Raw genomic sequence first — 112,870 nt, 5'->3', positions numbered from 1 at the left:
TTCGGTCGAGTAGATCGATCGACGGGGCCCTTCGCTCGGTTCGGGGCCGTGCATGATCGCGACGCCTGAGGCGGACCGTTCGGTCCACAGGGGCTTTTCTCACACGCTTCACGATCTTGGTCCGCGGGCACCGGAGCTTCGGTCACAACCCGGGACGAACCGGGCTCAACCGGGCCGTCCGGAGTCGGCGGGAAGACCCACACGGCGGGGGGCTTCACGGTCACGCCGCAGGTCACGTGGACGATGAGCTGTCATGGCCCCTCATCCATCGTCCGGCCTGGCGGCCCCGGACACCGGACCGACCGAGCGGGTCGACGTCTCCCACGACGACCGCCCGGCCGCGGACGAGGACGCCCTCGACGTGCCGACGGTGGCCACCGCGGCGGTCCGGGACCCCGAGGACGAGGCGCCGGAGGACCAGGCCGACCCCACGGACGCCGGCCGCCCCGAGCCGGAGACCACCGCGCTCCCCGTGGACGACGGGACCGGCGAGACGGAGCCCGCGGACGACGAGCACGACGACGGGTCGGCGCACTCAGCCACCGAGACCGACTCCGCCACCGAGTCCGACGACGACGAGGAGCCCGACGACGGGTCGGCGGACACCGGCACCGTCCCCGTCGCGCCCACGGAGGCGCTCCCCGCACCCGAGCAGGCCGAGCCGACCACGGCACTCCCCACGCCGGACGAGCCCCAGCCGACCGAGGGACTCCCCGCGCCGGGCGAGACCGGGGCGGGCGCCGGCCCGGAGGCCGAGCCGGGCACCGCCGCCGAGACCGGCGACGAATCGATGGACGCGGGCACGGTCCCCGTCGCCGCCGTCGCTGCGCCCGTCGGCGCGACCACCGCCCCGACGGGCACCGTCGAGACCGACCCGACCGGGACCGACGACGGAGCCGACCCCGGCGACGGCACCTCCGAGACCGACGCCGCCGACGACGACACGACGGCGATCCCGGTCCCGGAGAAGCCCCGCCGCCGGTCCCACCTCATCCCGCACACCCGGTGGCTGCGGCGCAGCCTGGCCGCACTCGCCGTCGTCGTCGTGCTCCTCGCCGCGATCTCCGCCCCGTCGCTGATCCACGCACTCACCCGGCCCGGATCGGACACCGTGGCGGCCCGGCTCGCCGAGTGGGGTCGCGACCACGGCTTCGGTCCGATGGTGACGTGGCTCGAGGCGCGGCAGTACGACCTCGACCAGCCCGCGACCGGCGGCACCCCGGCCGGCGGCATCCCGCACGCGAACGGGGCGGTCGCCGATCACCCCGGAGGCAGTCCCGCACCGCCGCCGCTCTCCCCGCCGGCCGGCCTGGCGCCGCTGCCGGGCGAGGGCCAGTGGCAGCCGGTGGTCTCCACCCCGCACGGCGACGCGGTGCGCCTGACGACGGTGCGCCCGGACGCGGCCCACACGTCGTTCCTCGTCGGCGTGCTGTGGATGGACCCGACGCTCGTGCGCGGCGTGCTGCACCCCGGCACCGAGGACCCGGGCGGCACCTGGCCGGTGCCCACCTCGGTCGACTCGAACGAGCAGCGCACGGTCGTCGACGCCTTCTCGGCGGGCTTCCGGTTGCAGGGCGACAGCCACGGGGGCTGGTACCTCGACGGCAAGGAGGCCCGACCGTTGGTGCCCGGCGCCGCGAGCCTGGTGATCAACAAGAACGGGACGACGGACGTCGGCGCGTGGGGCACCGAGGTGAAGATGTCCTCGAACGTCGCCGCGGTGCGGCAGAACCTGATCCCGCTGGTCGACCACGGCACGGTGAACCCGACCTGCGCGACCGGCGGCACCGCCGAGTGGGGCTCGACCGTCGGGCAGGCGGCCTACATCAACCGGTCCGCGTTCGGCGTCACCGCGACGGGGGCGGAGATCTACGTGGGCGGTCCGGCGCTGTCGGTCTGCACCCTCGGCGACATCCTCCGCTCGGCGGGCGCGGTGCGCGGGATGGAGCTCGACATCAACCCGGCGTGGGTGTCCGGCGCCTACTTCCACCCGACCGGCCAGCCGCGGCCCGACGCGTTCCAGCTCTTCCCGGGCGAGCAGGTCGGGGCGCAGCACTACCTGCAGACCTCGAGCCGGGACTTCGTCTCGTTCGACCTGCGCTCGCTCGCCGACGCCGTCGGCACCGGCAACACCCCGGCGACCTCGCAGCAGCACAAGGGCGGCAAGCGCTCGTCGGGGTCGAAGCAGCACCCCTGAGACCCGCAGCACCGCGTCGCGGTCTTCTCGCCGTCAGACATGGGATGTCAGGATGTCTGGGTGCCCCTGGAGACCCCTCGGCGCGCGAGCGTCATCGGCGACGTGATCACCCAGATGGAGACGATGGTCGTCTCCGGGGAGTGGCCGGTGGGCACGCGGATCCCGCCGGAACCGGAACTGGTCGTCGCGCTCGGCGTCGGGCGGAACTCGGTGCGCGAGGCGGTCCGCGCGCTCGCGCACTCCGGGATGCTCGAGGTCCGCCAGGGCGACGGGACCTGGGTGCGGGCGGCCAGCGGGCTCGGCGCCGCCCTCGACCGCTACGTCCGCCGCGCCGACGCCCGCCACGTCCTCGAGGTGCGACGGGGTCTCGAGCGGGAGGCCGCGCGCCTCGCCGCCCGCAACCGCACCGACGACGACCTCGCCGGGCTCACCGAGGCCCTCGCCCGCCAGCACGAGCTGGCCGCCGCCGACGACCGCGACGGCTTCGTGCGCGGCGACCTCGAGTTCCATCGCCGGGTCGCCGCGGCCGCCCACAACCCCGTGCTCTCGGACCTGCTCGACCACCTCGGCGACGCGCTCGTCGCGACGATCCGGATCACCGTCGACGAGCAGCACGCAGTGGGGACGCCCGCGTTCCACGTCCACACCGACCTCGTCGACGCGATCCGCAACGGGGACCCGGACGCCGCCGGCCGGGCCTCCGACGCCCTGCTCGACGAGCTCCTCGCCCTGCTCGGCGGGCAGTCGTGAGCCGGGCCCGGACCGTGGCGCTCGTCGTCGCCGTCCTGCTGATCGCTCTCAACCTGCGCCCGGCCGTCGTCGCGGTGTCGCCGTTGCTCTCGCAGATCCGCGACGACCTCGGGATCGGCGGCGCGGTCGGCGGGCTGCTCACGACGCTGCCGGTGCTCTGCTTCGGGCTGCTCGCGCCGTTCGCGGGCCGGCTGGCGCGCCGGATCGGGCTCGAGACCGCGCTGCTGGCGGCACTGCTCGTCCTGACCGCGGGCATCCTCGTGCGGCTGGTTCCCACGCTGGGGGCCCTGCTCGCGGGGAGCGTGCTGGCCGGGATCGCGATCGCGATCGGCAACACACTCATGCCCGTCGTCGTTAAGCGCGACTTCCGGCACCGCACCGGCGTGATGACCGGCGCCTACTCGACGATGATCTCCGGCGGCGGTGCCCTGGCCGCCGCGGTGATGGTGCCGGTCGAGCACGCGACGGGACTGGGCTGGCGGCCGTCGTTGGCGCTGTGGGCGGTGCTCGTGGCGCTCGGGGTAGTGCTCTGGCTCCCCTGGGTGGTGCGCGCGCGGCGCCATGCCGCGGCCGAGCCGCCGGCCGCGCCCGCCGCTCCGGTACGGGGACTGTGGAACAGCCCGCTGGCGTGGCAGGTCACGCTGGTCATGGGCCTGCAGTCGCTGCAGTTCTACGCGCTCACGGCGTGGGCTCCGACGATCTTCGTCGACGAGGGCCGGACGCCGACCGCCGCCGGGCTGCTGCTCTCGGTCGCCGGGCTGTCCTCGCTGGTGACCTCGGCGGTCACCCCGGTACTCGCGGCGCGCAGCCGCACCCAGCACCACCTGGTCGCGCTGTTGATCACGCTCTGGGTGGTCGGCTACCTCGGGCTTCTGTTGGCGCCCGGGGCCCTGGCGCCGCTGTGGATGGTGCTGATCGGGCTGGGTCAGGGGGTCGGGATCAGCCTCGGCCTGACGCTGATCACGCTGCGCTCCCCCGACGCCGCACACACGTCCGAGCTCTCGGGGATGGCGCAGGGCGTGGGCTACGTGCTCGCCGCGGCCGGCCCCCTCGCGCTCGGGGCGATCCACGACGCGACCGGGAGCTGGACGGCGCCGATCATCACGCTGATGGTGCTGCTGGTGCCGCTCGCGCTCGCGGGGATCGGGGCGGCGCGGAACCGGCACGTGGGGTCGGCGTCGGGGTCGGCCGACCCACCCGCCGCCGTCGTCAGCAGTGACGCATCGCTGTCATCTGACGAGCGAACGGCGCCACTCACGCATCAGTCCGAAGGCCGACCGGCCGGCGTCCGCCCGACCCTGCGCGGCGTCGTGCGCACCGGCGGCGGGACCCCGCTCACCGGCGCCACCATCACCCTGGTCGGCGACGACGGCCGCCAGCTCGGCGCGACACGCACCGACGAGGCGGGGGGCTACGAGCTGGACGTGCCACCGATCCCCTGCCTGCTGGTGTGCGCCGCGCCGGACCACGCCCCGCTCGCGCAGCGGGCCGCGCCCGGTCGGGTGGACGTCGAGCTCGGGCCCGGTGCGCTCCGCGCTCGTGAGCAGTAATTGACGCCAGAGCAGCAATTACTGCTCACGAGCCGCAGGCACCTAGGGCGTGACCAGCATCTTCCCGGTGTTCTCCCCGCGCAGGAGCCCCTGGAAGGCCTCGACCGCGTGGTCCACGCCCGACACGACCGTCTCCGAGAACCGCACCCGACCCTGGGCCACCCACGGCGTGACCTCCTCCAGGAACGGCGGGAACCGGTCCAGCGAGTCGGTGACGATGAAGCCCTGGATCGACAGCCGCTTCTTGACGATCTTGAACAGGTTCCGCGGGCCGGGCGTGAGGTCCTCCGCGGTGTCGTTGTAGTGCGCGATCGCCCCGCAGGCGGCCACCCGCGCGTGATCGTTCGCGACGTCGATCGCGGCCTCGAGGTGGTCCGCGCCGACGTTGTCGAAGTACACGTCCAGGCCGGAGGGCATCGCCTTCTCCAGCTGGTCGAGCACGGGGGCATCGCGATAGTTGAACGCGGCGTCGAAGCCGAGCTCGTCGGTCAGCCACCTGACCTTCTCGGCGCTGCCCGCGCTGCCCACCACGCGTGACGCGCCCTTGGCCTTCGCGATCTGCCCGACGAGGCTGCCCACCGCCCCGGCCGCGCCGGAGACGAAGACCGCGTCCCCGGGCTGGAACGACGCCTTGTCCAGCAGCCCGACCCAGGCGGTGAGCCCCGGCGCGCCGAGCACGCCGAGGTAGGCCTTCGGGTCGACACCCTCGACGTCCGGGACCTTCTGCAGGTGCTTGGCCTTCGCGATCCCGCGGTCGCGCCACGCGAGGTTGCCCAGCACCAGGTCCCCGGCGGCGAGGTCGGTGACCCCGTCGCCGACGGCCGAGACCTCGCCGACCGAGCGGCCGTCCATCGCCTCGTCCAGCCCGAACGGCGCGACGTAGGACGGCACGTCGTTCATCCGGCCACGCATGTACGGGTCGACGGAGAACGCGCGGTTGACGACGGCGGCCTCGCCCGGCCCGGGCTCTCCGAGCTCGCGTTCGACGAGGCGGAAGTCGTCGGCGTCGGGGAAGCCGTGGGGGCGGCGGACCAGGTGGACCTCGTGGGCAGTGCTCATGGCCCCCGGTTACCCACGACGCCGGGGGTGTGTCCCGCGACGGCGACGGGGAACACGTGAGCCGGGTCGGCGCACCCTGCTCGGACCAGACATGAGTCACACCGACTCAGGAATGAATCGGGATCACCGATTGCTGATCCTCCTGACAGCCGCCGCAGGCACCAGGCCGCAGGCGGTAGGACCCCCACAGAGAGGTACGCATGACCAGCGCATTCGGTCCCGGCGGCCCCGGGTCCGGCCAATTCGACGACTTCCTGGCCCGCTTCCTCGGTGGAGCGTCGCCCAGGGGTGCCCAGCGCATCGACATCACCGCGCTCATGACCGAGCAGGCCCGTGGCCTGGTCGGTGCCGCGGCCCAGCAGGCCGCCGAGCGCGGGAACAACGACCTCGACGCGTGGCACCTGCTCCTGGCCGGCCTCGCCGTCCCGCCGCTGCGCGCCCTCATCGCGGGCACGGGCGCGGACGTCGACGAGCTCGCCCGCCACGCCGACGCGCAACTGCCGCGGGGCGAGGCGACGGAGGAGGCGCCGACGCTGACCCCGACCGCGAAGCGCGCACTGCTCGACGCCCACCAGGTGTCGCGCGCCCTCGGGGCGAGCTACATCGGGCCGGAGCACATCGTGCTGGCGCTCGCCGCCAACCCGGACTCCCCGACCGGCAAGGCCCTGCAGTCCCGCGGGGTCGACCCGCAGTCGCTGCAGCGCTCCGCCGCCAGTGGCGGTCGTCCGGGGGCCTCCGGGCAGAGCCCGCAGCAGGGCGACTCCGACACCCCGACCGTCGACCAGTTCGGCGTCGACCTGACCGCGAAGGCGCGCTCGGGCGAGCTGGACCCGGTCATCGGCCGCGAGGACGAGGTCGACCAGACCCTCGAGGTCCTCTCCCGGCGCACCAAGAACAACCCGGTGCTGATCGGTGAGGCCGGCGTCGGCAAGACCGCCGTCGTCGAGGGCATCGCCCAGCGCATCGTGTCCGGCGACGTCCCCGAGCAGCTGACCGGCAAGCGGATCGTCCAGCTCGACCTCACCGGGATGGTGGCGGGCACCCGCTACCGCGGTGACTTCGAGGAGCGCATGACGAAGCTCGTGGACGAGATCCGGCAGCACTCCGACGAGCTCATCGTCTTCATCGACGAGCTGCACACCATGGTCGGTGCCGGTGGCAACGGCGAGGGTGGCGGCATGGACGCCGGCAACATCCTCAAGCCGGCCCTGGCCCGCGGCGAGCTGCACATCGTGGGCGCGACGACGCTCGACGAGTACCGGACGTCCATCGAGAAGGACGCCGCGCTGGAGCGCCGCTTCCAGCCGGTGATGGTCCCCGAGCCGAGCGTCGCCGACACGATCGCGATCCTGCACGGGCTGCGGGACCGCTACGAGGCGCACCACCAGGTGCGGTTCACCGACGAGGCCCTGACGGCCGCCGCGGAGCTCTCCGAGCGGTACGTCACCGACCGGTTCCTGCCGGACAAGGCCATCGACCTCGTCGACCAGGCGGGGGCGCGCAAGCGCCTCGGCTCGCGGGCGCCGCACACCGACTCCCGGGAGCTCGAGCGGAAGGTCGAGTCGCTGCAGCGCGACAAGGACCAGGCCGTCGCCGACGAGGACTACGAGCGGGCCGGTGCCCTGCGCGACGAGGTCGCCGAGGCTCAGCGGGCGCTCGAGGAGGCCCGGCACGAGCGGACCTCCGGTCAGGGTGGCGTGCTCGAGGTGTCCGTCGAGGACATCGCCGAGGTCGTCTCCCGCTCGACGGGTATCCCGGTCGCGCAGCTGACCGAGACCGAGCGCTCCAAGCTGCTCGGCCTGGAGGCCCAGCTCCACGAGCGGGTCGTCGGCCAGGAGGACGCGGTGAGCGCGGTCGCCGAGGCGGTCCGTCGCTCGCGGGCCGGACTGGGCGACCCGGACCGGCCGATCGGCAGCTTCCTGTTCCTCGGCCCGACCGGTGTCGGCAAGACCGAGCTGGCCAAGGCCCTGGCCGCGACGATGTTCGGCGACGAGGACCGCATGGTCCGCGTCGACATGAGCGAGTTCTCCGAGCGGCACACCGTGTCGCGGCTGGTGGGCTCGCCTCCCGGGTACGTCGGCTACGGCGAGGCCGGGCAGCTCACCGAGGAGATCCGGCGCCGTCCGTACTCCGTCGTGCTGCTCGACGAGATGGAGAAGGCCCACCCGGACGTCTTCAACACGCTCCTGCAGGTGCTCGACGACGGCCGGCTGACCGACTCCCAGGGTCGGACGGTCGACTTCCGGAACACGGTGCTGATCATGACCAGCAACGTGGGCTCGGAGCTGATCACGACGAACACCCAGGCGCTCGGGTTCGCCGGTGCCACCAGCGACCCCGACCGGTCGCTGCAGGAGCGGCTCCTGCCGAAGCTGCGCGAGTCGTTCCGGCCGGAGTTCCTCAACCGGATCGACGAGGTGATCGTCTTCAAGCGGCTCGACTCCACGCAGCTGCGCACCATCACCGACCTGCTGCTCACCGAGACGCGGGACCGGCTGGCGTCGCTGGAGATCGGGATCGAGTTCACCGAGCCCGCCGTCGACTGGCTCTCCGAGCACGGCTACCAGCCCGAGTTCGGGGCGCGGCCGCTGCGCCGGACGATCCAGCGCGAGGTCGGCAACAAGCTGTCCTCGATGTTGCTCGGCGACGAGCTCACCGCGGGCCGGTCGGTCCGGGTGGACGTCGCACCCGGCGGCGAGGAGCTGACGTTCTCCGTGGGTGAGCCCGCTCTGGCGAGCTGACCCGCACTCCGGCGAAGGGCCCCTCCGGTCGATCCACTCGACCGGAGGGGCCCTTCGCTCGTTCCGGGGTGGGACGGACCTGTCTGGGGTGATCATCGCGTGGGTATCCGTCCGCGCGACACCCGCCGGGAGGAGAGCCATCGTGAGTGCTGACGTCGGTGACCGCATCACCCTGCACGCCAACACCGTCGACGCCCCGGACCGGACGGGCACCATCGTCGCCGTCCTCGGGACGGACGGGCCGCCCTACCGGGTGCGCTTCGACTCCGGCGACGAGTCGATCCTGACACCGGGCCCGGACGCGACCATCGAGGCGCCGACCGTGGGGGAACGTCTCGGCCAGGTGGCCGACCGCGCGAGCGAGTCCGCCGAGCGGGCCCGGGACGCCGCCCAGGACGCGACGGGCCGCGCCGCCCGCGCGGTGGCCGACGCCGCGGCCACCGTCGCGGATCGCCTCCAGCGCTGAGGATCAGCCCCGTCGCACCGACACCGGGGCGGTGACCGGGGGCAGCGAGGGACCGCCCCGGTCCGCGGCCGGCAGCGCGACGGCGAAGCGGGTGTCCCCGGGCACGCTGGTGACGCCGAGCGTCCCGCCGTGCTCGGTGACGACGGCCGACACGATCGACAGCCCGAGCCCGGTGCTGCCGGTGGTCCGGGCGCGCCCGGTGTCGCCGCGGGCGAACCGCTCGAAGACATGGCCGAGCAGGTCCGGGGCGATACCGGGGCCGTCGTCGGACACCTCGAGACGCACCGTGTCACCGCGGCGACTCAGGCCGGCGACGACGTGGGTGCCCGACGGGGTGTGGGTGCGGGCGTTGGCCAGCAGGTTCGCCACGACCTGGTGCAGGCGCTCCGGGTCCCCGACGACGTCGAACCCGATCGCCTCCGGGTCCTCGGGCAGCTGCAGCGACCAGTGGTGGTCGGAGGCCACGGCGTGCGCGTCGGCGACCACGTCGGCGACGATCCGCGCGAGGTCGACCCGCTCGCGGGCCAGCGGGCGGCCGGCGTCGAGACGGGCCAGGAGCAGCAGGTCCTCGACGAGCAGCGTCATGCGCTCGGTCTGCGAGCCGACGCGCTCGAGCATCGCGGCGACCTCGGGCGGCAGCTCGTCGGAGCGGCGCCGGGCCAGCTCGGAGTACCCGCGGATGGCGGCGAGCGGGGTGCGCAGCTCGTGCGAGGCGTCCGCGACGAACCGGCGCACCCGGGTCTCGCTCTCCTGACGGACCTCGAGGGCACCCGCGACGTGACCGAGCATGCGGTTGAGGGCGACGCCCACCTGCCCGACCTCGGTGCGGGGATCGGCGTCGGCCTCGGGCACGCGGTCGTCGAGCTCCACCTCGCCGCGCTCGAGCGGCAGTTCGGACACGCGGCGGGCGGTGGCCGAGACGCGGTGCAGCGGGCGCAGCGTGGCCCCGGTCGCGAACGCCGCGATCACCCCGGCGACCGCCACCCCGATCGCGAAGATGACGATCTCGATGACCGCGAGCCGGCCGACGGTCGCGTCCATGCGCGCCGTCGAGATGCCGACGGCGACCACCGAACCGTCGGACACGGTCCGGGCCTCCATGAAGTAGGTGCCGAGCCCGGGCAGCGTGACCGCCTCCGCGCCGGGGTCGCCGGGACTGCCCTGGTCCGGGGTGACCGCCAGGACCGGCGCCACCTGGACGGCGGAGAGCGGCTGGTCGGCGGAGCGGAAGTTCCCGAGCGCCGCGGCCGAGACGACCTGGCCGTCGATGCTGCGCACCTCGATGCGGCTGGTGCCGTCGCCGCCGCCGATGCCGCTGCCCGCGTCGGGGGGCGGCGGGCGGTGGTCGGAGTCGTCGTTCGGCGGGTTCGCCGTGAACCCGACGGTGCGCGAGACCTCCTGGGCGAGCTGCTCACCCAGGTAGTGGCGCAGCGAGAGGGCGGCACCGATCCCGACGACCGCGCACACCACGGCCATCAGGACCACCGTCGTGAGGACGATGCGGGCCTGGAGCGAGCGCATCCACGTCATGCGATGTCCTCCCGGTCAGCCTGCGGGCTTGAGGACGTACCCGGCGCCGCGCACGGTGTGGATCATCGGGGCGCGGCCGGCGTCGATCTTCTTGCGCAGGTAGGAGATGTAGAGCTCGACGATGTTCGACTGGCCGCCGAAATCGTAGTTCCACACCCGGTCGAGGATCTGGGCCTTGGAGAGCACGCGGCGGGGGTTGCGCATGAGGAAGCGCAGCAGCTCGAACTCGGTGGCGGTGAGGTCGACCTGCGCGCCGCCGCGGAAGACCTCGTGCGAGTCCTCGTCGAGGGTCAGGTCCCCGACGACGAGGCCCGCGTCGCCGCGGACGGCGGTCGCGACGGCGGCGCGGCGCAGCAGGCCCCGCAGGCGCGCGACGACCTCCTCGAGGCTGAACGGCTTGGTGACGTAGTCGTCGCCGCCCGCGGTGATGCCCGCGACCCGGTCCTCCACGGCGTCCCGCGCGGTCAGGAACAGCACCGGGACCTCGGGGATGTCGGCCCGCAGCCGGCGCAGGACCTCGAAGCCGTCGATGTCGGGGAGCATCACGTCGAGCACGACGACGTCCGGGCGGAACTCCCGGCCCTGCGTCACGGCGCCGAGGCCGTCGCCCGCGCTGCGCACGTCCCAGCCCTCGTAGCGCAGGGCCATGGAGAGGAGGTCGGCCAGCGTCGGCTCGTCGTCGACGACGAGGGCGCGGACCGGACTGCCGTCGGGCCGCCGCAGCTCGGCACGGGTCGCGTTCATGGGCACCAGCCTGGCACTGCCCGGTTCGCCCGTGCTGGGCAGTCGCTGTGTGTGCCCTGTGCGGGTCAGGCCCGGACAGGGAGCGTCTCCCACCCCCGCAGGATGATCGTCGGGCGCCGGACCCCGGTGCCGGCCGGTGCCAGGTCGGGGAACCGCGTGAAGAGCTCCCGCAGCGCCACCTCACCCTCCATGCGCGCCAGCGCCGCCCCCAGGCAGTAGTGGATGCCGCTGGAGAACGCGACGTGCTCCTTGGCGTTGGCCCGGGTGACGTCGAAGCGGTCGGGGTCGGCGAACTTCGCGGGGTCGCGGTTGGCCGCGCCGAGCACCGTCACGACGATCTCGCCCTGCGCGACCGGCACGCCCTCGACCTCGGTGTCGCGGCGCGCCATCCGCGCGGTGCGCTGCACCGGGGAATCGAAGCGCAGCACCTCGTCGACGGCGTTCGGCCACCGCGACGGGTCCTCGGCCAGCACGGCCCGCTGATCGGGGTGCGCGAAGAGCTGCGTGACGCCGTTGGAGATCAGGTTGACCGTCGTCTCGAAGCCGGCCGCCAGGATGAGCATCGAGGTGGCGACCAGCTCCTGCTCGGAGAGGCCGGTGCCGTCGTCGTCGGCGACCTGCACCAGCTTCGAGAGCAGGTCCTCGCCGGGAGCGGCCCGGAGCGTGCGCAGGTGGCCCCGCAACCAGCCGTCGAACGCCGCCAGCGAGCGCTCCGCGCGGGCGTAGCGCTGCCACGGCAGCCCCATGTCGAGGCTCGCCGCCGCGCCGTCGCCCCAGGTCAGCAGGGTATCGCGCATGTCCTGGGGCACACCGAGCATCTCGGCGATGACGGTCACCGGCACCAGCGCCGCGTAGTGGCGCACCAGGTCCGCGGAACCCTCGCGCTCGAGCGTGGCGGCGAGCTCGTCGAGCAGCTCGGCCGTGATCTCCTCGGTACGGGTCCGCAGCGCCGCGACCGCCTTGGCGGTGAACGCCCGCGAGACGAGCCGGCGGTAGCGGGCGTGGTCGGGCGGGTCGACGACGAGCATGGACGGCGGGGTGTCGACGCCGGCGTAGCGGCGCGGCCCGACCAGCCGCATCCCGGCGCGCACCGGCGCGGGGAGCACCTGGTCGCGGTCGGCCGCGCCGAAGTCGTCGCTGCGCAGCACGGCCGTCGCGACCTCGTGGTGTGCAGTGGCCCTGCCCAGCGGCGCCTGCGCGAACGGGCGCTGCGCGCGCAGGTCCCGGTAGTGCGCCCAGGGCTCGGCCTGCAGCGCCGGGTCGCGCAGCAGTCGCGCGTCGGCGCTCCCTCCGCGGGCGCGCTGGGCCAGCACCGTGCGCAGCAGTCCGTGGGAGAACCCCCAGCGGGCGGCGAGGGCGGCCGTCGACGGGCCCCGGCCGGACCCGGGCACGGGCTTGTCGGTCGCCGCGCGCGGCGGGGTGGACACGGGAGCCGACGACATGGGGACCACCTCTCACGAACCATCCGTCAGAGACATACTCGGAGTATGTGACTGACCGGGACTATGCTCCGGTGTCGTGCCGGAGGTCAAGAGTCGTCGTGGGGAGTACACCGAGGCGACGCGGCGCGCCCTGCTGGACGCGGCGGCGGACCTGTTCACCGAGCGCGGCTTCGCGCGGACCTCGCTCGACGACGTCGCGGCGGTCGCCCGGGTGACCAAGGGCGCGATCTACCACCACTTCTCGAGCAAGCCGGGCCTGTTCGAGGCGCTCTTCGAGGAGCTCGAGCGCACCGAGAACGGCGCGGCCCGGGCGGCGTTCGAGGCCGAGGAGGACCCGACGGTCGGCGCCCTCGCGGCGCTCGACCAGTTCCTGCTCGCCTGCTCCGAGCCGGTCTACGGCGCACTGGTCTTCCGGGAGGCACCCCTCGCGCTCGGCTGGGACGCGTGGCGGCTGTGCGAGGAGAAGTACTCGTACGCGCTGCTCTCCGACATGCTCGACGCGATGACCGCCGCCGGGCGCATCCCGGCCCACCGCGGTGAGGCGCTCACGAGCATCGCGTTCGGGATGCTCGGCGCGGCCGGTCAGCTGCTCGCGCGCACGCGGGCCGAGGACCGGGAGCGGGTGCGGGGCGAGTGCCGGGCGCCGTTCGTGGCGCTGCTCGCCGGTCTCGCCATCACCGAGTAGGTGCCCTGCGGGCTCGTGAGCAGTAAGTGAGGCTCTGGCGTCACTTACTGCTCACGAGCGCGGAGCGCACCTACCGGCGCGGACGCGGCAGCGGACGACCGGCCGCGCGCCGGCACCAGCCGCCGCGCGTGGTCGACATCCGACGCCGCGTCGAGGGCATCAGGTCGCCGTGCAGGACGTACTCGCCGCCCTCGAACGCCCAGTGGAGGTAGCGCTCCTCCCACGGGCGGTCGACGAGGCTCAGCCGTTCCGAGATCTCCTTCTGCTCCGCCCACACCCGGGCCAGAGCGCTCCATGCCGTCTTCACGGTGTCCATGCTCCGGCGGTTCCGGCCTCACGACCAGCGAATATCCACGCATACGGCGTTAAGCTGGGCTTCATGCTCGATCCGCGACGCCTGCTCGTGCTGCGTGCCGTGATCCGGGCCGGCTCGATGAGCGCCGCCGCCACGGAGCTCGGCTACACCCCGTCCGCGGTCTCGCAGCAGGTCGCGACGCTGGAACGGGAGGTCAGGACGCCGCTGCTGGTCCGCCACTCCCGCGGGGTGGTCCCGACGGAGGCCGGGTCGCTGCTCGTCGAGCACGCGGACGTCGTGGCCGGGCGGCTCACGCGGGCCGCCGACGAGGTGGCCGACCTCACCGCGCTGCGGGCGGGCCGGCTGCGCCTCGCGGCCTTCGCGAGCGCCGGCGCCCGACTGCTGCCGGGAGCGATCGGGGTGTTCCGCCGGCGCCATCCCGGCGTCCGGCTCTCCCTCGAGCTGCGGGAGCCCGAGGACGTCCCGGACCTGGTGCGCGAGGGCGAGCTCGACCTCGCGATCACGTTCGACTACCTGACCGGTCCTGGCGACGGTTCGGCGGTCGCCTCCGGCCCGTCCGTCGACACCGAGGGCCTCACGACGACGTGGCTGCTCGACGACGTCGTCAACGTCGCCCTCCCGCCCCACCACCCGGCCCTCGAGGACGCCGGGGTCTCGCCGACCGACGAGATCGACGTGTCCACGCTGCGCGACGCGGCGTGGATCCGGGACTCGGGTCAGGTCTGCCGCGAACAGCTCGTCGAGATGTGCGCCGCGGCCGGGTTCACCCCACACGTCGCGTTCGACTCCGACGACTTCCCGATGGTCAGCGGGCTGATCGAGTCCGGGGTCGGGGTGGCGCTCGTGCCGGACCTCGCCGTGCACCAGATGGGGCGCCGCGTGGTGCTGCGGCGGCTGCGACCGCGGCTCGTCCGGCGCATCCGGGCGCTGTCGCCGCCGCAGCCCTCGCCCGCGACGGCGGCGATGCTCGAGGTCCTCACGTCGCGTCGGCCCGCCTGAGTCCGTGACGCCCCGTAAGCGGGAACGTCGAATTGTCGGATCTCCCTCGCGCACTGGTTCCCCATCGGGTATCAAGAACGCGGGGGAAAATCGCGATCGGCGATTCAGCCCATGATTCTGGGGGGGATCATGGAGAGGTTCCTGGTCATCGTCGGCCTAGTCCTGGTCGGCCTCTACGTATTGTCGCTGCTGCTGCACCCGTACACGGCGTGCGAGGCGTGCCATCGGCGCGGCGCTCAGCGTGAGAACGGCATGTTCTTCACGTACGCCTACCGGCCCTGCTGGCGATGCCGTGGCCGGGGAAGCAAGCAACGGTTCGGCGCGGCGCTCCTGGGAATCGGGGAGCCACGTTATCCGCGCATCAACGGAAAATTCGCGCCGGGCACCAAGAATTTTCCGAAGCCGACGCGGAGTCGATTCCTCGGCATCTTCTGAACGGGATCGCCGACCGTTCACGAGCCGAATGCGTCCAGGATGCGGTCGGCCGCGAGGGCGGGGGTGAGCTCGCCGTCGAGGACCTCGCGCTCGGTCTCGGCGCGGATGTCCTTCACCTTCGGGTGGTCGCGCAGCCGACCCAGCAGCCGCTCGCGGACCATCTGCCAGGTCCAGTCGACCTGCTGACGGGCGCGCTTGGCGGCGAACTCGTCGCGCTCGGCGAGGAAGTCCTGGTGGCGGACCAGACCCGACCAGACGTCGTCGAGACCCGTCCGCTCCTGCGCGCTGCACGTCAGCACCGGGACCTGCCAGGGGTCGCGCTCACCGCGGAGCATCTTCAGCGCCGACTCCAGCTCCCGGGCGGCGCGCTTGGCGTCGCGCGCGTGCGGACCGTCGGACTTGTTCACCGCGATGACGTCGGCGATCTCGAGGATGCCGCGCTTGATGCCCTGCAGCGAGTCGCCGGTGCGGGCGAGGGTGAGGAACAGGAACGAGTCGACCATCTCCGCGACCGCGGTCTCCGACTGCCCGACGCCGACGGTCTCGACGATGACGACGTCGTAGCCCGCCGCCTCCATCACCACCATCGTCTCCCGGGTGGCCTTCGCGACCCCGCCGAGCGTGCCCGCCGTCGGGCTCGGCCGGATGAAGGCGTCGTCGTCGGTGGCCAGCGCGTCCATGCGGGTCTTGTCGCCGAGGATCGAGCCGCCGGAGCGCGTCGAGCTCGGGTCGACGGCGAGGACCGCGACCTTGCTGCCGCTCGCGGTCAGCTGGGAGCCGAGCGCGCCGATGAAGGTCGACTTCCCGACGCCGGGCACGCCCGAGATCCCGATCCGTCTCGCGCCTCCGGCATGTGGCAGGAGCTCGACGAGCAACTCCTGGGCGGCGTCGCGGTGGTCGGCGCGGGTGGACTCGACGAGCGTGATCGCCCGTCCGATCCAGAGCCGCGAGCCCGAACGGACGCCGTCGACGTAGGGCTGCAGGTCGATGTCGGTCACGTCGGTCTCCTCAGACCTTCACGACGACGAGCCCGCGCACGCCGTCGAGAGGGTCGAAATCGTCGTCCTGGGTCACGATCGGCAGCCGGTGCGCCACGGCGCTCGCCGCGATCCAGAGATCGTTCACGTTCACCCGTCGTCGGTGTTCGGCGAGGTGCACCCGCAATCGGGCCCACTCCGTCGCCACGTCCTCGGTCACGTCGAGGACCTCGATGTGCGAGTACCGGTCCAGTGTCACGAGGCGCCGTGCCCTCGCCTCGGAGTCCGGAGCCGCGAGAACGCCCGCGTGCAGCTCCGCGAGGGTCACCACCGACAACACCGGATCCCCGGGCAGCCCCGACTCGTCGACCGCGCGCCCACTCTCCGAGGCGATCAGCACGCTGGTGTCGACGACGGCCCGACCGGGAGACACCGAGCGGAGCGGAGTCCGACCGGTCGATGAGGTCACCGGATGGGACCGAGATCGTCGGTCGTCTCTCCGGCGAGCTCCCGCAGATCGTCCCGGAGCCCCGGATCGGCCTGCGCGTGGCGGACGGCGTCGATGAGTTCGGCGCGTGACATGCCCGAGCGACGGCTCCTCGGCACGGGCACGAGCTGCGCCACCGGCCGCCCGTTCGACGTCACCGTCAACGACTCGCCGGCCTCGACGCGGCGGAGCACTCCCGCCGTGTCGTTCCGGAGCTCTCTCGAGGCGATCTCGGGCATGACTCCTCCGTGGCTGTAGCACGTTGTAGCGAAGTGTAGGTCATGGCGTCCGGGCCCGGTCGTCCTGTCGGGATCGTCCTCGGCGACCGAGAGTGTCGGACCCCCTCGCTACCTTCCGCCCATCGCAGGATGAGCAGGGAGTTCGACGTGGCGGTGAACGAGACGGTCGAGGGCATCAGGGCCGACGACGTGGCGCGGGCGGTCGGCGCCGTGAACGCCGCCACGGGAGCGCGGCACGCGGCGGCCGGGTCCGTCCTGTACTCGGAGTGGCACGCCGCCGCGCTCCAGCTCCGAGCGGTCGTCCGCGGCGTCGGGAGCCAGGTGTTCTCGGCGATCCTGTCGTTCGACTCCGACGATCACGGCGGCCTCACCCTGGTCCACGGCGAGTGCTCCTGCCGGACGGGGTCGATGTGCGCGCACGTCGCGACGGCCGCGCTCGCCGCCTGTCCGGCGGACGCACCGGCCCCGGCGACGCCCGCCTGGGAGAGCGCGCTCGACGCGCTGGTCTCCGGGACGGAGACCGCGCCGCCGGCCGGTGGTCCGCTCGCGGTCGAGGTGGTGCCCGCCGGTGGCCGGCTCGAGGCCCGCCTGCTGCGGCCCGGCTCGAGCGGGTGGGTCAACGGCGGCCTCACCTGGAACCGGATGCTGCTGCCCGCGGCGGCGCAGGAGCACCGGCCGGACCATCTGGCCGTCGTCCGGGAGCTCTACCTGCTGCACCACGCGGCGCGGGGCGAGGGCGGGCACTCGCCGTACCGCTACTACGGCTACGGATCCGACGAGCGGCGGATCGATCTCGCGGCCCTCACCAGCAGGCGGTTCTGGGCGCTGCTCGACGAGGCCACCGAGGTCGGGCTGGCGTTCCTGCCCTCCCGGCACCGGCTGGGCCCCGTCGAGCCCTACCGGACGGCGCAGCTCTCGCTCGACGTCACCGCGGGCCCCCGCGCCGCGCTGATCCTGAGCCCCACGCTGCGGTTCGAGGACGGGGAACCCGACCTCGACGCCGGGCCGATCGCCTTCCTCGGCGGCGACACCGCCCACGGCGTCGCGTACATCTCGGCCGCGGAGCGCCTGGCCGCGCCCTCGGCCCGGCTGCGGTGGGCGCGGCTCGATCCGCCGGTCCCCCGGGCGATCTGGCAGGCGGCGCTCGACGAGGACGCCGCGATCACCGTGCCCGCGGACCAGGTCGACCGGTTCCGCGAGCGGTTCGGCGGCCGTCTGGCCGAGCTGCGGTCGGTGACCTCGTCGGACGGCTCCTTCGCCCCGCCCGAGGTCGGCTCGCCGGTCCTGGTGCTGAGGGCCGACTTCACCGGCGAGCACGCGCTCTCGCTGTCCTGGGAGTGGTCCTACGACATCGACGGCGTCGACACCCGGGTCGAGCTCGCTCGGCGAAGGCACACCGAGCAGTTCCGCGACGGCCTGGCCGAGCAGGAGGCGCTCGACGCCGTGGACGCCCTCCCCGTCGACTGGGAGCAGTTCCGCGTCCACCCGGCGCGCGACCGCGGGACGCAGCGGTTCATCGGGCTGCACACGGCCGCGTTCGCCACCGAGGCGCTCCCGGTGCTCGAGGACGCTGACGGGATCCGGGTCGAGCGGTCCGGCACGGTGGCCGACTACCGCGAGGTCGGCGACGAGGTCGCGATCGAGATCTCCACCACCGAGTCCGACGCCGGGAACGACTGGTTCGATCTCGGCATCACCGTCGCGGCCGAGGGCCGCCAGATCCCCTTCGTCGAGGTGTTCAAGGCCCTCGCCCGCGGCGAGACGCATCTCCTGCTCCCCGACGGGGCGTTCTTCTCGCTCGAGAAGCCGGAGTTCGCCGCCCTCCGCACCCTCATCGACGAGTCACGCGCGATGCTGGAGCGCCCCGCGGACGGTCAGCTCCGCATCAGCCCCTACCAGGCGGGCTGGTGGGAGGAGCTGGCCGCGCTCGGGGTCGTCACCCACCAGGCCGAGGCCTGGCGCGAGCGGGTCGGCGGGCTCCTCGATCCCGGGGCGCTCGATCCCGCCGCGGTCCCGGCCTCGGTGGACGCCGAGCTGCGCCCCTACCAGCAGGCCGGCTTCGAATGGCTCGCGTTCCTCTGGCGCCACCGGCTCGGCGGCGTGCTCGCGGACGACATGGGGCTCGGCAAGACCCTGCAGGCGCTCGCCCTGATCGCGCACGCCCGGGAGACCGCCCCCGATGCCGGCCCGGTCCTGATCGTCGCGCCCACGAGCGTGGTGGCGAACTGGACGTCCGAGGCCGCGCGGTTCGCTCCGGACCTCCGCGTGGTCGCGCTGACCGACACCCTCAAGCGGCGCGGGCAGGACCTGGAGTCCGTGGTCGCGGGCGCCGACGTCGTCGTCACCTCGTACACGCTGTTCCGGCTCGACGCCGAGGCGCACGAGCGGATCGGCTGGTCGGCGGCGCTGTTCGACGAGGCGCAGTTCCTGAAGAACCGCCGGTCGAAGGCGTACGCGTGCGCCCGCCGGGTGCCGGCGGCGTTCAAGCTCGCGATCACCGGCACGCCGATGGAGAACGACCTGATGGAGCTGTGGTCGCTGCTCTCGATCACGGCCCCCGGTCTGTTCCCGAACCCGGAGAGCTTCCGGGAGACCTACGCGAAGCCGATCGAGAAGGGGGACGCCGACCTCCTGGCCCGCCTGCGTCGGCGGATCCGCCCGCTGGTGCTACGGCGCACGAAGGAGCAGGTCGCCCCCGACCTGCCGGCGAAGCAGGAGCAGGTGCTCCCCGTCGAGCTGGCGCCCGCCCACCACCGGCTCTACCAGCGGGTGCTGCAGCGCGAACGGCAGAAGATCCTGCAGCTGCTCGGCGACGTCGACGCCAACCGGATCTCGATCCTCGCCTCGATCACGAAGCTGCGCCGGCTCGCCCTGCACCCGGCGCTGGTCGAGGAGGACTCGGCCGGCGGCTCGGCGAAGATCGACCTGCTCGTCGACCAGATTCGCGACGTCGCCGGGGCGGGGCACCGGGCGCTGGTGTTCAGCCAGTTCACGGGGTTCCTGGCCCATGTGCGCGACGCCCTCGACGCCGCCGGGATCGCCTACGCCTACCTCGACGGCTCGACGCGCGACCGCGCGGCGGCGATCGAGGGCTTCAAGGACGGCGACGCACCGGTGTTCCTGATCAGCCTCAAGGCCGGTGGGTTCGGGCTCAACCTCACCGAGGCCGACTACTGCTTCCTGCTCGACCCCTGGTGGAACCCGGCCACCGAGGCCCAGGCGATCGACCGGACCCACCGCATCGGCCAGGACCGCACCGTCATGGTCTACCGGCTGATCAGCCAGGACACCATCGAGGAGAAGGTCCGCGCCCTGGCCCAGCGCAAGGCCGCCCTCACCACCGGGGTGATGGACGACGAGGCCGCCTTCGCCGGGTCCCTGGACGCCGACGACATCCGCGCCCTGGTCTCGTGAGGAGCTCAGGAGCCCCCGTGCCCCAGCTTCTCCGAGAGCTGACCGAGCAGCTGGGTCGCCGCGTCGGCGATCACCGTGCCCGGCCCGAAGATCGCCGCCGCGCCCTTCTCGAGCAGCTCCTCGTGATCGCCGGGCGGGATCACGCCGCCGGCCACGATGAGGATCTCCTCGGCGCCCAGTTCGGCCAGCGCGTCGCGCAGCGCCGGCACCAGGGTCAGGTGACCCGCCGCGAGCGAGGACACCCCGACGACGTGCACGTCGGCCTCGACGGCCTGCCGCGCGACCTCCTCGGGGGTCTGGAACAGCGGGCCCACGTCGACGTCGAAGCCGAGGTCGGCGAACGCGGTCGCGATGACCTTCTGGCCGCGGTCGTGACCGTCCTGGCCCATCTTCGCGACGAGGATGCGGGGCCGGCGGCCCTCGGACTCCTCGAAGGCGGCCGCGGCGGCCCGGGCCTTCTCGACCGCGGAGTTCTCGCCCACCTCGTCACGGTAGACCCCGGAGATCGTCCGGACGTCCGAGCGGTGCCGGCCGTAGACCTTCTCGAGGGCGTCGCTGATCTCGCCGACCGAGGCGTGCGCGCGGGCGGCGTCGATGGCGAGCTTGAGCAGGTTGCCCTCGAGGTCGGCCCCACGGGAGCCGTCCTGCGCGGCCTGCGCGGCGTTCGTGAGCGCGTTCAGCGCGGCCTCCGCCGCGGCGCCGTCGCGGTCGTCGCGAAGCTCCTTGAGCCGCGAGACCTGCTGGCGCAGCACGTCGGCGTTGTCGACCTTGAGCACCTCGACGTCCTCGCCGCCGAGCAGCGGATACCTGTTCACGCCGACGAGGGCCTGGCGTCCGGAGTCGATGCGCGCCTGGGTACGGGCGGCCGCCTCCTCGATGCGCATCTTGGGCAGGCCCTCGTCGATGGCCTTGGCCATGCCGCCGGTGCCCTCGACCTCCTCGATGTGGGCCCACGCCCGGCCCGCGAGCTCCCGGGTCAGCCGCTCGACGTAGGCCGAGCCGCCCCACGGGTCGACGGTCCGCGTCGTGCCCGACTCCTGCTGGAGCAGCAGCTGCGTGTTCCGGGCGATCCGCGCCGAGAAGTCGGTCGGCAGCGCGAGTGCCTCATCGAGGGCGTTGGTGTGCAGCGACTGCGTGTGGCCCTGGGTCGCGGCCATCGCCTCGACGCAGGTCCGGACGACGTTGTTGTAGACGTCCTGCGCGGTGAGCGACCAGCCCGAGGTCTGCGAGTGGGTCCGCAGCGAGAGCGACTTGGCGCTCTTCGCGCCGAACCCCTTGACCAGCTTCGCCCAGAGCAGGCGGGCGGCCCGCAGCTTGGCGATCTCCATGAAGTAGTTCATGCCGATGCCCCAGAAGAAGCTCAGGCGCGGCGCGAACTTGTCGATGTCGAGACCGGCGTCCCGGCCCGCCCGCAGGTACTCCACGCCGTCGGCGAGGGTGTACGCGAGCTCCAGGTCGGCCGAGGCCCCGGCCTCCTGGATGTGATAGCCCGAGATGGAGATCGAGTTGAACTTCGGCATCTTCTCCGAGGTGTAGCTGAAGATGTCGGAGATGATCTGCATCGAGGGTTGGGGCGGGTAGATATAGGTGTTGCGGACCATGAACTCCTTGAGGATGTCGTTCTGGATGGTCCCGGCGAGCTTCTCGGGCTCGACGCCCTGCTCCCCCGCCGCGGCCACGTAGAGCGCCATCACGGGGAGCACGGCCCCGTTCATGGTCATGGACACCGACATCCGGTCCAGCGGGATGCCGTCGAAGAGCTGCCGCATGTCGAGGATCGAGTCGATCGACACGCCCGCCATGCCGACGTCACCGGCGACGCGCGGGTTGTCGGAGTCGTACCCGCGGTGGGTCGGCAGGTCGAAGGCGACCGAGAGGCCCTTCTGGCCGGCGGCGAGGTTGCGCCGGTAGAAGGCGTTCGACTCCTTCGCCGTCGAGAACCCGGCGTACTGGCGCACCGTCCAGGGCTGGGTGCGGTACATCGTCGGGTACGGCCCACGCAGGAACGGCGGCAGGCCCGGGAGGGTCTCCAGGAAGTCCAGGCCCTCGGTGTCGGCCGCGGTGTAGAGCGGCTTGACGCCGATCCCCTCGGGCGTCTCCCAGAGCAGGTCCTCGGGCCCCTTGCCGGTGGCGGCCTCGAGGGCCTCGCCCCAGTCGCCCTCGGAGGTCGGGGTGCCGAGCTCGACGTCGGCGAACGATCCGATGCCCATCAGGAGGCCTCCCCGGTCAGCACGTCCAGCAGGTCGGTGAGCAGTGCGGCGGCGTCGCACCCGGTGTACAGGTACCCGGTCAGCGCGGTTCCGTCGTCGGGGCCGAGCCCCTCGGTCTTCGGCGACCCGGCGAGCAGCACCCGCGTGGCGCCGGCCTCGGCGAGCGCCGTCGCCAGGGGTGCGGCGTGCTCGGCGTAGACCTTGTCGCTCGAGGCGACCACGGCCACCGTCGTCCCGGACTCCCGGAACGCCGCCACGATCTCGTCGATCCCGGTCCCGCCCGGGCCGTCGACGACGTCGATGCCGCCCGCGTGCAGCAGGTTCGTGGCGAACGAGGCCCGCGCGGTGTACTGCGCGAGCGCGCCGACCGTGGCGAGGAACGCCTGCGGGCGCTCCTGCTGGGCGTCCGCGCGGTCGCGCAGGACCTCGAAGACCTGCGCGTAGCGACGGCGCGGCAGGCCGCCGGCCTCCTCGCCCGGACCGCCCGACGGTGTCCGGCTCGGCAGGCTCTCGTGCAGGTTCGGGAACTCGCTGACCCCGGTGATGGGATCCTTGCGGTGCCCGATCCGGTCGGCACGGGCCGTCCAGGTCTCCTCGAGCGCCACGGCCAGCGACCCGTCATCGAGCGCGGCCTCGATCCCGCCGGCGCCCTCGACCGTCGTGAACACCTCCCACGCGGCGTGGGCGAGCGCGTCGGTGAGCGACTCGACGCACCAGGAGCCGCCCGCCGGGTCGATCACGTGCGCGAGGTGGGACTCCTCGAGCAGCAGCGCCTGGGTGTTGCGGGCGATGCGGAGGGCGAAGTCGTCGGGCAGGCCGAGCGCGGTGTCGAAGGGCAGCACCGTGACGGCGTCGGCCCCGCCGAGCCCGGCCCCGACCGCGGCGATCGTGGTGCGCAGGATGTTCACCCAGGGATCGCGCGCGGTCATCATCGCCGGCGAGGTCACGGCGTGCTGGCGCATCGCGCGCGCCTCGGCGGAGGCCCCGGCGACCGACCCGATCCGCTCCCAGCAGCGGCGCGCAGCGCGGAGCTTGGCGAGCGTGGAGAACTGGTCGGCGGTCGCGGCGAGGCGGAACTCGACCCGCGCGAAGGCGTCGTCGACGGAGAGCCCGGCGTCGTTCAGCACCCGGACCGCGTGCAGGCCGGCGGCGAGCGCCGCGCCGAGCTCCTGGCCGTCGGACCCGCCCGCCTCGTGGTACGGGAGGCCGTCGGCCACCAGGGTCGCGAGGCTCGGGTGCTGGGCGGCCGCGGTGCGCGAGTGCTCAACCATCGACTCGGTGAACGCGTCGGTCAGCGCCGCGCCGCCGTGGGTGCGCGCCAGCAGCGGGTCGTAGCCGAGCGATCCGCCGAGCGAGGTCGTCACGCCGTGCTCGGAGGCCAGCCGCAGCAGCGTCGCGGCCGCGTCGGGGGTGTCCCGCCCGGCCTCGAGCCCGACCGGGGCGAGGTCGAGGAAGACACCCTCGAGCAGCGCCGGCAGGGCGTCGACCGGAGGGCCCCCCGCGTCGCCGAGGACCAGCCAGAGCGACGAGACGCCGTTCTCGAGGTCCGCCATGAGGGTCTCGTGGGCGTCCTTCGGGGCGATGTCGGCACCGAAGGCGTGCCGCTGGCGGCGGTACCAGCCCTCCGCGACGTGTCCCTCCGGCCGCGACGCGCGCGTGAACGGCGGCAGCCCGGGAGCGCCGGTGGGGACGTCGGGGGCGTCCTCGGCGGTGTAGAGCGCCGCGATGTCGAAGCCGTCGTCGGTGGCGGTGGCGATCGCGGCCTCGGCGTCCTCGGCCTGGACCTCGCGGCCCGACTTCGAGAGTGCCTCGGCGACCAGCTCGCGCCACCGCGCTCGTGCGGGGGTGTCGAACTCGGCGGCGAGGGTGAGCTCCTCCGGTGCCGCCGGCGTCCCGGAGGGGCCGCCCCCGCTCTGCTCCGTGTCCGGGCCTGCAGTCATGGGCGGGATCGTAGAACGGTCACGCCGGACCGGTTCCGGGTGATGGCTCACGCCACCGGGCCCGGCGATGCCGGATCGGTTCAGTCGACGTGCCTTCGCTCCACGTCCGGGCGGCTCCCGCGATGATCAGGAGCACCACGCACCTCGCCGGCCCCGCCCGCCTGCGCCATGTGCCTCAGTGCCAGGTTGGTCTGGCCGCCCGCCGGCGGAGCGCACCGACACCGCTGCTCACCGACGCCGACGCTCACCGACGTCGACGCGACCGGACCGCTCCTGCCAGCTCCTCGAGCAGGCCCACCGTGGTGTCCCAGCCGACGCACGCGTCGGTGACGCTGCACCCGCGCTCCATCTCGGGCCCGATCTCCTGGCGACCCTCGACCAGGAAGCTCTCGATCATCACGCCCGCCACCGGCCCGCCCGCGGCGACCTGGCCGGCGAGGTCGGCGACGACGGCCGGCTGGCGGCGGTGGTCCTTGCCGGAGTTGCCGTGGCTCGCGTCCACCACCACCCGGCCCGCGCGCCCCGCCGCGTCGAGCCGCCCGACCGCGTCCGCCACCGAGGACGCGTCGAAGTTCGGCCCGGACGAGCCGCCCCGCAGGATGAGGTGGGCGTCCTCGTTGCCGGTGGTCGTGATCAGACCGGCGAGCCCCTCCGTCGTCACGCCCATGAAGGCGTGCGGAGCGGCGGCGGCGCCGATCGCGTCGATGGCGACCCCGACGTCGCCGTCGGTGCCGTTCTTCACGCCCACCGGCATCGACAGGCCGCTCGCGAGCTGGCGGTGGACCTGACTGGCCGCCGTCCGCGCGCCGATCGAGCCCCACGCGACCAGGTCCGCGAGGTACTGCGGCGTGATCGGGTCGAGGAACTCGCAGCCCAGGGGCAGGCCCAGCCCGGCGAGATCGAGCATCAGCGCCCGGGCGGTCCGCAGGCCGCGGGCCACGTCGAAGCTCCCGTCGAGGCCCGGGTCGTTGATCAGGCCCTTCCAGCCCACCGTGGAGCGCGGCTTCTCGAAGTAGGTGCGCATCACGACGTGCAGGTCGTCGGCGTGCGCGGCGGCCTGCTCGGCGAGACGGGCGCCGTACTCGCGCGCGGCGTCGTCGTCGTGGATCGAGCAGGGCCCGACGACGACGAGCAGGCGGTCGTCGCGGCCCTGCAGCACGTCGACGGCGGCGGCGCGGCCGCGGCGCACGGCGGCGGCCGGCTCCGGGCGGACGGGCAGCTCGTGACGCAGCAGCGCGGGTGAGGGCAGCGGGGTGACGACGGCGGTGCGCGCGCCGTCGAGCGGGTCGTCGCCAACGGAGTCGGGACTGCCGTCGTCGACGGATCGATGGAGGGTCGGGGCGGTCATGAGGGTGGTCCTCCGGGGTCTGGGCCGGATCGGCCTGAGGACCCGGGACCTGCCCGCCGCGTTCCCGCCGAGCCGGTTCCGGGTCCGGCTCGCGGGATGGATGTCAGCGCAGCGGTCTACCCGCCGACCCCTCCCGGGCCGGGCACGTAAACCGGTACCAGCGCTGCACGACGATCACGGTACACCGCGGATCGGGGTCCCCGGGTGCTCACGTACCCGTGGTGCGCCGGATGGCCGCGCGAGGTCCGCCGGACACCGACGTCACGGATCGTCGGGGCACGGCAGACTCAACGTGACGTTCCGAACGCCCGTCGTACGCGGCACCGACCTCCGGAGAGACTCCCCATCGTGACCCGTGCCGACACGCACCCCCGCCCCCTGGCTCCGCACGTCATGACCTACCTGGCCGTGCTCGTGCCCTTCGCGGCCCTGATCGCCGCCATACCGCTGGCCTGGGGGTGGGGCCTGTCCTGGCTCGACGCCGGCCTGGCGGTCGGCTTCTACGTGGTCTCGATGCTCGGGATCACCGTCGGGTTCCACCGCTACTTCACCCACGGCGCGTTCCGGTCCGGGCGGGCGCTGCGGATCTCGCTCGCGGTGGCGGGGAGTCTCGCCGTCCAGGGGCCGGTCACGCACTGGGTGGCCGACCACCGGCGCCACCACGCCTTCGCCGACAAGGACGGGGACCCGCACTCGCCGTGGCGCTACGGCACCTCCCCCGCGGCCCTGGTGCGCGGCTTCTGGCACGCCCACCTCGGCTGGATTCTCGAGCGCACCCTCTCCGACCAGCAGCGCTACTGCCCGGACCTGCTCGCCGACCCGGACGTGATGCGGGTCAGCCGCTGGTTCGGGTGGATCACCTTCGCGTCGTTCGTGCTGCCCGCGATCATCGGCGGCGCCGTGACGGGCACGTTCTGGGGCGCCGTCACCGCCTTCTTCTGGGCCGGCCTCGTCCGGATCGCGCTCTCGCACCACGTGGCGTGGTCGACCAACTCGATCTGCCACATGGTCGGCGAGCGGCCCTGGCGCGTGCGCGACCGCTCGACCAACGTCTGGCCGCTCGCGATCCTCTCGATGGGCGAGTCGTGGCACAACCTGCACCACGCCGACCCGACGAGCGCCCGCCACGGGGTGGGCCGCTTCGAGATCGACCTCTCGGCGGAGACGATCGCGCTGTTCGAGAAGCTCGGCTGGGCCTGGAAGGTGCGCTGGCCGCGCCCCGAGCGCCTCGAGAACCTCCGCGCCACGAAGTCAGCCGCGTCGTAGCCGCGCCTTCTGGACCTTGCCCATCGCGTTGCGGGGCAGTTCGTCGACCACGACGACCTCCCGCGGCCGCTTGTGCTTCGAGAGCCGCTCCCCGACGAAGTCCATGACGTCCTGGGCGTCCACCGAGGCGCCGGAGCAGACGACGTGGGCGACGATCCGCTGCCCGAGGTCGTCGTCGGGCTCCCCGACCACCGCGGCCTCGGAGATGCCCTCGTACGCCAGGAGCGCGGTCTCGACCTCGCCGGCGCCGATGCGGTAGCCGCCGGACTTGATGAGGTCGACCGAGCGGCGCCCGACGATGCGGTGGTAGCCGTCGGCGTCGACGACGGCCGCGTCGCCGGTGCGGAACCAGCCGTCCGCGGTCTGGGTCTCGGCGGTCGCCTCGGGCCGGTTGAGGTAGCCGTCGAACAGCGACGGGCCGCGGACCTGCAGCTCGCCGATCGACTCCCCGTCGGTGGGGACCTCCTCGTCGGTGGTGACCGACTCGCCGTCGGGACCGTCGGTGACGGCCCGCAGCCGGCACTCGACGCCGGCCACCGGCACCCCGACCCAGCCCGGCCGCCGCTCGCCGTCGGCGCGCACGGCCAGCGTGATCATGGTTTCGCTCATCCCGTAGCGCTCCACGGGCGCCTGCCCGGTGAGCTCGCGGACCCGCTCGAACACCGGCACCGGGAGCGGGGCCGACCCGCTGACCAGCAGCCGGGCGTCGGTCAGCGCGGCCGCCGAGGCCGGGTCGTCGCCGATGCGCGACCACACCGTGGGCACCCCGAACAGCAGCGAGCCGCCGTGCTCGCGCACGGCCCGGGCGTAGTTCTCCGGGGTCGGCTTCACGGTGTGCACCAGCCGGGAGCCGGTGCGCAGCGCGCCGAAGACCCCGAGCACCAGACCGTGGACGTGGAACAGCGGCAGGCCGTGGACGAGGGTGTCGGCGGCGGTCCACCCCCACGCGTCGGCGAGCCCGTCGAGGCCCGCGGCCATCGCGTCGGCGGAGAGCAGCACGCCCTTCGGGGAGCCGGTGGTGCCCGAGGTGTAGAGGATCAGCGCGGGGCCGTCGCCCGTGGCCTCGCGGACCTCGTGGCCGGCCCGCCGTGACAGGTCGACCCGCTTGCCGGGCAGCGTCACGTCCCGCGGCCGGTCCCCGAACCACGTGGTGGCGCCCGAGTCGCCGAGCAGGTGCGCGCGCTCGGCCATCCCGCTGTCCGGCGGCACCGGTACCACGGGAGCGCCGGCGAGCAGGGCGCCGACGACGGCGACCACGGTCTCGGCCGACGCGGTCGCCCCGACGGCCACCGGGGAGGACGGGTCGGGCCGCTCGGCGATCTCGTCGGCGACGACCGACGCGGCGCCGAGCAGCTCCGGGCCGGAGAACGCGGTGTCGCCGATCCGGACCGCGTCCGGATCGTCGAGGCCGCCCTCGAGCAGCGCGCGCAACAAGGGCACCGTCGCACCTCCGGGGACGCGGGGCACGGCGTCGGCCGGGGCAGCACGACGCCGGGGAGCGGGCGCGCCCATTCTCGCCCCGTCCGGTGCCGCGGCGCGCGCCCGGAGTCCCCGTGAGCAGACATGCGACGATCCAACGGTGAGTCAGGGCTCCCCGGCGGCGGCGCGGCCACGACCGCGGCCGTCGCTGCTCTACGCGGTCAAGCAGGTCGAGCTGATCGTCCGCGCGCATCTCGACGACCTGCTGCGCGAGTCCGGGGTCACCGCGCTGCAGTACACCGCGCTGACGGTGCTGTCCCGCCGCAGCGGCCTCACCTCCGCCGAGCTGGCCCGGAACTCGTTCGTCACCCCGCAGGCGATGGCCGACCTGGTCACCGCGCTGGAGCGCAACGGGTTCATCGAGCGCCACCGCAACCCCGAGAACCGTCGCCAGCTGCTGATCAGCCTCACGGCCACCGGGACCGCGCTGCTGGACCGCTTCGCGGTGCCGGTCGCCGGGCTCGAGGACAAGATGCTCGACGGGTTCGACGACGGCGAGCGCGAACGGTTCCGCGACTACCTCAACCGGGCGCGGTCGTCCCTGGAATAGGTGCGCTGCGCGCTCGAGAGCAGTAATTGATGCTTTGACATCACTCAGTGCTCACGGGCCCGGAGGGCACCCTTGTCGAGCTTCCCCGTCGGATTGCGCGGCAGTGCGTCGACGACCTCGACGGCGCGCGGGTGCTTGAACCGCGCGAGCCGGCCCTCCAGGAAGGTGAGCACGTCCGACGGGGTGGACGTCGCACCGGGCGCAAGCACGACCCAGGCGCGCCCGATCTCGCCCCAGCGCTCGTCGGGCACGCCGATGACAGCGGCGTCGACGACGTCCGGGTGCCCGACCAGCACTCCCTCGACCTCGGCCGGCGAGACGTTCTCCCCGCCGGAGATGTAGAGGTCCTTCACCCGGTCGACGATGCGGTGGAACCCGTCGTCGTCGACGGTCGCGACGTCGCCCGAGCGGAACCAGCCCTCGTCGTCGAACGCCTCCGCGCTCTCGTCGGGTCGGCGCCAGTACCCGTCGACGACGTTCGGGCCGCGGACCAGGATCTCGCCGGAGTCACCGAGCCGGACGTCGGAGAAGAAGTGCGGACGCCCCGCGGTTCCGGTCTTCTCGCGGGCGTGCTCGCGGTCGAGCAGCAGCACGCCGGGCGCGGCCTCGGTCATCCCGTAGCCCTGCAGGAAGGTGAGGCCGCGCGCGGCGTAGACCTCGAGCAGCGAGGGCGGGACCGGCGCGCCGCCGCAGAGCAGGTACCGCACGCCCGACAGGTCGGTGTCGGCGAAGCGCGGCGACCGCGCGAGCGCGGCGAACATCGTCGGGACCCCGAACATGATCGTCACGCCCTGGGCGGGGACCAGGTCGAGCGTCCGGTCGACGTCGAACGCCTCCTCCAGCACCAGGGTGCCGCCCTTGAGCAGCACGGGCAGGCAGGTCATGCCGAGCGCCGCGGCGTGGAAGAGCGGGGCCGAGAGCAGGCAGACCTCGTCGCGCGCGAGGTCGACGTCGACGAGGACGTTGAGCGCGTTCCAGGTGAGGTTGGCATGGGACAGCCGGGCCGCCTTGGGTCGGCCGGTGGTGCCGGAGGTGTAGAGCAGGACGGCGGTGTCGTCGGGGTCGACGTGGACGGGGTCCGAGCGGGTCGCGGCGGTGGTGATCAGCTCGTCGTAGCCGGCGCCGACCTCGAGCGTCGTCAGCGATGCCCTATCGGCGTGCTCACTGCGCACCGCCAAGACGTCGAGTGTCTGCAACGCCGCATCGCTGACATCGGCACCGGGGGCGTGGACGAGCACCCGCGCCCCGGTGTCCGCCAGCGCGAACGCGTGCTCCTCCGGAGCGAGCCGGGCGTTGAGCGGCACGAAGACCGCACCCAGCGCCGTCGTCGCGAACAGGGTCTCGACGAAGGCCGGGTGGTTCGGCCCGAGGTAGGCGACACGGTCGCCGCGCGCGACGCCGAGCCCCGCCAGCCCGGCGGCCAGCGCCCGCACCCGGTCGTCGAGCGCCGCGTACGTCAGCCGCCGACCCCCGTGCGCCAGCGCCGTCCGCTCCGGGGTGGTCCGGGCGCGGCGGACCGTCCAGCTGCCCAGTCCGGGGGGCGGGCTCATGGGCCGGTCAGCCGCGCTCGTACGCGCCGAGACCGGGCCGGTAGGTCTTGTCGTCGAGGAACTGGGTGAGGCCGCGCTGCTTGCCCTGTTCCGGGTCGTGGCCGGTGGCGGCGTCGAGCTTGGCGTAGAGGTAGTCCTCGGCGACGTCCCACGACATCTGGCGGACCTTCTTCACGCCGACCTTCGCGGCCCGCAGCACGTGGGTGTTCATCCCGGCCAGCCTGCCCGCCACCTCGACGGTGCGCGCGCGGAGCCGGTCACCCGGCACGGCCTCGTTGACCAGGCGCATCGCGGAGGCCTGCCGGCCGTCGAAGCGCTCGCCGGTCATGACGTACCACTGCGCGTCGCGGGCGGGGATCGTCTCGGCGAGCGCCCGGCTGACCAGCCCGCCCGGCGGGATGCCCCAGTTGACCTCGGACAGTCCGAAGGAGGCGTCCTCGGCGGTGATCGCGAGGTCGCAGCACACCAGCGGGGTGAACGCGCCGCCGAAGCACCAGCCGTTGACCATCGCGATCGTCGGCTTGGCGAAGTGGATGAGCCGGCGCCACTGCCACTCGGCCGAGTCCCGGCGGGCGCGGATCTCCACGTGCGGCGGGGCGTCGTCGACCTCGCGGAAGTACTCCTGCAGGTCCATCCCGGCCGACCACGCCTCGCCGCGCCCGGTCAGCACGACGACCCGCACCTCGTCGTCGCCCTCCAGCCAGTCGAGCGCGGCGATCATCTCGCGGTTGAGCGTCGGGTTCATCGCGTTGCGCTTGTCCGGGCGGTCGAAGAACAGCCACCCGATGCCGGTCTCCGGGCCCTCCCCGACCTCGATCGCGACGGTCTCGAACGCGGGCGGCACTGCCATACCTGTGAAACTAACAGGAAACCTGACGATCAGACAGGGCCCGCCCGGTGGACCCGGCGTCGGACGTCGCCGAGCGTGCCGCGACCCGAGCCCGGCGCGCGTCGGCCAGCACCGCCAGGGTCACCCCGCCGAGGATCGCGACCTCGCCGGTGAGCGCGAGTGGTCCAGGAAGCCCGCCCTCGGCGATCGCCGAGAACACGAAGCCCCACGCCGTCTCCAGCGCCATCAGCTGGCTGACCAGCACCGGCGAGAGGTACCCGGCCGCGGCGTGCCAGAGCCGGACCGCGAGCCAGGACGACACCAGCCCGAGGAAGAGCACCACGGCCAGCGTGCGCAGCGGCTGCGCCGGCACGCCTCCGATCAGGACGAGTGCGACGGCGGCCGGGAGCGCCAGCGCGCCCGCCGCGAGACCCTGCGCGCCGGCGAGCACCGGGGCGAGATCGGGCCGGTCGTGCAGCAGCTTGTGCGAGTCCAGGCCGTACCAGGACCACGACACCAGCGCGAGCACGGCGAGTCCGAGCCCGACCAGCGCGGAGAGCGACCAGTCCTGCCCCGGCCCGACGTGCAGCAGCACCTGCCCGACGCCGACGAGCGCCAGGGCCGGGACGAGACCGACGATCCGCCCGGTCCCCCTCGCCGAGATCAGCGCCATGACGACGGGGACGAGACCGATGGTCGCGACCGCGACGGTCGGCCCGGCCAGGCGCACCGACACGGCGACGAGCGCGTAGTAGAGGACCGACCCGGTCAGCGCGTGCGCGATCACGCGGCCCCACGGGACATCCGCCCGTAGGACCTGTTTGACCTGGGGCAACGACACCGCCCCGAACGCCACGAACCGCCCCGTCGCCAGCAGCAGCGCGGGCGCGAGCGGCGCCAGCCCGGGCGCCACGAACACCGCCCCCCACGCCGCCCCGGCGATCACCATCGCCAGCAGAGCCACCTTCCTCGTCATGGCTCCACAGTGCGCCGGAAGGGGTGGGTGATGCCGGGCGATCTCGGGCGCCCAGTGACTCCGAGGTGCAGGATTCTCCCGTGGCTGCACCTCTGACTGGACGATCCACCCAGCTCGACCGGATCGACCGCCTGATCCTCGCTCACCTCGTCGACCACGGCCGCTCCAGCCTGGCCGATCTCGCCGAGGCGGTGTCCATCTCGGCGTCGTCCGCGCAGCGACGGCTGCGGCGGCTGGAGGCCGACGGCGTGATCCGCGGGTACCGGGCGGTCCTCGATCCCGAGGCGATCGGCCGGTCGCTGGTGGTGCACCTGTCGGTCGTGCTCGTCGACCACACCGCCGAGACGGTCGGGCGCTTCGAGCGCTGGATCGTCGACCTCGACGGGCTGATCAGCTGCCACCACGTGACCGGGGACGTCGACTACCTGCTGCGGGTCGACGTCGCCGACGTGCACGCCCTCGACGTGCTGTTGCGCCGCACGCTCGCCCAGATCCCGGGGGTCGCCCGGTTCACGACGATGGTCGCGACGTCCGCGCTGGTGGACCGGTTCTCGGAGGTGCCTCCGGCCCGTGAGCAGTAAGTGATGCCAGGGCATCAATTAGTGCTCACGAGGCCGTAGGCCATCTAGGTCAAGGCCCCGGTAGTTCTCCGCGATCGCGGTCCGGTAGGCCTCCGACGACGCGACGAGCTGCAGGTGGGAGCGGGCGAGCCGGTCGTCGAACGGGTCGGCGTCGGGGGGCCGGTGCAGCATCGTCGTCATGGTCCAGCTGAAGTGCTCGGCCCGCCACACCCGCCGCAGCGCGGTGTCCGAGTAGGCGTCGAGCAGCTCCTGCGAGCCGGTCGAGCGCCACGACGCGAGCGCCCCGGCCAGCACCCGGACGTCGGCGACGGCGAGGTTGAGGCCCTTCGCGCCGGTCGGCGGGACGATGTGGGCGGCGTCGCCGGCGAGGAAGAGCCGACCGGAGCGCATCGGCTCCGCGACGAACGACCGCATCGGGGTCACCGAGACGTCGGTGATCGGCCCGCGCCCCAGCGTGAACGACCCGTCCGCCAACCCGGTCCGGGCCGTCAGCTCGTCCCAGATCGCCTCGTGCGACCACGACGACGGGTCGGTGTCGTTCGGCACCTGCAGGTAGGCGCGGGTGATCGACGGCGAGCGCATCGAGAGCAGCGCGAACCCGCGGTCGTGGCGGGCGTAGACGAGCTCCTCCGACGACGGCGGGGCGTCGGCGAGGATCCCGAGCCAGGAGAAGGGGTAGACGCGCTCGAAGGTCCGCACCGCCTCGGCGGGGATGGCCCTGCGGGCGACGCCGTGGAAGCCGTCGCACCCGACGACGACGTCGGCGCGCAGCTCGTGCTCGACGCCCTCGTACGCGTACCGGACCACGGCCTCGCCGTCGTGCCCCAGCGGCCCGTCGACCTTCTCCACCGCCAGCACCTCGGCGTCGAACAGCAACGGGTCGCCCTGCTCCAGCCGGAGCGCGATCAGGTCGCGGACGACCTCGGTCTGCGCCCAGATCATCACGCCGCGGCCGGTCAGGGCGGCCATGTCGACGCGGATCTCCTCGCCGTGCGCGTGGAACGCGAACCCGTCGTGGGGCATCCCCTGCGCGTTCATCCGGGCGTCGGCGCCGATCTCGTGCAGCACGTCGACCGTGCCGTGCTCGAGGATCCCGGCCCGCTGGCGCGACTCGACCCGCTCCCGGGAGCGGGACTCGAGCACGACGGAGTCGATTCCCTGGCGCACGAGCAGGTGCGACAGCAGCAGGCCCGCGGGGCCGCCGCCGACGATCGCGACGGCGGTGCGGTCGGGGACGGTCACGCCGGCCCGGCCCCATCGATGGTCGAGCTCCGCTGCGCTCCGTCTCCGGTCAGATCGAGGAAGACCGTCTCGCCCGCGCCCTGCATCCGGATGTCGAAGCGGTAGCCCGGCCCGCCGAACCAGCCGTCGGGGACCGCGATCAACGTCGCCGCCCGCTCGGGCGGGAGCGAGGACAGCAGCGGATCCGCGGCGTTGGCCTCGGTGTGGTTCGGGAAGTAGACCCGGGTGAACAGGTGGAACAGCAGCCCGCGGGCGAACACCGTGACCGCCAGGTGCGGGGCCTCGGTCGACCCCGCGACGGGGGCCGGGCGCAGCGTCCGGACGGTGTAGTCGCCGGCGCGGTCGGTCGGCACGCGCGCGAAGCCGGTGAAGGTGCGGCCGTCGCGGGCCATCGACCCGCCGCGGGTGGGCAGGCGCCCGTCGGGACCCGCCTGCCAGAACTCCAGCAGCGCGTCCGGGACGGGCGCACCGTTGCCGTCGCGCACCGTGCCGTGCAGCGAGATGGCACCCGCGGTGCCGGGCGGGACGACGTCGCCGCCGCCGTCGAAGGGGAGCCCGAAGGCGAAGAACGGGCCGACCGTCTGCGAGGGCGTCGGTTCCGGGGGGCCGGTCATCCTCACACCTCGTCCGGGTCGGGGGGCGTGGCGCCGGGACCGTCGAGCACGATGTCCCACTGGTAGCCCAGGGCCCACTCGGCGACGGTGGTGTCGTGGTCGTAGCGGGCGATCAGCCGCTGCTGGGCCTTCTCGTCGGTGACCGAGGAGAAGATCGGGTCCAGGGCGAAGAGCTGGTCGCCCGGGAAGTACATCTGCGTGACGAGGCGCTGGGTGAACGCCGTCCCGAACAGCGAGAAGTGGATGTGCGCGGGCCGCCAGGCGTTGTGGTGGTTGCGCCACGGATAGGCGCCCGGCTTGATCGTCACGAAGCGGTAGCGGCCGTCGTCGTCGGTCAGGCAGCGCCCGCCCCCGACGAAGTGCGGATCCAACGGCGCCGGGTGCAGGTCGCCGTCGTGGCGGTAGCGCCCCGCGGCGTTCGCCTGCCAGACCTCGACGAGCTGGTGGCGCACCGGCCGGCCGGCCGCGTCCAGCACCCGGCCGGTCACGACGATGCGTTCCCCGAGCGGTTCGCCGGTGGAGTGCTGGGTGAGGTCGGCGTCGATCGGCGCGACGTCGGCGGCGCCGAACACTGGCGCGGTCCGCTCCACCAGGCTCGGCGACGCGACGACGAGCGGCTGGGACGGCGCGCGCAGGGCGGTCGAGCGGTAGGGCGCGTACGCGCGGTCGGGGTGCCCGCCGCGCTGCGGCGGGGCGGTCGCGGCCTCGCGGATCGCGGCGGTCACGCGGTCCTGCTCGGTGGGCTCGCGGGCGGGGTCGCCGGCGGATGAGGGACTCACGCCGCCCAGGGTGGCGGGCGTCCCGCGGGTGCGAGAGGCTGACTTCCGTTCACCGGAAGCGAAGGAGCCCGGCGTGCCGTCGACGACCGATGCCGAGCCGGGCCGCGAGCCCCGATCGGGTCCGCGGGGACGCGCCCGGCGCGGGCTCCCCGAGGGCAGTGGCCTGAGCTCGTCGGGGGGTCGCCGGGCGCCGAGCGTGACCGGCCGGGTGTTCTCGATCCTCGAGGCGTTCGACGGCGACCACCGCGCCCTGTCCCTCACCGAGATCGCCCGCGCCGCCGACCTTCCGGTCTCCACCGCGCACCGCCTCGTCGGCGAGCTGGCCGCCTGGGGGGCGCTGGAACGCGGGGCCGACGGCGCGTACCGGGTCGGGCTCCGGCTCTGGGAGGTCGGGTCGCTGGCCCCGCGCAGCGTCGGCCTGCGCGAGCGGGCGATGCCGATCCTCGAGGACCTCTACGAGGCGGTGCGCCAGAACGTGCAGCTCGCGGTGCGCGACGGGCACGAGGTGGTCTACGTCGAGCGGCTGGCCCACCCGGACGCGGTGCGGCTGTTCTCCCGGGTCGGCGGGCGGTGGCCGCTGCACCCGACCGCCGTCGGGCAGGTGCTGCTCGCGCACGCGCCCGCGGCGGTGCAGGAGTCGGTGCTGGCCGAGCGGCTGCCGTCGTTCACTCCGAGGACGGTGACCGACCCGGTGGCGCTGCGCCGGATCCTCGCGGCGGTCCGGCGCGACGGCGTGGCGGTGTGCGACGGCATGATCGACCTCGCCGCGCTGTCGGTCGCCGCGCCCGTGCGTGGCGAGGACGACTCGGTGATCGCCGCGCTGTCGGTGGTCGTGCCCTCCCCGAGCGACGGCGGCAGCGGGGGTGGCGGCATCGAGCCCCGCACGCTCGTCCCTGCGGTGCGCGCCGCCGCCCGGGGCATCTCCCGCGCTCTGGGCGCGCCGACCGCCGCCCGGTCCGACGCGGTGACCCGCCGGGGCGGCACACGCCCCTGAGTCCGGCAGGTCGCATCCCGAACGTGGTCCTCCTCGTTCGTAGATCAGTGCAGCGGATCACGGGGCGCGGGGTCGGGACGGTCGGGCGGGGGCTGCGGGCCGCGGTGGTCGCGGTGGTGACGGCGGGTGTGCTGCTGCTGGGGAGCACCGTCGCGTCGGCGTCGGTGCCGACGTGGGGCGGCTCGGATTCCGGGCCAGCCCTCGACGTGCCGCAGGGTCAGCTCGACGCGGCGATCACCTGCAGCCCGGGCGCGACGAACGCGAAGCGCCCGGTCGCGCTGTTCATCCCGGGCACCACGCTCACCCCGCAGGAGAACTTCTCCTGGAACTACTTCCGCGCGTTCGCCGCCGCGGGCCGGCCGTACTGCTCGGTCGAGCTGCCCAACCACGCGATGAGCGACATCCAGATCTCGGCGGAGTACGTCGTCAACGCGATCCGCTCGGTGCGGGCGCGCAGCGGCCAGAAGGTGTCGATCGTCGGCTTCTCCCAGGGCGGGATGATCGGCCGCTGGGCGCTGAAGTACTGGCCGGACACCCGCGCGAAGGTCGGGAAGCTCATCGGCATCGACCCGTCCAACCACGGCACCCTCGACGCCTACCCGGTGTGCGCCGCCGCGGGCTGCGCGCCCGCCTTCTGGCAGCAGCAGACGTACTCCCACTTCACGACGGCGCTCAACTCCGGACCCGAGACCTTCGCCGGCATCGACTACACGACGATGTTCACCCCGACCGACGAGGTCGTCGTCCCGAACCTCGGCCCCGCCCCGAGCTCGGCGCTCACCACCGGGGCCGGGCGCCGCGCCAACATCTCGACCTTCGACGTGTGCCCCGGCCACCTCGCCGACCACCTCTCGATGGGGTCGTTCGACGCGCTCGCGTACGCGCTGGTGATCGACGCGCTCGACCACGACGGCCCGGGGTCGGCCGCACGGATCAACCGGTCGGTGTGCCTGCAGGCGCTCGAGCCCGGCGTCGACCCGGCGACCTTCCCGGCCCACCTCGCCGCCTACACCGCGGGCGTCGGCTTCCAGGTCGCGACCTACCCGCACCAGCTCGCCGAGCCGCCGCTGAAGGCGTACGCGCGGGGCTGAGCCCCCGTGTCAGCGATGCGGCACCGCTGACATTGGACGTCAGCAACTCCGCATCCTCGACCCGAGGCTTACTCGAGGTCGGCACGCTCCGCCTCGGCCTGGTCGAGCGCGCGGCGCGCCTCGTCCGCGGCGGTGCTGGCCTCGTCGCGGGCCTGGCGCGCGGCGTCGCGCTGCTCCCGGGCCTGCTCCTCGTCCGACTCGGCCCGCTCGAGCCGCTCGCGCAGGGCGGTGACCGCGTCCTCGGCCTCGGTGTGGTCGGACTCGGCCTGCCCGACGCGGGTCCGGGCCCGCTCGGCCGCGCGGTCGGCGTCGTCGCGCGCCTCGCGGGCCCGTTCGACGGCGCGGTCGGCCGCCTCGCGCGCCCGCCGCCGTTCCTCCTCGGCCGCCCGGGACGCCGCCTCGTCGTCGGGCACCTCCGCCGACTCCGACTCCGGCTCCGGCTCCGGCTCGGGCTCCCGACGAGGCGGCGGGCGATGGCTCGCCGACCCCCGCGGCGGCGGTCGCCGGCCCGACGACCGCGACGGCTCGACCCCGCCGGTGAACCCGACGCCGGGCTCCAGCGCCGACGTGAGCCGCCCGGCCGCGAACGCGCGCGCGGCGCCCTCGTCGGCGAGCGCCGCGGCGATGGTGTTCTCGAGGTCGCGCGCGACGGAGTCGCCGACCCCGACCCCGTCCGCCCGGGCCAGCCGCCGCGCCCGCGCGACCAGCGCCCCGACGAGCTCGCGCCGCTGCCGCGTCAGCGTCCGCAGCGCATCCCCCGACAGCTCCTCCTGGGCCGTGCGCATCGAGGCACCGAGCTCCTCGAGCGCCGCCACCTCGTCGGGGGACTCCCGCGCCAGCACGTTGGCCAGCCACGCGCCGAGCGACGGCTTGCGCAGGGCGCCGATCGCGGTGGCCGCCTCCTTGTCCTTCGCCGCCCGGGCCTGCTTCACCAGCTCGGTGCGGCGCGGGACGAAGTGGTCGGGGTGCAGGCCGTAGAGCTCGTCGGCGGCGTCCTCGACGTCGGGGGCCTCCGCTGCGTCCTCGTCCTGCGCCACGCGCGGCATCCTGCCGGGCGAGGAGGCACGACGGCGAGAGGCGCACCAGGCAGGCCAGGAGCGATCCCGGCGTGCCTCAGGTGCTCCTGATCATCATCAAACGTGATCACCACGAACGACGACGGGCGGGCCATGGCCTCCGAGAGACCACCGACCCGCCCGTCGTGAGCGTCGAACGGACTACGCGTGCAGTTCCTCCGGCTCAGCAGCGGCGTCGGCCGCCTCCTGCTCGACCTGGGCCGCGACCAGATCCCGCGGCATGACCATCCGCACCGCGAGGAAGTAGATGACCAGCGACCATGCCGCGATGAGGATGAGGTCCCACCACTCCGGGATCACGGAGACCGCCGCGTCGTACTGGCCGAAGGCCGAGATGACCCCGATCCCGAGCAGCCACGGCAGGATCCAGCCGAGCGAGCGCAGCTGGAGGTCCTTGGCGGCCGCCGGGACGCCGTTCCGGGAGACCTGCACGGCCCGGAAGACGGCGAAGAGCACGAAGCCGATGACGATGGCCACGTACAGCTTCCAGAGGGTCGTCCACCCCGACCAGTAGATGATCTCGTTCGCCGCGATGAACGACAGCGGGGCGATGACACCGGCCGCGGGCATCCGGTAGGGCCGGGTCCGGTCCGGGTCGGCCTTGCGCAGCGCCGCGAGCGTGAGGGGCGCGAACCCGTACATGATCACTGTTGCCGAGGTGACCAGCGAGACCAGCGACTGCCAGCTCGGGAAGGGCAGGAAGGCGATGATCCCGACGACGAAGGCCACGGCCGTCGACACCCACGGGATGCCGCGCTTCGAGATCTTCGACAGGCCCTTGGGTGCGAAGCCGGACTGGCTCAGTGCGTAGGACAGGCGGGCCGAGGTCGCGACGTAGACCAGGCCGGTGCCCGCGGGCGAGACGAAGGCGTCGACGTAGAGCAGGATCGACAGCCAGGTCAGGCCCAGGGTTCCCGCGATCGTCACGTAGGGACCGAAGTCGCCCTTGCCGATCGGGTCGGCCCAGCCTCCGACGAGGTTGGCCGGGTCGAGCGCGCCGATGAAGGCGACCTCGAGGGCCAGGTAGATGATCACACCGAGCGCGACCGCGCCGATGAGCGCACGCGGCATGTCCCGCTGCGGGTTGCGGGCCTCGCCACCCATCTGGGCCGCCTGCTCGAACCCCTGGAGCGCGAAGACAACGCCGAGCGGCAGCGCCGCGAAGATCCCGTGCGCGCCGTAGGGGGCGAACCCGCCGCCCGCGGTGAAGTTCGACCCGTGGAACGACACGAAGATCAGCACGATCACCGTCAGGACGGGGATCGCGATCTTCCACAGCACGGTGATCCGGTTGGTCTCGGCCAGCCACGCGACCCCGAGGAGGTTGATCCCGGTGAACAGCACCATGAGCAGTGCCGCGATCAGGAACCCGAAGCCGGTGAGGTTGCCGTTCTCGTCGATGAAGCCGTGGAAGATGTGGTCGAGGTAGGACAGCGCGGCCTCGACCTCGATCGGCGCGATCGCGACCGCCTGGATCCAGCCGACCCAGCCCGCGCTGAACCCGGCGATCGCGCCGAACGCCAGCCGCGGGTAGCGCGCCGTGCCACCGGCGACCGGGTAGGTCGACCCCAGCTCGGCGTGCACCAGGGCCAGCAGGACGACGATGACCCCGGCGAGCACCCAGGACAGGATCGACGCGCCGCCGGCGGACTTGGCCGCCGTCAGCGCACCCAACAGCCAGCCCGACCCGATGATCGAGCCGAGCGAGATGAACATCAGTGCACTGAACCCGACGGTCCGGCGCAGCCCGGTGCCCGTGGTGAGGACGGGCGGTTCAGCGGTCGTGGACATGGCACTCCCGGATCGCGAAGTCGACAGGTCTGACGAGCACGTCCCACGGGCCCGGGCGCGTTCGATCAGCGGGATGATGCGCACCACTCGCCCCGTCCGCGACCCGGACTTGCGGGCGTAAAAACGATCAACGGCGCAGGTCGGTGGACAACTCGGGAACAATCCGACAGGCCGTAATCAGACCGTCACGCTGAGATGTCACCGCACCGATTCGGAGTCACCGTGTGAGTGCATCGTGACGGCGTTTTCCGCCACCCACAGTCAGACCGCCAGGGGCGGACCGTCTCCTCCGTCCGCCCGATCCTCCGCCTCCACCTGGGCGCGCAGGGCCGCGAGCGTGCGCGTCAGCAGGCGCGAGACGTGCATCTGGGAGATGCACAGCACCTCCGCGATCTCGGCCTGCGTCTGTTCGTGCACGAACCGCAGCGCCAGCATCAGCCGCTCCCGCGGGGGCAGGCTCGCGACCAGCGATCCGACCAGCGAGCGCACCTCGACGCGGTCGAACTCCGGGTCGACGGTGCCCAGGATGTTGGCCAGCGACGAGTCGTCCCCCTCGCCGAGGGTCTCGTCCAGCGAGGCCGGGTGGTACGAGCCGTGCGCGGCCACCGCCTCCGCCACCTCGTCGCGCCCGAGTCCGAGGTGCTCGGCGATCTCGGGCACCGTCGGGGCGCGGCCGAGGCGCTGCGAGAGCGCCGCGGTCGCGCCGCCCACGGCGAGGTAGCGGTCCTTGATGCTGCGCGGGGTCCGCACCGACCACGCCGAGTCCCGGAAGTAGCGCCGGACCTCCCCCATGATCGTCGGGACCGCGTAGGAGAGGAAGTCCCGCTCCCGGCCGGGGTCGAAGCGGTCGACGGCGTGCATCAGCCCGACGGTCGCGACCTGCTCGAGGTCGTCGGTCGGCTCCCCGCGCCGCGAGAAGCGCCGGGCGATGTTCCGCGCGACCGGGAGGTAGGCGACGACGAGCCGGTCACGCAGTTCGGCCCGGCGCGGGTCGTCAAGCGCGCAGGCGGCGTGCTCGACGAAGACCGGGACGAGCGCGGCGAAGTCCTCGCCGTCGGTGTCCTCACCCGGCGCCACGTCGGTCATGGGTCGTCCCCCGCCACCGCTCCCCGGCGAGCCGGGACGCGGACCTCACGAGCGGTGTCGTCGCGGCTGCGGGGTGAACCGGAGGACTCGTGCTCGCCGAGGTTGTCAGCCCGGCTCCCCGGGGCGCAAGCACCCTGATCAGGCGCCGCGCGCGACCGACCCGCCCGGGCCGACCCCGTGCACCAGGTCGAGCAGTGCGGCGTCGACGACGTCGTGGTGGGTGACGCTCACCGCGTGGGCGGCGTGCTCGACCTCCACCAGGCGCGCCGAGGGCCCGATCGCCTCGGTGATCCGTCGTCCGTGCGACGCCGGGGTGAGCCGGTCCTCGACCGCCGTGACCACGACGACGGGGATCCGGGCGAGCACCGGGACGGCGCCGGACTCGTCGTGGGAGAGCAGGCCGGCGCCGAACGCCTGGCCCACCGGCAGCGGCAGCTGCTCGGCGCGCGACTGCGCGTCGCGGACCTCGTCGTCGGTGGCGTCGTCGGTGAACAGCAGCCGGCGCAGCGTCCAGCGCCCGATCCAGGAGTCACGCCAGGGCAGCGTGTCCGCGAACGGGGCGGCCACGCGGGCCCCGGCCAGCAGGGCCGGGAGCAGCCCGAGCCGGCGCGCGGCGTCGTGGGCGAGCCCGAGCGGGCCCTCGCGCACCAGGTCCCCGGCGGAGGTCGCGACGAGGAACGCGCCGACCACCCGCGTGCCGAACCACTCCGGGCGCTGCCGGGCCAGCGCCAGGATGCTCATGCCGCCCATCGAGTGCCCGACGAGCACGACCGGGGACGACGGTGCGACGGCGTCGACGACCGCGGCCAGGTCGCGCCCGGTCTGGTCGACGGTGGCGTGGGAGGGCTCGCCCCAGCCGGAGCGGCCGTGCCCGCGCTGGTCCCACGTGACGATGCGGGCGTGCCCGTCGAGCGCGGCGATCTGGGGCTCCCAGAACCGGGAGTCCACGGTGAAGCCGTGGCAGAACACGACCGTCGGGCCGCGCGAGCCGCGGATCGTGACGTCGAGGGGGACGCCGTCGTCGCCGACGACGCCGGGGACCGGGCGTTCTCGCCCGCCGTGCAGAGCGGTGTCCATCACAGACCTCCGGAGCCCGTCAGGGGGGAGCTGACCGACTCACCACCGGGACGGGCATCCGGTCGGGCCACTCGGGCCCGGCCGCTCCCCCACGTCGGGGAGCGGGGCGGAGAGCCGCACGCGGGTTCGCGTGATCGGGGAGAGCGGACCGGCCGGGGGGACGACCGGTCCGCTCGACGCTCCGGGCGCCCGGGGGGAGGGGCCCGGGAGCGTCCCGCCGGACGAGCCGGCGGCACCATCGATGCTACTCACGGGGAACTTGTGACGGGCGCCCCGCCGACGCCTGCGACCTGCGTCTCCGTCCGCCGCGGACCGCTGCTCGGACCGGCGGTCAGCGCTCCACCGGAAGGACCACGTGGGACGGGTGCGCGGCGTCGTGGAGGACCTCGCGCTCCCGGCGGACGAGGATGTCCGCCTCGCCCAGGGCCGCGCTGGTGCCCGGGTGCCGGGCGAAGCGCGGGTGGGCGCCGCCGGAGACCTGCACGCGCAGCCGGTGCCCGGCGGCGAAGCGGTGTCCGACCGGCCACATCTCGATCTCGACCGCGACGCTCCCGTCCGCCGAGGGACCCGGTTCGGTCGGGGTGAGGCGCCGGATCCCGTCGGTCACGTTGACCGAGCGGCCGGCGTCGTCGACGTCGCAGACCCGGACGAACACGTCGAGGTGCTCGACCTCGGCCCGGACGTGGATCGTCGCGCGGACCGGGCCGAGCGCGACCAGGTCGGCCGCGAGGACCGGGCCGGTGAACACGACGACGTCGTCGCGGGCCTCGAGCGCGGTCTGGTCCCGGGGACCGGAGCGTCCGGTGAGGATCGGGCCGCCGACGGCGGGGGTCGGGTCGTACGGGTCGTACGTGATCCGGGTGCCGGCCCAGTGCTCGCCGCCGGTGCCCGGGACCGTCGGGGGCTCGTCGCGCAGGGTGTGGTCGGTCCGCAGGTAGAGGGCGTGCTCGGTGACGTGCGTGGGCGGCCAGTCGGGCAGGCGGCGCTCGCCCCCGCCGCCGGAGAGCTCGAGGTGCACCGGGAACTCCCTATCGGCGTGCTCAGTTGCATTGTCGGGACCCGTGACGCCGTCGAGGGTGCGGTCGAACAGGGCCAGCGCGTCGCGCAGCCCCGCGGCCATCCCGGCGGGCGTGGTGTGCACCCAGGGACCGATGCGCAGCAGCGGGCGGGCGCCCGCGGCGCGCAGTGCCGCGTGGTCGGCGAGCTGCCAGGGCAGGAAGATGTCCTGCCAGCCCCCGGTCATGCTCACCGCGACCCCGTTGCGCGCGACCTCGGGGACCCGGGCGGCGTAGGAGCGCTTGGCCCAGTAGGCCGAGTCGGGCGCCTGTTCGCGCAGCCAGTCCTGGAAGAAGTCGACGGGGTGCCCCGACGCGACGGTGTCCGCCCCGGACAGCGGAACCGTGCCGAAGCCGGCCTCGACCCGGTGGCGGACGCGCTCGGCGAGCTGCGCGCCGATCGTCCGACGCTGCATCATCGCCGCCCAGGACAGCCCGTTGTCGAGGGAGAAGGTGCCGCCGGGATAGGTCTGGTCGCGGAACTGCGAGGCGGTGACCATGGTCCCCATCGCCTGCAGCGCCGGGCCCGCGTCCGGAGCCAGGGCCCACTGCGTGATGCCGAGGTAGCTCGGCCCGAGGGTGACCACCCGGCCGTCGCACCAGGGCTGCGCCGCGAGCCAGCGCACCGTCGCGACGCCGTCGTCGGCCTCGTCGAACGGCGAGAGCGCGCCCTCGGAGTCCCGGGTGCCGCGGACCGACTGGACGACGACCTGGTGGCCCCGCTCGGCCACGACCCGCCCGAACACGAGGCCGACCCAGCCGGCCCGGCCGTACGGGCTGCGCACGAGCACGACGGGGCCCCGCGAGATCCCCGCCGGGACGTAGCGGTCGTGCCGCAGGACGACGCCGTCGGGCATCGGGACCGCCACGTCCCGGACGACGCGGACGCGGGGGGTTCGCGGGGCGGGCAGGCCGATGCCCCGCCGCAGCAGCCGGGTGACGGGACTCATCGGTCCATGATGACGTGGCCCTCGCCGCTGCACGGAGCACGGCCGCTGTTCACCGTGTGTTCGCCGGGGTCCGGTCGCACACGATTCCCGGCCGGGTGACGCTGCGGTCCGTGACGCGCACTCCCCGTGGCCAGGCTCCCGACGTCGGCGTGCCGGCGGACCTCGCCGAGCACATGACCGTCGCCGAGCAGCACGACTGGGTGCGCAGCTTCCTGCACCGCCACCCGGTGAGCCGGCGCACCGCGCTGAAGCAGGGCTCCGGTGTCGTCGCCGCCCTCGGGCTCGCGTCCGCGCCCTGGACGCTGGCCGCGTGCGCCTCGGCCGCGGGGGCGCCGGTCGCGGTGGTCGGGCGGCACCTGGCGTTCGGCGACGACCCGACCCGCTCGATGGCGATGGCCGGCGAACTGACCGCACCTCCGCCGGCGGGAGCGATGGTCGTCGACCTCGGGCAGGGCGGGACGTTCGGCGCGCAGATCCCGGTGGAGGTGCGGCGCCTCGTCTCCCAGGTCCCGCAGGCCGACGGCTCGATCCGCGCCAGCGACCAGTACTTCGTCCACGCGCTCGCCAACGGGCTCCAGCCCGGAGCGAGCTACCAGTACCGGTTCCGGATGCCCGACGGCACGACGACCGAGACGGCCACGTTCACCACCGCGCCGCGGACCGCGACCGGCCCGTGGAGCTTCACCGCGTTCGCCGACCAGGGCGTCGACATGGTCCCCCCGAGCGGGCTGTCCGGGTTCACCAACGAGCCCTACAAGCCCGACGACACCCGTCGCTCGATGACGCCGTCGACGTCCATGGTCGACCGCGTCGCCGCGACCCGCCCCGCGTTCCACCTGCTCGCGGGGGACATCTGCTACGCCGACCCCTCCGGTGAGGGCAAGCCGGTGAAGTCGACGGGCTCGTCGAAGTCGCCCTCCGGGTTCGACAGCTTCGACCCCACGGTGTGGACGACGTACTTCGGGCTGATCGAGCGCAGCGCCGCAACCACGCCGTGGATGTTCGCGACCGGCAACCACGACATGGAGGCGCTCTACGACGACAACACCGCGCACGGCGCCCGCCACGGCTACGGCGGGCACGCGGCGCGGCTCGACCTCCCGCGCACCGGGCCGAGCGCCTGCCCGAGCGTGTACTCGATGCGCTACGGCAACGTCGGGGTCGTCAGCGTCGACGCGAACGACCTGTCGATGGAGATCCCGACGAACGCGGGCTACTCGGGCGGCGCCCAGGTCACCTGGCTCCGGCAGACACTGACCGGGATGCGCGGCGACCCCGCGATCGACTTCGTGGTCGCGTTCTTCCACCACTGCGCGTTCGCGACGTCGGCCTCGCACGCCTCCGACGCCGGGGTCCGGGCCGCGGTCGCGCCGTTGTTCGACGAGTTCTCGGTGGATCTGGCGCTGCAGGGTCACAACCACCAGTACGAACGCACGAACCCGATCCGCCGCGGGCGCTCGGCCGCGCAGGCTCCCGACGGTGCGACGGTCCGGCCGGAGACCGACGGCACCACGTACGTCTGCGTGGGGTCGGGCGGGCGGCCCCGGTACTCGTGGCAGGCGGGCGAGACCGACCGCTACCGCGGCGACACCACCCCGGACAGCGGGGTGAACGTGGTGAGCTACCAGGCGGTCGGGGAATCGGCGAAGCTCCCGGACGTCGTCGACTGGTCGCAGGCCCGCTACCTCGACTACGCCTACGTGACGGTGGACGTCGTGCCGCCGCCGGGACCGGGGCAGACGACGACGATGACGCTGCGGGCGATCACCGACACCGGTCAGGAGATCGACCGCGTCACGTTGGAGCGGCGCGCGCACTGAGGGCGGTGCCGGTGCTGTGTGGCTCGGGATTGGTCAGCCCTGCCGCACCCGCCCCCGCCCCCGCCCCCGCCCCCGCCAGGTGATCAAGAGCACTGGAGGCATCCCGCAAGGCCGTGGGGCATGCGTGATGTGCCCCTCGTGGCGGGCCAGGCTCCGGCGCAGGTGATCAGGGGCACGTGGCGCAGGCCGGCGGGCGCATCGACCTGCGTGATGTGCCCTTCGTGGCAGGCGAGGCGGTCGGGCGTGGCGGGCGAGGCGGTCGGGCGTGGCGGGCGAGGCGGTCGGGCGTGGCGGGCGATGCGGCACCGCTGACACCGGACGTCAGCAACTCCACATCCTCGCGCGGGGCTGCCCCGGCGCGGCGGGCCGTGTGACGGGCCACCTCCGTGTCGCCGGAGCCCCGGGCGCCCGCGAGGATGCCCGGGTGCCACGGCCCCATCGCGTCATCGAGGTGCTCACCGCCCGCCGGGCGGCGGGCACACGTCCGGGCGCGCACGACGACGGCCACCGCGTGGTCGTCGCGATCGAGGGCGGCGGGAGCCGGGCGACGTACTCGTCGGGCATGGTGCTCGGGCTCGAGCGGCTGGGTTTCACCGACTCCTTCGACGCCGTCTACGGCGCCTCGGCGGGCGCGCTCGCCGGGAGCTGGCTCGCCGCGCGCCAGGTCGAGGAGTGCTGCGCGGGCTGGTGGCGCCCCGGGCTGATGGAGCGGGTGACGAAGCCGGCCCGGGGGTTGCGGGGGCGACCGGTCGTGGACGTCGAGTACCTCATCCACACCGTCGGCGAGAAGGTCATCCCGGTGCGCTGGCAGGACGTCGTCGACTCCGACCTGCCGCTGCACCCGGTCGCGACCGACGTCGACACCGGCCAGGCGCTCGACCTGGAGGGCACGATCTCCGACCCCGAGTCGCTCAAGCGGGCGCTGCAGGCCTCGGCGAACGTGCCGGTGCTCGCGGGGATGCCGATCGAGATCCACGGCCGTCGGCTGGTCGACGCCGCGGTGGCCGAGCCGCTGCCCTTCCACACCGCGCTCGACCAGGGCGCGACCCACGTGCTGATGCTGCGCACCCGCCGCGCCGACCAGGAGGCGATCGACGCCACCCGGCTGGAGAAGGCGCTCGTGGCCCGGCTCGGCGAGGCCCGGGTCCCCGGCCTGGTGCACGTGCTGGGGCGGCGCCTGGAGAACCGTCGGGCCGACGACGAGTGGCTCGCGAAGGCGAGCGCGATCGCCGGGGACGAGGGCGTCGACGAGCCCCCGCACCTGTTCGAGGTCCGGCCGCCGGAGGGATCGAACACGATCAACCCGCTGGAGACCGACCCGGACCGGCTTCGCCAGGGCGTCGAGACCGGATGCGAGGCGCTGAAGGAAGCCTTCGGCATGTGAACGAATGTGGTCGTCCGGGCGACCGAATTCATTCACATGGCGCGCAGCGCCAGCCCCGCCACGATCCGCGCGGCGTCCGCCCCCGCTGCGCGGACCCGCGACGGAGGGGACCCGCCGTCGAGCACCAGCACGGCCGCCGGCACCAGGGCGTGCCGGACGACGACGGCACCGTCGGGCCCGATCCCGACGCCGACCTCGAGCCGGGACTCCCCCGCCGCGTGCCGTCCGGCGTCATCGGCGTCCGACGGCGGGCCGGACAGGATCGCCGTCGGGATGCCCTGTTCCTCCGCGCCCGCGCAGACCTCCCGCAGCACGCCCGGCGGGGCGTCGTCGTGGACGGTGATCAGGACCGCGGGTGGCAGGGCGGGGTCGTCGGCGCGGTCGATGCGGCCATGGCACCCGGGTCCGCCGGAAACCATCACCCCGGAGAGCGGGCTGCTCACGACACCGCCTCGCGCGACGCCGCCGTCGGCCCGGCCGCGGTCCCGGCGTGGGTGTCCACCAGCCCGGCGGCCACGGCGTTGCGCGGACCCTCGGTGCCGTGGACGTTGCCGATGCCGCACACCACGCCGTAGGGCGCCAGCGCGTCGGCCACCATCCCGGGGATCTCGAAGTCCAGCGCGGACCCGCCGAGCAGCACCACCGAGCCGAGCAGCCGCAGCGAGCCCTGCGGCGCGACCTGGACGAGCGCCCGCAGCGCGTTCACCACGAACACCCGGCGCTTGGCCTCGCGGCGCACCCGCCGGACCTCCTCCAGCGACCCGCGCACCGGCACCGGCGCGAGCCCCTCGGGCGTGACGGTCACGACCTTCGCGAAGACCGCGGGCGGCAGCGCGTCGGTGTAGAACTGGACCGTGCCGTCCTCGTGGCGCACGTGGAAGAAGCTCTCCACCTTGGCCAGCGGGTGGCGCTTCACCGACTCCGCGGCGTCCCGGTCCTCGAGGCCGAGCTCGGAGTCGATGAGCTTGGTGACCAGCTCGCCCGCGCCGGCGACGTGCACGGCCGAGACCGCGCCGTCCCGGTCGAGCAGCGCCGCGTCGGTCGAGCCGCCGCCCATGTCGATGATCGCGATCGGCACCGAGGCGCCCGGGGTGGTGAGCGCGCCGCGCACCGCGACCTCGCCCTCGACCCCGCCGATGACCGTCTCGCAGCCGAGCTCGACGGAGATCGCGTCCACCACCGCCTGCATGCGGCTGCGGCTGGTGCGCACCATCGCCGCGAGCGCGACGGCGTTCTCCCGCGAGACCTCCCCGGCCAGCCCGCCGCGCACCACGGCCGGCACGACGGTGTCGACGGCGAGGACGTCACGGATCCGGATGTCCGACGCGGGCTGCCCGGTCACGTCGGTCATCGTGTCCCGGACGTTCGCGAGCATCCCGCCGACGTGGGTGCCCGGCTCACCATGTACGTCGGTCAGCGGGGCGACCCGCCCGATCGCCTCCATGATCGCGTCGGCGCCGCCGTCGACCCCGACGTCGAGGGATCGCCCGGAACCGGACAGGGTCAGCGTCCCGACGGGGATGCGCCGGTCGGTCACGTCGCCGGCGGGGGTCCGCACGACGACGGCGGACCGGTTGCCCGAGAGCGCCCGGGCGACCGGCGAGACCTGGCGGGTCTGCTCGGCGTCGAGGTCGAACGTGGAGGCCAGCCCGTACGAGTCCGACAACGTGCGGATGGTCCGCCCGGGCGGCGCGACCTCGACCGCCGCGAGCATCCCCAGCGGCACCTTCTCCACGGCCGACACCTCGTCGACCACCGGGATGCGGTGCGGCAAGCGGTTCACGACGAGGACCGCGTCGTCGCCGTGCATGACGGCCGCGACCACGTCGACGCCGCGCTCGGACGCCCCGTTCAGCAGGTGCGCGACGTCGTCGAAGTCCGCGCCGGCTTCGATCACGACGACGACCGGGACGTCGGCCTCGACGGTCGTCAGCTCGTCCAGCGCCACCGTCATCCCGACGCCGAGGCCCTCGCCGCCGGGGGTGTCGGGGTTGTGGCCGATCATCGTCGACTCGGTGATGATCGTCTCGGTGATGGTCTCCATCGCGAGCCCGCTGATGACCGGCGTGGCCTCGTTGAGGAGCACCGTCGCGAGGGCGTCAGAGGGCCGCCCGGCGGCCTCGAGGGCACGCCGGACGGCCGTGACGGCCCCGGCGGTGTTCGCCGGGGTGCCTTTCACACCCGTCGTCCGGGTGAGTGAGGAGGCCAGGCGCGCCACCTCGCCGGGGACGACCTCCGCGATGCACGCCTCGGTCGTGGAGTTGCCGATGTCGACGCCGATGACGAGGGACACTCCCGGCCTTCCTGAGTCGTGACGGTGGTAGGTGGCCTCCGGCCCGGTGAGCACTAATCCGTGCCAGAGCACGGAATAAGGGGAGCACGCCGATAGGGCTCACGAGCGCGGCAGCGCACCTAGTCGACGCGGGTGATGACCGGCTCGACCTCGACCGCCGCGCGGGCGTGGTCGATGCACTCGAACTCCTTGAGGTGCAGCAGCGCCGCCTTGGCCTGCCAGCGCGGGCGGGCCATCTGGTCGTTGCGCGTCGGCACCGGGCGAGGCGACTGCCCCTGCGCGTACTGCGCCGCGTTCGCCCCGATCGCCCGGAAGACCTCGGCGTCGAGCAGCGGGGCCTGCGGGAACAGCTCGAGGTTCGAGAGCCGCGCCAGGTCGCGCTGGTGCAGCACCGTGGTGCCCCGCGAGAGGACGCCGACCGCGATGCCGGAGCCGGAGAGCTTGGCCCCGAAGTGGGCGATCGCCGCGAGGTCGGTGGTCCGGTAGACCTTGATCACCCGCGCCGAGCCGCCGCGCTCCTCGATGCCCGCCAGCAGTTGGCGGACGACCTCGGCGTGCGGCACGTCGACGATCGTCTTCGTGAACGGGTCCCCGAACGCCGGGGAGAGCGCGATGACGACCTCCTCGGGCCGGGTCCCGCGCTCGGCGGGCCCGATCTCGCGCAGCGCGAGCGTGCGGACCGACTCCACTGCGGCGGTCATACGACCTCCTCCTCGGGGTTCTCGGCGGAGGTGACGTGGCGGAGCTTCTTGAGCTCTTCCCACCGCTCGCCGGACAGGCGGTAGCCGGTGCCGGGGCCGGCGTAGTCGTTGGCGTCGTTGATCGCCGCCAGCGGGACGAAGTCGCCGGTCAGCACGGCGGCGGTCTGCAGCAGGTCGCCGGAGACGCGCTGGCGCAGCACCTTGAGGTAGTTCTCGGCGACCTCGCCGAAGCCGCTGCGCTCGAGGGCCTTCACCAGGTCCAGCCCGGTGATGCCCCGCTCCATGACGCTGCGGGCGCCGTCGAGGTCGGCGAGCACGTCGCGGTCGGGGTAGTCGTCGCTCGAGTTCGCGTAGGTCGCCGCCTCGACCTCCTCGTCGGTGATCACCGGGAGGTCGAGCTCGGCGAACAGCGCCTGCATCGCGCGCGCCGCCTTGTTGCGGACCTGCAGGATCACGTCCTCGCGGACGTGGCGCAGGCCGCCGTCGACCTGCATGTCGCGCTGGATGACGTTCCAGTCGTCGTAGTCGTCGGTCTCGAGGTTCGACCCGGCGAACATGTTGTCCTTGTTCGGCACGGCCGAGTACCCGGAGCAGACGAAGTCGGTGCCCGGCAGCATCTGCGGCAGCAGCCGGCTGGTGCGGCGCATCGGCGAGTGCGAGAACGACTGGTCGTTGCCGGAGGCGCACTCGAGGTCCATCCAGCTCGCGACGAGGTTCTCCGCCGCGACCGCCCGGATGCCGCCGGGGACCGCCCCGGGGACACCGATGCACGAGATCGAGCCGTTCTGCAGCCCCTGCACCCCGGCGCCCTTGGCCATGAGGATGCAGCGGATCTCCAGGTACAGCATGGAGCGGCCCTCGGCGTTGCCCATCTGCACCTCGGAGCCGGTGCCCGAGGTGAAGCGCATCTTGATCCCACGCGACGCGTAGGCCGACGCCAGGAACGCCTTCGACCACGGGGTGTCGTCGCCGTCGACGAACACCGACTCGGTGCCGTAGATCGAGATCGTCTCGGCGTAGGCGGTGATGCCGCGCATCCCGAGGTCGAGCTCGGTGGCCTCCTCCAGCGCGCACTGGGTGAGCGTGCCGCCGCGTCCGACCTGGCCGCCGACCTGCAGGCCGATCGCCACCAGCGGCGCGTAGCGCACGACGCCGAGGGTGCTCTCCAGCTCCGCGAACCCGCGGACGGCGCCCTCGGCGGCGTCCGCCGCGACCTGGATCGGGTTGTCCTTGGCGCTCGTCGAGTGGGCCTGGTTGGCCGGGGTGCGCCGCGAGCGGGTCTTCTGGATGCCCATCATGATCTCGACGACGTTCATCAGCTTGACGACGTCGAGGATCTTCGCCGGGGTGAGGCCCCGGCCGAGGGCGACGACGTCGGCCCGCGAGGTCCGCGGGTCGACGAGCATCCGGGCGATCTCGATCGACGGGGTCGCGACCGCCTCCTCGCAGGCCTCGACGTCGATCGCATGGTCGGCGATGAAGGTGTCCATGAAGTCGAACCGGTCGCGGGTGCGGCCGTCGAGCTCGACGATCCGGCCGCCCTCGACACGGACCGAGGGCTGCGGGTCGAAGTCCGACTCCATCGCGACGAGGCCCTTCTCGGGCCACTCCTCGACGAAGCCGTCCAGGTTCACCGGACGCGCTTCGAGGATCTCGGTGCGCTTCGACGTCCGGACGCCGCTGTCGGTGGGGCGGGGTGCCACTGCCGTCATCTCAGGCCTCCTCAGGGGCGAGCGGAGCGACGGGGAGGTCTTCCGCGAGCAGGTTGCGGGCCGCGTAGACCTGCGCGGCCTCGCGGACGAGCGCGGCGCACGTGCCGGCGGAGTAGGTGTCCTCCAGCCGGGACGCGAGCTCGGAGAGCTGCGCGGCGGTCGAGGCGTTCGGACGGAGCGCGTTGTACATCGCCAGCACCTCGTCGTCGGGGATGGCGGTCATCTCCGAGGCGCGGGTGAAGTTCTCGGCGAGCTGGCGTCGGCCGGCCGCGGCCGCCAGCTGACCCTGCAGCGCGAGGGTGTCCGGGCTGATACGCAGGTCCTCGGACGTGATGTCCCCGGAGACGACGGCGGCCATGGTCAGGTCGTCGAGGGTCTTGCCGGTGGGGGTGCGCAGCAGATCCGGGCGGTTGATCGAGAGCGGGTAGTCCACGGCGGTGAGCTCAGTGACGTTGCTGGTCATCGGGAGGCCTCCTTCGACGACGACGGGGTGGCGGTGGCGGGCTGCCCGGGCACGACGACGTCGGCGGCCGTGGCCGGGTGGCGGGGGTCGACGTTGGCGCCGGCCTCCGCCGACTCCGGCGTCGGCGCGGGCACCGGGGCGTCGAGCGCCGCGGGGACCTCGAGGCGCTCGATGACCAGGACGTAGAGCCCGCCGCCGATGAGCGCGCCGATGCACGGGGCGACGATCGGCAGCCACCAGTACTGCACGCCGTCCGGGGTGACCCAGGCGGACTGGTAACCGGTCAGCCACTCGGCCAGGCGGGGACCGAAGTCACGGGCCGGGTTGATCGCGTAGCCGGCGTTGGTGCCCCACGCGAAGCCGATGCCCAGCAGCAGCAGGCCGACCATGAAGGGCAGGAGCATCGACGCCGCGCCCTGCAGCGTCGCGAGCAGCGCGAACAGCACGAAGACCAGCAGGGCGGTGCCGACGACCTGGTCGAAGAACGCCGTCGTGACGCCGTGGTTCGGCAGCGTCGAGAAGATCGTCTGCGACGACGAGGTCAGGCCGGGGTCGACGGCCACGATGCCCGAGTTGTAGACGGCGCGGGTGATCAGCGCGGCGACGAAGGCGCCCGCGGTCTGGGCGAGCGCGTACGGCAGCACGTTGCGCCAGGGCAGCTTGCGGTAGACGGCCATGGCGAGGGTGACCGCGGGGTTGAGGTGGCCGGCGCCGAGGCGGCCGGCCACGTAGATCCCCATGATCAGGCCGGCGACCCAGCCCCAGGTCAGGGTGCTCCAGTCGCCGGCCTTGCCCTCCGAGACGACGTACTGGGCGACCGACGCGGTGCCGAAGAGGATCAGGATGAACGTGCCGGCGAACTCGCCGATCAGTTCTCGTGTGAGGGGGGAGGTGCGGGACACGGGACGGCTCCTGTTCGGCGGCGGTGCCGGGGGGTCAGGCCGGGACGGGGGTGCTGATCGCGGCCACGGCGGCCGTGGCCACCTGGACGTCCTGCTCCGCGGAGCCGGCACTCACGCCGACCGCGCCGACGAGCACGCCGTCGCGGTGGACCGGGATGCCGCCGCCGAAGACGACGAGGCCGCCCGCGGTCTGCTCCAGGCCGTAGAGCTCGGCGCCGGGCTGCACGAGCGGCATGAGCGCCGCGGTCGGGGCCTCCATGAGGACCGAGGTCCGTGCCTTGCGCTGGGCGATGTCGATGCTCGCCCGGATGGCGCCCTCCTGGCGGGCGAAGGCGAGCAGATGCCCGCCGTCGTCGACGACGGCGACGTTCATCGGCTGGCCGATCGTGTCGGCCTCGGCGAGCCCGGCGTCGAGCGCGATGCGGGCGTCGGCCAGGGTCAGGCCCGGCATGGGGAACCTCCGTGGGAAGGGGGATCGCCACGCCGGGTGACAGTCCGTCGCGTGGCCCGCCGGACTGTGGCCCGACGGGGCACGACGCTAGGGATCCACAACGTCCTCCGACCACGGGGAGTGTTCCCACTCCGGCCCGTGGGGGTTTTCCCGTAGCCCGCGCGGCGGCTTCCGGGGCCGCCGCTCTACCGCCCGAGGACCGCCGTGCGGGTCGCCGCCAGGTGCTCGGCCAGGCGGCGGTGCGCCTCCTCGGGCGCCTGGGGATCGAGCGCGTCGAGGATCGCCTCGTGCTGGGCGAGGATCGCCTGGGCGCGGTCCGGCCCGCGGCCGAGCATCGAGCCCAGGTTCATCCGCAGCTGGCGGTCCCGCAGCGAGCCGTACAGCTCGACGAGGATCGGGTTGTGCGCGCTCTCGACGAGCACGGTGTGGAACCGGCGGTCCCCCTCGGCGAAGCCGGTCTCGTCCCCGGCCGCGAAGGCGGCGCGCTGCACGTCGAGCTCCTCGCGCAGCCGCACGACGACGGCCTCGCGCTCGATCTCGGGCGCGGCGCACAGCTTGGCGAGGGCGTGGCCCTCGACGAGCTCACGCGCCTCGAGCACGGACTCCACCTCGGTCGGGGAGACCGCGACGACGAGCGCGCCGCGTTTCGGGAACAGCCGGAGCAGCCCCTCGGCCTCCAGTCGGAGGAACGCCTCCCGCACCGGGGTGCGGCTCATCGCCAGCACCTCGGCCACCTGGCCCTCACTGATGAGGTCGCCGCCCGGGAGGCTGCCGTCCAGGATGCCGGCCTTCGTGTGCCGGTAGGCCCGTTCCTTGGCCGACAGTGCCGCGCCCACCACGTCCCCACTCTTGCCGCGTTGTCGCGGTGACCCTACTCTCACCGCATTGATGCATCTTGTATGCATGCGCCATCGGGGGCGAGGAGGACGTACGTGAGCACGACGACGCCGTCATGCGTCCGGTCCGCGGCAGCACGGGACACCGACACCCCGACCGCCCCGGACACGCTGCTCGGCCGGGTCGTCTCACGACTGCGCGAGCTCACCGGGGCCGACGCGGGCTGGGTCGTGCGGGTGGACGAGGCCGCCGGGACCTGGGCCGTCGACGCGGCGGACGGCCCCGGCCTGCCGCCGGGCGGGGTGGTGGCCGAGGTCGTGCGGATCCGGGACGTCGTGGTCGTCGCCGGCGGGCCCGGCGGGCGGTCGGTCCTGGCCGTCCCGGTGCGCCGCGGGCCCCGCCTGGTCGGGGTGTGCGTGGTCGCCGCGGCGTCGCCGAGCGCCGCCTTCGCCGCGCCCGACCGCGGGCTGGCCGAACTGGTCGCCGAGTACGCCGCGCTCGCGCTGGCCGATCACGGCTCGCTGTCGGGGCGGGGGCTCGTGGAGGCGCTGCGCCAGGAACTGGCCTGGGCCGAGGGGGCGGGCGTGCGCGCGGACCTCGTCGCCGTCGGCCAGCCCGCCCTCGACGTCCCCCTCGCCGACGAGGTCTTCCGCGTGGTCCAGGAGGCGCTGGCGAACGTCGTCGCGCACGCGGGCGCCCGCCACGTCCAGGTCGGCGTGGTCCCGGGCCCCGGCACGCTGACGGTGCTCGTCGAGGACGACGGCCGGGGCTTCGACGCGGCCGCCCACGGCCGGCTGCACGAGGCCGCCTCCGGCTCCCACCAGGGGCTGGCCGCGATGGCGGCGCGCGCCCGGCGCCTCGACGGCGAGCTGGAGATCGACAGCACGCCGGAGTGCGGCACCGTCGTACGCCTGACCGTGCCCTGCGGGGCCGAGCCCGCCACCCCGGGCCGGACCCGGCCGTCCGTGCTCGTGGCCGCGACCCGCCCCGTGGTGCGCGCCGGTGTGGTGCGCCTGCTGCAGCTCGGCGCCCCGGAGCTCGGGATGGTCTCGGAGGTGGACGGCCCCGACGACCTCGCGGCGACCTGCCGGCTGCTCGGGCCCGACGTGCTCGTCGTCGAGCCCGACGTCCTCGCCCCCGACGACGACCTCGCGGGCGCCCTGGACCGGGTCGCGGCGCTGCCGGCGCCACCCGCCGTCGTGCTGCTCGCGCCCTCCTGCCCCGGCGACCGGCTGCGCACCGCCGTGGCGGCCGGGGTGAGGGGCTGCGTCGGACCCGACGCCGGCGATCGGCTGGCGGCCGTGGTCGCCGCCGCCGGCCGCGGCGAGACGTCCTTCGCGGCCGACCAGCTCGGGCAGCTCGCCGCGCCGCCCGTCCCCGCCCGGGGCGTGACCCAGCGCGAGCGGGAGGTGCGCGGGCTGGTCGCGCAGGGGTTCACCGACCGCCAGATCGCCACCGCACTGCAGATCTCGGCGAAGACCGTCGAGAAGCACGTGGGATCGCTGCTGCGCAAGACCGGCGCCCGCAACCGCACGATGCTGGTCCACCTCGGCGACCGGTGAGCCTCAGCCGATCGGCGCGAGCCCCCGGGCGATCCCGACCGCCGCGGACAGTCCGCTCACCGGGCTGAAGCGGTCCGAGGCCTCGTTCAGCGCGGCCCACTCGTCGCCGCCGAGCACGATCTCGGCCGCCGCGCAGTTGCTCTCGAGCTGGGCCACCGAGGACGCGCCGGGGATGGCGCACACCTCGGGACGGTGGATCGTCCAGGCGAGCGCGATCTGCGAGGACGTCGCGTCGTGCGCGTCGGCGATCTCGCGCAGCGTGCCGATCAGCGGCTGGGCCCGGCGCAGCGACTCGGGCAGGAAGAGCGGGTTGATCGCACGGACCCGGTTGGCCGGCCGGTGCTCGGGGTCGAACTTGCCCGAGAGCAGCCCCTGCGCGAGCGGGCTGTACGCGATGACGGCGCGCCCGGCCTCGGCGGCGTAGGGCAGCAGCTCCCGTTCGGGGTCGCGCGACACCAGGCTGTACTGCACCTGGTTCGAGATCACCCGCGAGCCCAGCGCGGTCTCGGCGGCCTGCCAGCGGTCCAGCGAGTAGTTCGAGACGCCGACCTCGTCGACCACGCCGGCGGCCTGCAGCGTGCGCATGCCGGGCATGGTCCGGCGGTCGCTGATCACCGGGTTGGGCTGGTGGACCTGGTAGAGGTCGAGCGGCCGGCGGACCCGGGCCGAGCTGGCCACGCCCCGCTGCTCGACGACCGGCCCCACCGGCAGCACCGGGAGGATCTTCGAGGCGACGACGGTGGTGGCCGGATCGGCGTCGGCGGTGTCCAGGGCGTCACCGAGGATGCGCTCGCTGCGCCCGAAGCCGTAGAGCTCCGCGGTGTCGAACACCGTGATCCCGAGCTCGAGGGCGCGCTTGACGATCCGCGCGGCCTCGGAGTCGGGGCCGGAGGCGTAGTCGCCGCCGTAGCCCCACTCGGCGGACCCGAACTGCCAGGTGCCGAGACCGATCGCCGACCATCGCTTCGCCGTCGGAAGCTGGAGATGACGCATGCCTCCTTGCTACCGGATCCGGTCGGGCCGCACGTCCGGACGGGTCTGAAACCTCGATCACCGTTGCGTCACTCGTTCCGCTGAACGGGCGACAAGATCCGCAACGCGGCCCCCGACGAGCCAGTTGACCTCATGTCATCGCACGGCAGCGGAGCGTGACCACGCACGCTGCCATCGGCTCCCCCCGTCGAAAGGCGTGCACTCATGGCGACGCTGCGCAAGGCCGTCCTCGCGACGGCGATGGTCTCCACCGGACTGGTCTCCTGCGCGGGCATGGCCCTCGCGGACGACCACGGCTCCGACGCGGGCACCGCCCAGAAGGGCGTGGTCAACTCGAGCGACTTCGCCCCGAACACCACGGGCGCGGCCTGCAACAACGACGTCCCCGTCAACGCCCTGGGCGTGCAGGTCCCGGTCCAGGACAACGCGGGCTCGGTGCCGCTGCTCTCGAAGGCCGGCCACGGCAACTCCGCGGCCAACGCCAAGAGCTGCAGCAACCCCATCTCGGCCGTCAACTAGAAGCGGCTCCGTCGCCCCTGTCACGGGCGGCGGTTCGGGTCCACGGGCCCGGTCACCGGTGCTCCCAGGTCACCGGTGACCGGGCCCGTGGTGTGTCCGGGGGAAGATCGACGTGTCCGCCGCGGGATCCGGCGGGCACCCGCGCCGGTGCCCGAGACCACCAGCGACGGTCACTGGATCGTCGTCGACGGCCGCCGTTGGCGGGCGACCGATCCCGCGATCCCGGAGCGCGACGCGTCCCGGCTGCGGCGCTGGCTGATGGCGGCCCGGCGCGACGTCGGGACCGCCACGCGAGCCGGCGACCACGACGCCGAGCGTCAGGCGCGGCAGCGCGTCCAGGCGGCGAAGACCGCCCTCGGCGAACGCGGACCGTACTGGTGGGACCAGCCCGAGGACGAGCGCCGCGCGCGCTGGTCGGACGGGCTGGACCGGGCCGGGGCCGAGGGCTACTGAGCGCCCTGCCCCGTCACGGCGGCAGCGAGCCGCCGTCGCCCCAGACAGGAGGAAGATCCCGTGACCACGCCCCCCGTCCAGAACGACCCCAACCCGAACGACCCGAACCCCGGCCGCTCGAGCGCCACGCTCGCGGCCTTCTCCGGCCAGGTGCAGCGCCGGGTCGGGCTCGAGACCCCGAGCGAGGCCGAGATCCTCACCCGGGCCACGCTGAACGAGCTCGGGAAGGCGATCAGCTCCGGTCTCGCGGAGGACCTCACGGTCAGCCTCCCGCCGGAGCTCTCCGCCGAGCTGCGCGCCCAGCGCCACTCCGACGACCAGGCCCGCGCGGTCAGCCGCGCGGCGTTCGTCGACGCGGTCAGCGGGCCGGTGCACTCGGTCGACGCCGAGAAGGTGGAGCACCAGGTCGAGCAGGTGCTGCGCCTGCTGGGCGAGTGGCTGCCCGACGACCAGGTCGACCGCACCCTCGATCAGCTGCCGAAGGAGCTGGCCGCCCTGATGCGCTAGTTCCTGCCCGCCGTCCCCCCGGGGCTCAGCGCTTCGTCCTCGTGGGCACCGGGGCCTCGGTGGGGCCCGGGTCCTGCGTCGGCGGGGTCTGCGTCTTCGTGGGCTTCGTCGGCTGCGTGGGCTCCGGCGGGTCCTGCTTCGGCGGGTCCTGCGTCGGCGGGTCCTGCTTCGGCGGGGGCACGACGACGGGTGGCGCGACGGGCGCCGCCGGTGCCGGCGGCGGGACGGCCGCGTCGGTCGTGCGCGTGTGCCGCGAGGTGGTCGACCGGGTCGTGCTGCCGGTGGCGGCCTCGCTCGTGGGCGCGGCGTCACTCGTCGTCCGGTCGCTCGACGGGTCACCCGTCGCCTGGTCGTCCGGCGACGCCGGGCCGAGGACCGGCACCACGGGCGGGGCGGGCACCGTCGCGCCGGCGGCCCCCGGGAGCGTCGCGACACCCGCGATCGCCGCGAGGCTGGTGACCGGGGCGACGCCGGTGGCCACGACGAGGCCGAGCGCGGCGGTCGCGGCGACCACGAACCCCAGCAGGGAGTGCGCGGCGCCGGGCAGGCCCGGTCGCCGCCCCGGCTTGCGGACCTCGGGGTCGATGAGCGACGTCTCCGACTCGGCCGACGCGTCCGGCACGGGCGACTCTGGCATCACGTCGGCGTAACGACGTCACCCGTTCAGGGGTGACGGATCTGGTTCGAACGACCACGTGCGGTGACCGATCCGGCGTGTCGTGTCGCACGGTGTGATCGCCCGCCGTGTCGGTCGGCCCCCGGCGAGGTAGCCGACCGCGATCGATTCTCGACGAGGAGGGACCGACGTGGGCGCACGACTGGACGGGACGGTCGCGGTGGTGACCGGGGCCTCGAGCGGCATCGGGGAGGCCACCGCCCGGGCGCTGGCCGGCGAGGGCGCGCACGTGGCGCTGCTCGCCCGCCGTCGGGAGCGGCTCGAGGCACTGGCGGGCGAGCTCGGCGACGGCAGCAGTGTTCACGAGGTGGACGTGGCCGACGCCGAGGCCGTGGCCCGGGCGATCGCGGACGTCGTCGCCCGGCACGGGCGCCTCGACGTGCTCGTGAACAACGCCGGCTACGGGTCGATGACCCCGGCGACCGGGTCGGCGCTGAGCGAGTGGCGCACGATGGTCGACGTCAACGTCAACGGGGTGCTCGGGACGACGCACGCCGCGCTCGACCACCTCCGCCGCGCCGCGACCGGCGAGCGCGGGATCGCCGACGTGGTGACCGTGTCCTCGGTCGCCGGGCGCAAGGTCTCCGGTCCCGCGGTCAACGTCTACGCGGCGACCAAGCACGCCGTCGGAGCCTTCTCCGAGGCGCTGCGCCAGGAGCTGGGCACCGACCACGTCCGGGTCGGCCTCGTCGAGCCGGGCCTGGTGCGCAGCGAGCTCACCGAGGGCCAGGGCGCGGCCCAGCAGGCGGAGGCGGAGCAGGAGCTCGGCCTCATGGAGCCCTCCGACATCGCCGACGCGATCGTCTACATGGTGACCCGCCCGCGCCGGACCGCCGTCAACGAGATCCTGGTCCGCCCGACCGAACAGGCCCGCTGACCTGAGTTGTGCTAAACAACTCAGCTATGGAGATCCCTGAAGGCGTGGGCTGGACGGCCCTGATGACCGCGTACGCCCGGGCGCAGGACTCGCGCCGCGCCGACGCGCTGGTCGACGACCCCTGGGCCCGGGCGGTGATCGCGCAGGCCACCGAGGCCGACGGCGGCGCTCACCTGCCCCGGCTGGGACCGGCCCGCGACGACGGGTCGTCCGAGCTGTGGACCTCCCTCGGCACCTACTTCGTCGCCCGGACGCCGTTCTACGACGAGCACGTCCTGGCCGGGGTCGGCGACGGCGTCGACCAGGTGGTGCTGCTCGCCGCCGGCTTCGACGGCCGTGCGCAGCGGCTCGACCTGCCGTCGGGGACGACGGTCTACGAGGTGGACTCCGGTCCGGTCCTCGACTTCAAGGACGCCGCGGTCGCCGGCTCCGCGGTCCGGGACGGCGTCGACCGGCGCACCGTGCGCGTCGACCTGCGTGACGACTGGTCCGGCGCCCTCGTCGACGCCGGGTTCGACCCGACCCGTCCGGCCGTGTGGCTGGCCGAGGGCCTGTTCATGTACCTCGACGAGGCGCAGAGCGACCGGCTGCTGACGACGATCGGGTCGCTGTCCGCGCCCGGGAGCCGGGTGGCCACGGAGTGGTTCGAACGCAACCCGGCGGGCGAGGCCTCGCTGGTGGACCGGCCCGACGACCAGGAGCGCCTGGCGGGCGAGATGGTCGGCTCGCTGTTCCGGTCCGGGCCGCCCGCGCCGCCGCGGGAGTGGCTCGCGGCGCACGGCTGGGACGTCGTCGAGGTGACCGACGTCGGCGCCCGCGCGGCCCGGCACGGCCGGGAGGTGCCCTGGATGTTCGACCCGGCGCACCCCGACGGGCTGCGGGTGCACCTGGCGGCCGGGCGCCGGCCGGCGGCGGTCAGGTGATGGCCAGCAGCACCGCGAACGAGCACAGGTTGAACGTGGCGTGCGTGGCGACGCACGGCCAGATCGAGTGGGTGCGCTCGTAGAGCACCGCGTTGAGCACGGCGAGCACCAGGACGGCGAGGAAGGCGACGTTGAGCCCGTGGGCGAGCGCGAACACCAGGCTCGCCACGACGGTCGCCACCACCCGCCCGTAGCGGCGCATCGACCCGTAGCCCACGCCGCGGAAGAGCAGCTCCTCGCCCAGCGGCACGACGAGTCCGCCGAGCAGTACGGCGAAGAAGGCCGCGGTCGGGCCGGAGAACCGCGTCAGGTCCTGCTGCGGGTCGCTGTGGTCCCCGGTGACCGTCACGTACACGATGATCAGCAATCGGGAGAGCAGCCAGACGCTGATCCCGAGGCCGACCGCGTACGCCACGGTCCGGGGTGCGACCCGCCGGATCCCGATCGCCGACGGGATCCGGACCCGCAGCGACAGCGCCACCCCGACGGCGACGAACGCCGCGGCGGCCGAGATCGCGAGCAGACCCGGCGCGCCCGGCAGCCGTCCGTACGCGGTCTGGATGACCACGCCCGCCACGAGCTGGACCGAGACGTAGACGACCGCACCGACCACGAACTCCAGCCAGCCCAGCCGGCGTCCGTCCCGGCCGACCCCGATCTCGGAGCGGTCGAGGAGGGTGGCGTCGGCGAGACCGGCCGGTGGCTCGTCCGGGTGCTCCGGCTCTCCCGGCCGGGGTTCGGCTCCGTCGCGGACGTCGCTCACCGCTGCGCCCGGTCGGCCCGCGCGGGGCGGGAACCCTCCGGCGGCGGCGGGGTCGGCGGGATCTCCGCGAAGTCGTCCGACATGCGGTTCGGGTACCCCGCTAGCCCCGCGAGCCCACCGACAGGTGCGCCACGCTCTCGACGACCTGGTTGGGCCGGTAGGGGTAGCGGTCCATCTCGCTCTCGTCGGTGACCCCGGACAGCACCAGGATCGTGTGCAGGCCGGCCTCCATGCCCGCGACCATGTCGGTGTCCATCCGGTCACCGATCATCGCCGTGGTCTCGGAGTGCGCCCCGATGGTGTTGAGCCCCGCGCGGATCATCAGCGGGTTGGGCTTGCCGACGAAGTAGGGCTTCTTGCGCGTGGCGTGGGTGATGAGCGCGGCCACCGAACCGGTCGCGGGCAGCGTCCCCTCCGCCGACGGGCCGGTCGCGTCGGGGTTGGTGCAGATGAAGCGCGCCCCGCCCTCGATGAGCCGGATCGCCCGGGTGATCGCCTCGAACGAGTAGGTCCGGGTCTCGCCGATGACGACGTAGTCGGGCGAGCGCTCGGTGAGGACGTAGCCGACCTCGTGCAGCGCCGTGGTCAGGCCGGCCTCCCCGACGACGAAGGCGGTGCCGTTCGGCCGCTGGGCGTCGAGGAACTGGGCGGTCGCGAGCGCCGAGGTCCACAGGTTCGCGACGGGGATGTCGATGCCGCTCGCGCGCAGGCGTGCCTGCAGGTCACGGGGGGTGTAGATGGAATTGTTCGTCAGCACGAGGAAGTGCTTGCCGGCCTCGCCGAGCCGGCGGATGAACTCGTCCGCGCCCGGCAGCGCGTTCTCCTCGTGGACGAGCACGCCGTCCATGTCGATGAGGTAGTGCTCGAGATCGGGGACATCGTCGGTCCCGGACCCGACCGGGGCACGGCCGTCGTCGGGACTCATGCCGCCTTCAGGTGGGTCTCGAAGAACCGCAGGATCCGGCCCCAGGCGTCCTCGGAGGCGTCGTGGTCGTACCCGGCGCCGAGGCGGCGGACCACGGCCTGGGCGGGGAAGCGCTCGAAGAACGAGTGGCCCGCCGTCGGGTAGGTCTTCACGTCCTTCTCGACGCCGAGGGCGTCCAGCGCCGACTCCAGCCGCTCCGGGTGGCCCTTGAGCGAGACGTCCCGGGCGCCGAAGCTCGCCACCACCGGGCAGATGCCCTCCAGCTCGCGCTCGGCGTCGGTCGGGACGTGCCCGTAGTTCGGCGCGACCGCGGCGAAGTCCTGCCGCGCCCCGGCGAGCAGCGCGAACCCGCCGCCCTGGCAGAACCCGATGGCCCCGACCCGTCCGGTGCAGTCGTCGCGCCCGGCGAGCCAGGCCCGCGCGGCGTCGATGTCGTCGAAGACGTCGCCGGTCCCGCTGGTCATCGACCGGAACACCGCGGCCACGCAGCGCGGACCGCCGCCGCGCGGCGAGTAGAGGCGCGGCGCCACCGCGACGTAGCCCGCCGTCGCGAGCCGGTCGGTGTGCTCGCGGAGGTCGTCGGTCATGCCGAAGGCGTCCTGCAGGACGACGACGCCGGGCCACGGTCCGTCCCCGACCGGCGGTGTCGCGAGGTAGGCCTGCTGGTGCGAGCCGGCGCCTGCCGGGATGTGCAGGTCGGGCACGTCGGGGTTCCTCTCTCGGCGGATCAGCGCGGGGCGGGACACAGCGTGGCAGGCTCGCGGCGCCCCGTGCAGCGTGATCGCGGGGGATGTTCGTGCGACGGCTCGAGGAGGAGGTCCGCGGTGGCGGAGGAACGGGTGCGGGTGTCCGAGGAGACGCCGGGCGTGGTGCGGGTGACGCTGTCCAACGGGGCGGGCCACAACGTCGTCGACTTCGAGCTCGGCCGCCAGTTCCGCGAGGCGCTGTCCGGCCCGGCGCGGTCCGCCCGGGTGGTCGAGATCGTCGCCGAGGGGCCGAACTTCTGCGTGGGCGGCGACGTCCGCGGGTTCGCCGCGGATCCGGACGCGAGCCTCACCGCGCTCGCCGACGACTTCCACTCGTGCCAGCGGCTCATCCTGGGCTTCACCCAGCCCGTCGTCATCGGCGTGCAGGGCTGGGCGGCCGGGATCGGGCTGTCGCTCGCGCTGTCCGGCGACGTGATCGTGCTGGGGGCCGGGGCGCGGCTGCGCCCGGCGTACACCGCGATCGGGCTGACCCCCGACGGCGGGATGACGGCGACGCTGCCCGCCGCGGTCGGGCGGGCCCGTGCGATGGACATGTTCCTGACCAACCGGCCGATGGCCGCGGAGGAGGCGCTGGCCTGCGGGCTCGCCAGCCGCGTCGTCGCCGACGAGGACCTGCACACCGAGACCGCGGCGATCGCGGCGTCCATCGCGGCCGGTCCGCCGCAGGCGCTCGCCGCGACGAAGAAGCTGGTGCGCACCGCGGACGGCGTCCTCACCGACGCCCACCTGGACCTGGAGGCGAAGTCGATCGGCGACCGCGGGCTCTCGCCGGAGGGTCGCGAGGGCGTGGCGTCGTTCGTGGGGAAGCGGGCACCGAGCTGGCCGTCGTGATCAGAAGATTGCGCACAACCGAGCTGGGTACAAGGCGGGTATGGACATCACGTATCTCGCCGAGGCCACCTCGTCCGGCGACGCCCGCAACGGCCACGTCCGCTCCTCCGACGGCATCCTGGACGAGGACGTCCGCATGCCCCAGGAGATGGGCGGCGACGGCAAGGGCACCAATCCCGAGCAGCTCTTCGCGGCCGGCTACGCGGCCTGCTTCCACCAGGCGCTGAAGCTCGCCGCCGGCGAGAAGAAGGTGTCGACGAAGGACTCGGCGATCGACGCCGAGGTCGGGCTCGGCCCCGAGGGCGACAGCTTCGCGGTCGAGGTCTCGCTCACCGCGCACCTGCCGGGGCTCGACCAGGAGACCGCCGACTCCCTGGTGAAGCGCGCCCACGATCTCTGCCCGTACTCGAAGGCCACGCGCGGGAACGTCGAGGTCTCGCTGGCGGCGATTGTTTAGGCCTCCGGCCATGTGAGTGGATTTGGTCGTCCGGGCGACCAAATCCACTCACATGCGAAGCTTCTTCCGTGCGCCTCCCCCTGCGGACTCGTCTCCTGAGCGTGCTCCGGACCCGCCTCGCGGGCTCCGTCGCCGACCTCCCGCCCGAGCAGGTGCCCGCCGCCCGCGAGCGGGCGGGACGGATCCAGGCCGGCCCGGCCGGTCGCGTGATCGTCGGCAGCCACGACCGGCGCGTCGTCACCGAGGACACCGTGGTCACGACGCCGGACGTGGTCCTGCCGGTCCGCGTCTACCGGCCCCCGGAGGCGGCGGCGGTGCCCGCGCCGCTCGTCGTCAACTTCCACGGCGGCGGCTACGTCCAGGGCGACCTCGACCAGTCCGACTGGTTCTGCGGCCAGGTGTCCCTCCTGGCCGGCGCGGTCGTCGTGTCGGTCGACTACCGGCTGGCCCCCGAGCACCCGTTCCCGGTCCCCGCGCAGGACGCCTACGCCGCCACCGCCGCCCTCGCGGCCGAGCCGGGCCGCTGGGGCATCGACGCGAGCCGGGTCGCCGTGATGGGCGACAGCGCGGGCGGCAACCTCGCGACCGTCGTCTGCCTCATGGCGCGCGACGCCCGGCGTCGTGGGGAGGACGCCCCGCTGATCGGCGCGCAGTGCCTGGTCTACCCGGGCACCGAGATGGTCGACGTGCTCCCGTCGGAGCGGGCCATCCCGCGCGCGCCGATCCTCGACGCCTCGGACATCCGCGGCTTCCTGTCGCTCTACCTCGCGGGCGCCGACGGGTCGGTCCCCTACGCGTCGCCGCTGCGCGCGGACCTGACCGACCTCCCGCCCGCGCTGGTGCAGACCGCCGAGCACGACCCGCTGCAGGACCACGGCACGTACTACGTCGACGCCCTGCGCCGGGCCGGCGTCCCGGTGCGCCACACCCAGTACCAGGGGGCGCCGCACGGCTACATCTCGATGCCGCGCCTGCTCCCCACAATGGCGCACCAGGCCGCCTGGGAGGTCGCGGACTGGGCCCGGTCGTCCCTCCTCGACGCCCCCGACCTCAGGGAACGATCTGCACCCGGTCGTTCGGGTTGAGGTAGTCGAAGAAGCGCTTCGCGTCCGCCTCGTCCAGCCGCACGCAGCCCGCGGACTGCCGCTCGAGGGTGCCCTGGTGGAACGCCCGGCCGTTGTTGTCGAAGAACACGGCGTAGGGCATCTTCGCGCCCTCGAACTCCTGGCTGACGTGGTACCGGTCCTTGCGCTGCACGACGAAGTCCCCGACCGGCGTCTCGTGCCCCGGCGCGCCGTGCGTGTTGGCGGCCGGCCCGTGGACGACCACACCCTTGCCGTCGAGCAGCCACGTCTTGTTCTCGGAGAGATCGACGCACGCCTTGATCCCCGGCGTCGTGCACGGGGTCCCGCCGACCCCCGGCGCGGTCCCGGCCGGGGCCGCCGGCGCGGGGGCCGCCGCCGCGATCCCCGACAGTTGGATCACGCCCATCCCGACCGCGGCCGCCGACAGCGCGACCCGCCCCGCGCCCGGGCGGTCGTCGCGCCGCTGCTTCCGGTGCCTGCCCTGACTCACTCCGACCTCGCTCGACGATCGTCCCGCCGGCCGCGGTGCCGCGCCGGCATGCGCGCACAGCTGCCCGCGAGCGCGCACGAACCGGACAACGACGCGGAAACGAGACGGTCACGACCGAAATGAGGCACGCGAGATCGGCCGCCACGGGGCAACCCGGACATCGGTCACACGTCGTCCCGGCTGATCGGGCGGTACGTGCCTCCGGTCAGCCCAGGGCCTGCTCCGCGCGGGTGAACGCGTCGTAGGCCTCATCGCCGAACAGCACGAACCGGGCCTCCTCGACGGCCGTCCGGGTGGAGCCCACCGTCTCGACGGCGAGCCGGGCCGCGTCGTCCATCGGCCAGCCGTAGACCCCGGCCGAGATCGCGGGGAAGGCCACCGTGCGGGCCCCGACCTCGTCGGCCACCCGCAGCGACTCGCGGTAGGCCGAGGCGAGCAGGCCCGAGCGGTCCTCGCGCTTCGCGTAGACCGGGCCGACGGTGTGGATGACGTGCCGGGCGGCCAGGTTCCCGGCCGTCGTCGCGACCGCCTGTCCGGTCGGCAGGCCGTCCGGGAGCGTCGTGGCGCGCAGTTCGCGGCACGCGGCGAGGATCTCCGGTCCGCCCGCGCGGTGGATCGCGCCGTCCACCCCGCCGCCGCCGAGCAGGCTCGAGTTGGCGGCGTTGACGACGGCGTCGACGTCCTGGGCGGTGATGTCCCCCCGGACGAGGGTGATGCGGGCTCCCACGGCCGCTCGTCTACCCGGGCGTGCGTCGGGCCATGCGTGGGCGGCGACCGTGGCGCGTGACAGCATCGGCGCCATGACGTCCGTGGAGACGACCGACCACAGCATCCAGGTGTCCCGGACGATCGACGCTCCGCCCGAGCGCACGTTCGCGCTGATCGCCGACCCCGACCGCCACCCGGACCTCGACGCCTCCGGCATGGTCCGCGACTCGCGCACGCACCTTGCGATCGAGGAGCTCGGGGACGTGTTCACGATGGACATGCACAACGAGGCGCTCGGCGACTACACCGTCGACAACCACGTCGTCGTCTACGAGTCCGACGTGGCCCTCGGCTGGGCGCCCGGCCCGGTCGGCGAGCCCCCGGCCGGACACACCTGGACCTACCGCCTCGCCCCGGACGGGGACTCGACCGTCGTGACGCTGACCTACGACTGGTCCGCGATCACCGACGAGGAGCTGCTGCAGTACTTCCCGGTCGTCGACGCCGACGCGCTGGCGGCGTCGCTGGACCTGCTGGCGGAGGCGCTCGCCTAGGTGCGCTCCGCGCCTGTGAGCAGAAATTGACGCCAGGGCGTCAATTACTGCTCACGAGCGCGGAGCGCACCTCAGGGCCAGGAAGTCCTCGCCCGGCTCGGCCGTGATCGTGAGCCGTTGTCCGTCGGGGGCGTCGAACGTCAGCCGGTGCGCGTGCAGGCCGGTGCGGGTCGTGGCGTGCTTGTCGAAGAGCGGGTCCCCGACGAGCGCGTACCCGATCCAGGCGAGATGGACCCGGATCTGGTGCCGCCGGCCGGTCTCCGGGTGGACGGCGAGCAGGGTCGTGGAGTCCTCGGACAGCCGCTCGAACGTCGTCGTGCTCGGGTAGACGCTGACCCCCTCGAGCACCGCGGACTCGGGCACCGTCCAGGTGTCGCCGTCGCGGACGATCGCCTCGCGCGGCGCCGCGATCCGCACCCGGTTCTTGCGCCCCACGCTCAGCGGCAGCTCGATCCGGCCGCTCTCCGGCAGCCCGGAGGTCGCCGTGAGCGCCAGGTAGGTCTTCTCGACGGTGCGGGCGTTGAACTGGCGCGTCAGGTCGCCGTGGTGCTCGAGGTCCTTCGCGAACAGCACGACGCCGCTCGTCACCTTGTCGATGCGGTGGGCGGGCCAGAGCTTCTCGCCGTGGTCGGCGGCGATCCGGACGAGGTCGGTGTCGTGGCGCTCGCCCATCACCGACCAGCCCGCGGGCTTGTCGAGCACGAGCAGCGCGTCGTCCTCGTGCAGCGTCCGGCTCGCCCGGATCTCCGACCAGTCCACGGGCCCAGTGTGGCGCCCGGCGTCGTCACATCGACGCGAGCATGGTCTCCAGCTTCGCCGTCGTCTCCGCCAGCTCGGCCGACGGCACCGAGGCGGGCACCAGCCCGGCCCCCGCGTAGAGCCGTGCCGACGCCCCGCAGACCTCGCCACAGCGCAGCGCGACGACCCACTCGCCGTCGCCCGAGGAGTCCGTCCAGCCGACCATGCCGGTGTAGAAGCCGCGTTCGAACGGCTCGAGCTCGGTGATCGCGCGGCCCGCGGCCTCCCGGGGCACGCCGCCGACGGCGGGCGTCGGGTGCAGCGCCCGCGCCAGGTCGAGGGCCGAGCGCGACGAGCGCCCGCGGATCGTCGTCGACAGGTGCCACATCGCGTCGGTGCGGATCAGCGAGGGCTCGGCGGGCACCGCGAGGTCGTCGCACACCCCGGCGAGCGCGCCGGCGACGTCGGTGACCACGAGGGCGTGCTCGTGACGGTCCTTCGCCGACGCGAGCAGGGCGGCGCCGGTGGCCTCGTCGTCGGCGGGGTCCCGACGACGGGGCGCGGAGCCGGCCAGCGGGTTCGCGATCACCTCGCCGGCGCGGCGGGAGATCAGCAGCTCGGGGCTCGCGCCGAGCAGGGTCCGCGGCGCGCCGGCGTCGGCGAGGTCGACCGCGAAGACGTAGCCGGACGGATCCCGGGCGGCCAGGCCGCGCAGCATCGAGGCCTGGTCGACGGGGCCGTCGGCCTGCAGGTCGAGCACGCGGGCCAGCACGACCTTCTCGAGATCACCCGCACCCATCCGGCGCAGTGCCTCGACGACCATCGCCTCGTACTCCGCGGGCTCCGGCAGCGAGCGCGAGCCCCAGTGCGGGGAGGGGCGGCCCGCGGCGGGCGCCTCGACGGTGCGCCCGAGGGCCGGGGACCAGGTCACCTCCCGGGGGACGACGAGCGCGGCCGGACCGGCCGGGTCGAAGGGCAGGGCCCCGACGACGAGGGACGGTCCCGACCCGGAGGCGGCCACCTCGTCGAGCACGTCACCGACGTCGTCGGGGTTCCCGAAGCGCCGGACCGCCCCCTCGGCCAGCAGGCCGCCGCGGGGTCCGGAGAACCAGGTGCCGCGGCCGGGACGCCAGCGGGCCAGCAGCGCCGCCGGGTCGTCGGACGGCGCGTCCGCGACGCCGGTGGCGTCGAGCAGTTCCACCGTGCCCTCGCTGGTCACCTGGCGGCTCCCTTCCGGCGTCGCCCACGGGGATCATGGTCTCGCGGCCGTTTCCCCGTCGATCGGCCCCCGCAACCGGCGCTCCTGGCATCGTGGGGAACGACGGTTGCGTTCCCCCACTCTCGCCCGGTCCGCCCGGAGCGGCCACGTGAGCCGTACCGCACCCCTGGAAGGTGTCCCGCCCCATGGTCCTGCGCTCGCCGCGTCGCGGCTCCCTGCGCGACGACCTCGCGCTCGGCGGGCGGATCACCGCGATGCGCCTCGGCGGCCTGGCGTTCGCGCTGCGCGGGGACCCCGTCGCGCGGCTGATGCACAAGCCGTGGCGCCTCGATCCGTACCCGACCTACGCCGCGATCCGCGCCACCGGCGGGCTGGCCCGCAGCCGGGTCGGGATCTCGGCGGTCGGGACGCACGCGCTCTGCGAACAGGTGCTGCGAGACCGGCGGTTCGGGGTGCGCCTCGCGGACGGGCGGCCGCCGTTCGCGCCGGAGGATACGGAGACGAAGCGGAGCGGAGCTCGACCATCGGAACCTGAGACCTCGCTGCTCGAGCCGGTGGACCTCTCCCTGCTCGGGCTCGACGCGCCCGACCACACGCGGCTGCGCCGCCTCGCCGCGCCGGCGTTCGCCCCGCGGCGCCTGGAGCAGTACCGGGGCGTGGCGGAACAGATCACGACGGGGCTGCTCGACGACGCCGCCCGGCGCGGCCGGTTCGACCTGGTCACCGACCTCGCCGCGCCACTGCCGATCACCGTCATCGCACGGCTGCTCGGGATCCCGACGGTGGACGCCGACCGCTTCGCGCGCTGGGGCCGCGCGCTCGCGACCGCGCTCGACGGCGTCCGGTCCGTGGCCCACGCGCACGAGCTCGCCCGGACCACCGCCGAGGCGCGGGTGCTGTTCACCGAGCTGGTCGAGCGCCGTCGGGCCGATCCCGGCGAGGACGTCGTCTCGCAGTTCGTCGGGGCCCTCGACGCCGGGCAGATGTCGCTGGACGAGCTCGTGACCCTGGCCCAGCTACTGCTCGTCGCGGGCTTCGAGACGACCACCAACCTGGTCGGGAACGCCGTCCGGGCGCTGCAGGCGACCCCGGGGCAGTGGGAGGCGCTCGTCGCGGACCCGTCGCTCGCCGCCGGGGCGGTCGAGGAGACGCTGCGCTACGACCCGCCGGTGCAGCTCACCGCCCGGATCGCGCACGAGGACACCGAGCTGGCCGGGGCGGAGTTCCGCCGGGACTGGGGAGTGCTCGTGCTCGTCGCCGCGGCGGGCCGCGATCCCGAGGCCCACCCGGACCCCGACCGCTTCGACCTGCGCCGCGAGCAGACGACCCCGCACCTGGCGTTCTCCGGCGGCGCGCACTACTGCCTGGGCGCGGCGCTCGCGCGGCTCGAGGGCGAGGTGGCGCTGCGGCTGCTCGCGCAGCGGATGCCGGGGCTGCGGGCGGCCGGGCGGGTCGTGCCGAAGACCGCGACCATCCTGCGGGGCCCGCGGACGTTCCCGGTGGCGGCCTGACCGAACGGCCAGGTGTGCGTGTGGCCCGGGACACAGCGGGGCACCGGACCGGTATGCCTACCGTTCCAGCCATCCACCACGTCGCGATGTCCGTCAGCGACCTCTCGGTCAGCGAGCCCTTCTACACGAAGCTGTTCGGCACCGGGCCGGCGATGACGCTGTCCGACGGCCCGTTCCAGCGCCGCGTCTTCGCGCTCTCGGACGGGCAGCTGTTCGGTCTCACCCAGCACGAGGCGGTCCGCAGCGGCGACCGGTTCGACCCGTCACGGGTCGGCCTCGACCACGTCGGGTTCGGCTGCTCCGACCCCGACGCGGTGGCCGCCTGGCGCGACCACCTCGACGCCGCCGGCATCGAGCACAGCGGCATCGTCGAGGCCGACTACGGCCTCGCGCTCTCCGTGAAGGACCCGGACGGCAACGCGCTCGAGTTCTTCATGCTCGCCGGCTGACCTGCCCTCAGCGGTCCGACGGCACCGGCATCGGGGCGCGGCGCGCGAAGTCCGGCGCGTGCTCGGGCAGCGCGCCCACCCCGACCAGCCGGGCCGGGATCCACTGGAGCACCGGGAACCGCTCGATCAGCCGGATCGGCAGCGGCAGACGGACGTCGTCCTCCTCGGCGACCGCTTCCGAGGAGAGCAGCGGCGCGACGACCCGACGGTGCGCGAGGTCCTGCAGCGTCTGCGTGATCACCGTCGGGATCGTCCGGCGGCGCTGCACCGACGAGGCCGCCTTCGCCACCCCGGCCGCGTCACCGGCCCGCAGCGGCCCGGCGAGTGCCCGGCCCGCGGCGACGGCGTCCTGGATCGCGAGGTTGATGCCGACCCCGCCGACCGGCGACATCGCGTGCGCGGCGTCGCCGATGCAGAGCAGCCCGGGCGCCGACCACCGCCGCAGCCGGTCGAGCGTGACCGAGAGCAGCTTGACCTCGTCCCACGAGCCGATCGTGTCGAGCCGGTCCGCCATCCACGGGTTCATGCCGCCCACGAGGTCGCGCAGCCCCTGGATCGACCCGGAGCGCAGCCGGGCGTCGGTGCCCTTCCCGATGATCAGCGCGCACTGGTAGTAGTCGCCGCGGTCGAGGAACACCATGAACCGGCCGCGGCCGACCCGCCCCAGGCCGCCCTCGGGGTCGCTCCCGTGCCGGGGCATCCGGAACCACTCGACGTCGAGGGGCACGTCGTAGTGCTTCAACGGCAGCCCGGACTCGGCCCGCAGCCGGGAGTCGCGCCCGTCGCAGGCCACCACCAGGTCGGCCGCGAGCTGGGACTCGGCGCCGAGGGTGCCGTCCTGGGCCCGGTCGGCCAGCCGGACGCCGGTGACGCGCCCGGAGCGGTCCCGGACCGTCCCCGTCACCTCGGTGCTCATCCGCAGGGTGAAGGTCGGCTCCTCCTCGGCGGCGGTCGCGAGCATGTCGAGCAGATGCCACTGCGGGACCATCGCGATCATCGGGTGCGGCACGCGGAGCCGGGTCATGTCGGCGAAGTCCACGTCGCCCGCGTCGAGCCGGATGCGCGCCTTGGTCAGCCCCCGGTAGGGCAGCTGGGCGAACCGTGGCCAGAGGCCCAGCTCGTCGAGGAGCGTCAGCGTCGAGGTGTGGACGGTGTCCCCCCGGAAGTCGCGCAGGAAGTCCGCGTGCTTCTCGAGCACGGTCACCTCGACCCCGGCCCGCGCCAGCAGCAGACCGAGGATCATCCCGGCCGGTCCGCCGCCGACGACGCAGCACGTCGTCCCCGACGTCGTCGTCTCCTCGGTCGCCATGGCCGCCTCCCTCGTTCCGTGAACGCTCTTTCACTATGGTGGACCGTAGCCGCGCGTCCGGTCAAGGCGAATGAGCATTCACGGAAGCTCGGCCGTGCTCCCGAGGAGGTTCCGTTGCCCCGCATCACCGCCGAGCGCCGGGAGGCGCGCCGCATCGAGATCCTGGCGGCGGCGCGACGGTGCTTCTCCCGCGACGGCTTCCACCAGACCTCCATGCCCGACATCGCCCGGGAGGCCGGCCTGTCCGCCGGCGCGTTCTACCGCTACTTCCCGAGCAAGGAGGACGTGATCCTGGAGATCGCGGGCCAGGCCTTCGGCGCCATGGCCGGCCGCATCGCCGCGGTGGGCGAGGACGGCTCCCCGGCGGGCATCGCGGACATCGTCGCCGCCGTCGTCGGACCCATGAGCGGCCCCACGATCGAGCTCGGACCGGGGGACGTCGCGCCCACCGACGAGCTGGCTCGCTGCGGGGTGCAGGCCTGGGGCGAGCTGATGCGCCACGACACCCTGCGCAACCGGGCCGCCGCCGCGTTCGACGTCCTGCGGGCCCGGGTGGCGGAGGTGCTCCGGCGCGGCCAGGTGGCCGGCGACGTGCCCGCCGACCTCGAGCCGGACCACGGCGCCCGCGTCGTCATGGCCCTGCTGCCCGGCTTCGTGCTGCAGCGCCAGGCCTTCGGGCTCGACGATGCCGACGGCTTCGTCCGGGCGGTCGACACGCTCCTGGGTCGGACACCACCCTCCGAACAGCCAGTCTGACGCTGTCGCAGGACTAGTGCGACAAGCACGACATTGCGACACTCTCTTCCCGGTCGGGCCCTGATCGGGTGAGGAAGGGAGGTCGTGGATGGAATCGGACAGCGCCGTCGTCGCGATGCACATGAGCGACGGCATCGTGAACGCCCCGGTCTCGCTGGCGTTCGGCGTCGTCGCGGTCGTCGGCCCGGCCTTCTGCGTCGCCCGCGCCCGCCGCGACCTCGACGACCGCACCGCACCGCTCGCCGGGCTCGTCGCCGCGTTCGTGTTCGCGGTGCAGATGCTGAACTTCCCGGTGCTGCCCGGCGTCAGCGGTCACCTGCTCGGCGGCGCGCTGACCGCGATCCTCGTCGGCCCGTACGTCGGCGCGCTCTGCGTCGCGATCGTGCTGGCGCTGCAGGCCCTGCTCTTCGCCGACGGCGGGCTCTCCGCGCTCGGCACGAACATCACCAACATGGCGCTGATCGGCACGTTCGTGGGCTTCGCGGTGGCGGTGGCGATGCGCCCGCTGGCCCGCCGCGGCCGCGCCGGCCTGCTCACGACGGCGTTCGTCGCGGCCTGGGTGAACACCGTCGTCGCGTCGCTGGGCTTCGTGGCGGAGTACGCCCTCGGCGGCGAGGGGCTCGCGCTCGGCACCGTGTTCGGGCTGATGACCGGCTTCCACGCGCTCATCGGGATCGGCGAGGGCATCATCACCGCGCTCACCGTCGGGGCCGTCGCGGCGGTGCGGCCGGACCTGGTCTACCTGCTCCGCGGGCAGCGGCCCGACCTCGAGATCCGCACCGCCCAGGAGACGAGCCGATGAGCGCGCCGACCACGAACCGCCGCCTCGGGGCATTCTTCGGCGTCTTCCTGCTGGTCGCCCTGCTGCTCGCCGGGGTCGTCTCCTACGCCGCGAGCGGGTCCCCCGACGGGCTGGACGCGGTCACGCAGTCCGGCTGCGAGTCCGTCGGGACCGCGGACGGCGAGCACCTGCAGGGCACCTGCATCGCGCAGCACGCGGGCGAGCACGCGAGCGCGGGCAGCCCGTTCGCCGACTACGCCGTCGGCGGGAACGACGCGCTGACCGGCGTCGCGGGCGTCGTCGGGGTGATCGCGACGCTGCTCCTCGCCGGTGGACTGTTCCGGCTGCTGCGCCGGCGGCACGCGCCCGACGACGAGGCCGGGTAGATGGGCGCGGGCCACTCCCTGCACCACCCCGGGAGCTCCGTCGTCCACCGCCTCCCGGCGCACGTGAAGATCGTCGTCACGTTCCTCCTGGTGCTCGCGGTCGTCGCGACCCCGCGGGAAGCCTTCTGGATCTTCGGGGAGCATCTCGGACTGCTGGTGGGGATCTGGGTCGCGGCCCGGCTGCCGGTGGCGTCGATCGCGGTGCGGTCGCTCATCGAGGCGCCGTTCGTGGTGCTCGCCGTCCTGCTCCCGTTCGCCGCGGCCGGCCCACGGGTGGAGTGGCTCGGCCTCTCGCTCTCATATGACGGGCTGCTCGCGGGCTGGAACATCCTGGTCAAGGGCACCCTCGGAGTGCTGATCTCGGTGACCCTCGGGATGACGACGCCGGTGCGCGACCTGCTGTCCGGTCTCGGACGGCTCCGGGTGCCGGGCATGGTCACCACGATCGCGACGCTGATGGTCCGCTACCTCGAGGTGATCGTCGCCGAGGCGCGGCGGATGCGGCTGGCCCGGGTGGCGCGCGGCCACGACCCGCGGTTCCTGTGGCAGATCGGCCCGACGGTCCGCGGCGTCGGCACGCTGTTCCTGCGCTCCTACGAGCGCGGCGAGCGCGTCCACCTCGCGATGCTCGCGCGGGGCTACACCGGGGCGATGCCGGTCACCGACGACGCCGGCGCGACCCGCCGCACCTGGGCGCGGGCCCTCGTCCCCGCCGTCGTCGCCGTCCTCGGCGCGGCGACCGGGTACGCGCTGACGTGAGCGCGCCCTCCCTCGAGGTCACCGGTCTCGCGTACGCCTACCCGGACGGCCACCAGGCGCTCTACGGGGTGGACCTGCGTATCTCCCGCGGCGAGCGGGTCGCGCTGCTCGGGCCCAACGGGGCGGGCAAGACCACCCTCGTGCTGCACCTCAACGGCGTGCACCGCGCTGGGGCGGGCCACGTCGCCGTCGGCGGCCTGCCGGTCGAGAAGCGGAACCTGCAGGAGATCCGGCGCCGGGTCGGCGTCGTGTTCCAGGACCCCGACGACCAGCTGTTCATGCCGACGGTCGCCGACGACGTCGCGTTCGGACCGGCGAACTTCGGGGTCACCGGGCCGGCGCTCGACTCCCGGGTCCGCGGGGCCCTCGACGCCGTCGGGATGGCCGAGCACGCCGACCGGTCACCCATGCACCTCTCCGGCGGCCAGCGCCGCCGCGTCGCACTGGCCACGGTCCTGGCCTGCGACCCGGAGATCCTGGTGCTCGACGAGCCGTCGTCGAACCTCGATCCGGTCGCGCGCCGCGAGCTGGCCGAGGTGCTCGTCGGGCTGGACCGGACGATGCTCATGGTCACCCACGACCTGCCCTACGCGCTGCAGCTCTGCGACCGGGCGGTGGTGCTCGACGCCGGGGTCGTGGTCGCCGACGGGCCGATCCGCGAGCTGCTCGCCGACGACGAGTTCCTGCGTCGGCACCGGCTGGAACTGCCGTTCGGGTTCCGCGTCCCCGACGCCTGACGCGGTGCGAGGATCGGGACCCGTGAGGAACCCGCTGCGGCGTCTGCGCCGGCTCCGACGCGAGGCAGGCAACGTCCGCGACCTCGCCGCTCACGTCCCCCCGGGGGCGCCGACGACGAACATCCGGGACGTGGCCGGGCTGCCGACCGTCGACGGCGGGCGCACCCGTCCCGGGATCCTGCTGCGCGGCGACGCGCCCTTCGCCGACGACGGCCCCGGTTCGCCCGGCTGGCCGGAGGGCCTGGCCTGGCCGCCGGGCGTGGCGATCGACCTGCGCGGCGACGCCGAGCTCGACCATCCCTATCCGCTGCCCGCCGCGACGACCCGCTGGGTGCACCTGCCGGTGGTCGACGCGCTGGCGCCCGACATCCTCGCGAAGGGCCGGGAGGACCGGCTCGCGCCGGGCGAGCTCTACCTCGGCCTCGTGGACGCGGCCCGCAGCTGGCTCCCGACGGTGCTCGACGCCGTGATCGACGGGCCGCACCCGGTGCTCGTGCACTGCGCCGCGGGCAAGGACCGCACCGGGGTGGCGGTGGCGGTGCTGCTGCGTCTCGCCGGAGTCACCCGTGCGGCCGTCGACGCCGACTTCAGCCGCACCAACGCGCGCCGCATCGGGCTGCAGCGACGCCTGGAACGCCGCGGCGCGCTGCGTCCCGGGGTGGTCCCCGCGGGCGAGGTGGGCGTGCGCCACGAGCAGATCGTGCCGGTGCTCGACCGCCTCGACGGGGATGGCGCGGAGCGCGTCGCGGCGGCGGCAGGCATCGCCGGTGAGCGGGTGGAGCAGTGGCGGAAGGTCCTCGTGGCGCAGTGATCGTCCTCGTGGCGCAGTGATCGACGGGGACTGTGTCCGAGCACAAGACGCGGCCGGGAAAGGCTGTCGCGCGGGACAGTGCCGTGTCCCGGATGCGTCGGGAGACTGGGGTCATCCGTTTCGATCACCTCGGAAGGTGGACGCGATGACGACGCCCGCGACCTGCCCCTGCTGCGGGGTCATGGTCATGCCGGAGGAGCTGGCCTACGACTTCGCCGGTGAGACCATGGCGTCCCTGACCCGCGAGGTCAGCTACCTGCGCCAGACCGTCGCGCACCTGCGCGCCGCGGTGCACGCCTCCGTCCCCGCGCCGCGTCCGGTCCCGGACGAGCACCCGGTCGCGGTCTGAGTCAGGCGCGGACCCCGAGCGCCGCACCGAGGCGGGACACCGCCTCGGCGAGGGCGGCCGGCGGCCCGGGCCGACGCACGACCACGCCGTCGACGAGGCCGTCGCCGACCGCCTCGGCGACCAGGCCCGAGGCGAGCTCCAGGCCCGGCTCCGGGTCCTCCCCCGCGCGGCGCGCGCCCTCGAGGACCGCGTCGGGCAGCACGATGTCGGGCACCTCGTGGCGCAGCTGCTCGGCCTCGGCGAACCCCGACAGCGGCGCGACGGTCAGCAGCACCGGCACCCGGACGCCGGTCGCGTCGAGCCCGTCGAGCACCCGGCTCAGCCGGTCGAGCTCGTAGACCGGCCGGGTCACGAGGTACTCCGCGCCCGCCTCGACCTTCGTCCGCACCCGCGCCAGCTCGCGGTCGAGGTCGTCGGACCCGGGCGTGACGCGGACCCCGACCCGGAACGGGCACGCCACGGGCAGCGGCGAGCCGTCGGGGTCGACCCCGCGGGCGAGGGAGGTCGCGAGCTCGACGAGGCCGACCGCGTCCACCTCCCACACGCCGTCGCGCACCGGGCGGTCGGCGTGCACCGGCGGGTTGCCGGTCTCGCACACCAGCGCGTGCACGCCGAGCGCATCCAGCCCGAGCAGGTCGGCCTGCAGCGCCATCCGGCTGGTGTTCCAGCTGGTCACGGTGAGCATGACGTCGGCGGCCGTGCGCTCGTGCAGCGCCGCGGCCACGGCGGCGGCGGTGGTCAGCGGCCGACGGGAGCGCTCCCGGCCCGACCAGAGCACCTGCGCGCCCGCCCCCAGCGCCGCCCGCCCGCGCGCCACCGACAGGTCGTCCGGGCCGGGCACCGTGGCCTCCGCGACCAGCAGCGTCCGGCGACGGCCGGCCCGCGCGTCCAGCCACCCGGCCAGGGCGCCGCGGCCGGGCCCCGGGACCGGGCCCGACCCGTCGTCGGGCGCCTCCTCGGTCGCGGCCGCGCCGGTGACGACCACCGGGGACGACGGCGGGTCGGGCGTCCCGGTGAGCAGCGGGCCCTCGGTCAGGGCCCGGGCGGCCGCGGCGACGTGGGCCGGCGTGGTCCCGCAGCAGCCACCGACCAGGCTGGCGCCCGCCGCGACGTAGTGGGCGGCGTAGCGACCGAAGTGCTCGGCGTCGGAGGCGAAGCGCACCGAGCGGTCCGACACGACGTGGGGCAGCCCGGCGTTGGGCAGCGCGGTGACCAGCACGCCGTCGGGCACGACGGTCGCCATCCGCCGCACCACCGTCAGCAGCCCCTGCGGGCCGAGGGTGCAGTTGGACCCGACGGCGACCGGCCGCAGCGCCCCCACGATCGCGGCCACCTGCTCCGGGGTCTCGCCGTGGGTGGTGACCGGAGTGCCGTCCTCGTCGGCGAACGTGGCCTGGGCGATGATCGGGAGGTCGCTGACCTCGCGGGCCGCCTCGAGCGCCTCCACGAGCTCGTCGGCGCACGCGAAGGTCTCCAGCACGACCAGGTCGACCCCGCCCTCGTCCAGGGCGGCGACCTGTTCGCGGACCGCGGCGCGCACCGTCGCGGGGTCGGGCGGGGGCGCGGCCCGGGGTGAGGTCGCGGGCGACACCGACCCGGCGACGTACACCGGGCGTCCGGGGGCGGCGTCCTCGACGGTCCGCCGGGCGAGCCGGGCCGCGGCGAGGTTCACGTCGCGGACCCGGTCGGCCAGGCCGTGGCGGGCCAGCCGCGGCCGGATCGCGCCGTAGGTGTGGGTCTGCAGCACCTGGGCGCCGGCGTCGAGGTAGCGCCGGTGCAGCGCCCCGACGAGCTCCGGGGCGAACAGCGCCAGCTCGCTGCCCGAGCCCTCGGAGCGGGCGCCGGTGGCCTGCGCGAGCGTGCCCATGGCGCCGTCGGCGAGCAGCGGACCGGCGCGGAGGGCCTCGTCGAACCCGGTCACTCCATCCACCCGAGGATCTCGAGGGCGACCTGCGCGGCGAGCCGGTCCTGGTAGTGGTCCAGCGCGAGCCCGGAGAGCTCCTCGGCGCGGCGCAGCCGGTAGCCGACGGTGTTCGGGTGCACGGAGAGGACCTTCGCGGTGCGCTGCGGGCTGCCGTCCTCGCGGAAGTACCGGGCGAGGGTGCGGACGAGCTCGACGGTGCGCTCCGAGGAGTCGGTGGCCAGGCGCCCGAGCACCTCGCGGGCGAACGCCCGGGCGTCCTCCGGGTCGGGGACCTGCAGCAGCAGCCGGTGCACGCCGAGGTCGTCGAAGCGCAGCAGCCGGCCCTCCCAGCCGAGGCGGCGCGCGGCATCGAGGGTGCGGCGGGCCTGGTCGTAGGACCGCGGCAGCCCCGGCACGTCGTCGACCTCGCGGCCCAGGGCCACCGTCACCGGCCACCGGCCGGCGTCCGCCGCGGACGGTTCGAGGCCCCGGACGAAGGCCCGCGCGGCGGCGGTCCCGACGGCGACCGGGTCGGCCGCGACCGGCACGAGGGCCACCACCTCGCTGTCGCGGACCAGGGCGAGGACGCCGGGGACCAGCCGGGCCAGCCGGTCGCGGACCTCGGCCAGCAGCAACGGCCGGGCGGTGGTGGCCTCGGGGTCGGTGGGCTCGGGGTGGGCGGTCGCCGGGTCGGTGGGCTCGCCGCGCGGCACCACCACGAGCACCCGGTGGGCGACGCCGGCGTCGAACCCCACGTGCTCGGCCCACTGCGCGGCCTCCTCGGCGGAGCGGGCCCGGCCGAGCAGGAGCCCGGAGAGCAGGTCGTCCCGGACGTGGCCCGCGGCCGCGGCGAGCACCCGCTCGCGGCCGAGGAGCACCCCGACGATCGTCGCGGCGTGCTCGGCGGCGAGCAGCAGGACGTCGTCGCCCTCGAGCGCGGCGGGCCGGTCGCGCTGCGCCGGGTCCTCCTCGGCGATGAGGAACGCCGCGGTGTCGCCGCCCACGACCACCGGCACCACGACGCGTACCCACGTCCCGTTGCCCGGCACGCGCAGCGCCCGGCCGCCCCGCTCCGCGGCCGCGAGGACCCGCCGGGCCCGGGATCCGGTGACCTCGGCCCGCAGGACCGCCGCCGCCCGGGCCTCGTCGACACCGGGCGCGCAGGCCGCGAGGACCGCGTGCTCCGGCCCGGTGCCGATCACCCCGGCGACCGCGCCGAGCTCCTCGGCGAGCAGCGCGACGACGGCGGCGGGGCCGGAGTCGTGCGCGGTCGCGAGGGTCGAGAGGCGGCGGTGCAGCACGACGAGGCCGCGGAGTGCCTCGGCGCCGGCCCCACCCGGGCCGCGCCCTTCGGCCGGCCGCGCCGAGCCGGGCACCGTGCGCGACGGGGCCGCCCGGAGCGGACCCGCCGGACGGCCCGGAGGGAACCGACCCGCCGTCGCCACCCGACCAGTGTGCCGCGCGGCACGGCGCCGGGCCTGGGAACGCGCGGTCGGCGCCGGCGCGAGAGGGTGGGTCACGACACCGTCCGCTCCCCTCCGGAGGTCCGTCCCTCGTGGCCAACATCGTCGTCGTCTTCTACTCCGCCACCGGCAACGTCGCCGCCCTGGCCGAGGCGCTCGCCGAGGGGGCCCGGGGCGCCGGGGCGGAGGTCCGCGTGCGGCCGGTCGCCGAGCGCGCGCCGCGGGAGGCGATCGAGGGGAACCGCCGCTGGAAGGAGTGGGTGGACAACAACCCCTACGACACCGTCGCCTCCCTCGACGACCTCGAGTGGGCCGACGGGATCGCGCTCGGCAGCCCCACCCGGTTCGGGGCGGCGGCCGAACAGCTCAAGGCGTTCCTCGACACCACTGGCGGGCTGTGGGCGCAGGGGAAGCTCGCGTCGAAGGTCGGGACGTCGTTCACCTCGGCCTCGACCGGTCACGGCGGGCTGGAGGCGACGATCGTCGCGATGAACATGGTCTTCTACCACTGGGGCTCGCTGATCATGCCCCTCGGCTACGCGGCCGACCCGTCGCTGATGGAGACCGGGAACCCCTACGGCGCGTCCTGGGTGTCACGGAAGTCGGCGGCGCCCGACGACAGCGCGACCGGCGCGGCCCGGGTGCAGGGCGCGCGGCTGGCGGGGATCGCCGGTGCGCTGGGTGCGCTGTCGCGCTCGTGAGCAGTAAGTGACGCCCCGGCGTCAATTACTGCTCACCGGCGCGGAGCGCACCTACCGGACACAGGGCGGACCCCACATGCCGTCGCCCGCGTCCTTCGCGTCGCGCTGCTCGCCGTCGAACACCCCGCGATACTGCGACGGGCCCGCCGCCGGCGCGTGGCCGCCGCGGATCGCCGCGTCGGTGTAGGACAGCTGGCTGCCCAGCACCGCGTAGGCGCGGGTGACGCCGGGCTGGGTCGGGAGCGTCGGGTCGGGCACCAGGGTGACGGTCTGGCCGTCGAGGGTGCGACGGGCGAAGTCCAGCGACTCCTGCCGGGCGCAGTCCGGGATCGTCGCCGCGTCGAGCCCGACGATGCCGACGGTGACGGGGCGTCCGGCCACGTCGACCACGACGGTCGCCGGGTCTCCGACGTCGGTGACCCGGCCGCGCAGGGTCGGCGGGCCCGTCGGCCCGGGATCGGCGACGGGTGCCGGCGGCGGGGCGGGCGCGGGTGTCGCCGGCCGGGACACGACGGCGGCCACCCCGACGACGGCGAGGCACACGACGACGAGGGCGACGAGCGCCGCGATCAGCGTCCGTCCGCGGGGCCCGGACGAGGCACCGGGCGCGGGCGGTGCGACTCCCGGACGGACCGGCCCGCCCAGGCGCGGGACGTCCTCGCCGTCGAGCGGCTGGAGATCACCGACCTCGACGACGACCCACACGTCCGTGGACTCCCCGGGGACGGGGCGCTCCGGGACGGTGGGGTCCTCGTCGCGCAGTTCGGCGGCGGGCACGACGCGGGCGGTGCCGTTGACGTGCAGCGCCCGCCCGGTGCCGCCGACCAGCAGCAGCATCGCGACGGCGGGGGTCTCGGCGAGGTTCACCCGGGCGGCCGTCGCGGGCTCGGTGCCCGACTCGGGGAAGGCGAAGCGGTGCCGGTCGAGCACCCGCAGGAAGCAGCGTGACCCGCCGAGGACGCTGATGTCCTGCGCGCCGTCGCGGTCGGTCGTGGCGAGCACCGCGGTCGTGGCGCCGGCGATGCGCCCGAGGACGTCACCGCGCAGCGGGCCGGTGTCGACGTCCTCCTCGGCGTCCGGCGCGGACCCGTCGTCGTCGGGGCGGGCCTCGTCGTCGGGGCGGGCCTCGTCGTCGGACCGGGCCTCGTCGTCGGGGCGGGCCTCGTCGTCGGACCGGGGATTCCCGCCGACGCGCGGCGACGGCACCGTCGCGCCGTTGCGGCCGGCCTCCTCGGCGGTGTCCTGCTCCCCGACCCGCCCGGTCTCCGATGCCATGCCCGTTCCCCCGCCCCCCGGAGTCACCACCGTCGCCCGAACGAGCTACCGGCGATGTGACGCCTGGAGGATGCCGTGCCGACCGAGGGTCAGTCCAGGGCCCGCCGGACGAACCCCTGGATGCCGACCGCTCCGAACAGCACGCAGGCCACGACGAGCGCCGCGAAGCACACCCACGCCGGCAGGTGCGGGATCTGCGGCGTCAGCGCGCCGCGGAGCCCCTCGGAGACGTAGGTGATCGGGTTGAGCGCGCAGATCACCTGGAACCAGCGCAGCGAGCCGATCTGCAGGAACGGGAACTGGGTCGAGCCGGTGAACAGCAGCGGGGTGATGACCACCGCGAACACGATGTTGATCCGCCGTGGCGAGACGAGCGTCCCGATCACCAGACCGGACGCGCCCCCGGCGAGCGCACCGAGCACGAGCAGCAGCGCCGACTGCGGCAGGCCGGCCAGGTCCCACGACACCTTGTCGAGCACCAGGTAGCCGACCGGGATCATCACCAACGACCCGAGCAGGCCCCGTAGCGCGCCGAACACCACCTTCTCGACCGCGACCATCCGCGTCGACAACGGCGCGAGCAGCCGGTCCTCGATCTCCTTGGTGTAGCTGAAGTCGATCACCAGGGGCAGCGCGACCGCCTGCACCGCGACGAGGAACGCGTTCAGGGCGAGCAGGCCGGGCAGCAGCAGCTGCGCGTAACCGGGCGCGATGTAGCCGAGCTCGCTGAGCACCTTGCCGAAGACGAACAGCAGGAAGAACGGCTGCACGATGACCTGCGACAGGAAGCTGCCGAACTCCTTGCCGGTCACCGCGATGTCGCGGCCCAGCACCCCGAGGAACGCGCGCGTCGTCGACGTGCGCCGTGACGGCCGGGTCGTCGTCGTGATCGTCGCCGCGCTCATCGCAGCCCCCGCCCCGTCAGGTCGATGAAGACGTCCTCGAGCGTCGGTTCCCCGAGCCCCACGTCGAGGACGCGCCCGCCCGCCGCCGCGACCTCGTCGAGCAGGCCGGGCAGCGCCGCGCCCGCCTCGCCGTCCACGCGGGCGCGCAGCCGGGCCGCGCCGCCCTCCTGGGTGCCGGCGTCGAGCACCTCCACGCCCGCGGTGCCGCGGACGGCGGCGAGCCGCTCGCGCAGCGGGGTGGTCCCGGTCCCGACGACGTCGAGGTCCACCGTCGCCGAGCCGGACAGCCCCGCGACCAGCGCGGCGGGCGTATCGAGCGCGAGCAGGCGGCCGTGGTCGACGATGCCGACGCGGTCGGAGAGCTTGGCCGCCTCGTCCATGTCGTGGGTGGTGAGCACGACGGTGACCCCGCCCGCCGCGAGCTCGGCGACCCGGTCGTGGACGAACAGCCGGGCCTGCGGGTCCAGGCCGGTGGAGGGCTCGTCGAGGAAGAGCACCTGCGGGTCGTGCATGAGCCCGCGCGCGATGATCAGGCGCTGCGCCTGGCCGCCGGAGAGCTCGTCGGGGTTCGTGTCCGCCTTGTCCGTGAGCCCCATGCGCGCGAGGAGCTCGTCGGCGAGCGGACCGCGCTGCGACCGCGGCACCCCGTGGTACGCCGCGTGCCAGACGAGGTTGCCCTTGGCGTCGAGGGAGCGGTCGAGGTTGGGCCGCTGCGGGACGACGCCGAGCACCGCCCGCGCCCCGACCGGGTCGGTGGCGACGTCGATGCCCGCGACGGTGGCCCGCCCGGCGGTCTTGCGCACCCGGGTGGTGAGCACGCCGATCGTGGTGGTCTTGCCGGCGCCGTTGGGGCCGAGCAGGCCGAACACCTCGCCGGGCGCGACGGCGAACGAGATGCCGTCGACGGCGTTGGTCCGGGCCTTGGGGTAGCGCTTGACGAGGTCGGCCACCTCGACGGCCGGCGCCGCGGCGTCGGGCGCGGGGTGGTCCGGGAGGGCGACGTCCCGGGTCTCGGTCGACACGTGCGGCGACGCTACCGGGGGTCCCACGGGTGGGGCATGTCGATTGCTGGTGGGAGCGGTCATGCCGGACAGGGTTCGACCTCAAGCATCGTTGAGGTCAACCCCCGCTCGGTTCATTCCGAGCGAAGGGCACCTTCGGTCGAGTAGACCGAGCGAAGGGTCCCCTCGCTCAGAACGACGGCGAGCACCGGGGTTCCGGCGGTGGGCGCCCACGGCCGATCTAGTCGACCGAAGGTGCCCTTCGCCCAGAACCGGCGTTGGGGGGGATCTTCAGCAGTCGCGCAGCTCCGGACTCTGGTTGAGCAGCTGGCCGCGCGGGGAGACGAACGCCGCGTAGGTGTCGGCGTCGCGGTCGGCCAGGCCCTCCGGCGAGAACGCGGCGACCTTGTGGCAGTTCTGGAACGCGAGCCGCACGCCGAAGTGGCGCTCGAGCCCGCCGCGGATCGCATCCGAGGCCAGGGCGCGCAGCAGCTGACCCCGCTCGGCCTCCGACGGCGGCGGGACCTCGTGCACGGTCGGCGAGCCGGGCACCGGGCCCGCGCCGGCGACGGAGGACACGACCGTCCAGGCGTAGGGCAGCGAGCCGCGCACGCAGTCGACGAACGCGGCGTCGTCGACCTCACCGCACTCCGCGGCGGCGAGCAGGTCGGGAGAGACGTCGAGGGACACGGGAACCTCCGGGTTGATCAGTGGTCGACGAGGGACGGGACGAAATCGGGGTCGATCTGGTCGAGCAGGTGGGCGCCTGCCCACGCCTCGGCGTTGCGGCGGTGCAGGGCGACGGTGTCCGCCTGGAACTGCGGCCAGTCCTGCGGGATCGCGTCGAGCGAGGTGCGCAGCGCGTCGAGGGCCGCGGCGTTCTCCGGTTCGAGGCCCTCGATCGCACGGTCACCGCCGCGGTCGCCCGCGCGGACGTGGCGCGACGACCCCACGGACGCGAGCAGCTCGACGCCGGCGTCCGCGAGCGAGGACCGCAGGAACTCCTCGTCGTCGGGATCGGCGATCTTGTTCCCGACGACGCCGAGGCGGACCCCGAACTCCCGGGCGTAGCCGGCGTACTGCCGCACGACCCCGACCGCGCGCAGCGTCGGCTCGCACACCAGCACGGTCAGGTCGAAGCGCGTGAACAGCCCGGAGGCGAACGCGTCGGCGCCCGCGGTCATGTCGACGACGACGTACTCGCCGGGACCGTCGACGAGGTGGCCGAGCAGCAGCTCGACGGCCCCGGTCTTGGCATGGAAGCACGCGACGCCGAGGTCGGCGTCGTCGAACGCGCCCGCCGTGCCGAGCCGGACGCCGGGCACGACCTCGCGGATCGCGGCGTCGTAGGCCGGGTTGTCCTCGACGACGCGCACGAGTCGCGACCCCTGCCCGGGCGGCGTCGTCTTGATCATGTCCCCGGCGCTGGGCAGGCGCGGGTTGTCGCCGCGCAGCCACTCCTTGAGCACCCCGACGTGCCCGGCGAGCGTGGGCAGGCCGGCGGCGATCTCGGGCGTCGCGCCGAGGGCGACCGCGAGGTTCTGGTTGATGTCGGCGTCGAGCGCGAGCACGGGCGCCCCGGTCGCGGCGGCACGCAGCGCGAACAGCGACGCGAGCGTGGTCTTGCCGCTCCCGCCCTTCCCGACGAAGGCGATCTTCACGGGCGAGAACCTAGCCGACAACGATTGTCGTTATCGATCGGGGGGTGCTCGGCCGGAACGCACGAACGGGCCGTTCGTCACCCTCGAAGGTGACGAACGAGCCGTTCGTCCGGCGAGCCGGCCAGCAACCCGCGCGCTCAGCCCGAAGGCCGCCCGAGCGGCACCGACACCAGCCGCGGCCCGTCCGCGTCCCGCCCGCGCTCCAGCGCCGCACGCAGCTCGTCCACCGTCGACACCCGCTCGGCCGGCACGCCGTACCCGGCGGCGAGAGCGGTGAAGTCGACCGGCGGGAGGTCCAGCCCGGGCGCCTTCGGGGTGTTCTCGCGGGCGGCGAACCACTTGAGGATCGCGTACTCGTGGTTCTCGAGGACCATCACCGTGACGGGGACCGCGAGCGCGGACGCCGTCGCGAGGGCCTGGATCGCGTACTGCATGGAGCCGTCGCCGATCGCGGCGAGCACCGGCCGCGAAGGATCGGCCAGCGCCACGCCCACCGCCGCCGGCAGCCCGAACCCGAGCCCACCCGACGTCGTGAAGAACGAGCTCGCCGGACGCCGCACCGGCCGGCGCGCGTGCAGCGCGGCCCGGTTCGACGGTGACTCGTCCACCACCACGCCGTCGGCGGGCCAGACCGCCCCGAGGACGTCGAAGACCTCCTCGGCCGTCAGCGTGCCCGGCGTCGCCGACACCGGTGCCGCCTCCGCGGTCGGCGCCGACCCGGGCACCGGCCGGGACGACGCCGCCACCCGGTCGCGCAGCGCCCGCACGACCGTCGTCGGGTCGGCGATCAGCGCGTCCCCCATCGGGGCGCGGGCGGCCTCGTCGGGGTCGGCGGTGACGTGGTGCAGCTCCGTGCCGTCGGGCAGGAACCGCCCCGGCACATAGGGGTAGTAGCGGAAGACGGCGGTCCCGAGGACGACGACGACGTCGTGCGGCTCGAGCGTCTGCGCCAGCGGGGCGATGGCCATCGGCAGCGCGCCGCGGAAGAGCGGGTGGTCCTCGGGGAAGGCGACCCGGCCGTCGACCGGCGGCCCGTAGACCGCCGCGGAGCAGCGCTCGGCCAGTGCCACGGCGTCGTCGAACCCGCCGCCCGCGTCGACGTCACCGCCGACGACGAGGGCCGGCGCCGTCGCGCCGTCGAGCGCGGCCACCAACGTCCCGAGCCCGCTCTCGTCGGGAAGCAGCGGCGCGCGGACCGACCGCCGCACCGCCCGCTGCGCGACCTCGAGGTCCGGGCCGGTGAGCTCGACGTCCCAGTCGTCCATCGGGATCGAGACGAAGACCGGGCCGGTCGGCGGAGTCGTGGCCGCGTGGATCGCCCGGGCGAGCAGCGCGGGCACGTCGGCGGCGCGCGCCGGCTCGCCGGAGAACTTCACGGTGGGGCGGGGCAGCTCGGTCGCCCGCGGGTTGGTGAGCATCGCCTCGAGCGCCAGCATCGGGCGCACCTGCTGTCCGGCGGTGACGACCAGCGGGGTCTTGTTCGCCGCCGCGTTCACCAGCGCCCCGACCGCGTTGCCGACCCCCGGGGCGGTGTGCAGGTTGACCAGCGTCGGCCGTCCGGACGCCTGGGCGTACCCGTCGGCCATCCCGACGACGACCGCCTCCTGCAGCCCGAGCACGTACCGGAAGTCGTCCGGGAACTGCTGGAGCATGGGGAGCTCGGTCGAGCCGGGGTTCCCGAACACCGTCGTCATGCCGTGGGCCCGGAAGAGCTCGAGGGCCATCTCCCGCACCGTCACCATGGTCCAGCTCCGCTCCGCTGCGTGTCCGTCACCATGGGCAGCCGCCGCGTCGCGTCACGCGGCACGGTCTACCCGCTCGCGCCGCCCACCACCAGACGGCCGATCACCACGACTGCTGCTGGGGCACCTGTGCGGGCAGGTGCAGCCGGCTGACCCGGACGACCACGTCGGGCAGGTCGTCCTGGTCGAAGTTCCGGCGCAGTTCCTCCGCCCGGAGCGTGGCCGGGACGCCCTCGTACGGGCCGTGGGCGTCCATCTCCCCGGTCTCGGGGTCGAAGACCAGGACCACGTAGCCGTCGCACTCGTCCAGATCCGCCGCTGCCGCCAGCAGCGCCGCGGGCTGTTCGTTCAGCACGTTGATCACCTCCGCTCCGTTCATCGCCACGATGACGGCCCGTGTGACGCCGCGGGCGGAAGATGCCACCTTCGGGCGACCGGGTTCCGACGACGGCGGGGTGGGGTGACACCCCATCCGGTGGCCGGTACGGCAGCGTGATCGCGTGGCGATTAACGTCGGGCGCATGTCCCGCGACGCCGCTGCGCCCCGTGACGCCACCCGCGATGCCACTCCCCTCGGCGCGACCCGCGACGTCGTCCCGTTCGTGCTCGACATCCCCGACGACCAGGTCGCTGACCTGCACGAACGTCTGCGCCGGGTGCGGCTGCCGGAGACGGAGCCGGTCGACGACTGGTCCCAGGGCATCCCGACGGCCACCGTCGCGGAACTGTGTCGCGCCTGGCTCGAGGACCACGACGTGCACGCCCTGTCCGACGAGCTCAACGCCCGGGGTCAGTACCGCACCGTCATCGACGGTCTCGGATTCCACTTCTTGCACGTACGGTCATCACGCAGTGACGCTAAGCCACTGATCATCACCCATGGGTGGCCGGGCTCGGTGGTGGAGTTCCTCGACGTCCTGGACGCCCTCACCGACCCGCCGGACGCCGCCGACCCGGCGTTCCACGTCGTCGCGCCGTCGCTGCCCGGGTACGGGTTCTCGGACAAGCCGACCACGACCGGCTGGACCGTCGACCACATCGCCGACGCCTGGGCCGAGCTCATGGGCCGGCTGGGCTACGACCGCTTCCTCGCCCAGGGCGGCGACTGGGGCGCGATGGTCACGACGGCGATCGGCGTCCGGCATCCCGACCGGGTCGCGATGCTGCACACGACGATGCCGCTGGCCGACCGTCCCGAGGGCGCGCGGACCGAGGACCTCCCCGCGCTCGAGCAGCAGTGGCTCGCCGAGGCACGGGCGTTCCGGGAGGTCGGTGGCGGCTACTCCGGCCAGCAGCGGACGCGGCCGCAGACGCTGGGGTACGGGCTCGTCGACTCGCCGGCCGGGCAGCTCGCCTGGATCGCGGAGAAGTTCGGCGTGTGGACGTTCGGCGGTGCCACGCTCGAGCCGTCGGTCCCCCGCAAACGGCTGCTCGACAACGTGGCCGTGTACTGGTTCGGCGCGTCCGGGGCGTCCTCGGCGCGGATGTACTGGGAGAGCTTCTCCGGCGTGGACCGGTCCTCGCCGGTGACCGTGCCGTCGGCGGTGTCGATGTTCCCGGCGGAGATGGCGAAGATGCCGCGCTCGTGGGTCGAGGCGCGCTACACCGACCTGCGCTACTGGAACGTCCTCGACCGCGGCGGGCACTTCGCGTCGCTGGAGGAGCCGGAGCTGTTCGTGGCGGAGCTGCGAGGTGCCTTCGGCATGTGAGCACTAATTGACGCCCTGGCATCACTTTGTGCTCACATGCGCGGAGCGCACCTATGAGAGCGACGCCAGCGGATCGGCCCGCGAGAGCTCCGGGTCCTCGCTCGCGAACGTCACCGCCCGCCCGGGGCCCGTCGAGCGGGTCTCGAACCGCACGGTGACCCGCCCGTGCCCGGCCCCCTGGACCCAGCCGTGGCCGTGCTCGGGATGCGCGACGTCGTCCCCGGTCCGCCAGGCGCGCTCGGGGTCGGCCGCCGCGTCCGGCTCCTCCCCGGCCAGCCGGTCGTCGTCGGGCAGCGCCTCGGACGTCACGACGGGGCGCAGCGCGCCGGTGTCGGGGTCCTCGACGGGCGCCGGGTCCTCCACCAGGCGATCCACCCCGTCGTCGAACAGTGAGCCCTGCACCTCCGTCGTGAGCCCCGCGTAGGACACGCCCACCAGCCGCACCCCGGCGTCCGGCAGCGCCGCCACCGCGAGCCGCTGGGCGGTCTCGGTGAGCGTGGGGAGGTCGGTCGAGGCCACCGCCGTCGTCTCCGAGCGGGTGTGGGTGGCGAAGTCGCCGCCGCGGACCTTCACCGTCACCGTCCGGGCCGCCCGCCGCGACGCCACCAGCCGCCGGTGGGCCGACCCGGCCAGCTCGGCGACCGCGCGGCGGACCGCGACGACGTCGGAGAGGTCGGTGTCGAAGGTCGTCTCGGCGCTGACCTGCTTCGCCTCGCCGCGCTCGGTGACCGCGCGGTCGTCGATCCCCCGCGCCAGCCGGTGCAGCCCGGTCCCGACCGCCGACCCCAGCAGCGCGGTCACCTCCCCCAGCTCCAGCGCCGCCAGCGCGGCGACCGTCGTGACCCCCGCGCGGGCGAGCGTCGTCTCGGCCACCGGCCCGATCCCCCAGAGCGCGCGCACCGGGAGCGGGTCGAGCAGCTCCCGTTCGCCGCCGTGCGCGACGACGTGCACCCCGTCCGGCTTCGCGAGCCCGGAGGCGATCTTGGCGACCTGCTTGCCCGAGCCCGCCCCGACCGACACCGCCAGCCCGGTCTTCTCGCGGACCTCGGCCCGGACCTCCTCCGCCCACGCCCGTACGTCGTCCTCGGCGGCCCCCGCGAGCGCGACCGGCTCGGCGAACGTCTCGTCGTAGGCCACCTGCTCGAGCACCGGAGCCCGGCTACGGACCACGGCGAAGAACGTCTCGGACAGCGTCCGGTAGACCGCCGTCCGCGGCGGGAGCGCGACCGCGTGCGGACAGCTCCGCCGCGCCTGCGCCATCGGCATCGCCGAGCGGGCGCCGGAGACCTTCGCCTCCCCCGAGGCGCCGGCGACGATCCCGCGCGGCCCCATCCCGCCGACGAGGACCGCCCGGCCCCGCAGCGTGGGACGGGTCAGCTGCTCGGCGGAGGCGAAGAACGAGTCCAGGTCCAGGTGGACCACCCACCGCCGGACCGAGCTCACGACGGCGGGTGCCAGGCCGCGTCGGGGCGGGGCCAGAGCAGGTCGGCGTCGGCGAGGGCGTCCGCGGGGGTGCCGCTCCAGGTGACGCCGACCGCGGTCAGGCCGTGGACGTGCGCGGCCCACACGTCGGCCGGGGAGTCGCCGACCATCGCCGCGTCCCGGGCACCGTCCGGCAGCACCCGGCCCAGGCCGAGGAGCGCCTCGGCGATCACGGCGTCCTTGCCGCCGACCCCGGGCGCGGAGCCGGCGACGTGACCGAACCAGCCCGACCACCCGAGCTCGTCGACGACCCGGCGGGCCAGGGTGGTGGATGCGGAGGTCGCGACGGCCATCTCGACGCCGGCCGCGGACCACGCCGCGAGCACGCCCTCCACGCCGTCGACCGGCCGGCCCGCGCCCCGCTGGAGCAACGTGCCGTCGAGATCCCACACGACGCAGGCCCAGGGCGGGTTCACGCCGGAGAGGATCCCATCCGGGAACCGGCGGCGCCCGGAGGTCGGCCGATCAGCGCGGCATCGTCCGGAGCCGCCGCTCCACGACCTCGCGGGCTCCCTCGATCGTCCCGTCGTTAGTCCACACGGCCGGATCGAGGCGGCTGACGTTCCAACCCCCGGGCCGCACCCGGGTGCCGTACAGGAAGATGTCCTTCTCCTGCACCCATTCGATCTCGTACTCGATGGGCTCGGCGCTGGCGGACTGCCAGGTCCAGACCGCGCCGGAGCGACGGCTCGACTCGCGCACCTGCCGACCGTCGACGTCCCAGGTCGCCACGACGTCCCCTCCCCTGCGGCAGGTGCCACCGGAGTGCCCCCGCGCCTGCGCCGAACGGTGCATCAGCGTAGCGGGTTCTGTCTCCGGAGGAGATGTCGTGAGGGACAGGCCACCCGCCCAGGGAGGAGCGGCGCGGTCAGGCCGCGGGCGACCAGCCCTCCCGGCAGAGCGCGCCGACGATGCGCCGGGCGTCGGCGCGGTGGGCCTCCGGCTGGTGGCTCGTCCAGCTCCACTCGGCGCACTCGCGGTGCAGCAGATGCGCGACGACGGTGGCCGCGTGCTCGCGGTCCTCCGTCGGGACGTCCGCGGCGCGCGGTGAGGAGCCGGGACGCATCAGGGATGCGACCGCCTCGGTGGGGCCGCGGGAGGGCACGCGCTCGGCGTCCCAGCTGGGGGCGTCGGTGAGGGCACCGGGGAACGGAGTGCTCATGGGAAGCCTCCTTCGTCGGGACCGCTACCGGGAGCCCCGAGCGTGGAGCAGCGGCGACGCGGTCGTCCGAAGTGATGCGCACGGCGTCATCGGCGACGCGAGATGCACATACCGAGGGTGACCGACCGGAAGCCAGGAGGAAACGAGTTGGGGAGCAACGACACATCACCTGTCCGTTCGGAGGTTGTGCGGCGACGATGACGACGTCCGCGACCGTGACCCCGGTCGCCCGCCGTCCACTGCCGCGAGGGAGACCGATGACCGCCCCGTTCACCGTCGAACTGGATACGTCGCCCGGGCGCCGACAGGGCGAGGAGCGGTTCACCCTCCAGCTCGACGGCGAGACCCGTGAGGTCGTGCTGCACGACTACGCGACCGTGTACTCGGTGCCGGGGCTCTACGAGGAGGTCGTGCAGCGCCGCCTGCAGTGCGCCTCCCCCGCCACCGTGGCCGACGCGCTGGTCGAGGCGGGCACCTCGCTCGGCATCGCGCCCGGCGACCTGCGCGCCTTCGACCTCGGGGCCGGCAACGGCGTCGTGGGAGAGGAGATGGCCGCGCGCGGGGTGACCGTGGTGGTCGGCGCGGACGGCATCCCCGAGGCCCGCGACGCCGCCGACCGCGACCGGCCCGGGATGTACGCCCACTACCTGGTCGGCGAGCGGCTCGACGGTGCCGAGGTCGCCGACCTGGTGCGCGACGAGCGCCTCACCGCGCTGGTTGCCGCCGGTGCCGTCGGCGAGGGGCACGTGCCGGTCGACGCGCTGGCCGAGCTGTGGTCGACGTTCCCGTCCGGCTCGGTGATCGCGCTGACGCTCAAGGACGGCGGGCCGGAGACCGGTGACCACGACGTCCCGGACGTCGAGGCGATGATCGCCGGGCTCGACGACACCGACGTCGTCGTCCGGCGCCGCTTCCGGCACCGGTTCTCGATGGCGGGCGCCGAGCTCTACTACCTCGTGCTCGCCGCCGTGAAGCGCTGAGGCGTCAGTCGGTCATGCCGCCTGCCACCAGCGTCAGGTGGGGGCGGGTCCGGCGTCGCGGCCGGCCCTCGACCCCGGTGCCCGCGAGCGCCGAGCGCCAGGGGCGGGTCGCGTCGCGGTGCCGCCGGGAGCCGACCGCGAGACCGGCGAGCTCGTTGACGAGCTCGTCCGCGAGCTCCTCCGAGAGCACCCGGTCGTCGCCGTAGCCGTCGAGGACGTCCCGCCCGCGGCGCCAGGCATCCGTCCGCCAGGACCCGGAGTCCCAGCTGTCGTCGCCGTCGAGGGCGAGCCGTCCTGTTTCGATCATCACGAGCATCGTCGGCGCAGGTCGCGGGGCTCTGCAGCCCTGATGCCACATGGAGTGATGACTCGATGGAGGGCCCTTTTCCGACGCGCCGTCCTCGAGGGCTCACGCGATCGTCGGCGTGGCGCGGTTGACCGTCCCGCGCGGCGGGCGAGGGTGCGCGCGATCACCTCCTGCGACAGGATCGGCCCATGAGGACGCATGCCGTGGCGATCGTCGGTTCTGGGCCCTCCGGGTTCTACGCGGCGGGGGCGCTGCTGGACTCCACCGAACCGCCGGTCCGCGTCGACATGTTCGACCGGCTCGCCACGCCGTGGGGACTCGTCCGCGCCGGCGTCGCGCCCGACCACCCCAAGATCAAGTCGGTCAGCGGGCAGTACGAGAAGATCGCCGCGCAGCCCGGTTTCCGGTTCTTCGGCCACGTCTGCCTGGGTGAGGACATCAGCGTCGAAGAGCTGCTGGAGCGCTACGACGCGGTGATCTACGCGGTCGGCTCGCAGACCGAGCGCCGCCTCGGGATCGACGGCGAGGACCGGGCCGGCAGCCACGCCTCCGTCGACTTCGTCGGTTGGTACAACGGCCACCCCGACTACGTGGGCCTCGACCCCGACCTCGCCGCCGAGCGTGCAGTGGTGATCGGCGCCGGGAACGTCGCCCTCGACGTGGCCCGGATGCTGCTGCTGCCCGACGACGACCTCGCCGCCACCGACACCGCCGACCACGCCATCGAGGCGTTCGCGGCCTCCGGCGTTCACGAGGTGCTCGTCTGCGGGCGCCGCGGCCCGGTCGAGGCGGCGTTCACCACGACCGAGCTGCGCGAGCTCGACGACATCGAGGGGCTCACGGTCGTCGTCGACCCGGCCCAGATCCCGGACGCCGCGGGCGACGAGGACCTCCCCAAGGCGACCCGGCGCAACGTCGAGTTCTTCCGCCGCTGGGCCGAGGCCGGCCCGGACGACTCGGCGCCCCGCCGGATGGAGTTCCGGTTCCTCCGCTCCCCGGTCGAGATCCTCGGCGACGGCGAGGACGGTCCGGTCCGCGGCGTCGAGCTGGCGATCAACACGCTGGAGACGGGCGACGACGGACGGGTGCGGCCTGTGGACACCGGCGAGCGGGAGACCGTCGAGTGTGGGCTCGTGCTGCGGGCCGTCGGCTACCGCGGGGTGGCGCTGCCGGGCGTCCCGTTCGACGACGGGTCGGGGACGATCCCGCACGCGGAGGGCCGCATCGAGGGCCGCGATCGCGAGTACGTCGTCGGATGGATCAAGCGCGGGCCGAGCGGGATCATCGGCACGAACCGCAAGGACGCCAACGAGACGGTGCGCAACCTCCTCGCCGACCTCGGGAACGGCGCGCGGGAGGACGCGACGATCGCGTCGGCCGAGGACGTCGAGGCGTGGCTCTCGGAGCGCTGCCCGGACCTCGTGGACCTGGACGGCTGGGAGGCCATCGACGCCCACGAGCGCGCCGCGGGCGAGGGCGGCGGGCGCCCGCGGGTGAAGGTCGTCGACCGGTCCGGGCTGATGGACCTGGTGCGCCAGCGCGTGTGAGTGCGAGCGGACGTCCGCAGGTGAACATTTTTGGTCGTTCCAACGACCGAAATCACTCACATGGCGTCAGCCTCGAGTGGGATGAACCGCAGCTCGCGCGCCTCCGGCGTCGTCAGCAGGTCGGTCACGTACCCGATCACGTGGTGGCGGATCTCGGCGTCGAGGTTGCCCAGGCGCCGGACGAACACGCCGCCCACGCCGCTGGTGTGCGTCTCGAGCGCGATGTCGCCGGGCCCGATCTCGTCCACCTCGACGACGATGTGATCGCCCTCCGGCGCGAGGCGGGCGCGCAGGCCGATGCGCACCGTCATCCGCGCGTCGACCGGCACCGTCTGCGTCCCGATCTCCACCGAGACGTCGAGCTGCACCGGCACGTGGACCTCGGCGCTGCCGGGGCCGGACCCGCGCCTGCCCCGCAGCCGCCCGACGACGCCGACCGCCCGCGCCGTCGCCATCCCGCCCGGCCCGGCGCTCACCGGACCGAAAGCGACGGTGTCCCCGATGAGCCCGCCGATGTCGCGGACCGCGCGCTCCGGGGTCGCGATCGCCGCGACGACCGGGTCGGGGTCGCCGCTCACGACGCCTCCTCGACGAGGTCCTCCGGGCCGCCGACCGCGAACGGCGGCGTGCTGGTCCCGACGATCCGGTAGCGGCCCCACGGGTCGACGTCGGAGAGCTCTCCGACCGCCTCGCCGTGCGGGGTGGTCAGCAGCGCCGTCGCCTTCTTCCCGCCCAGGGCCTCCTCGAGCCCGGCGTGGACCGCGACGCGCCCGTACCAGTGGTAGCGGCCGTCGAGCGGCTCGAAGTGCCCGCGCAGGGTCACCTCGACCTCGAGCGGCTCGGCGTCCCGGCTCTCCAGACGCAGCGAGGCCGGGCCGCGGTAGCCGTCCTCGTCGTCCTCGGTGTGCTGGTGCTCGTCGGTCGGTTGCGTCATCGTGCCCCGCTCCCTGGATCGGCGTCGGTTCCCGTCGGACGGTCGGACTCGTTCGGCTCGGGTGAGCTGTCGGCACGCTGGTGGGACAGCTGGATCACCCGGTTGATCTCCAGCGGGACGTTCGGGTCGATCACGACGTCGCGCTGCCGCGCGAACCCGTCGATGGCCGCCCAGACCAGCGTCGTGAGGTACTCGGTCACGGAGTCGCGGCTCATGGAGCGCCGCTCCAGCCACCACTCCGCGGTGTTCTGGACGAGCCCGACGACGCCGTAGGCCCACGGCTCGGCGGCGCCGGAGTCCAGACCGAACGCGCGCAGGTAGTCACCGAGCAGCGCCGAGAGCGCCGTCGCGATGATCTCCTTGTCGGCCCGCACGACGGCGTCCCCGCCGTGCCCGTGCCGCGCCAGCACCCAGTAGAGGTTCGGGTACTCCTCGAGGGTCCCCAGCACCGCGTCGATCGACTTGCGGATGCGCGGGAGGGGGGCCTCCTCGGAGTTCAGGGCGGGGATCAGCCGGTCCAGCAGGATGGCCGTCGCCCGCTCACCCATCGCCTCGACCAGGTCGGCCTTGTCCGAGAAGTGCCGGTAGAGCACCGGCTTGGTGACGCCGGCCTCGACCGCCACCTGCTCGATCCCGAACTCCGGGCCGACCTCCGCGAGCACCCGCATCGCCGCCTCGACGAACTCCGCGCGGCGCTCCTCGCGGTGCTTCGTCCAGCGGGTGCGACGCCCGTCACGGGATGGGGGCTTTCCGCCCTGCTTCGGGTTGACAGCGTCCGCCATGGGTCAGCACGCTACCACCAGTTACAGTTACCAGCGGTAAGACGTACACCAGGTTGGGGATACAGCGTGTACGCCCCGCCATCGCGACCCGAGAGGACGATCGCCATGACGGCGCCGACGACCACCAGGACCGCCGGCAGCTCCCGCGCCGGCGAGGGTGACGCCAACGCCACGGCCTCGCGGCTGCTGCGCTCGGCGGCCAAGAAGTCGTACGACCCCGACGTCGACATCGACTGGGACGCCCCGCTCGTCGAGGGCGCGCTGTGGATGCCCGAGCACCGGGTCTCGCTCTACGGCACCGAGCTCTGGGAGCGCCTGACCCCTGAGCAGCGCATCGAGCTCGGCAAGCACGAGGCGTGCAGCGTCGCGAGCGTCGGGCTCTGGTTCGAGACCCTGCTCATGCAGCGGCTGCTCAAGGACTTCTACGCCGAGGACCCGACCACCGAGCGGGCACAGTGGTCGCTCACCGAGGTCGCCGACGAGTGCCGCCACTCGCAGATGTTCGCGCGCATGGTCCGCCGCGCGGGGGTCGAGCCCTACGGCGCGGTGCCGTTCGTCCACCAGCTCGGCAAGATGTTCTCGGTGCTCAACTGGGGCCCGGCGGCGTACGCCTCGATCCTCGTCGCCGAGGAGGTGCTCGACCGGCTCCAGCGCGAGCAGGCGAACGACGACTCCATCCAGCCGCTGATGCGCCAGGTCAACCGCATCCACATCATGGAGGAGGCGCGCCACGTCGCCTTCGCCCGTGACGAGGTCACCCGTGGGATCGCCGAGCTCTCCCGCGGCGAGCTCGCCTACCAGCGGTTCACGTGCGCGCTCACCTCGTTCTTCGTGGTGCGCAGCATCATCAACCCGAAGGTCTACGCCGCCGTCGGGATCGACCCGAAGGAGGGCCACCGCGCGGCCCTCGCGAACCCGCACCACCGCGAGATGATCCGCTTCGGCGGAGAGAAGATCATGGCGTTCCTCGAGGAGGCCGGGATGATCGCCGGCCCCGGGAAGGCACTGTGGAAGAAGTCCTTCCTCCTGGAGAAGTGATGCTTCACGAACACGTCGGGCCGCTGCGGCTCGCCACCGGGATCACCCTGCGGGTCGCGCGGTCGGGCACGGAACGTCCCGGCGAGCCGACCCTCGTCCTCGCGCACGGCTGGTCGCAGGATCTGCGGACCTGGGACCGCGTGGTGGCCGACCTCCGCCGGGCCGGTGTCACCGCGCCCGTCCTGCGCTACGACCACCGCGGCCACGGCGGCTCCGAGTCCCCCGGGCCCGGCGGCGCGACGATCGGGCGCGCCGCGGACGACCTCGCCGCGATCATCACCGACCACGTCGAGGGCCCGGTCGTGCTGGCCGGGCACTCGATGGGCGGGATGACGCTCATGGGGCTGGCCGAGCGGCACCCCGACCTGGTGCGCGAACGCGTGCTCGGCGCCGGGTTCGTCGCGACGGCGAGCGACGACATGGCCGACATGACTCTCGGCGTCCCGGGACGGCGCGGGGCGTTCATCGCCCGCGGGGAGCACGTCGTCATGCCGTGGCTGGCCTCGGTCGGGAACCGGGCGCCGGTGCACCGCGCCGACCCCGACGGCGGGGGTCCGCACGGTCGGTCGGTGACGCTCGCCCCGCTGGTCAAGGCGCTCGTGTTCGGCAAGCACCCCCGCCGCGCCGACGTGGTCTCGGTGGCCGAGCAGACCTTCGCGGCCGACCCGGTCGCCGTCGCCGCCTTCCGCGCCTCGATCGCCGAGCACCGCCGGACGTCGTCGCTCGCGTCGATGCGCGGCGTCCCGACGGTGGTCCTGGTCGGCACCCGCGACCGGCTCTGCCCGCCCGACCACGCCCGCACCATCGCCGCCGCGCTGCCCGACGCCGAGCTCGTCGTGCTGCCCGGCGCCGGCCACATGATCACGTTCGAGCGCTCCCAGGAGGTGGCCGCGCACCTGCAGGGTCTGCTCGAGGCCGCCACCGTGGCCGCGCCGGTCGTCGAGGAGGAGACGGTCCGTGCCTGAGTTCCACGAGGTGGTGATCGTCGGGACCGGGTTCGCCGGCCTCGGCCAGGCGCTGGCGCTGCGGCGCGCCGGGGTCGGTGACGTCGTGCTGCTGGAGAAGGCCGAGAGCGGTGTGGGCGGCACCTGGCGCGACAACACCTATCCCGGCTGCGCGTGCGACATCCCGTCGCACATGTACTCGCTCTCCAGCGACCTCAACCCGGACTGGTCGCGGTCCTACTCGCCGCAGCCGGAGATCCACGACTACCTCGAGCGCCTCGCCGACCGGCACGACCTCCGTCGCCTGGTCCGCTTCGCCACCGAGATGACCGGAGCGACCTGGGACGAGGAGTCCCGGACGTGGACGGTGCACACCACCCGTGGCGAGTACCGCTGCCGCTTCCTCGTCTCCGGGGTCGGCGCGCTGCACCTGCCGTCGACCCCCTCGCTGCCGGGCGCCGAGCGCTTCCGCGGCGAGACCTTCCACTCCGCGCGGTGGCGCCACGACGTCGACCTGCGGGGCAAGCGGGTCGCGGTCGTCGGCACCGGGGCGAGCGCGATCCAGTTCGTGCCGCAGATCGCGCCGGTCGCGGCCGGGGTGACGCTCTTCCAGCGCACGCCCGCGTGGGTGCTGCCCAAGGGCGACCACCCGATCGGCCCGCTGCGCAAGAAGATCTTCGAGCGGGTCCCCGGCATCCAGCGGGCCTACCGCGCCGCGGTCTACGCCGCCCTGGAGTCCCGGGCGATCGGGTTCATGAGCCGTCCGGAGCTGCTGCGTCCCGCCGAATGGCTCGCGCGCAAGCACATCGAGCACGCGATCTCCGACCCCGCGCTGGTCGAGAAGCTCACCCCGCGCTACTCGCTGGGCTGCAAGCGGGTGCTCGTCTCGAACGACTACTACCCCGCGCTCGCCCGCCCGACCGTCGACGTGGTCTCCAGCGGGATCGCCGAGGTGACCGAGACCGGCGTCGTCGACCACGACGGCGTCGAGCACCCCGCCGACGTCATCGTCTACGGCACCGGGTTCCACGTCACCGACGCGTTCGACGGGCTCGAGGTCACCGGGCGCGACGGCCGGACGCTGCGGGAGACGTGGCGCGCGCACGGCATGCAGACCCACCACGGGATCACGGTCACCGACTTCCCGAACCTGTTCTTCCTGCTCGGCCCGAACACCGGGCTCGGCCACAACTCGGTCGTGTTCATGATCGAGTGCCAGGCCCGGTACGTCGCCCAGGCGATCACCGCGGTGCACGACGCCGGGTGCAGCGGCCTGGACGTGCGCTCGGCGGTGCAGACCCGCTCGAACGCCGGCGTGCAGCACCGGCTGCGCACGGGCATCTGGACCCGCGGCGGGTGCACGAGCTGGTACCTCGACTCCGCCGGGGTGAACCGGACGATCTGGCCGGGCTTCACCGTCCGGTACTGGGCCGAGACCCGGCGGTTCCGGCCCGAGGACTACGAGTTCTTCGGACGCGCCTCGGACCTCGGCGTCCCGACGACGGTGACCGCGCGGTCGTCGAACGGGTCCCGGGAGCCGGTGCCCCTCGCGCGCTGACGCCGCCCCGACCGGCACGAACGGCTCGTTCGTCACCTTCAAGAGTGACGAACGTGCCGTTCGTGGGTTCTGGGAGGGCCCGGGGAGGCCGCGCGGATCAGCCGAGCACGTCGTCCAGGAACCCGACGACGGCGTCGGCGGCCGGGTCGATCAGCGCCGGGTCGTCGTAGAAGTCGATCTGACCCGCCGACTCCAGCCACACCTGCCGTCGGGAACCCGCCGGCAGCGCGTCGTGGAAGGAGTGCGCCCAGGGCGGGACGAGGGCCCGCTCGGAGTGCACGACGATCGCCGGGACCCGCATCGCCGGCGCCGCCCCCTGCGCGTCGAACGGCAGCGTGTGCGCCCAGGACGCGACGGCGAACGCGTTGACGTAGGTCGGGACGGCGCCGCGCGGGGTGCCGTAGAACGCGTACGCCTCGTCCAGCGGCATCGCGACCTCGCTGCCGCCGGACTCGCCGTCGGCCGCGACCGCGGGGATGGTCTCGACGACCCCGGTCTCCCGCCACCGCTGCTCCGCGGCCAGGCCGCGCGCAACGGTCTCGTCGTAGGCCGCGCCCATGGACTCCCGGACCGCCGCACCGTCGGTGTACACCCCGGCGACGCCGGCGAACGCGGCGAACCGCGGGTCCCGGGCGACGGCCACCGCCATCGGCCCGGCGCCGAAGCACACCCCGAGACCGGCGACGGGCAGGCCCGGGAACCGGTCGGCCAGGTACGCCGCGGCCGCGGAGGCGTCGAACGCGTCGGACTCCGGGTCGACCATCTGGCGGGGCTCGCCGCCGCTCTCCCCGAAGCGGCGCAGGTCGATCGCGAGACCGACCCGGCCGCGCTCGGCGACGGCGCGCGCGTAGACCCCCGAGGCCTGCTCCTTCACCGAGGTCAGCGGGCCGGTCGCGACGACGGCGCCGCGCGGCGGTCCGTCGGGCAGCACGAGGGTCCCGACGACGTCGTCGTCACCACTGCGGAACGTCACCCGCTCGGTCGTGGTCATGACGCTCCTCCGAAGACGTCCACGGTGCCCTGCGGCACGAAGTCGGCGAGCGCGGCGTCGACACGGGCCAGCTCGTCGTCGCCGAGGCGGACGCGGGCGGCGTCGAGGTTCTCGACGATGTGCGACGGCGTCCGGCTGCCCGGGATCGGGACGACGTGCGGGTGGCGGGCCAGCAGCCACGCGAGGGCCAGCTGCGCCGGGGTGATCCCGAGCTCCGCGGCGATCGAGCGGACCGGCGCGTAGCGGTCGTTGTTGGCCTGCAGGTGGGCGAAGCGGTCGATGTTGTTCCGGAAGTCGTCCGCGGCCAGGCCGGACACCGCGCCCGTCAGGAAGCCGCTGCCCAGCGGGCTCCAGGCGACGATCCCGATGCCGAGCTCGTCGGCCGCGTCGAGCAGGTCGGGCTCCGGCCGGTGCCACATCGCCCACTGGGTCTGGACCGCGCTGACCGGGTGCACGGCGTGGGCGCGGCGCAGGGTGGCGGCGTCGACGTTCGACAGGCCGAGGTGGCGGACGGCGCCGGCCGCGATCAGGTCGGCGACGGCGCCGACGGTGTCCTCGATCGGGACCTGCGGGTCGGGGAAGTGCGGGTAGTACAGGTCGATGCGGTCGGTGCCGAGCTCACGCAGCGACTGCTCGGCGTAGCCGCGGACCAGGCGCGGGTCGGCGTTGACGGCGAGCTCGCCGAACTCCAGCCCGACCTCGAAGCGGTGCGCGGGCTCGCCGTCGGGAACGCGGAAGCCGAACTTGGTGGCGATGACGACCTCGTCGCGCACCGGGGCGAGGGCGCGGCCGACGAGGCGCTCATTGTGCCCGTCGGGGCCGTACCCGTCGGAGGTGTCGACGAGGGTCGCGCCCGCGTCCACGGCGGCGCGCAGCGCGGCCTCGCCGGCCGCGTCGTCGATCTCGCCGTACATGCCGGGCGAGAGCACCATCGCCCCGACGCCGATCGCGGACGTGGTCAGGTCGCCGAGGGTGCGGGTGGGCAGCGCGGTCATGCCGTCCAGCATCGGCCGGTCGACCGCTGGGCGTCCAAGACCTGCTGTGATAACCATCGGTCATGAGCTCGCCGGCCGGGGACGTGCACCTGCGCGACCTGCGCTACTTCGTCGCGGTCGCGGATGCCGCGAGCTTCACCCGCGCCGCCGAGGCGCTGTTCGTCTCGCAGCCGGCGCTGTCCAAGCAGATCCGGGCGCTCGAGACCCGGCTCGGCGTGCGGCTGCTCGACCGCGGGGCCGCGGGCCTCGTGCTCACCGCGGAGGGCGCGGCGCTCCTGCCCCACGCCCGCCGTCTGGTCGACGACTGGACGCGGGTGCGCGAGGAGGTCCGGCGGGCCGGGACCGCGCCGATGCTGCTGGTGGGCCTGCAGACGACGGTCGGACGCGACCTCACCCGCCGGCTGCTGGCGGCCACCCGGGAGCACGGCGCGAGCATGCAGGTGCGCCTGGTCAGCTGGTCGGACGCGAGCAGCGGGCTCGCCGACGGCAGCGTCGACGTGGCGTTCGTCTGGCTGCCGGTGATCGCGCCCGACCTCGAGACCCGGATCCTGAGCCGCGAGCCGCGGTGGGTGGCGTTGGCGTCGGACCACCCGCTCGCGCCGCGGCCCGAGGTGACGATGACCGACCTGGCCGACGAGCCGTTCGTCGCCCTGCCGCGGTCGGCCGGGGCGCTGCGCGAGTTCTGGCTGGCGAGCCCGGACCGGGGGTCGCCGGCGGTCGTCGCCGCGGAGGCCGACACCGCGGAGGGGGCGATCGAGGCGGTGGCGTCGGGCACCGGGGTGGTGCTGCTCGCCGAGGGGAACGCGCGGCTGCTCGCCCGCCCGGACGTGGTGTGCCGGCCGGTCTCCGACCTCGCGCCGTGCGAGCTCGCGGTCGCGTGGCGCCGCGGCGACACCCGTGAGCTGGTGAGGGCGGCGGTGGCGGCGCTGACCGGAGCTACTGACGACGCCGACGCCGGATCAGGCCCTCCTGCACCACCGACGCCACGAGCGACCCCTCGGCGGTGAAGAGCCGACCCGTCGCGAGACCGCGGCCCCCGCCGGCGTTCGGGGACTCCTGGACGTAGAGCAGCCACTCGTCGGCGCGGAACGGGCGGTGGAACCACACCGCGTGGTCGAGGCTCGCCAGATCGACCTGGCGCGCCCGCGCCCCGCCCTCGACGTGCGGGATCAGGGTCGCCTCGAGGAGCGTGAGGTCGCTGGCGTAGGTCAGCACGCACGCGTGCAGGAGCCGCCCGCGCGGGTCGGTCGGCGGGGGCAGCTCGCCGTCGGCCCGGAGCCACACGCGGTTGCGGGCCTGGGGGCCGGCGGCGTCCCACGGCGCGTGGTCGACGTAGCGGACGTCCAGCGGCCAGGTCAGCGCCCGGCCGGTCGTGGTGTGGGCCGGCTGCGGCGCCGGGACCGGCGGTCGGTCGCGGCGAGCCAGGCCGTCCGGGCCCGGCGTCACCGGCATGTCCGCCTGGTGGGCGATGCCCTCCTCGAGCACCTGGAACGACGCGGACATCGTGAAGATCGCCTCGCCGCGCTGGACCGCGGTGACCCGGCGGGTGGTGAACGAGCGCCCGTCGCGGGTGCGGTCGACCTCGTAGACGATCGGCCGGAACGGGTCACCGGGGCGCAGGAAGTAGCCGTGCAGGGAGTGGACCACGCGGTCGTCGCCGACCGTCCGGCCCGCGGCCACCATCGCCTGGGCCGCCACCTGTCCGCCGAAGACCCGCAGCAGCGACTCCTGGGGGCTGCGCCCCCGGAAGATGTCGCGCTCGATGTCCTCGAGATCCAGCACGTCGTCGACGAGCTCGTCGAGGGCCTTGCTCATGGCGCGGCATCTTCCCGCCCATCCGGGCGCGGTGTCGATCAGCCCCCGAAGGAGAGCACCGAGACCTTCGCGACGCCGAGGTTCGCGCTCAGCAGGGCTCCCCCGGGCGAGGAGGACGGCGGGGTCTGGTTCTCCGCGGCCGGCTCGGCGTGGGTGGTCGCCGTGCTCGCCGCCGGCGCCGCCGCCCGCTCGACGGCCTGGGGGGCGGCCTGGTGGGTCTCGGCCGCCGGTGCCGCGGCCGGGGCGGACGCGAAGCTCATCATCGACGGGGCCGCGGCCGGCGCGGGCGAACTCGCCACCCGGGTGATCGGGATGCTGCCGGCCGGCGCCGAACTGCCGTGCGCCGCGGAGGACACGGTCGAGAGCTTCGACGACGTCGGGCCCGCCGAGGACGAGCCGTGCGAGACGGGGGTGGTGGCTCCGGCGGAGCTCGAGCCGGACGGGGAGCCGGACGTCGCCGACGGCCCGGCGAGCAGGCCCAGGGTGGTCGGCGGCGGGGTGGCCGCGAGCCCGTAGGACTGCACCGGCGCACCGGCCTGGGGCGCGCTCGACGAGGGCTGGGTGTCCTGATGGTCCGAGAGAGGGGTCACCCCGAGCACGGTGTGCGCTCCGAAGGCGACCGCCGCCGCCACGGGAACGCCGACGACGACGCCCTTGCTCCGCAGCGGGTGCACGCGCATGGCGTGGCGGGACCGGGCCATGGACTGTCTCTCCTCGTGTCCGGGGGGAGCTGCCGCCGTCTCCCGAATGACGCCGGGCGTCATGCACACACGACGGCATGACCACTCACCGCGTCCAACGCGCCCCTCACGTTCCCGTTACGGGGGACGGGGAGATTTCTTGAGCGGCCGACGAGGTGACGATCACAATGACTTTGCGTAATTGTTGATCACGAATCGTGGCCGGGTGGCCGGGACCACGCCGACCGGTCAGACTCACCGCGCGACGGCGCGGGGCGAACGGCCCTCACGGGTCGCCGGGGCCGTCAGGAGGAGCCGGGTGCAGCAGCTGTCGGGTCTGGACGCGACCTTCCTCGACGTCGAGGACGATCACCAGGCGACCCACATCAGCCAGCTCGTCGTGCTCGACCTGCCGCACCCCGACGCCGACCCCTACACCGCGTGGCGGCAGCAGCTCGCCGACCGTCTGCACCTGCTCGAGCCGCTGCGCCGTCGTCTCGTCGAGGTGCCGCTCGGGCTCGACCACCCCTACTGGATCTCCGAGGACCCCGACCTCGACTTCCACGTCCGGCACTCCGCGGTCCCGCCGCCGGGCACCGACGACCAGCTCGACACGCTCGTCGGGCGCCTCATCGCGGGGCCGATGGACCGCGACCACCCGCTGTGGGTCTCCCACGTCATCTCCGGGCTCGCGCCGACCGAGGAGTCCCCGCACGGCCGGTTCGCCCTGCTCACGATGGTCCACCACGCCGCCGTCGACGGGGCGTCCGGCGCGAAGCTGCTGACCCTGATGCTCGACGACGCCCCCGACGCCGAACGGCCCGCGGACGCCGGCTCGTGGGAGGCGGAGGACGCGCCGTCGACCACCGGACTGTTGGGCCGCGCCGCGTGGCACGGGCTCGCCCGGCCCGGCCGGGCGCTGCTCCTCGCGGCCCGCGCCGGTCAGCAGGTCGCGGCCGCCACCCGCCAGCCCGCAGTGATCGACCTCGCGGACCGGGTGCGCCGGTCCCTGCGCGGGCCGGTCGGGGACGTCCTCAACCTCGGACGCCACCGTGACCCGGACGCCGCGATGCCCCGGCTGCCCGCCACGCCCGCCCCGCCGACACCGTTCAACGGCCCGATCAGCCGGTACCGGCGCTTCTGCCACCGGTCGGTGCCGCTGGCCGACGTCAAGGCGGTCGCCGCGGAGGCGGACGTCGACGACGTGACGATCAACGACGTCGTCGTCGCGGCGTGTGCCGGAGCGCTGCGGACCTACCTGCTCGAGCACGACGCGCTCCCCGACGCCCCGCTCACCGCGCTCATCCCCGTCTCGCTGCGCACCGGCGACGAGGCGGACACGTGGACCAACCGGGTGTCGGGCACCATCGCGTCCCTCCCGACCGACGTCACCGACCCGCACGCGCGCCTCGCGGTCGCCCACCGCGCCCTCGACGCGGCGAAGGCCGTCTTCGCGGTCACCCCCGCCGGGCTCGCCCCCGACGGCGTCGATCTCGGAGCGCCTGCGGTGTCCGCGCTGGTCAGCCGCGCGACGATGTGGTGGTCCACCCACGCGGTACTGCCGTTCAACGTCGTCATCTCGAACGTGCCGGGCCCCCGCGAACCCCTGTACATCGGCGAGGCGAGGGCGCGGCACTATTTCCCGGTCTCCGCGATCGTCGACGGGCAGGGGCTCAACATGACGGTGCAGAGCTACGCCGGCTCCGTCGAGATCGGCCTGCTCTCCTGCGCCCGACGCGTCCCGGACGTCTCCCGGCTGGCCGACCTCGTGGTCGCCGAGTTCGCGGCGCTGCGCGGAACAGCCTCGTGAGCGCCCGCGACCGGCTGCTCGCACTGATCGACTGCCCGCCGGTGGACGTGGCCGGGCCGTGGCTCGACCTCGTCGCCGGGAGCCCCGGGACCCGCGGGCGGGTCCAGGACGTCTGGGAGAGCGAGGGCGGCGCCGGCACCTACGACGGGATCCTCGGCGTCGGCGACCGGCTCGAGGGCGTGGTTCCCGACCTCGTCGGCGGCGGGAACCTGCGCGCCTTCTACCGGGTCGACGAGCGTCTGGGGCTCGCCGGCGGGGAGACGGTGCTGGACCTCGCGTGCGGGCCCGGGACCCTGACCCGCCGGCTGGCGCGTGCGGTCGGGCGCGACGGCCTGGTCATCGCGGCGGACCTCTCCGAGCCGATGCTCGCCCGCGCCGCGCGCTCGACGCCGTTCGCGTGCGTCGACTTCGCCCGGATCGACGCGATGGACCTGCCGCTGCGCACCGACTCCATCGACGCGGTGTCCTGCTCGCTGTGCCTGCACCTCGTCCCCGACCTCGGCACGGCGCTGGAGGAGATGGCGCGGGTCCTGCGTCCCGGCGCACCCGCCGCGCTCGCGGTCCCGGCGCACGCACCCGGGGTCCTTCGCCCGTTCACCGACGTGCTGGCGCGGTTCGGACAGGCGCGGCTCTTCGGGGCGGGCGACCTGTCCGGCGAGATGCGGTCGCGGGGGTGGACCGGGGTGCGCGAGCAGTCGCTCGGCGGGATCCGGATCGTGGACGCGAACGCTCCGGGCTGATCCTTCCCGGCGGTGTCAGCGATGCGGCATCGCTGACACTGGACGTCCGCGATGCGGCATCGCTGACACCGGACGTCAGTAGCGCCGCATCGTCGGAACCGGACCCGGACCCGCGCTCGGCCGATCGGTCCCGACGACCGCGCGCCGCACCCCGTCGATGAGCAGGAGCCCGCCACCGACCGCGGCGACCACACCGAACGCCGCGAGCACGTCGCCCGGCCGGTGCCAGCCCACGGCCATCACCGCGACCGAGGCTCCCGCCACGAGGACCAGCCCGGCCACGCCCGCGACCCACCGCAGCACCGGCGGCAGCGCCAGCAGCGTCGCGACGACCAGCGCCGTGATCACCGTGACGTGACCGCTCGGCAACGAGTTCTCCGAGGCGCCCTCGCGCGGGAGCACCGACTTGAGCCCCTGGGTGGTGACCTGGGTCAGGAGCACGAGTGCGATCCCGGCCACCGCGGCACCCGGTCGGCGCCGGACGAGGGCGATCCCCGCCACGACGACCAGCGCGAGACCGACCGAGACCACGCTCACCAGGTGCAGCACGTCGAGGATCTGCGTCTGCGCCGACCCGAAGTGGTTCTCCACCGCGCGCATGAGGCCGTTGTCGACCCGGCGTCCGTGGTCGTCGGCCACCAGCAGCAGCCAGCTCGCCCCGGTCACGGCCACACCCGCCGCGGCGAGGAACAGGCCGATGACGACGCGAGCGGCCCACCCTCCCGGCTGCGGAGCCCTCCCGACGGGGGAGGGACGCAGCGGGACGGTGGGCCGCGAGGCGATCGTTCCGGCGGAGGTCATGAAGCCCAGGATCCATGCCGGACCTGATGATTCCGTGAGAGCGCCCCCGGTGTGACCGGTGGATCAGCCGTGATAGGCCCGGGTGGCCCGCCCGAAGACGATGACGTTGTCTTCATAGTTCCGGGTCGCCGGGTCGAACGTGCCGCCACAGGTGATGAGACGGATCTCGGACCCGGTGGTCGGGCCGTACACCTGCGCCGTCGGGAACGCCTTCTTCGACGCCCGCTCGACGCGGTCGACGACGAACACCACCGACGTCCCGTCCGCGCGGTGGACGAGGACCTCGTCACCCGCGGCGAGCTGCGCGATGTCCGCGAAGCCGCCCTTCTTCCCGCCGTAGTTGATGTGCGACGCGAACACCGCGGGCCCGTTCGTCCCGGGGGCCGCGCCCCGCGAGAACCAGCCGACGGTGGCCGCGTCCGGCGGGACCTGCAGCGACAGGTCCTCGTTGTACCCGAGCTGCATGATCGAGCTCCGGGTCAGGCCGATCGCGGGGATCTCGATCCCGGTCGGCGCCGAGGACGCCACCGGGAGCGTCACCGTGGACGCGCCCGCCGGCACCGGCACCGTCGTGGTCGAGGTCCGGGCGGAACTGCTCCCGGAGACGACCGCGAACAGCGCGGCCCCGGCCAGCACGACGACGATCAGCGTGGTCAGGACCGAGGCGATCCGGCCGGTGACCGTGGTGACCCGACCGGGGTGGGACCCGGTCCGTTCCGTCTCGCGCTCGAGCGTCCCCGACGCCGTCATGTCAGCACTCCCCGACGGTCAGGAGGTCGCCCGCCAGGGCACCCTCGTCGTCGCCGGCGTCGCCGTCGGACTGGTCGGACCCGCTGTTCACGGTGTCCTCGCGGCGGCCCGCGGTGGCACCGGCGACGGTCGCGAGGGCCAGGCCCCCCAGGGCCATGCCGAGGGCCGGGGTGACCGGCGAGGCCGAGTCACCGGTCGCGACGGCGCCCACCGGGTAACCGTGGTAGTCGTCGCAGACCTCGTGGTAGTCGCGGTAGTTGCGCTCGCAGGCGATGCCGTCGTGGTCACCGTCGAGGTGGTTCGGGTCGCTCTTGTCGGCCTTGAGGACCCACTGGGCCTCGTCGTAGGTCAGGTCCGAGCAGTCCAGGTCCCAGAAGGACGCGGGCAGGTACCCCCACGAGGTGTAGATCGGGGTGGTGCTGGTGTTCCCGGACGACGAGGTCGGGGTCGACTGCAGCGACTTCAGCAGGTTGGTCAGCGCGGTGATCAGGTCGGTCAGCGACGCCGTCGAGGTGGACGGGAGCCCGCCGCAGAAGCTCTTGAACTGGTCGCCGAGGCTCGCCTCCGAGCCGGCCGGGGCGTTCACCTTGCTGGCCAGGTACAGGCAGGCGTCCTGGGCGTTGTCGAACTGGCCGGTGTCCGGGAGCGTCGGGATGGTGCCGAGCCCGGTGAGGTTGCCGGTCGGCAGGTTCTTGAGGACGTCGGTGATCGTCCCGCCGGGGACGGTGGTCCCGGCCAGCGTCGAGGCCGCGTCGGACACCGAGGCGAGGGTGTCGGTGGGCGGGGTCGCGACGGCGGGGGTGGCGGCCTTGGCCGGGGAGGCGGGGGTGGCCGAGTCACCGGTCGTCGTACCGCCGGTGGCGGGGGTGGAGCCGGAGGTGGCCCCGTTGTCGGACGAGGTCTGGCCGGTCCCGCCGGACGACGACGCGGCGCCGGACTCCGGCGTTGAGCCGGACCCGCTGCCGCCCGTCGTCGGGGTCGAGGAGTCGGTCGAGGGCGTCGTGGTGGTCGGCGTGCTGGTGTCCGTGGCGGACCCGGTGCTCGGCGACCCGACGCTGGGCGACCCGGTGCTCGACGACTCACTGCTCGACGACTCGCAGGCCGTCCCGGCCGCGTTCGGGACCGTGTTGCCGGAGCACACGATCGATGGGCTCGGCGTGTCCTCCGCGAACGCCATTCCCGGTGCGAGCACTGCGGCCCCCACCAACCCCGCCATCAGCACCGCTGCGGTGCGAATGCCCCTGCCAGCCCTCATCGGCCCGTGCCTCTCGGTCTCCCGTCCCGCTACAGCGCGGGACCGTCGACCACGAATCGCACGAAATCGGGCCTGGCGTTACACCAACCGGAGGAACTCGTTCGTCATCTTTCGACGCGGGGCCGGCGTCGTGGCCCTCCGCGACGGCGTCGCGCCAGCATGTGACCGGCGACCAGTCGCGCGGGGCTCTCGCGCAGGCAGATCGAGACCCCCGCGTCGAGCATCGCGACGATCTGCTCGGTCGGTGCGTTGCGGGCGAGGAGCACGACGACCTCGGCCCCCGGCTGACGGTCGATGACGTCGGCGACGAGCGCCGGATCGGGCTCGTGGAACACGACGAAGTCGACGCACGGGTGGTGGGACGGACGTTCCGTCGCGACGATCCGCCAGGTCCGGGGGGCCACGGCCTCGAGCAGACGTGCCGTGGAGCGCGAGGCGACGACCTCGACGGTCGCCGGGTCCTCGTCGACGAGGCGCTCGTCCGGCGGCACCGGCAGCGGGCCGCTCGGGTGGTCCAGCGCGGGACGGTGCTGGGTGGGCACCGGAACGGTCGGTTGCTCGCGGGGCCCGGCCGGGTGGGGAGCCCGCGACCCGGATACCGGCGGGACGGCGTGCCGACCCGAGTGCAACGAGAACCTCATGTCCTCGATCCTGACGCCCGATCCTGGATCCTTCCTGAGTGCCGTCTGTGGATCGGCGACGGGGCTCGGACATGCGTACGGGCGGTGTCCTCCGCCGGGGAGGACACCGCCCGTCGATCGGCGTAGCCGTCAGGACACGGGCTTGCTCAGGTCGTAGACGGTGGTCCCACCGACCTCGATCTTCGTGAAGTGGCTCGTCACCCACGAGCTGATCTCGCCCGAGCCCCCGCGGCTCATCGGGCCGCCCATCCCGCCGCCGGGGCCGCCGCCCTCGATGAAGTAGCGGATCTGGCCGGTGGCGACGTCCTGCTGGAACTGCGCGAGGGTCGGGGCGGGGTCGCTGCCCATGAAGCCGCCGATGGGCATGACCGGCACCCCGGAGGAGAGCTGCAGGCCGGCCTGGTTCATGGCGCCGGTGGTCGCGGCGGCCCAGCGGGTGCCGGCCGCCCGGAGGAGCGCCACCAGCTGCGGCGAGGTCTCCTGTCCCTGCCCGGGTCCGCCCATGCCGCGCATCCGGTCGGCCTGACCGGCGCGGGCCGCGCCACCGGGACCACCCATGCCACCTGGGCCACCCATGACGTTGCCGGTGTTCGGGCCGGCGGAGACGATCGACCCCTGGTGCGGGGTGGCGGCGGTGACCGCGGCGTAGGCGGTGGAGGCGCCGATCGTGCCGACCAGGGCCAGGACGGTGATCACGGTCGTCAGGGCGCGGCGGGCGGGCAGGCGGGGCAGGAGCAGCCCGATCGCGCCGAGGACGCCGGCGGTGATGATGATCCAGCGCAGCCAGGAGCCCCAGTCGGCCTGGGTGAGCACGACCGCGCTCCAGGCGGCGGTGCCGGCGACGGTGATGGCGAGGACGATCCGCGCGGGCAGTTGGGTGCGGTGGCGCCACAGGATCGACGCGCCGGCGGCGGCGGTGAGGGCGACGCCGGGGACCAGGGCGACGGTGTAGTAGGGGTGGATGATCCCGCTCATCGCGGAGAACACGATGGCGTGGACGGCCAGCCAGCCGCCGCCGAGCAGCAGCAGCGCGCGGGCGCGGTCGGTGCGTGGGGTGCGGCGGGTGAACCAGAGTCCGGCGAGGAGCAGGACGATGCCGGCGGGCAGCAGCCAGGAGGCGTTGCCGGCGAACTCCGAGGTCAGCAGCCGCCACGGGCTCGGCGACCCACCGAAGCCACCACCGCCCGGGCCGAAGCCTCCGGGGCCACCCGGACCGCCGGGCATGCCGCCGGGACCGCCCGGCATGGCGCCGCCGGGCATCCCGGCGCGCATGCCGCCCGGGCCGCCGCGGCCGCCACCGGGGCCGCCGCCCTCACCGCCGAGGA

Annotated in this window: 111 protein-coding genes and 1 pseudogene; 45 read left to right on the top strand and 67 right to left on the bottom strand. The window is 74.2% G+C overall.

Going from position 1 to position 112,870, the window contains the following annotated elements; genetic code table 11:
* Positions 1-253: 253 nt before the first annotated feature.
* From LQ327_RS11420 to LQ327_RS11410, 3 genes are read left to right on the top strand one after another with little or no spacing between them, the layout of a single operon-like run.
* Positions 254-2,197: a hypothetical protein gene (locus LQ327_RS11420; protein ID WP_230733444.1), complete on the top strand. Its 1,944-nt coding sequence runs from the start codon at positions 254-256 to the stop codon at positions 2,195-2,197.
* 60 nt (positions 2,198-2,257) lie between these two features.
* A complete protein-coding gene (locus LQ327_RS11415) occupies positions 2,258-2,947 on the top strand; it encodes a FadR/GntR family transcriptional regulator (RefSeq protein ID WP_230733442.1) in 690 nt (229 codons plus the stop codon).
* Positions 2,944-4,497: an MFS transporter gene (locus tag LQ327_RS11410; RefSeq protein WP_230733440.1), complete on the top strand. Its 1,554-nt coding sequence runs from the start codon at positions 2,944-2,946 to the stop codon at positions 4,495-4,497. The genes LQ327_RS11415 and LQ327_RS11410 overlap by 4 nt, the downstream gene beginning before the upstream one ends.
* Before the next feature lie 42 nt (positions 4,498-4,539).
* Here the strand turns inward: LQ327_RS11410 and LQ327_RS11405 are convergent, their stop codons facing one another.
* On the bottom strand, positions 4,540-5,556 hold the full coding sequence (locus LQ327_RS11405; protein WP_230733437.1) for an NADP-dependent oxidoreductase: 1,017 nt from the start codon (positions 5,554-5,556) through the stop codon (positions 4,540-4,542).
* Positions 5,557-5,756: 200 nt separating this feature from the next.
* On the opposite strand from LQ327_RS11405, the gene LQ327_RS11400 reads away from it, so the two are divergent.
* Both LQ327_RS11400 and LQ327_RS33865 read left to right on the top strand, forming a co-directional pair.
* Positions 5,757-8,297 (top strand): ATP-dependent Clp protease ATP-binding subunit, encoded by a 2,541-nt coding sequence (locus tag LQ327_RS11400; RefSeq protein WP_308286294.1) that lies wholly within the window; start codon positions 5,757-5,759, stop codon positions 8,295-8,297.
* Positions 8,298-8,439: 142 nt separating this feature from the next.
* Positions 8,440-8,763 (top strand): DUF1918 domain-containing protein, encoded by a 324-nt coding sequence (locus tag LQ327_RS33865; RefSeq protein WP_308286293.1) that lies wholly within the window; start codon positions 8,440-8,442, stop codon positions 8,761-8,763.
* Between the two features lie 3 nt (positions 8,764-8,766).
* Here the strand turns inward: LQ327_RS33865 and LQ327_RS11390 are convergent, their stop codons facing one another.
* From LQ327_RS11390 to LQ327_RS11380, 3 genes are all read right to left on the bottom strand, one after another.
* Positions 8,767-10,293, bottom strand: coding sequence for a sensor histidine kinase (locus LQ327_RS11390; protein WP_230733435.1), 1,527 nt, complete (start codon positions 10,291-10,293; stop codon positions 8,767-8,769).
* Positions 10,294-10,308: 15 nt separating this feature from the next.
* A complete protein-coding gene (locus LQ327_RS11385; RefSeq protein ID WP_308286292.1) occupies positions 10,309-11,037 on the bottom strand; it encodes a response regulator transcription factor in 729 nt (242 codons plus the stop codon).
* Positions 11,038-11,102: 65 nt separating this feature from the next.
* Positions 11,103-12,479: a cytochrome P450 gene (locus tag LQ327_RS11380; RefSeq protein WP_230733433.1), complete on the bottom strand. Its 1,377-nt coding sequence runs from the start codon at positions 12,477-12,479 to the stop codon at positions 11,103-11,105.
* Positions 12,480-12,555: 76 nt separating this feature from the next.
* Between LQ327_RS11380 and LQ327_RS11375 the strand changes: the two genes are divergently transcribed.
* Complete coding sequence (locus tag LQ327_RS11375) at positions 12,556-13,164, top strand: TetR/AcrR family transcriptional regulator (protein WP_230733432.1); 609 nt, start codon at positions 12,556-12,558, stop codon at positions 13,162-13,164.
* Positions 13,165-13,234: 70 nt separating this feature from the next.
* Here the strand turns inward: LQ327_RS11375 and LQ327_RS11370 are convergent, their stop codons facing one another.
* On the bottom strand, positions 13,235-13,471 hold the full coding sequence (locus tag LQ327_RS11370) for a hypothetical protein (protein WP_230733429.1): 237 nt from the start codon (positions 13,469-13,471) through the stop codon (positions 13,235-13,237).
* 72 nt (positions 13,472-13,543) lie between these two features.
* Here LQ327_RS11370 and LQ327_RS11365 point away from each other — a divergent pair, with 72 nt between their 5' ends.
* Entirely contained in the window at positions 13,544-14,479 is a 936-nt protein-coding gene (locus LQ327_RS11365) for a LysR family transcriptional regulator (RefSeq protein WP_230733427.1), read from the top strand.
* Positions 14,480-14,608: 129 nt separating this feature from the next.
* Entirely contained in the window at positions 14,609-14,914 is a 306-nt protein-coding gene (locus LQ327_RS11360; protein ID WP_230733426.1) for a hypothetical protein, read from the top strand.
* 17 nt (positions 14,915-14,931) lie between these two features.
* Here the strand turns inward: LQ327_RS11360 and meaB are convergent, their stop codons facing one another.
* The 3 genes and pseudogenes from meaB to LQ327_RS33860 all read right to left on the bottom strand — a co-directional run.
* Entirely contained in the window at positions 14,932-15,912 is a 981-nt protein-coding gene (meaB, locus tag LQ327_RS11355; RefSeq protein ID WP_372460655.1) for a methylmalonyl Co-A mutase-associated GTPase MeaB, read from the bottom strand.
* A gap of 10 nt (positions 15,913-15,922) precedes the next feature.
* Positions 15,923-16,324 carry a PIN domain-containing protein gene (locus tag LQ327_RS11350; protein WP_230733424.1) on the bottom strand — a complete coding sequence of 134 codons (402 nt, stop codon included), beginning with the start codon at positions 16,322-16,324 and terminating at the stop codon, positions 15,923-15,925.
* Positions 16,325-16,506: 182 nt separating this feature from the next.
* Positions 16,507-16,617, bottom strand: a pseudogene (locus LQ327_RS33860) (type II toxin-antitoxin system Phd/YefM family antitoxin); the annotation flags it as partial.
* A gap of 129 nt (positions 16,618-16,746) precedes the next feature.
* Between LQ327_RS33860 and LQ327_RS11340 the strand changes: the two are divergent.
* A complete protein-coding gene (locus LQ327_RS11340) occupies positions 16,747-20,031 on the top strand; it encodes a DEAD/DEAH box helicase (RefSeq protein WP_230733416.1) in 3,285 nt (1,094 codons plus the stop codon).
* Between the two features lie 5 nt (positions 20,032-20,036).
* Here LQ327_RS11340 and scpA read toward each other — a convergent pair whose 3' ends face one another.
* From scpA to LQ327_RS11325, 3 genes are all read right to left on the bottom strand, one after another.
* On the bottom strand, positions 20,037-22,241 hold the full coding sequence (gene scpA / locus LQ327_RS11335; RefSeq protein WP_230733414.1) for a methylmalonyl-CoA mutase: 2,205 nt from the start codon (positions 22,239-22,241) through the stop codon (positions 20,037-20,039).
* Complete coding sequence (locus tag LQ327_RS11330; RefSeq protein WP_230733411.1) at positions 22,241-24,181, bottom strand: methylmalonyl-CoA mutase family protein; 1,941 nt, start codon at positions 24,179-24,181, stop codon at positions 22,241-22,243. Before LQ327_RS11330 ends, scpA begins: the two co-directional genes overlap by 1 nt.
* Positions 24,182-24,425: 244 nt before the next feature.
* Positions 24,426-25,529: a 3-deoxy-7-phosphoheptulonate synthase gene (locus LQ327_RS11325; RefSeq protein WP_230733409.1), complete on the bottom strand. Its 1,104-nt coding sequence runs from the start codon at positions 25,527-25,529 to the stop codon at positions 24,426-24,428.
* A gap of 393 nt (positions 25,530-25,922) precedes the next feature.
* Here LQ327_RS11325 and LQ327_RS11320 point away from each other — a divergent pair, with 393 nt between their 5' ends.
* Positions 25,923-26,795, top strand: a complete 873-nt coding sequence (locus LQ327_RS11320) for an acyl-CoA desaturase (protein WP_230735013.1) — start codon at positions 25,923-25,925, stop codon at positions 26,793-26,795.
* Here the strand turns inward: LQ327_RS11320 and LQ327_RS11315 are convergent.
* Positions 26,781-28,235, bottom strand: a complete 1,455-nt coding sequence (locus tag LQ327_RS11315; protein WP_230733407.1) for an acyl-CoA synthetase — start codon at positions 28,233-28,235, stop codon at positions 26,781-26,783. The two genes, LQ327_RS11320 and LQ327_RS11315, sit on opposite strands and share 15 nt — an antisense overlap.
* Before the next feature lie 139 nt (positions 28,236-28,374).
* On the opposite strand from LQ327_RS11315, the gene LQ327_RS11310 reads away from it, so the two are divergent.
* The gene (locus LQ327_RS11310) at positions 28,375-28,824 is read left to right on the top strand and encodes a MarR family winged helix-turn-helix transcriptional regulator (RefSeq protein ID WP_230733405.1); all 450 of its coding nucleotides are present in this window, start codon (positions 28,375-28,377) and stop codon (positions 28,822-28,824) included.
* 44 nt (positions 28,825-28,868) lie between these two features.
* Here LQ327_RS11310 and LQ327_RS11305 read toward each other — a convergent pair whose 3' ends face one another.
* The 3 genes from LQ327_RS11305 to LQ327_RS11295 are packed head-to-tail and all read right to left on the bottom strand — an operon-like array spanning position 28,869 to position 32,179.
* Positions 28,869-30,374: an acyl-CoA synthetase gene (locus LQ327_RS11305; RefSeq protein ID WP_230733403.1), complete on the bottom strand. Its 1,506-nt coding sequence runs from the start codon at positions 30,372-30,374 to the stop codon at positions 28,869-28,871.
* 7 nt (positions 30,375-30,381) lie between these two features.
* Positions 30,382-31,224, bottom strand: a complete 843-nt coding sequence (locus LQ327_RS11300) for a p-hydroxycinnamoyl CoA hydratase/lyase (RefSeq protein ID WP_230733401.1) — start codon at positions 31,222-31,224, stop codon at positions 30,382-30,384.
* 10 nt (positions 31,225-31,234) lie between these two features.
* Positions 31,235-32,179: a DMT family transporter gene (locus tag LQ327_RS11295; RefSeq protein WP_230733399.1), complete on the bottom strand. Its 945-nt coding sequence runs from the start codon at positions 32,177-32,179 to the stop codon at positions 31,235-31,237.
* Positions 32,180-32,259: 80 nt separating this feature from the next.
* On the opposite strand from LQ327_RS11295, the gene LQ327_RS11290 reads away from it, so the two are divergent.
* Positions 32,260-32,760, top strand: a complete 501-nt coding sequence (locus LQ327_RS11290) for an Lrp/AsnC family transcriptional regulator (protein ID WP_230733398.1) — start codon at positions 32,260-32,262, stop codon at positions 32,758-32,760.
* An 18-nt stretch (positions 32,761-32,778) separates the two neighbouring features.
* On the opposite strand, the gene LQ327_RS11285 is transcribed toward LQ327_RS11290, so the two are convergent.
* Genes LQ327_RS11285 through pcaH form a run of 3 tightly spaced genes read right to left on the bottom strand, consistent with a single transcriptional unit; the run spans position 32,779 to position 35,329 of the window.
* The gene (locus tag LQ327_RS11285) at positions 32,779-34,002 is read right to left on the bottom strand and encodes a 4-hydroxybenzoate 3-monooxygenase (protein WP_230733396.1); all 1,224 of its coding nucleotides are present in this window, start codon (positions 34,000-34,002) and stop codon (positions 32,779-32,781) included.
* Positions 33,999-34,616, bottom strand: coding sequence for a protocatechuate 3,4-dioxygenase subunit alpha (pcaG, locus tag LQ327_RS11280; RefSeq protein WP_230733394.1), 618 nt, complete (start codon positions 34,614-34,616; stop codon positions 33,999-34,001). The genes LQ327_RS11285 and pcaG overlap by 4 nt, the downstream gene beginning before the upstream one ends.
* 2 nt (positions 34,617-34,618) lie before the next feature.
* Positions 34,619-35,329: a protocatechuate 3,4-dioxygenase subunit beta gene (gene pcaH, locus LQ327_RS11275; protein ID WP_230735011.1), complete on the bottom strand. Its 711-nt coding sequence runs from the start codon at positions 35,327-35,329 to the stop codon at positions 34,619-34,621.
* Positions 35,330-35,558: 229 nt separating this feature from the next.
* Here pcaH and LQ327_RS11270 point away from each other — a divergent pair, with 229 nt between their 5' ends.
* Both LQ327_RS11270 and LQ327_RS11265 read left to right on the top strand, forming a co-directional pair.
* Entirely contained in the window at positions 35,559-36,389 is an 831-nt protein-coding gene (locus tag LQ327_RS11270; protein WP_230735008.1) for an IclR family transcriptional regulator, read from the top strand.
* Positions 36,390-36,436: 47 nt separating this feature from the next.
* Complete coding sequence (locus tag LQ327_RS11265; RefSeq protein WP_230733392.1) at positions 36,437-37,480, top strand: esterase/lipase family protein; 1,044 nt, start codon at positions 36,437-36,439, stop codon at positions 37,478-37,480.
* Positions 37,481-37,548: 68 nt separating this feature from the next.
* On the opposite strand, the gene LQ327_RS11260 is transcribed toward LQ327_RS11265, so the two are convergent.
* The 5 genes from LQ327_RS11260 to LQ327_RS11240 all read right to left on the bottom strand — a co-directional run bounded on the left by LQ327_RS11260 (position 37,549) and on the right by LQ327_RS11240 (position 44,515).
* Positions 37,549-38,517, bottom strand: a complete 969-nt coding sequence (locus LQ327_RS11260; protein WP_230733391.1) for a hypothetical protein — start codon at positions 38,515-38,517, stop codon at positions 37,549-37,551.
* Positions 38,518-38,697: 180 nt separating this feature from the next.
* Positions 38,698-40,347, bottom strand: coding sequence for an APC family permease (locus LQ327_RS11255; protein WP_230733389.1), 1,650 nt, complete (start codon positions 40,345-40,347; stop codon positions 38,698-38,700).
* A gap of 261 nt (positions 40,348-40,608) precedes the next feature.
* Positions 40,609-41,433 carry a SigB/SigF/SigG family RNA polymerase sigma factor gene (locus tag LQ327_RS11250; RefSeq protein ID WP_230733387.1) on the bottom strand — a complete coding sequence of 275 codons (825 nt, stop codon included), beginning with the start codon at positions 41,431-41,433 and terminating at the stop codon, positions 40,609-40,611.
* A 138-nt stretch (positions 41,434-41,571) separates the two neighbouring features.
* Positions 41,572-42,510 carry an alpha/beta fold hydrolase gene (locus LQ327_RS11245; protein WP_230733385.1) on the bottom strand — a complete coding sequence of 313 codons (939 nt, stop codon included), beginning with the start codon at positions 42,508-42,510 and terminating at the stop codon, positions 41,572-41,574.
* Between the two features lie 331 nt (positions 42,511-42,841).
* On the bottom strand, positions 42,842-44,515 hold the full coding sequence (locus LQ327_RS11240; protein ID WP_230733383.1) for a CocE/NonD family hydrolase: 1,674 nt from the start codon (positions 44,513-44,515) through the stop codon (positions 42,842-42,844).
* A gap of 110 nt (positions 44,516-44,625) precedes the next feature.
* Between LQ327_RS11240 and LQ327_RS34720 the strand changes: the two genes are divergently transcribed.
* Together LQ327_RS34720 and LQ327_RS11230 are read left to right on the top strand one after the other, a co-directional pair.
* Positions 44,626-46,335 (top strand): metallophosphoesterase, encoded by a 1,710-nt coding sequence (locus tag LQ327_RS34720; protein WP_230733381.1) that lies wholly within the window; start codon positions 44,626-44,628, stop codon positions 46,333-46,335.
* Between the two features lie 424 nt (positions 46,336-46,759).
* Positions 46,760-47,719, top strand: coding sequence for a patatin-like phospholipase family protein (locus LQ327_RS11230; protein WP_230733378.1), 960 nt, complete (start codon positions 46,760-46,762; stop codon positions 47,717-47,719).
* 32 nt (positions 47,720-47,751) lie between these two features.
* Here the strand turns inward: LQ327_RS11230 and LQ327_RS11225 are convergent, their stop codons facing one another.
* The 8 genes from LQ327_RS11225 to LQ327_RS11190 form a co-directional block, all read right to left on the bottom strand.
* Positions 47,752-48,162, bottom strand: coding sequence for a glycerol dehydratase reactivase beta/small subunit family protein (locus tag LQ327_RS11225; RefSeq protein WP_230733377.1), 411 nt, complete (start codon positions 48,160-48,162; stop codon positions 47,752-47,754).
* Entirely contained in the window at positions 48,159-50,012 is a 1,854-nt protein-coding gene (locus LQ327_RS11220) for a diol dehydratase reactivase subunit alpha (RefSeq protein ID WP_230733375.1), read from the bottom strand. The genes LQ327_RS11225 and LQ327_RS11220 overlap by 4 nt, the downstream gene beginning before the upstream one ends.
* 119 nt (positions 50,013-50,131) lie before the next feature.
* Positions 50,132-50,713, bottom strand: coding sequence for a propanediol/glycerol family dehydratase medium subunit (locus tag LQ327_RS11215; protein WP_230733372.1), 582 nt, complete (start codon positions 50,711-50,713; stop codon positions 50,132-50,134).
* On the bottom strand, positions 50,710-52,425 hold the full coding sequence (locus LQ327_RS11210) for a propanediol/glycerol family dehydratase large subunit (protein ID WP_230733371.1): 1,716 nt from the start codon (positions 52,423-52,425) through the stop codon (positions 50,710-50,712). Before LQ327_RS11210 ends, LQ327_RS11215 begins: the two co-directional genes overlap by 4 nt.
* Position 52,426: 1 nt before the next feature.
* Complete coding sequence (locus LQ327_RS11205) at positions 52,427-52,888, bottom strand: diol dehydratase small subunit (RefSeq protein WP_230733369.1); 462 nt, start codon at positions 52,886-52,888, stop codon at positions 52,427-52,429.
* Positions 52,885-53,790, bottom strand: a complete 906-nt coding sequence (locus LQ327_RS11200; RefSeq protein ID WP_230733367.1) for an MIP/aquaporin family protein — start codon at positions 53,788-53,790, stop codon at positions 52,885-52,887. Before LQ327_RS11200 ends, LQ327_RS11205 begins: the two co-directional genes overlap by 4 nt.
* A gap of 34 nt (positions 53,791-53,824) precedes the next feature.
* Positions 53,825-54,241, bottom strand: a complete 417-nt coding sequence (locus LQ327_RS11195; protein ID WP_230733365.1) for a GlcG/HbpS family heme-binding protein — start codon at positions 54,239-54,241, stop codon at positions 53,825-53,827.
* Positions 54,242-54,426: 185 nt separating this feature from the next.
* Positions 54,427-55,077: a GntR family transcriptional regulator gene (locus LQ327_RS11190; RefSeq protein WP_230733363.1), complete on the bottom strand. Its 651-nt coding sequence runs from the start codon at positions 55,075-55,077 to the stop codon at positions 54,427-54,429.
* Between the two features lie 96 nt (positions 55,078-55,173).
* On the opposite strand from LQ327_RS11190, the gene LQ327_RS11185 reads away from it, so the two are divergent.
* Complete coding sequence (locus tag LQ327_RS11185; RefSeq protein WP_230733361.1) at positions 55,174-56,640, top strand: LuxR C-terminal-related transcriptional regulator; 1,467 nt, start codon at positions 55,174-55,176, stop codon at positions 56,638-56,640.
* 3 nt (positions 56,641-56,643) lie between these two features.
* Here LQ327_RS11185 and LQ327_RS11180 read toward each other — a convergent pair whose 3' ends face one another.
* Positions 56,644-57,633 carry an aldo/keto reductase gene (locus LQ327_RS11180; protein ID WP_230733359.1) on the bottom strand — a complete coding sequence of 330 codons (990 nt, stop codon included), beginning with the start codon at positions 57,631-57,633 and terminating at the stop codon, positions 56,644-56,646.
* A 204-nt stretch (positions 57,634-57,837) separates the two neighbouring features.
* Between LQ327_RS11180 and LQ327_RS11175 the strand changes: the two genes are divergently transcribed.
* From LQ327_RS11175 to LQ327_RS11165, 3 genes are all read left to right on the top strand, one after another.
* On the top strand, positions 57,838-58,152 hold the full coding sequence (locus tag LQ327_RS11175; RefSeq protein WP_230733358.1) for a hypothetical protein: 315 nt from the start codon (positions 57,838-57,840) through the stop codon (positions 58,150-58,152).
* A gap of 147 nt (positions 58,153-58,299) precedes the next feature.
* Positions 58,300-58,605 (top strand): hypothetical protein, encoded by a 306-nt coding sequence (locus tag LQ327_RS11170; RefSeq protein WP_230733356.1) that lies wholly within the window; start codon positions 58,300-58,302, stop codon positions 58,603-58,605.
* A 60-nt stretch (positions 58,606-58,665) separates the two neighbouring features.
* Entirely contained in the window at positions 58,666-59,112 is a 447-nt protein-coding gene (locus LQ327_RS11165; protein ID WP_230733354.1) for a DUF2267 domain-containing protein, read from the top strand.
* A 25-nt stretch (positions 59,113-59,137) separates the two neighbouring features.
* On the opposite strand, the gene LQ327_RS11160 is transcribed toward LQ327_RS11165, so the two are convergent.
* A complete protein-coding gene (locus tag LQ327_RS11160) occupies positions 59,138-59,749 on the bottom strand; it encodes a DoxX family protein (protein WP_230733352.1) in 612 nt (203 codons plus the stop codon).
* Between the two features lie 169 nt (positions 59,750-59,918).
* On the opposite strand from LQ327_RS11160, the gene LQ327_RS11155 reads away from it, so the two are divergent.
* Positions 59,919-60,665 carry an SDR family oxidoreductase gene (locus LQ327_RS11155; RefSeq protein WP_230733350.1) on the top strand — a complete coding sequence of 249 codons (747 nt, stop codon included), beginning with the start codon at positions 59,919-59,921 and terminating at the stop codon, positions 60,663-60,665.
* Positions 60,666-60,691: 26 nt separating this feature from the next.
* Positions 60,692-61,588, top strand: a complete 897-nt coding sequence (locus tag LQ327_RS11150; RefSeq protein WP_230733348.1) for an SAM-dependent methyltransferase — start codon at positions 60,692-60,694, stop codon at positions 61,586-61,588.
* Here the strand turns inward: LQ327_RS11150 and LQ327_RS34715 are convergent.
* From LQ327_RS34715 to LQ327_RS11135, 3 genes are all read right to left on the bottom strand, one after another.
* Positions 61,581-62,351, bottom strand: a complete 771-nt coding sequence (locus LQ327_RS34715; RefSeq protein ID WP_230733346.1) for a CPBP family intramembrane glutamic endopeptidase — start codon at positions 62,349-62,351, stop codon at positions 61,581-61,583. The genes LQ327_RS11150 and LQ327_RS34715 overlap by 8 nt on opposite strands.
* Positions 62,352-62,451: 100 nt before the next feature.
* Positions 62,452-63,198, bottom strand: a complete 747-nt coding sequence (locus tag LQ327_RS11140; protein ID WP_230735006.1) for an HAD-IIA family hydrolase — start codon at positions 63,196-63,198, stop codon at positions 62,452-62,454.
* Positions 63,199-63,272: 74 nt separating this feature from the next.
* The gene (locus tag LQ327_RS11135) at positions 63,273-63,980 is read right to left on the bottom strand and encodes a dienelactone hydrolase family protein (protein WP_230733344.1); all 708 of its coding nucleotides are present in this window, start codon (positions 63,978-63,980) and stop codon (positions 63,273-63,275) included.
* A gap of 120 nt (positions 63,981-64,100) precedes the next feature.
* Between LQ327_RS11135 and LQ327_RS11130 the strand changes: the two genes are divergently transcribed.
* From LQ327_RS11130 to LQ327_RS11120, 3 genes are all read left to right on the top strand, one after another.
* Positions 64,101-64,874 (top strand): enoyl-CoA hydratase/isomerase family protein, encoded by a 774-nt coding sequence (locus LQ327_RS11130; protein WP_230733342.1) that lies wholly within the window; start codon positions 64,101-64,103, stop codon positions 64,872-64,874.
* A 40-nt stretch (positions 64,875-64,914) separates the two neighbouring features.
* On the top strand, positions 64,915-65,331 hold the full coding sequence (locus LQ327_RS11125) for an organic hydroperoxide resistance protein (RefSeq protein ID WP_230733340.1): 417 nt from the start codon (positions 64,915-64,917) through the stop codon (positions 65,329-65,331).
* Positions 65,332-65,432: 101 nt separating this feature from the next.
* Positions 65,433-66,416, top strand: a complete 984-nt coding sequence (locus tag LQ327_RS11120; RefSeq protein ID WP_230733338.1) for an alpha/beta hydrolase — start codon at positions 65,433-65,435, stop codon at positions 66,414-66,416.
* On the opposite strand, the gene LQ327_RS11115 is transcribed toward LQ327_RS11120, so the two are convergent.
* Positions 66,382-66,906, bottom strand: coding sequence for a L,D-transpeptidase (locus LQ327_RS11115; RefSeq protein ID WP_230733336.1), 525 nt, complete (start codon positions 66,904-66,906; stop codon positions 66,382-66,384). The genes LQ327_RS11120 and LQ327_RS11115 overlap by 35 nt on opposite strands.
* A 205-nt stretch (positions 66,907-67,111) precedes the next feature.
* Entirely contained in the window at positions 67,112-67,633 is a 522-nt protein-coding gene (locus LQ327_RS11110) for an O-acetyl-ADP-ribose deacetylase (protein ID WP_230733334.1), read from the bottom strand.
* Positions 67,634-67,706: 73 nt separating this feature from the next.
* Between LQ327_RS11110 and LQ327_RS11105 the strand changes: the two genes are divergently transcribed.
* Positions 67,707-68,168: an SRPBCC family protein gene (locus tag LQ327_RS11105; protein WP_230733331.1), complete on the top strand. Its 462-nt coding sequence runs from the start codon at positions 67,707-67,709 to the stop codon at positions 68,166-68,168.
* 51 nt (positions 68,169-68,219) lie between these two features.
* Here the strand turns inward: LQ327_RS11105 and LQ327_RS11100 are convergent, their stop codons facing one another.
* Both LQ327_RS11100 and LQ327_RS11095 read right to left on the bottom strand, forming a co-directional pair.
* Entirely contained in the window at positions 68,220-68,927 is a 708-nt protein-coding gene (locus tag LQ327_RS11100) for an RluA family pseudouridine synthase (RefSeq protein WP_230733329.1), read from the bottom strand.
* A 25-nt stretch (positions 68,928-68,952) separates the two neighbouring features.
* Positions 68,953-70,125 carry an isochorismate synthase gene (locus LQ327_RS11095; RefSeq protein ID WP_230733328.1) on the bottom strand — a complete coding sequence of 391 codons (1,173 nt, stop codon included), beginning with the start codon at positions 70,123-70,125 and terminating at the stop codon, positions 68,953-68,955.
* Between the two features lie 173 nt (positions 70,126-70,298).
* On the opposite strand from LQ327_RS11095, the gene LQ327_RS11090 reads away from it, so the two are divergent.
* Complete coding sequence (locus LQ327_RS11090; RefSeq protein WP_230733325.1) at positions 70,299-71,636, top strand: cytochrome P450; 1,338 nt, start codon at positions 70,299-70,301, stop codon at positions 71,634-71,636.
* Between the two features lie 53 nt (positions 71,637-71,689).
* Positions 71,690-72,085, top strand: coding sequence for a VOC family protein (locus LQ327_RS11085; protein WP_269069851.1), 396 nt, complete (start codon positions 71,690-71,692; stop codon positions 72,083-72,085).
* 7 nt (positions 72,086-72,092) lie between these two features.
* Here the strand turns inward: LQ327_RS11085 and LQ327_RS11080 are convergent, their stop codons facing one another.
* Positions 72,093-73,394: an FAD-dependent oxidoreductase gene (locus tag LQ327_RS11080; protein WP_230733321.1), complete on the bottom strand. Its 1,302-nt coding sequence runs from the start codon at positions 73,392-73,394 to the stop codon at positions 72,093-72,095.
* Positions 73,395-73,508: 114 nt separating this feature from the next.
* Between LQ327_RS11080 and LQ327_RS11075 the strand changes: the two genes are divergently transcribed.
* From LQ327_RS11075 to LQ327_RS11045, 7 genes are all read left to right on the top strand, one after another.
* Positions 73,509-74,150 (top strand): TetR/AcrR family transcriptional regulator, encoded by a 642-nt coding sequence (locus LQ327_RS11075; RefSeq protein ID WP_230733319.1) that lies wholly within the window; start codon positions 73,509-73,511, stop codon positions 74,148-74,150.
* An 88-nt stretch (positions 74,151-74,238) separates the two neighbouring features.
* Complete coding sequence (locus LQ327_RS11070) at positions 74,239-74,952, top strand: energy-coupling factor ABC transporter permease (RefSeq protein WP_230733318.1); 714 nt, start codon at positions 74,239-74,241, stop codon at positions 74,950-74,952.
* Positions 74,949-75,317, top strand: a complete 369-nt coding sequence (locus tag LQ327_RS11065; RefSeq protein WP_230733315.1) for a PDGLE domain-containing protein — start codon at positions 74,949-74,951, stop codon at positions 75,315-75,317. The genes LQ327_RS11070 and LQ327_RS11065 overlap by 4 nt, the downstream gene beginning before the upstream one ends.
* Positions 75,318-76,076: a cobalt ECF transporter T component CbiQ gene (cbiQ, locus tag LQ327_RS11060; RefSeq protein WP_230733313.1), complete on the top strand. Its 759-nt coding sequence runs from the start codon at positions 75,318-75,320 to the stop codon at positions 76,074-76,076.
* Positions 76,073-76,813, top strand: a complete 741-nt coding sequence (locus LQ327_RS11055; RefSeq protein ID WP_230733311.1) for an energy-coupling factor ABC transporter ATP-binding protein — start codon at positions 76,073-76,075, stop codon at positions 76,811-76,813. Before cbiQ ends, LQ327_RS11055 begins: the two co-directional genes overlap by 4 nt.
* Positions 76,814-76,835: 22 nt before the next feature.
* On the top strand, positions 76,836-77,624 hold the full coding sequence (locus tag LQ327_RS11050; RefSeq protein ID WP_230733309.1) for a tyrosine-protein phosphatase: 789 nt from the start codon (positions 76,836-76,838) through the stop codon (positions 77,622-77,624).
* Positions 77,625-77,769: 145 nt separating this feature from the next.
* A complete protein-coding gene (locus LQ327_RS11045) occupies positions 77,770-77,973 on the top strand; it encodes a hypothetical protein (RefSeq protein ID WP_230733308.1) in 204 nt (67 codons plus the stop codon).
* A gap of 1 nt (position 77,974) precedes the next feature.
* Here LQ327_RS11045 and LQ327_RS11040 read toward each other — a convergent pair whose 3' ends face one another.
* Entirely contained in the window at positions 77,975-79,894 is a 1,920-nt protein-coding gene (locus LQ327_RS11040) for a homocysteine S-methyltransferase family protein (RefSeq protein WP_230733306.1), read from the bottom strand.
* Entirely contained in the window at positions 79,891-81,321 is a 1,431-nt protein-coding gene (locus LQ327_RS34710) for a PucR family transcriptional regulator (protein ID WP_230733304.1), read from the bottom strand. The genes LQ327_RS11040 and LQ327_RS34710 overlap by 4 nt, the downstream gene beginning before the upstream one ends.
* 110 nt (positions 81,322-81,431) lie before the next feature.
* Here LQ327_RS34710 and wrbA point away from each other — a divergent pair, with 110 nt between their 5' ends.
* Complete coding sequence (wrbA, locus tag LQ327_RS11030) at positions 81,432-82,040, top strand: NAD(P)H:quinone oxidoreductase (RefSeq protein ID WP_230733302.1); 609 nt, start codon at positions 81,432-81,434, stop codon at positions 82,038-82,040.
* Between the two features lie 51 nt (positions 82,041-82,091).
* Here the strand turns inward: wrbA and LQ327_RS11025 are convergent, their stop codons facing one another.
* The 7 genes from LQ327_RS11025 to LQ327_RS10995 form a co-directional block, all read right to left on the bottom strand.
* On the bottom strand, positions 82,092-83,315 hold the full coding sequence (locus LQ327_RS11025; protein WP_230733299.1) for a pyridoxamine 5'-phosphate oxidase family protein: 1,224 nt from the start codon (positions 83,313-83,315) through the stop codon (positions 82,092-82,094).
* Between the two features lie 89 nt (positions 83,316-83,404).
* The gene (locus tag LQ327_RS11020) at positions 83,405-84,220 is read right to left on the bottom strand and encodes an ABC transporter permease (protein WP_230733297.1); all 816 of its coding nucleotides are present in this window, start codon (positions 84,218-84,220) and stop codon (positions 83,405-83,407) included.
* Positions 84,217-85,170: an ABC transporter ATP-binding protein gene (locus LQ327_RS11015; RefSeq protein WP_230735004.1), complete on the bottom strand. Its 954-nt coding sequence runs from the start codon at positions 85,168-85,170 to the stop codon at positions 84,217-84,219. The genes LQ327_RS11020 and LQ327_RS11015 overlap by 4 nt, the downstream gene beginning before the upstream one ends.
* Before the next feature lie 342 nt (positions 85,171-85,512).
* Positions 85,513-85,911, bottom strand: a complete 399-nt coding sequence (locus tag LQ327_RS11010) for an SCO5389 family protein (RefSeq protein WP_230733295.1) — start codon at positions 85,909-85,911, stop codon at positions 85,513-85,515.
* 17 nt (positions 85,912-85,928) lie between these two features.
* Complete coding sequence (locus LQ327_RS11005) at positions 85,929-86,882, bottom strand: ATP-binding protein (protein WP_230733294.1); 954 nt, start codon at positions 86,880-86,882, stop codon at positions 85,929-85,931.
* A 137-nt stretch (positions 86,883-87,019) separates the two neighbouring features.
* On the bottom strand, positions 87,020-88,624 hold the full coding sequence (mdlC, locus tag LQ327_RS11000; RefSeq protein WP_230733293.1) for a benzoylformate decarboxylase: 1,605 nt from the start codon (positions 88,622-88,624) through the stop codon (positions 87,020-87,022).
* 103 nt (positions 88,625-88,727) lie between these two features.
* Positions 88,728-89,003 carry a hypothetical protein gene (locus tag LQ327_RS10995; protein WP_230733292.1) on the bottom strand — a complete coding sequence of 92 codons (276 nt, stop codon included), beginning with the start codon at positions 89,001-89,003 and terminating at the stop codon, positions 88,728-88,730.
* A gap of 142 nt (positions 89,004-89,145) precedes the next feature.
* On the opposite strand from LQ327_RS10995, the gene LQ327_RS10990 reads away from it, so the two are divergent.
* Complete coding sequence (locus tag LQ327_RS10990; RefSeq protein ID WP_230733291.1) at positions 89,146-90,333, top strand: epoxide hydrolase family protein; 1,188 nt, start codon at positions 89,146-89,148, stop codon at positions 90,331-90,333.
* A 51-nt stretch (positions 90,334-90,384) separates the two neighbouring features.
* Here the strand turns inward: LQ327_RS10990 and LQ327_RS10985 are convergent, their stop codons facing one another.
* The 4 genes from LQ327_RS10985 to LQ327_RS10970 form a co-directional block, all read right to left on the bottom strand.
* Positions 90,385-91,776 carry a DNA polymerase IV gene (locus LQ327_RS10985; protein WP_230733290.1) on the bottom strand — a complete coding sequence of 464 codons (1,392 nt, stop codon included), beginning with the start codon at positions 91,774-91,776 and terminating at the stop codon, positions 90,385-90,387.
* Positions 91,773-92,231: an HAD family hydrolase gene (locus LQ327_RS10980; RefSeq protein WP_230733289.1), complete on the bottom strand. Its 459-nt coding sequence runs from the start codon at positions 92,229-92,231 to the stop codon at positions 91,773-91,775. Before LQ327_RS10980 ends, LQ327_RS10985 begins: the two co-directional genes overlap by 4 nt.
* A 49-nt stretch (positions 92,232-92,280) precedes the next feature.
* Entirely contained in the window at positions 92,281-92,547 is a 267-nt protein-coding gene (locus tag LQ327_RS10975) for a hypothetical protein (RefSeq protein WP_230733287.1), read from the bottom strand.
* A gap of 136 nt (positions 92,548-92,683) precedes the next feature.
* Positions 92,684-92,977, bottom strand: coding sequence for a hypothetical protein (locus LQ327_RS10970; RefSeq protein WP_230733284.1), 294 nt, complete (start codon positions 92,975-92,977; stop codon positions 92,684-92,686).
* A 257-nt stretch (positions 92,978-93,234) separates the two neighbouring features.
* On the opposite strand from LQ327_RS10970, the gene LQ327_RS10965 reads away from it, so the two are divergent.
* Positions 93,235-93,957 carry a class I SAM-dependent methyltransferase gene (locus tag LQ327_RS10965; protein WP_230733282.1) on the top strand — a complete coding sequence of 241 codons (723 nt, stop codon included), beginning with the start codon at positions 93,235-93,237 and terminating at the stop codon, positions 93,955-93,957.
* A gap of 4 nt (positions 93,958-93,961) precedes the next feature.
* Here the strand turns inward: LQ327_RS10965 and LQ327_RS10960 are convergent, their stop codons facing one another.
* A complete protein-coding gene (locus LQ327_RS10960) occupies positions 93,962-94,264 on the bottom strand; it encodes a hypothetical protein (RefSeq protein ID WP_230733280.1) in 303 nt (100 codons plus the stop codon).
* Between the two features lie 188 nt (positions 94,265-94,452).
* Between LQ327_RS10960 and LQ327_RS10955 the strand changes: the two genes are divergently transcribed.
* The gene (locus tag LQ327_RS10955) at positions 94,453-95,811 is read left to right on the top strand and encodes an FAD-dependent oxidoreductase (protein WP_230733278.1); all 1,359 of its coding nucleotides are present in this window, start codon (positions 94,453-94,455) and stop codon (positions 95,809-95,811) included.
* A 56-nt stretch (positions 95,812-95,867) separates the two neighbouring features.
* Here the strand turns inward: LQ327_RS10955 and LQ327_RS10950 are convergent, their stop codons facing one another.
* Genes LQ327_RS10950 through LQ327_RS10940 form a run of 3 tightly spaced genes read right to left on the bottom strand, consistent with a single transcriptional unit; the run spans position 95,868 to position 97,527 of the window.
* Positions 95,868-96,389 (bottom strand): hypothetical protein, encoded by a 522-nt coding sequence (locus LQ327_RS10950; protein ID WP_230733276.1) that lies wholly within the window; start codon positions 96,387-96,389, stop codon positions 95,868-95,870.
* Positions 96,386-96,745 (bottom strand): DUF4873 domain-containing protein, encoded by a 360-nt coding sequence (locus tag LQ327_RS10945; RefSeq protein WP_230733274.1) that lies wholly within the window; start codon positions 96,743-96,745, stop codon positions 96,386-96,388. Before LQ327_RS10945 ends, LQ327_RS10950 begins: the two co-directional genes overlap by 4 nt.
* On the bottom strand, positions 96,742-97,527 hold the full coding sequence (locus tag LQ327_RS10940; protein ID WP_230733272.1) for a TetR/AcrR family transcriptional regulator: 786 nt from the start codon (positions 97,525-97,527) through the stop codon (positions 96,742-96,744). The genes LQ327_RS10945 and LQ327_RS10940 overlap by 4 nt, the downstream gene beginning before the upstream one ends.
* A 105-nt stretch (positions 97,528-97,632) precedes the next feature.
* Between LQ327_RS10940 and LQ327_RS10935 the strand changes: the two genes are divergently transcribed.
* From LQ327_RS10935 to LQ327_RS10925, 3 genes are read left to right on the top strand one after another with little or no spacing between them, the layout of a single operon-like run.
* Positions 97,633-98,565, top strand: coding sequence for an AurF N-oxygenase family protein (locus LQ327_RS10935; protein WP_230733270.1), 933 nt, complete (start codon positions 97,633-97,635; stop codon positions 98,563-98,565).
* Complete coding sequence (locus LQ327_RS10930) at positions 98,565-99,530, top strand: alpha/beta fold hydrolase (RefSeq protein ID WP_230733268.1); 966 nt, start codon at positions 98,565-98,567, stop codon at positions 99,528-99,530. The genes LQ327_RS10935 and LQ327_RS10930 overlap by 1 nt, the downstream gene beginning before the upstream one ends.
* A complete protein-coding gene (locus tag LQ327_RS10925; protein ID WP_230733266.1) occupies positions 99,523-101,067 on the top strand; it encodes a flavin-containing monooxygenase in 1,545 nt (514 codons plus the stop codon). The genes LQ327_RS10930 and LQ327_RS10925 overlap by 8 nt, the downstream gene beginning before the upstream one ends.
* Before the next feature lie 97 nt (positions 101,068-101,164).
* Here LQ327_RS10925 and LQ327_RS10920 read toward each other — a convergent pair whose 3' ends face one another.
* Complete coding sequence (locus tag LQ327_RS10920; protein ID WP_230733264.1) at positions 101,165-102,058, bottom strand: alpha/beta hydrolase; 894 nt, start codon at positions 102,056-102,058, stop codon at positions 101,165-101,167.
* On the bottom strand, positions 102,055-103,053 hold the full coding sequence (locus LQ327_RS10915; RefSeq protein ID WP_230733262.1) for an aldo/keto reductase: 999 nt from the start codon (positions 103,051-103,053) through the stop codon (positions 102,055-102,057). The genes LQ327_RS10920 and LQ327_RS10915 overlap by 4 nt, the downstream gene beginning before the upstream one ends.
* Positions 103,054-103,115: 62 nt before the next feature.
* On the opposite strand from LQ327_RS10915, the gene LQ327_RS10910 reads away from it, so the two are divergent.
* Entirely contained in the window at positions 103,116-104,060 is a 945-nt protein-coding gene (locus LQ327_RS10910; RefSeq protein ID WP_230733260.1) for a LysR family transcriptional regulator, read from the top strand.
* On the opposite strand, the gene LQ327_RS10905 is transcribed toward LQ327_RS10910, so the two are convergent.
* Both LQ327_RS10905 and LQ327_RS10900 read right to left on the bottom strand, forming a co-directional pair.
* Complete coding sequence (locus tag LQ327_RS10905; protein WP_230733258.1) at positions 103,990-104,868, bottom strand: acyl-CoA thioesterase; 879 nt, start codon at positions 104,866-104,868, stop codon at positions 103,990-103,992. The two genes, LQ327_RS10910 and LQ327_RS10905, sit on opposite strands and share 71 nt — an antisense overlap.
* A gap of 38 nt (positions 104,869-104,906) precedes the next feature.
* Positions 104,907-105,569 (bottom strand): hypothetical protein, encoded by a 663-nt coding sequence (locus LQ327_RS10900; RefSeq protein WP_230733256.1) that lies wholly within the window; start codon positions 105,567-105,569, stop codon positions 104,907-104,909.
* Between the two features lie 298 nt (positions 105,570-105,867).
* On the opposite strand from LQ327_RS10900, the gene LQ327_RS10895 reads away from it, so the two are divergent.
* Positions 105,868-107,358, top strand: a complete 1,491-nt coding sequence (locus tag LQ327_RS10895) for a wax ester/triacylglycerol synthase family O-acyltransferase (RefSeq protein ID WP_230733254.1) — start codon at positions 105,868-105,870, stop codon at positions 107,356-107,358.
* Positions 107,355-108,098 (top strand): methyltransferase domain-containing protein, encoded by a 744-nt coding sequence (locus LQ327_RS10890; RefSeq protein ID WP_230733252.1) that lies wholly within the window; start codon positions 107,355-107,357, stop codon positions 108,096-108,098. The genes LQ327_RS10895 and LQ327_RS10890 overlap by 4 nt, the downstream gene beginning before the upstream one ends.
* A gap of 75 nt (positions 108,099-108,173) precedes the next feature.
* Here LQ327_RS10890 and LQ327_RS10885 read toward each other — a convergent pair whose 3' ends face one another.
* The 5 genes from LQ327_RS10885 to LQ327_RS10865 form a co-directional block, all read right to left on the bottom strand.
* The gene (locus LQ327_RS10885) at positions 108,174-108,899 is read right to left on the bottom strand and encodes a phosphatase PAP2 family protein (RefSeq protein WP_230733250.1); all 726 of its coding nucleotides are present in this window, start codon (positions 108,897-108,899) and stop codon (positions 108,174-108,176) included.
* 63 nt (positions 108,900-108,962) lie between these two features.
* Complete coding sequence (locus tag LQ327_RS10880) at positions 108,963-109,649, bottom strand: sortase domain-containing protein (RefSeq protein WP_230733248.1); 687 nt, start codon at positions 109,647-109,649, stop codon at positions 108,963-108,965.
* 1 nt (position 109,650) lies between these two features.
* Complete coding sequence (locus tag LQ327_RS10875; protein WP_230733245.1) at positions 109,651-110,841, bottom strand: excalibur calcium-binding domain-containing protein; 1,191 nt, start codon at positions 110,839-110,841, stop codon at positions 109,651-109,653.
* A gap of 167 nt (positions 110,842-111,008) precedes the next feature.
* Positions 111,009-111,545 carry a hypothetical protein gene (locus LQ327_RS10870; protein ID WP_230733243.1) on the bottom strand — a complete coding sequence of 179 codons (537 nt, stop codon included), beginning with the start codon at positions 111,543-111,545 and terminating at the stop codon, positions 111,009-111,011.
* A gap of 129 nt (positions 111,546-111,674) precedes the next feature.
* A partial coding sequence (locus LQ327_RS10865) for a mannosyltransferase YkcB-related protein (RefSeq protein WP_504766134.1) occupies positions 111,675-112,870 on the bottom strand: 1,196 nt, incomplete at its 5' end.

It is taken from the genome of Actinomycetospora endophytica, assembly GCF_021026375.1.
Lineage (GTDB): Bacteria > Actinomycetota > Actinomycetes > Mycobacteriales > Pseudonocardiaceae > Actinomycetospora > Actinomycetospora endophytica.
The sequence above is the reverse complement of the archived record's forward strand: the minus strand, read 5'-3'. Positions and strand labels throughout refer to the sequence as shown.

Bases quoted from the DNA above. Each gene is read 5' to 3' on its own strand.
- LQ327_RS11020 (WP_230733297.1), bottom strand. From the start codon at position 84,220: ATGAGCGCGGCGACGATCACGACGACGACCCGGCCGTCACGGCGCACG.
- LQ327_RS11070 (WP_230733318.1), top strand. From the start codon at position 74,239: ATGGAATCGGACAGCGCCGTCGTCGCGATGCACATGAGCGACGGCATC.
- LQ327_RS11125 (WP_230733340.1), top strand. From the start codon at position 64,915: ATGGACATCACGTATCTCGCCGAGGCCACCTCGTCCGGCGACGCCCGC.
- LQ327_RS10995 (WP_230733292.1), bottom strand. From the start codon at position 89,003: ATGAACGGAGCGGAGGTGATCAACGTGCTGAACGAACAGCCCGCGGCG.
- LQ327_RS11175 (WP_230733358.1), top strand. From the start codon at position 57,838: ATGGCGACGCTGCGCAAGGCCGTCCTCGCGACGGCGATGGTCTCCACC.
- LQ327_RS11240 (WP_230733383.1), bottom strand. From the start codon at position 44,515: ATGAGTCCCGTCACCCGGCTGCTGCGGCGGGGCATCGGCCTGCCCGCC.
- LQ327_RS11065 (WP_230733315.1), top strand. From the start codon at position 74,949: ATGAGCGCGCCGACCACGAACCGCCGCCTCGGGGCATTCTTCGGCGTC.
- LQ327_RS11385 (WP_308286292.1), bottom strand. From the start codon at position 11,037: ATGAACGCGACCCGTGCCGAGCTGCGGCGGCCCGACGGCAGTCCGGTC.
- LQ327_RS11150 (WP_230733348.1), top strand. From the start codon at position 60,692: ATGGAGATCCCTGAAGGCGTGGGCTGGACGGCCCTGATGACCGCGTAC.
- LQ327_RS10970 (WP_230733284.1), bottom strand. From the start codon at position 92,977: ATGAGCACTCCGTTCCCCGGTGCCCTCACCGACGCCCCCAGCTGGGAC.
- LQ327_RS10885 (WP_230733250.1), bottom strand. From the start codon at position 108,899: ATGACCTCCGCCGGAACGATCGCCTCGCGGCCCACCGTCCCGCTGCGT.
- LQ327_RS11195 (WP_230733365.1), bottom strand. From the start codon at position 54,241: ATGCCGGGCCTGACCCTGGCCGACGCCCGCATCGCGCTCGACGCCGGG.
- LQ327_RS11305 (WP_230733403.1), bottom strand. From the start codon at position 30,374: ATGAGCCCGCCCCCCGGACTGGGCAGCTGGACGGTCCGCCGCGCCCGG.
- LQ327_RS10905 (WP_230733258.1), bottom strand. From the start codon at position 104,868: ATGAGCAAGGCCCTCGACGAGCTCGTCGACGACGTGCTGGATCTCGAG.
- LQ327_RS11295 (WP_230733399.1), bottom strand. From the start codon at position 32,179: ATGACGAGGAAGGTGGCTCTGCTGGCGATGGTGATCGCCGGGGCGGCG.
- LQ327_RS11160 (WP_230733352.1), bottom strand. From the start codon at position 59,749: ATGCCAGAGTCGCCCGTGCCGGACGCGTCGGCCGAGTCGGAGACGTCG.
- pcaG (WP_230733394.1), bottom strand. From the start codon at position 34,616: ATGACCGGCCCCCCGGAACCGACGCCCTCGCAGACGGTCGGCCCGTTC.
- LQ327_RS11085 (WP_269069851.1), top strand. From the start codon at position 71,690: ATGCCTACCGTTCCAGCCATCCACCACGTCGCGATGTCCGTCAGCGAC.
- LQ327_RS11365 (WP_230733427.1), top strand. From the start codon at position 13,544: ATGCTCGATCCGCGACGCCTGCTCGTGCTGCGTGCCGTGATCCGGGCC.
- LQ327_RS10915 (WP_230733262.1), bottom strand. From the start codon at position 103,053: ATGACCGCGCTGCCCACCCGCACCCTCGGCGACCTGACCACGTCCGCG.
- LQ327_RS10935 (WP_230733270.1), top strand. From the start codon at position 97,633: ATGACGGCGCCGACGACCACCAGGACCGCCGGCAGCTCCCGCGCCGGC.
- LQ327_RS10870 (WP_230733243.1), bottom strand. From the start codon at position 111,545: ATGAGGTTCTCGTTGCACTCGGGTCGGCACGCCGTCCCGCCGGTATCC.
- LQ327_RS11105 (WP_230733331.1), top strand. From the start codon at position 67,707: ATGACGTCCGTGGAGACGACCGACCACAGCATCCAGGTGTCCCGGACG.
- LQ327_RS11215 (WP_230733372.1), bottom strand. From the start codon at position 50,713: ATGACCGCCGCAGTGGAGTCGGTCCGCACGCTCGCGCTGCGCGAGATC.
- LQ327_RS10965 (WP_230733282.1), top strand. From the start codon at position 93,235: ATGACCGCCCCGTTCACCGTCGAACTGGATACGTCGCCCGGGCGCCGA.
- cbiQ (WP_230733313.1), top strand. From the start codon at position 75,318: ATGGGCGCGGGCCACTCCCTGCACCACCCCGGGAGCTCCGTCGTCCAC.
- LQ327_RS11420 (WP_230733444.1), top strand. From the start codon at position 254: ATGGCCCCTCATCCATCGTCCGGCCTGGCGGCCCCGGACACCGGACCG.
- LQ327_RS11380 (WP_230733433.1), bottom strand. From the start codon at position 12,479: ATGTCGTCGGCTCCCGTGTCCACCCCGCCGCGCGCGGCGACCGACAAG.
- LQ327_RS11400 (WP_308286294.1), top strand. From the start codon at position 5,757: ATGACCAGCGCATTCGGTCCCGGCGGCCCCGGGTCCGGCCAATTCGAC.
- scpA (WP_230733414.1), bottom strand. From the start codon at position 22,241: ATGGGCATCGGATCGTTCGCCGACGTCGAGCTCGGCACCCCGACCTCC.
- LQ327_RS11080 (WP_230733321.1), bottom strand. From the start codon at position 73,394: ATGGCGACCGAGGAGACGACGACGTCGGGGACGACGTGCTGCGTCGTC.
- LQ327_RS10930 (WP_230733268.1), top strand. From the start codon at position 98,565: ATGCTTCACGAACACGTCGGGCCGCTGCGGCTCGCCACCGGGATCACC.
- LQ327_RS11205 (WP_230733369.1), bottom strand. From the start codon at position 52,888: ATGACCAGCAACGTCACTGAGCTCACCGCCGTGGACTACCCGCTCTCG.
- mdlC (WP_230733293.1), bottom strand. From the start codon at position 88,624: ATGGTGACGGTGCGGGAGATGGCCCTCGAGCTCTTCCGGGCCCACGGC.
- LQ327_RS11255 (WP_230733389.1), bottom strand. From the start codon at position 40,347: ATGTCCACGACCGCTGAACCGCCCGTCCTCACCACGGGCACCGGGCTG.
- LQ327_RS10940 (WP_230733272.1), bottom strand. From the start codon at position 97,527: ATGGCGGACGCTGTCAACCCGAAGCAGGGCGGAAAGCCCCCATCCCGT.
- LQ327_RS11320 (WP_230735013.1), top strand. From the start codon at position 25,923: ATGACCTACCTGGCCGTGCTCGTGCCCTTCGCGGCCCTGATCGCCGCC.
- LQ327_RS11325 (WP_230733409.1), bottom strand. From the start codon at position 25,529: ATGACCGCCCCGACCCTCCATCGATCCGTCGACGACGGCAGTCCCGAC.
- LQ327_RS11330 (WP_230733411.1), bottom strand. From the start codon at position 24,181: ATGACTGCAGGCCCGGACACGGAGCAGAGCGGGGGCGGCCCCTCCGGG.
- LQ327_RS10910 (WP_230733260.1), top strand. From the start codon at position 103,116: ATGAGCTCGCCGGCCGGGGACGTGCACCTGCGCGACCTGCGCTACTTC.
- LQ327_RS11405 (WP_230733437.1), bottom strand. From the start codon at position 5,556: ATGAGCACTGCCCACGAGGTCCACCTGGTCCGCCGCCCCCACGGCTTC.
- LQ327_RS11210 (WP_230733371.1), bottom strand. From the start codon at position 52,425: ATGACGGCAGTGGCACCCCGCCCCACCGACAGCGGCGTCCGGACGTCG.
- LQ327_RS11300 (WP_230733401.1), bottom strand. From the start codon at position 31,224: ATGGCAGTGCCGCCCGCGTTCGAGACCGTCGCGATCGAGGTCGGGGAG.
- LQ327_RS11180 (WP_230733359.1), bottom strand. From the start codon at position 57,633: ATGCGTCATCTCCAGCTTCCGACGGCGAAGCGATGGTCGGCGATCGGT.
- LQ327_RS11045 (WP_230733308.1), top strand. From the start codon at position 77,770: ATGACGACGCCCGCGACCTGCCCCTGCTGCGGGGTCATGGTCATGCCG.
- LQ327_RS11250 (WP_230733387.1), bottom strand. From the start codon at position 41,433: ATGACCGACGTGGCGCCGGGTGAGGACACCGACGGCGAGGACTTCGCC.
- LQ327_RS10960 (WP_230733280.1), bottom strand. From the start codon at position 94,264: ATGATCGAAACAGGACGGCTCGCCCTCGACGGCGACGACAGCTGGGAC.
- LQ327_RS11140 (WP_230735006.1), bottom strand. From the start codon at position 63,198: ATGGACGGCGTGCTCGTCCACGAGGAGAACGCGCTGCCGGGCGCGGAC.
- LQ327_RS10900 (WP_230733256.1), bottom strand. From the start codon at position 105,569: ATGGCCCGGTCCCGCCACGCCATGCGCGTGCACCCGCTGCGGAGCAAG.
- LQ327_RS11360 (WP_230733426.1), top strand. From the start codon at position 14,609: ATGGAGAGGTTCCTGGTCATCGTCGGCCTAGTCCTGGTCGGCCTCTAC.
- LQ327_RS11245 (WP_230733385.1), bottom strand. From the start codon at position 42,510: ATGGACACCGCTCTGCACGGCGGGCGAGAACGCCCGGTCCCCGGCGTC.
- LQ327_RS10945 (WP_230733274.1), bottom strand. From the start codon at position 96,745: ATGACGCAACCGACCGACGAGCACCAGCACACCGAGGACGACGAGGAC.
- LQ327_RS11390 (WP_230733435.1), bottom strand. From the start codon at position 10,293: ATGACGTGGATGCGCTCGCTCCAGGCCCGCATCGTCCTCACGACGGTG.
- LQ327_RS10880 (WP_230733248.1), bottom strand. From the start codon at position 109,649: ATGACGGCGTCGGGGACGCTCGAGCGCGAGACGGAACGGACCGGGTCC.
- LQ327_RS10990 (WP_230733291.1), top strand. From the start codon at position 89,146: ATGTCCCGCGACGCCGCTGCGCCCCGTGACGCCACCCGCGATGCCACT.
- LQ327_RS10920 (WP_230733264.1), bottom strand. From the start codon at position 102,058: ATGACCACGACCGAGCGGGTGACGTTCCGCAGTGGTGACGACGACGTC.
- LQ327_RS10955 (WP_230733278.1), top strand. From the start codon at position 94,453: ATGAGGACGCATGCCGTGGCGATCGTCGGTTCTGGGCCCTCCGGGTTC.
- LQ327_RS11340 (WP_230733416.1), top strand. From the start codon at position 16,747: ATGAGCAGGGAGTTCGACGTGGCGGTGAACGAGACGGTCGAGGGCATC.
- LQ327_RS11025 (WP_230733299.1), bottom strand. From the start codon at position 83,315: ATGGCATCGGAGACCGGGCGGGTCGGGGAGCAGGACACCGCCGAGGAG.